100 protein-coding genes, 1 tRNA gene and 1 pseudogene (2 of these 102 only partly in view) are annotated in these 115,343 nt (G+C 68.1%); 35 read left to right on the top strand and 67 right to left on the bottom strand.

Features of this window, described 5'->3' with window-relative positions; translation table 11 throughout:
* From nirB to LEL84_RS21810, 5 genes are all read right to left on the bottom strand, one after another.
* A protein-coding gene (gene nirB / locus LEL84_RS21830; RefSeq protein ID WP_226512759.1) for a nitrite reductase large subunit NirB crosses the window boundary here: on the bottom strand, positions 1 to 1,123 show its start. It extends 1,385 nt beyond the left edge of the window; only the first 1,123 of its 2,508 coding nucleotides appear in the window; the start codon lies at positions 1,121 to 1,123; its stop codon lies beyond the left edge, outside the window.
* On the bottom strand, positions 1,123 to 1,470 hold the full coding sequence (locus LEL84_RS21825) for a molybdopterin oxidoreductase (RefSeq protein ID WP_065630247.1): 348 nt from the start codon (positions 1,468 to 1,470) through the stop codon (positions 1,123 to 1,125). The genes nirB and LEL84_RS21825 overlap by 1 nt, the downstream gene beginning before the upstream one ends.
* 117 nt (positions 1,471 to 1,587) lie before the next feature.
* On the bottom strand, positions 1,588 to 1,938 hold the full coding sequence (locus LEL84_RS21820; protein WP_065630220.1) for a DUF2834 domain-containing protein: 351 nt from the start codon (positions 1,936 to 1,938) through the stop codon (positions 1,588 to 1,590).
* Positions 1,939 to 2,017: 79 nt separating this feature from the next.
* Complete coding sequence (locus LEL84_RS21815) at positions 2,018 to 3,637, bottom strand: FAD-dependent oxidoreductase (protein ID WP_226512758.1); 1,620 nt, start codon at positions 3,635 to 3,637, stop codon at positions 2,018 to 2,020.
* Positions 3,637 to 4,560 carry an AurF N-oxygenase family protein gene (locus LEL84_RS21810; RefSeq protein WP_004020056.1) on the bottom strand — a complete coding sequence of 308 codons (924 nt, stop codon included), beginning with the start codon at positions 4,558 to 4,560 and terminating at the stop codon, positions 3,637 to 3,639. Before LEL84_RS21810 ends, LEL84_RS21815 begins: the two co-directional genes overlap by 1 nt.
* Before the next feature lie 193 nt (positions 4,561 to 4,753).
* On the opposite strand from LEL84_RS21810, the gene LEL84_RS21805 reads away from it, so the two are divergent.
* Entirely contained in the window at positions 4,754 to 5,524 is a 771-nt protein-coding gene (locus tag LEL84_RS21805; RefSeq protein WP_226512757.1) for an SDR family oxidoreductase, read from the top strand.
* Between the two features lie 127 nt (positions 5,525 to 5,651).
* Positions 5,652 to 6,575, top strand: a complete 924-nt coding sequence (locus LEL84_RS21800; protein WP_226514384.1) for a type IV toxin-antitoxin system AbiEi family antitoxin domain-containing protein — start codon at positions 5,652 to 5,654, stop codon at positions 6,573 to 6,575.
* 82 nt (positions 6,576 to 6,657) lie between these two features.
* Here the strand turns inward: LEL84_RS21800 and LEL84_RS21795 are convergent, their stop codons facing one another.
* The 4 genes from LEL84_RS21795 to LEL84_RS21780 all read right to left on the bottom strand — a co-directional run bounded on the left by LEL84_RS21795 (position 6,658) and on the right by LEL84_RS21780 (position 9,590).
* Complete coding sequence (locus tag LEL84_RS21795; RefSeq protein ID WP_078112190.1) at positions 6,658 to 7,266, bottom strand: trimeric intracellular cation channel family protein; 609 nt, start codon at positions 7,264 to 7,266, stop codon at positions 6,658 to 6,660.
* Between the two features lie 118 nt (positions 7,267 to 7,384).
* Positions 7,385 to 7,558 (bottom strand): 50S ribosomal protein L32, encoded by a 174-nt coding sequence (rpmF, locus tag LEL84_RS21790; protein WP_004020060.1) that lies wholly within the window; start codon positions 7,556 to 7,558, stop codon positions 7,385 to 7,387.
* A gap of 180 nt (positions 7,559 to 7,738) precedes the next feature.
* Complete coding sequence (locus LEL84_RS21785; protein WP_226512756.1) at positions 7,739 to 8,704, bottom strand: DUF4190 domain-containing protein; 966 nt, start codon at positions 8,702 to 8,704, stop codon at positions 7,739 to 7,741.
* A gap of 151 nt (positions 8,705 to 8,855) precedes the next feature.
* On the bottom strand, positions 8,856 to 9,590 hold the full coding sequence (locus tag LEL84_RS21780) for a DUF4190 domain-containing protein (protein ID WP_058251511.1): 735 nt from the start codon (positions 9,588 to 9,590) through the stop codon (positions 8,856 to 8,858).
* Between the two features lie 61 nt (positions 9,591 to 9,651).
* Between LEL84_RS21780 and LEL84_RS21775 the strand changes: the two genes are divergently transcribed.
* On the top strand, positions 9,652 to 10,587 hold the full coding sequence (locus LEL84_RS21775) for an AEC family transporter (RefSeq protein ID WP_058251512.1): 936 nt from the start codon (positions 9,652 to 9,654) through the stop codon (positions 10,585 to 10,587).
* 6 nt (positions 10,588 to 10,593) lie between these two features.
* On the opposite strand, the gene LEL84_RS21770 is transcribed toward LEL84_RS21775, so the two are convergent.
* The gene (locus LEL84_RS21770) at positions 10,594 to 11,232 is read right to left on the bottom strand and encodes a DUF1707 domain-containing protein (RefSeq protein WP_226512755.1); all 639 of its coding nucleotides are present in this window, start codon (positions 11,230 to 11,232) and stop codon (positions 10,594 to 10,596) included.
* A 193-nt stretch (positions 11,233 to 11,425) separates the two neighbouring features.
* Here LEL84_RS21770 and LEL84_RS21765 point away from each other — a divergent pair, with 193 nt between their 5' ends.
* The gene (locus LEL84_RS21765) at positions 11,426 to 12,121 is read left to right on the top strand and encodes a hypothetical protein (protein WP_226512754.1); all 696 of its coding nucleotides are present in this window, start codon (positions 11,426 to 11,428) and stop codon (positions 12,119 to 12,121) included.
* Between the two features lie 60 nt (positions 12,122 to 12,181).
* Here the strand turns inward: LEL84_RS21765 and LEL84_RS21760 are convergent, their stop codons facing one another.
* The 11 genes from LEL84_RS21760 to LEL84_RS21710 all read right to left on the bottom strand — a co-directional run bounded on the left by LEL84_RS21760 (position 12,182) and on the right by LEL84_RS21710 (position 23,416).
* Positions 12,182 to 14,185: a vWA domain-containing protein gene (locus LEL84_RS21760; protein WP_068970428.1), complete on the bottom strand. Its 2,004-nt coding sequence runs from the start codon at positions 14,183 to 14,185 to the stop codon at positions 12,182 to 12,184.
* 21 nt (positions 14,186 to 14,206) lie between these two features.
* Positions 14,207 to 15,685 carry a sigma 54-interacting transcriptional regulator gene (locus tag LEL84_RS21755; protein WP_058251515.1) on the bottom strand — a complete coding sequence of 493 codons (1,479 nt, stop codon included), beginning with the start codon at positions 15,683 to 15,685 and terminating at the stop codon, positions 14,207 to 14,209.
* Positions 15,654 to 16,262, bottom strand: coding sequence for a hypothetical protein (locus LEL84_RS21750; RefSeq protein WP_058251671.1), 609 nt, complete (start codon positions 16,260 to 16,262; stop codon positions 15,654 to 15,656). The genes LEL84_RS21755 and LEL84_RS21750 overlap by 32 nt, the downstream gene beginning before the upstream one ends.
* Positions 16,263 to 16,273: 11 nt before the next feature.
* Positions 16,274 to 16,768, bottom strand: a complete 495-nt coding sequence (locus LEL84_RS21745; RefSeq protein WP_137808923.1) for an SRPBCC domain-containing protein — start codon at positions 16,766 to 16,768, stop codon at positions 16,274 to 16,276.
* Positions 16,765 to 17,160 carry an ArsR/SmtB family transcription factor gene (locus tag LEL84_RS21740; protein WP_065630232.1) on the bottom strand — a complete coding sequence of 132 codons (396 nt, stop codon included), beginning with the start codon at positions 17,158 to 17,160 and terminating at the stop codon, positions 16,765 to 16,767. The genes LEL84_RS21745 and LEL84_RS21740 overlap by 4 nt, the downstream gene beginning before the upstream one ends.
* Before the next feature lie 177 nt (positions 17,161 to 17,337).
* Positions 17,338 to 18,243 (bottom strand): TauD/TfdA dioxygenase family protein, encoded by a 906-nt coding sequence (locus tag LEL84_RS21735; RefSeq protein WP_137808924.1) that lies wholly within the window; start codon positions 18,241 to 18,243, stop codon positions 17,338 to 17,340.
* A 334-nt stretch (positions 18,244 to 18,577) separates the two neighbouring features.
* Complete coding sequence (locus tag LEL84_RS21730; protein WP_137808925.1) at positions 18,578 to 19,420, bottom strand: ABC transporter ATP-binding protein; 843 nt, start codon at positions 19,418 to 19,420, stop codon at positions 18,578 to 18,580.
* The gene (locus LEL84_RS21725; protein WP_137808926.1) at positions 19,401 to 20,468 is read right to left on the bottom strand and encodes an ABC transporter substrate-binding protein; all 1,068 of its coding nucleotides are present in this window, start codon (positions 20,466 to 20,468) and stop codon (positions 19,401 to 19,403) included. Before LEL84_RS21725 ends, LEL84_RS21730 begins: the two co-directional genes overlap by 20 nt.
* Positions 20,469 to 20,473: 5 nt before the next feature.
* Entirely contained in the window at positions 20,474 to 21,340 is an 867-nt protein-coding gene (locus LEL84_RS21720) for an ABC transporter permease (protein WP_159370340.1), read from the bottom strand.
* A 186-nt stretch (positions 21,341 to 21,526) separates the two neighbouring features.
* Positions 21,527 to 22,108, bottom strand: coding sequence for a hypothetical protein (locus LEL84_RS21715; RefSeq protein ID WP_226512753.1), 582 nt, complete (start codon positions 22,106 to 22,108; stop codon positions 21,527 to 21,529).
* 231 nt (positions 22,109 to 22,339) lie between these two features.
* Entirely contained in the window at positions 22,340 to 23,416 is a 1,077-nt protein-coding gene (locus LEL84_RS21710) for an IS110 family transposase (protein ID WP_165630353.1), read from the bottom strand.
* 692 nt (positions 23,417 to 24,108) lie between these two features.
* Here LEL84_RS21710 and LEL84_RS21705 point away from each other — a divergent pair.
* Positions 24,109 to 25,368, top strand: coding sequence for an HNH endonuclease signature motif containing protein (locus LEL84_RS21705; protein ID WP_226512752.1), 1,260 nt, complete (start codon positions 24,109 to 24,111; stop codon positions 25,366 to 25,368).
* A gap of 798 nt (positions 25,369 to 26,166) precedes the next feature.
* Here the strand turns inward: LEL84_RS21705 and LEL84_RS21700 are convergent.
* From LEL84_RS21700 to LEL84_RS21645, 12 genes are all read right to left on the bottom strand, one after another.
* Entirely contained in the window at positions 26,167 to 26,910 is a 744-nt protein-coding gene (locus LEL84_RS21700) for a sulfite exporter TauE/SafE family protein (protein ID WP_226514383.1), read from the bottom strand.
* The gene (gene purH / locus LEL84_RS21695; protein ID WP_226512751.1) at positions 26,897 to 28,471 is read right to left on the bottom strand and encodes a bifunctional phosphoribosylaminoimidazolecarboxamide formyltransferase/IMP cyclohydrolase; all 1,575 of its coding nucleotides are present in this window, start codon (positions 28,469 to 28,471) and stop codon (positions 26,897 to 26,899) included. The genes LEL84_RS21700 and purH overlap by 14 nt, the downstream gene beginning before the upstream one ends.
* Positions 28,468 to 29,091 (bottom strand): phosphoribosylglycinamide formyltransferase, encoded by a 624-nt coding sequence (gene purN, locus LEL84_RS21690; protein WP_226512750.1) that lies wholly within the window; start codon positions 29,089 to 29,091, stop codon positions 28,468 to 28,470. The genes purH and purN overlap by 4 nt, the downstream gene beginning before the upstream one ends.
* Before the next feature lie 77 nt (positions 29,092 to 29,168).
* Positions 29,169 to 30,791 carry a DUF6350 family protein gene (locus LEL84_RS21685; RefSeq protein WP_413466887.1) on the bottom strand — a complete coding sequence of 541 codons (1,623 nt, stop codon included), beginning with the start codon at positions 30,789 to 30,791 and terminating at the stop codon, positions 29,169 to 29,171.
* A gap of 194 nt (positions 30,792 to 30,985) precedes the next feature.
* Complete coding sequence (locus LEL84_RS21680; RefSeq protein ID WP_068972642.1) at positions 30,986 to 32,170, bottom strand: DUF5336 domain-containing protein; 1,185 nt, start codon at positions 32,168 to 32,170, stop codon at positions 30,986 to 30,988.
* Positions 32,171 to 32,340: 170 nt separating this feature from the next.
* Entirely contained in the window at positions 32,341 to 34,335 is a 1,995-nt protein-coding gene (locus LEL84_RS21675) for an acetoacetate--CoA ligase (protein ID WP_137808932.1), read from the bottom strand.
* Positions 34,332 to 35,975 (bottom strand): AMP-binding protein, encoded by a 1,644-nt coding sequence (locus LEL84_RS21670; protein ID WP_137808933.1) that lies wholly within the window; start codon positions 35,973 to 35,975, stop codon positions 34,332 to 34,334. Before LEL84_RS21670 ends, LEL84_RS21675 begins: the two co-directional genes overlap by 4 nt.
* A gap of 55 nt (positions 35,976 to 36,030) precedes the next feature.
* Positions 36,031 to 36,945: a CoA ester lyase gene (locus LEL84_RS21665; RefSeq protein ID WP_319005251.1), complete on the bottom strand. Its 915-nt coding sequence runs from the start codon at positions 36,943 to 36,945 to the stop codon at positions 36,031 to 36,033.
* Positions 36,946 to 36,950: 5 nt separating this feature from the next.
* Positions 36,951 to 37,445, bottom strand: a complete 495-nt coding sequence (locus LEL84_RS21660) for a MaoC family dehydratase (RefSeq protein ID WP_058251530.1) — start codon at positions 37,443 to 37,445, stop codon at positions 36,951 to 36,953.
* A complete protein-coding gene (locus LEL84_RS21655) occupies positions 37,442 to 38,587 on the bottom strand; it encodes an acyl-CoA dehydrogenase family protein (RefSeq protein ID WP_058251531.1) in 1,146 nt (381 codons plus the stop codon). Before LEL84_RS21655 ends, LEL84_RS21660 begins: the two co-directional genes overlap by 4 nt.
* A 117-nt stretch (positions 38,588 to 38,704) precedes the next feature.
* A complete protein-coding gene (locus LEL84_RS21650) occupies positions 38,705 to 40,711 on the bottom strand; it encodes an acetyl/propionyl/methylcrotonyl-CoA carboxylase subunit alpha (protein WP_226512748.1) in 2,007 nt (668 codons plus the stop codon).
* 176 nt (positions 40,712 to 40,887) lie between these two features.
* Positions 40,888 to 42,465 carry a carboxyl transferase domain-containing protein gene (locus LEL84_RS21645; protein ID WP_137808934.1) on the bottom strand — a complete coding sequence of 526 codons (1,578 nt, stop codon included), beginning with the start codon at positions 42,463 to 42,465 and terminating at the stop codon, positions 40,888 to 40,890.
* A 224-nt stretch (positions 42,466 to 42,689) separates the two neighbouring features.
* Here LEL84_RS21645 and LEL84_RS21640 point away from each other — a divergent pair, with 224 nt between their 5' ends.
* Positions 42,690 to 46,262 carry an indolepyruvate ferredoxin oxidoreductase family protein gene (locus LEL84_RS21640; protein ID WP_226512747.1) on the top strand — a complete coding sequence of 1,191 codons (3,573 nt, stop codon included), beginning with the start codon at positions 42,690 to 42,692 and terminating at the stop codon, positions 46,260 to 46,262.
* Positions 46,263 to 46,358: 96 nt separating this feature from the next.
* Here the strand turns inward: LEL84_RS21640 and LEL84_RS21635 are convergent, their stop codons facing one another.
* Complete coding sequence (locus tag LEL84_RS21635) at positions 46,359 to 47,159, bottom strand: SAM-dependent methyltransferase (protein WP_226512746.1); 801 nt, start codon at positions 47,157 to 47,159, stop codon at positions 46,359 to 46,361.
* Entirely contained in the window at positions 47,137 to 47,805 is a 669-nt protein-coding gene (locus tag LEL84_RS21630) for a DUF5336 domain-containing protein (RefSeq protein ID WP_226512745.1), read from the bottom strand. Before LEL84_RS21630 ends, LEL84_RS21635 begins: the two co-directional genes overlap by 23 nt.
* 226 nt (positions 47,806 to 48,031) lie before the next feature.
* Here LEL84_RS21630 and LEL84_RS21625 point away from each other — a divergent pair, with 226 nt between their 5' ends.
* Entirely contained in the window at positions 48,032 to 48,685 is a 654-nt protein-coding gene (locus LEL84_RS21625) for a TetR/AcrR family transcriptional regulator (RefSeq protein ID WP_226512744.1), read from the top strand.
* Between the two features lie 15 nt (positions 48,686 to 48,700).
* Here the strand turns inward: LEL84_RS21625 and LEL84_RS21620 are convergent, their stop codons facing one another.
* The 3 genes from LEL84_RS21620 to LEL84_RS21610 all read right to left on the bottom strand — a co-directional run bounded on the left by LEL84_RS21620 (position 48,701) and on the right by LEL84_RS21610 (position 51,274).
* Entirely contained in the window at positions 48,701 to 49,321 is a 621-nt protein-coding gene (locus LEL84_RS21620; protein WP_137808939.1) for a nitroreductase family protein, read from the bottom strand.
* A gap of 73 nt (positions 49,322 to 49,394) precedes the next feature.
* Positions 49,395 to 49,805, bottom strand: a complete 411-nt coding sequence (locus tag LEL84_RS21615; protein ID WP_226512743.1) for an NUDIX hydrolase — start codon at positions 49,803 to 49,805, stop codon at positions 49,395 to 49,397.
* Positions 49,802 to 51,274, bottom strand: a complete 1,473-nt coding sequence (locus LEL84_RS21610) for a carboxyl transferase domain-containing protein (RefSeq protein WP_226512742.1) — start codon at positions 51,272 to 51,274, stop codon at positions 49,802 to 49,804. The genes LEL84_RS21615 and LEL84_RS21610 overlap by 4 nt, the downstream gene beginning before the upstream one ends.
* 157 nt (positions 51,275 to 51,431) lie before the next feature.
* Here LEL84_RS21610 and LEL84_RS21605 point away from each other — a divergent pair, with 157 nt between their 5' ends.
* Positions 51,432 to 51,896 carry an SRPBCC family protein gene (locus LEL84_RS21605; RefSeq protein WP_226512741.1) on the top strand — a complete coding sequence of 155 codons (465 nt, stop codon included), beginning with the start codon at positions 51,432 to 51,434 and terminating at the stop codon, positions 51,894 to 51,896.
* On the opposite strand, the gene LEL84_RS21600 is transcribed toward LEL84_RS21605, so the two are convergent.
* The 4 genes from LEL84_RS21600 to sucC all read right to left on the bottom strand — a co-directional run bounded on the left by LEL84_RS21600 (position 51,880) and on the right by sucC (position 55,273).
* Positions 51,880 to 52,392 carry an RDD family protein gene (locus LEL84_RS21600; protein ID WP_068969953.1) on the bottom strand — a complete coding sequence of 171 codons (513 nt, stop codon included), beginning with the start codon at positions 52,390 to 52,392 and terminating at the stop codon, positions 51,880 to 51,882. The two genes, LEL84_RS21605 and LEL84_RS21600, sit on opposite strands and share 17 nt — an antisense overlap.
* The gene (locus LEL84_RS21595) at positions 52,389 to 53,099 is read right to left on the bottom strand and encodes a hypothetical protein (protein ID WP_223258814.1); all 711 of its coding nucleotides are present in this window, start codon (positions 53,097 to 53,099) and stop codon (positions 52,389 to 52,391) included. The genes LEL84_RS21600 and LEL84_RS21595 overlap by 4 nt, the downstream gene beginning before the upstream one ends.
* Positions 53,100 to 53,192: 93 nt before the next feature.
* A complete protein-coding gene (gene sucD, locus LEL84_RS21590; RefSeq protein WP_058251543.1) occupies positions 53,193 to 54,095 on the bottom strand; it encodes a succinate--CoA ligase subunit alpha in 903 nt (300 codons plus the stop codon).
* A 14-nt stretch (positions 54,096 to 54,109) separates the two neighbouring features.
* A complete protein-coding gene (gene sucC / locus LEL84_RS21585) occupies positions 54,110 to 55,273 on the bottom strand; it encodes an ADP-forming succinate--CoA ligase subunit beta (protein ID WP_010843609.1) in 1,164 nt (387 codons plus the stop codon).
* Between the two features lie 438 nt (positions 55,274 to 55,711).
* Between sucC and LEL84_RS21580 the strand changes: the two genes are divergently transcribed.
* Both LEL84_RS21580 and LEL84_RS21575 read left to right on the top strand, forming a co-directional pair.
* On the top strand, positions 55,712 to 56,881 hold the full coding sequence (locus tag LEL84_RS21580) for a M23 family metallopeptidase (RefSeq protein ID WP_211540100.1): 1,170 nt from the start codon (positions 55,712 to 55,714) through the stop codon (positions 56,879 to 56,881).
* Between the two features lie 398 nt (positions 56,882 to 57,279).
* Positions 57,280 to 58,656, top strand: coding sequence for an IS1380 family transposase (locus LEL84_RS21575; protein ID WP_319005282.1), 1,377 nt, complete (start codon positions 57,280 to 57,282; stop codon positions 58,654 to 58,656).
* Between the two features lie 242 nt (positions 58,657 to 58,898).
* Here LEL84_RS21575 and LEL84_RS21570 read toward each other — a convergent pair whose 3' ends face one another.
* Entirely contained in the window at positions 58,899 to 61,400 is a 2,502-nt protein-coding gene (locus LEL84_RS21570; protein ID WP_058251545.1) for a UvrD-helicase domain-containing protein, read from the bottom strand.
* A gap of 217 nt (positions 61,401 to 61,617) precedes the next feature.
* On the opposite strand from LEL84_RS21570, the gene LEL84_RS21565 reads away from it, so the two are divergent.
* Positions 61,618 to 63,174, top strand: coding sequence for a hypothetical protein (locus tag LEL84_RS21565; protein WP_065631784.1), 1,557 nt, complete (start codon positions 61,618 to 61,620; stop codon positions 63,172 to 63,174).
* 164 nt (positions 63,175 to 63,338) lie between these two features.
* Here LEL84_RS21565 and LEL84_RS21560 read toward each other — a convergent pair whose 3' ends face one another.
* Positions 63,339 to 65,180, bottom strand: a complete 1,842-nt coding sequence (locus LEL84_RS21560) for a hypothetical protein (protein WP_226512740.1) — start codon at positions 65,178 to 65,180, stop codon at positions 63,339 to 63,341.
* Positions 65,181 to 65,278: 98 nt separating this feature from the next.
* Between LEL84_RS21560 and LEL84_RS21555 the strand changes: the two genes are divergently transcribed.
* Positions 65,279 to 65,638: a chorismate mutase gene (locus LEL84_RS21555; RefSeq protein WP_033203695.1), complete on the top strand. Its 360-nt coding sequence runs from the start codon at positions 65,279 to 65,281 to the stop codon at positions 65,636 to 65,638.
* 103 nt (positions 65,639 to 65,741) lie between these two features.
* Positions 65,742 to 67,439 (top strand): glucose-6-phosphate isomerase, encoded by a 1,698-nt coding sequence (pgi, locus tag LEL84_RS21550; protein ID WP_226512739.1) that lies wholly within the window; start codon positions 65,742 to 65,744, stop codon positions 67,437 to 67,439.
* 1 nt (position 67,440) lies between these two features.
* Here the strand turns inward: pgi and LEL84_RS21545 are convergent, their stop codons facing one another.
* The 4 genes from LEL84_RS21545 to LEL84_RS21530 all read right to left on the bottom strand — a co-directional run bounded on the left by LEL84_RS21545 (position 67,441) and on the right by LEL84_RS21530 (position 70,284).
* Positions 67,441 to 67,974, bottom strand: coding sequence for a hypothetical protein (locus LEL84_RS21545; protein WP_226512738.1), 534 nt, complete (start codon positions 67,972 to 67,974; stop codon positions 67,441 to 67,443).
* A 19-nt stretch (positions 67,975 to 67,993) separates the two neighbouring features.
* On the bottom strand, positions 67,994 to 68,530 hold the full coding sequence (locus tag LEL84_RS21540) for a hypothetical protein (RefSeq protein ID WP_226512737.1): 537 nt from the start codon (positions 68,528 to 68,530) through the stop codon (positions 67,994 to 67,996).
* A 66-nt stretch (positions 68,531 to 68,596) separates the two neighbouring features.
* The gene (locus LEL84_RS21535; RefSeq protein WP_058251550.1) at positions 68,597 to 69,340 is read right to left on the bottom strand and encodes an SDR family oxidoreductase; all 744 of its coding nucleotides are present in this window, start codon (positions 69,338 to 69,340) and stop codon (positions 68,597 to 68,599) included.
* A 53-nt stretch (positions 69,341 to 69,393) separates the two neighbouring features.
* Positions 69,394 to 70,284, bottom strand: coding sequence for a DNA-formamidopyrimidine glycosylase family protein (locus tag LEL84_RS21530; protein ID WP_226512736.1), 891 nt, complete (start codon positions 70,282 to 70,284; stop codon positions 69,394 to 69,396).
* Between the two features lie 25 nt (positions 70,285 to 70,309).
* On the opposite strand from LEL84_RS21530, the gene LEL84_RS21525 reads away from it, so the two are divergent.
* Entirely contained in the window at positions 70,310 to 71,050 is a 741-nt protein-coding gene (locus LEL84_RS21525; RefSeq protein ID WP_058251552.1) for a 3'(2'),5'-bisphosphate nucleotidase CysQ, read from the top strand.
* 9 nt (positions 71,051 to 71,059) lie between these two features.
* Positions 71,060 to 71,809, top strand: coding sequence for an ABC transporter permease (locus tag LEL84_RS21520; protein WP_058251553.1), 750 nt, complete (start codon positions 71,060 to 71,062; stop codon positions 71,807 to 71,809).
* A 154-nt stretch (positions 71,810 to 71,963) separates the two neighbouring features.
* Here the strand turns inward: LEL84_RS21520 and cobF are convergent, their stop codons facing one another.
* The 3 genes from cobF to LEL84_RS21505 are packed head-to-tail and all read right to left on the bottom strand — an operon-like array spanning position 71,964 to position 73,792.
* Positions 71,964 to 72,725, bottom strand: coding sequence for a precorrin-6A synthase (deacetylating) (gene cobF, locus LEL84_RS21515; protein ID WP_078113408.1), 762 nt, complete (start codon positions 72,723 to 72,725; stop codon positions 71,964 to 71,966).
* Positions 72,726 to 72,727: 2 nt separating this feature from the next.
* Positions 72,728 to 73,537 carry an SDR family oxidoreductase gene (locus LEL84_RS21510; protein WP_078113409.1) on the bottom strand — a complete coding sequence of 270 codons (810 nt, stop codon included), beginning with the start codon at positions 73,535 to 73,537 and terminating at the stop codon, positions 72,728 to 72,730.
* A 30-nt stretch (positions 73,538 to 73,567) separates the two neighbouring features.
* Positions 73,568 to 73,792, bottom strand: a complete 225-nt coding sequence (locus tag LEL84_RS21505) for a hypothetical protein (protein ID WP_226512735.1) — start codon at positions 73,790 to 73,792, stop codon at positions 73,568 to 73,570.
* A gap of 82 nt (positions 73,793 to 73,874) precedes the next feature.
* Here LEL84_RS21505 and LEL84_RS21500 point away from each other — a divergent pair, with 82 nt between their 5' ends.
* A complete protein-coding gene (locus tag LEL84_RS21500) occupies positions 73,875 to 74,837 on the top strand; it encodes a GlxA family transcriptional regulator (protein ID WP_078113412.1) in 963 nt (320 codons plus the stop codon).
* 45 nt (positions 74,838 to 74,882) lie between these two features.
* Here the strand turns inward: LEL84_RS21500 and LEL84_RS21495 are convergent.
* Positions 74,883 to 74,958: transfer RNA gene (locus tag LEL84_RS21495), tRNA-Arg, on the bottom strand.
* Positions 74,959 to 75,275: 317 nt separating this feature from the next.
* Between LEL84_RS21495 and LEL84_RS21490 the strand changes: the two genes are divergently transcribed.
* On the top strand, positions 75,276 to 76,601 hold the full coding sequence (locus LEL84_RS21490; protein ID WP_078113413.1) for an acyltransferase: 1,326 nt from the start codon (positions 75,276 to 75,278) through the stop codon (positions 76,599 to 76,601).
* 7 nt (positions 76,602 to 76,608) lie between these two features.
* On the opposite strand, the gene LEL84_RS21485 is transcribed toward LEL84_RS21490, so the two are convergent.
* Positions 76,609 to 77,832, bottom strand: a complete 1,224-nt coding sequence (locus LEL84_RS21485; RefSeq protein WP_058251559.1) for an oxygenase MpaB family protein — start codon at positions 77,830 to 77,832, stop codon at positions 76,609 to 76,611.
* 151 nt (positions 77,833 to 77,983) lie between these two features.
* Here LEL84_RS21485 and LEL84_RS21480 point away from each other — a divergent pair, with 151 nt between their 5' ends.
* Both LEL84_RS21480 and LEL84_RS21475 read left to right on the top strand, forming a co-directional pair.
* The gene (locus tag LEL84_RS21480; protein ID WP_068972455.1) at positions 77,984 to 78,649 is read left to right on the top strand and encodes a TetR/AcrR family transcriptional regulator; all 666 of its coding nucleotides are present in this window, start codon (positions 77,984 to 77,986) and stop codon (positions 78,647 to 78,649) included.
* 52 nt (positions 78,650 to 78,701) lie between these two features.
* Positions 78,702 to 80,348: an MFS transporter gene (locus LEL84_RS21475; RefSeq protein ID WP_078113414.1), complete on the top strand. Its 1,647-nt coding sequence runs from the start codon at positions 78,702 to 78,704 to the stop codon at positions 80,346 to 80,348.
* Here LEL84_RS21475 and LEL84_RS21470 read toward each other — a convergent pair.
* Positions 80,345 to 80,782: an SRPBCC family protein gene (locus LEL84_RS21470; RefSeq protein WP_078113415.1), complete on the bottom strand. Its 438-nt coding sequence runs from the start codon at positions 80,780 to 80,782 to the stop codon at positions 80,345 to 80,347. The two genes, LEL84_RS21475 and LEL84_RS21470, sit on opposite strands and share 4 nt — an antisense overlap.
* A gap of 137 nt (positions 80,783 to 80,919) precedes the next feature.
* On the opposite strand from LEL84_RS21470, the gene LEL84_RS21465 reads away from it, so the two are divergent.
* The 4 genes from LEL84_RS21465 to LEL84_RS21450 all read left to right on the top strand — a co-directional run bounded on the left by LEL84_RS21465 (position 80,920) and on the right by LEL84_RS21450 (position 87,426).
* Positions 80,920 to 82,881, top strand: a complete 1,962-nt coding sequence (locus tag LEL84_RS21465; RefSeq protein WP_139363041.1) for a gamma-glutamyltransferase family protein — start codon at positions 80,920 to 80,922, stop codon at positions 82,879 to 82,881.
* Positions 82,882 to 83,082: 201 nt separating this feature from the next.
* Positions 83,083 to 85,254, top strand: a complete 2,172-nt coding sequence (locus LEL84_RS21460) for a glutamine synthetase III (RefSeq protein ID WP_137808959.1) — start codon at positions 83,083 to 83,085, stop codon at positions 85,252 to 85,254.
* A 238-nt stretch (positions 85,255 to 85,492) separates the two neighbouring features.
* Complete coding sequence (locus LEL84_RS21455) at positions 85,493 to 86,992, top strand: SulP family inorganic anion transporter (protein ID WP_078113463.1); 1,500 nt, start codon at positions 85,493 to 85,495, stop codon at positions 86,990 to 86,992.
* A gap of 20 nt (positions 86,993 to 87,012) precedes the next feature.
* Positions 87,013 to 87,426 (top strand): MerR family transcriptional regulator, encoded by a 414-nt coding sequence (locus LEL84_RS21450; protein WP_058251565.1) that lies wholly within the window; start codon positions 87,013 to 87,015, stop codon positions 87,424 to 87,426.
* Positions 87,427 to 87,446: 20 nt separating this feature from the next.
* Here the strand turns inward: LEL84_RS21450 and LEL84_RS21445 are convergent, their stop codons facing one another.
* Both LEL84_RS21445 and LEL84_RS21440 read right to left on the bottom strand, forming a co-directional pair.
* Positions 87,447 to 88,325: an SDR family NAD(P)-dependent oxidoreductase gene (locus LEL84_RS21445; protein ID WP_137811479.1), complete on the bottom strand. Its 879-nt coding sequence runs from the start codon at positions 88,323 to 88,325 to the stop codon at positions 87,447 to 87,449.
* Between the two features lie 75 nt (positions 88,326 to 88,400).
* A complete protein-coding gene (locus tag LEL84_RS21440) occupies positions 88,401 to 89,999 on the bottom strand; it encodes a PucR family transcriptional regulator (protein WP_078113421.1) in 1,599 nt (532 codons plus the stop codon).
* Between the two features lie 74 nt (positions 90,000 to 90,073).
* On the opposite strand from LEL84_RS21440, the gene pruA reads away from it, so the two are divergent.
* The 3 genes from pruA (at position 90,074) to LEL84_RS21425 (ending at position 94,434) form a co-directional block, all read left to right on the top strand.
* A complete protein-coding gene (gene pruA, locus LEL84_RS21435) occupies positions 90,074 to 91,720 on the top strand; it encodes an L-glutamate gamma-semialdehyde dehydrogenase (protein WP_078113422.1) in 1,647 nt (548 codons plus the stop codon).
* A complete protein-coding gene (locus LEL84_RS21430) occupies positions 91,720 to 92,670 on the top strand; it encodes a proline dehydrogenase family protein (protein WP_165630376.1) in 951 nt (316 codons plus the stop codon). Before pruA ends, LEL84_RS21430 begins: the two co-directional genes overlap by 1 nt.
* Before the next feature lie 504 nt (positions 92,671 to 93,174).
* Positions 93,175 to 94,434, top strand: coding sequence for an HNH endonuclease signature motif containing protein (locus LEL84_RS21425; RefSeq protein ID WP_226512734.1), 1,260 nt, complete (start codon positions 93,175 to 93,177; stop codon positions 94,432 to 94,434).
* A gap of 295 nt (positions 94,435 to 94,729) precedes the next feature.
* Here LEL84_RS21425 and LEL84_RS21420 read toward each other — a convergent pair whose 3' ends face one another.
* From LEL84_RS21420 to LEL84_RS21395, 6 genes are all read right to left on the bottom strand, one after another.
* On the bottom strand, positions 94,730 to 95,278 hold the full coding sequence (locus LEL84_RS21420) for a molybdenum cofactor biosysynthesis protein (protein WP_068972031.1): 549 nt from the start codon (positions 95,276 to 95,278) through the stop codon (positions 94,730 to 94,732).
* A 9-nt stretch (positions 95,279 to 95,287) separates the two neighbouring features.
* A complete protein-coding gene (locus LEL84_RS21415) occupies positions 95,288 to 96,877 on the bottom strand; it encodes an FAD-dependent oxidoreductase (RefSeq protein ID WP_226512733.1) in 1,590 nt (529 codons plus the stop codon).
* Positions 96,874 to 97,719 (bottom strand): FAD:protein FMN transferase, encoded by an 846-nt coding sequence (locus tag LEL84_RS21410; RefSeq protein ID WP_078113428.1) that lies wholly within the window; start codon positions 97,717 to 97,719, stop codon positions 96,874 to 96,876. Before LEL84_RS21410 ends, LEL84_RS21415 begins: the two co-directional genes overlap by 4 nt.
* A gap of 38 nt (positions 97,720 to 97,757) precedes the next feature.
* A complete protein-coding gene (locus tag LEL84_RS21405; RefSeq protein WP_137810899.1) occupies positions 97,758 to 98,324 on the bottom strand; it encodes an FMN-binding protein in 567 nt (188 codons plus the stop codon).
* A 65-nt stretch (positions 98,325 to 98,389) separates the two neighbouring features.
* The gene (locus LEL84_RS21400) at positions 98,390 to 100,141 is read right to left on the bottom strand and encodes a substrate-binding domain-containing protein (RefSeq protein ID WP_058251573.1); all 1,752 of its coding nucleotides are present in this window, start codon (positions 100,139 to 100,141) and stop codon (positions 98,390 to 98,392) included.
* 113 nt (positions 100,142 to 100,254) lie between these two features.
* On the bottom strand, positions 100,255 to 100,692 hold the full coding sequence (locus LEL84_RS21395; RefSeq protein WP_058251681.1) for an SRPBCC family protein: 438 nt from the start codon (positions 100,690 to 100,692) through the stop codon (positions 100,255 to 100,257).
* On the opposite strand from LEL84_RS21395, the gene LEL84_RS21390 reads away from it, so the two are divergent.
* Complete coding sequence (locus tag LEL84_RS21390) at positions 100,670 to 101,290, top strand: DNA-3-methyladenine glycosylase (RefSeq protein WP_068972049.1); 621 nt, start codon at positions 100,670 to 100,672, stop codon at positions 101,288 to 101,290. The two genes, LEL84_RS21395 and LEL84_RS21390, sit on opposite strands and share 23 nt — an antisense overlap.
* Before the next feature lie 12 nt (positions 101,291 to 101,302).
* On the opposite strand, the gene LEL84_RS21385 is transcribed toward LEL84_RS21390, so the two are convergent.
* From LEL84_RS21385 to LEL84_RS21375, 3 genes are read right to left on the bottom strand one after another with little or no spacing between them, the layout of a single operon-like run.
* Entirely contained in the window at positions 101,303 to 101,599 is a 297-nt protein-coding gene (locus LEL84_RS21385) for an antitoxin (protein WP_068972033.1), read from the bottom strand.
* 53 nt (positions 101,600 to 101,652) lie between these two features.
* Positions 101,653 to 104,166, bottom strand: coding sequence for an HAD-IC family P-type ATPase (locus LEL84_RS21380; RefSeq protein ID WP_068972050.1), 2,514 nt, complete (start codon positions 104,164 to 104,166; stop codon positions 101,653 to 101,655).
* Positions 104,163 to 105,347 carry an MBL fold metallo-hydrolase gene (locus LEL84_RS21375; protein WP_165630381.1) on the bottom strand — a complete coding sequence of 395 codons (1,185 nt, stop codon included), beginning with the start codon at positions 105,345 to 105,347 and terminating at the stop codon, positions 104,163 to 104,165. The genes LEL84_RS21380 and LEL84_RS21375 overlap by 4 nt, the downstream gene beginning before the upstream one ends.
* 194 nt (positions 105,348 to 105,541) lie before the next feature.
* Between LEL84_RS21375 and LEL84_RS21370 the strand changes: the two genes are divergently transcribed.
* From LEL84_RS21370 to LEL84_RS21360, 3 genes are read left to right on the top strand one after another with little or no spacing between them, the layout of a single operon-like run.
* Complete coding sequence (locus LEL84_RS21370; RefSeq protein ID WP_165630382.1) at positions 105,542 to 106,165, top strand: TetR/AcrR family transcriptional regulator; 624 nt, start codon at positions 105,542 to 105,544, stop codon at positions 106,163 to 106,165.
* Positions 106,149 to 107,435 (top strand): alanine racemase, encoded by a 1,287-nt coding sequence (locus LEL84_RS21365; RefSeq protein WP_226512732.1) that lies wholly within the window; start codon positions 106,149 to 106,151, stop codon positions 107,433 to 107,435. Before LEL84_RS21370 ends, LEL84_RS21365 begins: the two co-directional genes overlap by 17 nt.
* The gene (locus tag LEL84_RS21360) at positions 107,432 to 108,754 is read left to right on the top strand and encodes a D-arabinono-1,4-lactone oxidase (RefSeq protein ID WP_413466886.1); all 1,323 of its coding nucleotides are present in this window, start codon (positions 107,432 to 107,434) and stop codon (positions 108,752 to 108,754) included. The genes LEL84_RS21365 and LEL84_RS21360 overlap by 4 nt, the downstream gene beginning before the upstream one ends.
* Here LEL84_RS21360 and LEL84_RS21355 read toward each other — a convergent pair.
* Entirely contained in the window at positions 108,751 to 108,927 is a 177-nt protein-coding gene (locus LEL84_RS21355; protein ID WP_223259019.1) for an L-serine ammonia-lyase, iron-sulfur-dependent, subunit alpha, read from the bottom strand. The two genes, LEL84_RS21360 and LEL84_RS21355, sit on opposite strands and share 4 nt — an antisense overlap.
* Before the next feature lie 118 nt (positions 108,928 to 109,045).
* A pseudogene (locus LEL84_RS21350) lies at positions 109,046 to 109,384 on the bottom strand (serine dehydratase beta chain); the annotation flags it as partial.
* Positions 109,385 to 109,754: 370 nt separating this feature from the next.
* Between LEL84_RS21350 and LEL84_RS21345 the strand changes: the two are divergent.
* The 5 genes in view from LEL84_RS21345 to LEL84_RS21325 are tightly spaced (at most 25 nt apart) and all read left to right on the top strand, a layout consistent with a single transcriptional unit that may run on beyond the window.
* The gene (locus tag LEL84_RS21345) at positions 109,755 to 111,071 is read left to right on the top strand and encodes an aromatic ring-hydroxylating oxygenase subunit alpha (protein ID WP_226512731.1); all 1,317 of its coding nucleotides are present in this window, start codon (positions 109,755 to 109,757) and stop codon (positions 111,069 to 111,071) included.
* Positions 111,072 to 111,079: 8 nt separating this feature from the next.
* Positions 111,080 to 112,153 (top strand): hybrid-cluster NAD(P)-dependent oxidoreductase, encoded by a 1,074-nt coding sequence (locus tag LEL84_RS21340; RefSeq protein ID WP_226512730.1) that lies wholly within the window; start codon positions 111,080 to 111,082, stop codon positions 112,151 to 112,153.
* 13 nt (positions 112,154 to 112,166) lie between these two features.
* On the top strand, positions 112,167 to 113,426 hold the full coding sequence (locus tag LEL84_RS21335; protein WP_226512729.1) for a sarcosine oxidase subunit beta family protein: 1,260 nt from the start codon (positions 112,167 to 112,169) through the stop codon (positions 113,424 to 113,426).
* A gap of 25 nt (positions 113,427 to 113,451) precedes the next feature.
* Positions 113,452 to 113,760 carry a sarcosine oxidase subunit delta gene (locus LEL84_RS21330; RefSeq protein WP_065630783.1) on the top strand — a complete coding sequence of 103 codons (309 nt, stop codon included), beginning with the start codon at positions 113,452 to 113,454 and terminating at the stop codon, positions 113,758 to 113,760.
* Positions 113,757 to 115,343: the 5' portion of a 2Fe-2S iron-sulfur cluster-binding protein gene (locus LEL84_RS21325; RefSeq protein WP_226512728.1), read on the top strand. It continues 1,251 nt past the right edge of the window; 1,587 of the gene's 2,838 nt are visible here — the first part of the coding sequence; it begins with the start codon at positions 113,757 to 113,759; the stop codon falls past the right edge of the window. The genes LEL84_RS21330 and LEL84_RS21325 overlap by 4 nt, the downstream gene beginning before the upstream one ends.

Here is a 115,343-nt window from a genome sequence, read left to right as displayed (position 1 = left end):
CGTTGCGTGGTTCGTAGAACTGGACGAATTCGTCGTCCTCGCGTTCCGGTCCCTTGACCCCCATGGCCGCGACGTCGACACCGGCGACCTTCAACTTGGTGGTCAGTCGCGAACCATGGTATTCGGCAGCCGGATTCGCGCCGGTGAGGACGTCGGCGAGCACGACTGCCTGCTCCCACAGCGGTGCGACGAGACCGTACACCTCACTGCGGTGCTGCGCGCACTCCCCGACCGCGTAGATGAAGGCCTCGTCCTCGCAACGCATCTGGTCGTCGACGACGATGCCGCGCTCGACGACCAGACCTGCGCCGCGGGCGATCTCGACGTTGGGACGAATGCCGGCCGTCACCACGATCATGTCGGCGGGCAGCGAATCGCCGTCGGTGAAACCGACTCCCGCGACGGTCCCGTCGTCGTTGCGCAACACCGCCGTCGTCCGCTTGCCGGTGTGGACACCGACCCCCAGCGCCTCGATCTGGTTGCGCAGCACCTTGCCGCCGCGCTCGTCGAGTTGCTGGTTCATCAGGTGCCCGGGCGAGTGCACGACGTCGACGGCCACACCCTGGGTTTGCAGTCCGTAGGCGGCTTCGAGTCCGAGCAACCCGCCGCCGATCACCACCGCGCGCACGTTGTCGCGAGACTCGGCCATCTGCAGCATGCCGTTCGTGTCCTCGATGGTGCGGAAGCCGAACACGCCGCGTGCGAGCCGGCCGTCGGACTCGCGGAGTCCGTCCATGTTGGGGAAGAACGTGTGGGACCCGGTCGCGATGATCAGCACGTCGAATTCGATGACCCGTCCGCTCGCGCAGGTCACCGTCTTGGCGAACCGATCGATCGACTCGGCGCGATCACCGGAGTGGAGCGTGACGTCGTTCTCCCGGTACCACGCCATCGGGTTGAGCATGAGGTCGTCGTCGTCGACCGCGGTCTCCCCGGCCAGCACGTGGCTGAGCATGATCCGGTTGTAGTTCCCGTACGGCTCGTCGCCGATCATGGTGATGGCGAACTGTTCCCGGCCGCCGCGGGAGATGATCTCCTCCACGGTGCGCGCGCCGGCCATGCCGTTGCCGACCACGACCAACCGACGCGTGGGAACCGGCGGCGTCACGTGCTCGTCCCCCATCAGAAGATGACCATCCCGAAGTCGACGACGACCTCACCGCTCGCGCCCTCCGGCGCGGCGAGGAGGAGCTCCAGCGTGGTGTCGGGTTCCACGTCTTCGACGACCCGCAACGGCACGTTGACCGACGACCTCGCGCCCATCGGGAACATCCGCATCGGCGTGCCGTCGCGAACCAGGGTCACACAGATGAGTTCGTCGCAGCTGTTGCCGCCGCGAAAGTACAACGGCTGAGCCGTCATCCCGGGCGGGACGACGAAGGTCAGCGACGCATCGATCGGTCCCGGCTTCGACAGGCCCGACCCGGAGAACGCGTAGACACCCTGCAGGAATTGTGGAGTGCTCGACATGCCGCCACTATCCGCGAGGCGCATGAAATGCGACTTGCCTCGGTGTTACGGCGACGTTGTCTGGTTCTCACCGGCCCGGCCCGCCCGCGAGAGCGCCAGCGGGCGCGCGCGACGCCGCTACCGCGACCCCAGCGCACGCTCCCGGGCGAGGAAGAAGAACGGGATCGCGGTGGCGATGCCGACGCCGAAGGTCAGCACGACCGACGCCAGCCACCACGGCAGGATGCGCAGGCGGCGGGCCTCCGCGAGCGCCCACACGTGGAAGCCGATGACGACGAACGTCAGGTCGACCATCGCGAACCGTCCGGGCGTCGTCTTCAGGATGTCCCCCACGAAGAAGTCCTTGACCGACCCCGGCCCGTTCTGTCGTACGTAGGGGATCGCGATGGCGTTCTGCGTGACCAGCGCGGACAGGAAGACGAGGAACAATGATCGCTCTCGCCACTTCTGGTCGGAATCGGTCGTCATCAGGCCCTCCTCGACGCGTCGGAACCTCGATGGTGGCACGGCAGAGCGGCACCCCGGCCCGAAACCGGAGCGGTGGCCGTCAGGTCCGACGCCATCCCGCGGCGCCCACCATCTCGGCGACCTGGGTGAACTTCACACGGGGCCGGCCCTGTTCGAGGCCGCGACGCCGTTCGCGACGGTCGATGGCCCGCATCCCGCGGTAGCCGATCACCGTCCGGACGCGTGTGCGCACCAACGCACCGAAGGCTCCGGGCTCGCGTTCGGTCCGCGGCAGCCGGCCCGCCGCGGCGTCGGCGATGAAGTCCTCGACGGTCCGCGTCGCGCACATCTTGTTGGCGCCGATGCCGCCGCTGGGTCCGCGCTTGGCCCAGCCGAGCACATATCCGCCCGGCACGATCGCACCTGTCTCGTCGACGAGGCGGCCGTCGACGTTGCTGAAGACGCCGCGCGCGTCGTCGAAGGTGAGACCCGGGATCGGGGTGGAGCGATAGCCGATCGAGCGCACCACGAGATCGGTGGCGACGTGGTGACGCCCCTCCCCCGTGCGCACCGTGATCGACTCGACCTGCGAATCACCGGTGATCTCTTCGGGACTGCTGTGGAACAGGAACACGATCCGCCGGCGCTTCGGGTCGGCGGGATGACGGAACCGGGCGAGATCGGCACATTCGGCGTCCTCGATCACCTCGACCTCGACACCCGGGATCTCCGACAGCGCGCGGTATTCGGCCGCGGTGTAGGCCGCGGACGCTTGGTCGCGACGGCCCAGCAGCACCACTTCGTGGACATTCTGCTCGGCGAGCAGTTCGAGCGCACGGTCGGCGATGTCGGTGGTGGCCAACAAATCCGGCGGGGACACGAGGATTCGCGCGACATCGAGGGCGACGTTGCCCGTACCGACCACGACCGCACGACCCGTCGCCGGGTCGTCGGCGGTTCCGCGGCGCAGCGGTGGCCCGGCATCGACACCGGGCACGCCGTTGTACCAGGCGACGAGATCGGTGGCCGACGTCGACCCCGGGAGGTCCTCACCCGGAATACCCAGGCGCCGCGACTCACTCGCTCCGACCGCGTAGAACACCGCGTCGAAGTGCTCGGCCAGTTCGGCCGGCGTGATCTGGTCGGGACCGTCGCCGATGGTCACGTTGGTCAGCATCGTGACGCGCGGATCGCGGTAGAGCAGGTCGAATCCGCGCAGCACGCCCTTGGTGCCCGGATGATCCGGGGCGACACCGGCGCGCACGAGCCCACCGGGAGTGGGGAGTTTGTCGATGACGGTGACCTGCGCCTCGGTGCGGTCGAGCAGCGTGCGCAGGGCGTACCCGCCGGAGGGACCCGTTCCGACCAGCGCGACCCGAAGTCCCGCAGGCAGTTTCGGCACCTCGGGATAGGTGATCGACGACGCGGAGTCGTCACCGATGGGCGCCCAGCCCGAGCGAACCTCCGGGTTGGTCTTGTAGTAGTCCGCGTTGATGTCGATGAAGACCTTGTCGCGGGTGCCGAGTTTGTCCGCCGGGTAGATGGCGTCGACGGGGCAGGCGTCGGCGCATGCGCCGCAATCGATACACGCCTCGGGGTCGATGTGCAGGATGTCGGAGCTGCCGAAGCCGCGCTCCTCCGGTGTCGGATGGATGCAGTTGACCGGGCACACGGCCACGCATGCTGCGTCACTGCAACACGATTGGGTGATGACGAACATCAGAGCATGTGCGCTTTCCGGTAGTACCGCATGGCGGGCTTGGTCAACAGTCCGACCTCGTCGAGGAATTCCATGAGGTGCGCGCAGCTGCTGCGGATCATCGAGTGGAAGTGCGAGTTGCTGCGCATCTCCCGGACCGCGCGGTCGACGTCGAGCCCGGCGTCGGCAAAGGCCTTGGGCTGCACCAGACTCGTCACGATGAAGTAGGCGCCGACGGCGACCGCGAACGCACTGAACTGGCGGCGCGCCCAGCTGACGCCCTCCAGGGAGTCACGCACCTCTTCGCGCGCGAACTTCATGTGGCGCGATTCCTCGAGCACATGGATCTCGTTGACCGTGCGGATGAAGTCGAGCACGCGGTCGTCGCGCATGCAGCCGCGCTGGAAGACGTCCAGGACCTCTTCGGCGACCAGGATGCCGGCGTAGGCGACCTCGTTCTTCGCGGTCTGCATGAAGATCTTGCCGAGGCGCGAGACCTTTTTCGACGGGTGGTAGGAGGCGCCGACCATCTTCTCCGACGCCTTGGCGAACATCAGCGAGTGTCGGCACTCGTCGGCGACCTCGGTGAGCGCGAACTGGAATTCCGAACCGTGGTAGTCGCCGAGGTACTGGTCGCGGATGACCATCTCCTGCAGGATCATCTCGAACCAGATCCCGATGTTCATGATCGAGGCGAACTCGTGGCGCGTCACCGAGATCCGCTGTTCCTCGGTGAGCTCGTCCCAGTACGCGGTCCCGTACAGCGACGACCATTCCGGACTGCACCCGTACTTGGTGGGGTCCATCGGCTTCGACCAGTCGATCTCGGTCATCGCGTTGCGCGACAGCCGGGCGGCCGACGCCAACAGCCGTGCCGAGACCTCTTCGGTGCCCTGGTCCCGGAGACTGATGACATTCTCGGATCGTTCCATCGCGGCGGTCATGGAGAACTCACTTCCCGGTCGTCGTCGATCGTGACAATGATCGATGTAATGACAATGCGTGTTGTCAAGATAGCACCGCCGTGTGACCGAGTAAACGAATCGACGAATATACTCACCGGTAAGTTCAGCGCCGAGGATCGTCCTCGCAGGTCAGCGGCGTCGAAGCCGTCCGTTCAGTTGCAAGGAGTTCTCCATGCCCTCCATCTTCATCACCGGCGGCGCTGCCGGAATCGGTCTCGCCACCGCGGAGCGTTTCGGCCGCGACGGGTGGACAGTCGGCGTCTACGACGTCGATGCCGACGCGCTGGCGAAGGTGAAGGCCGACCATCCCGACTTCATCACCGGCACCCTCGACGTCCGCGAGCCGGAGCAGTGGGCCGAAGCTCTCGCCGAGTTCACCTCGCGCACCGGCGGCACACTCGACGTCCTCGACAACAATGCCGGCATCCTCCACGAGGGCCAGATCGACCACATCACGCCGGACCAGATCAAGCGGCAGATCGACATCGACGCCCTCGGCGTCGCGCTCGGCGCCCAGGCCGCATACCCGTACCTGAAGAAGACGCCGGGCGCGCACCTGGTGAACATCGGATCGGCGTCGGCGATCTACGGCCAGCCCGGCATCGCGGTCTACTCGGCGACCAAGTTCTTCGTGGCGGGCCTGACCGAGGCGCTCGAACTGGAATGGGAGCACGACGACATCCGCGTCGTCAGCATCTGGCCCCTGTGGGCGAAGACCGCCCTCGCCACCGGCGGCGCCAAGTCGACGAAGACCCTGGGCATCCGGATCACTCCCGAGCAGGTCGCCGAGAAGATCTGGGAGTCGGTGCACCCGACCCGTCAGGACAGACTGCTGCACCGCACCAGCTACTCCGTCGGCGCGCAGACCCTGTTCCTGCAGAACGCCGCCAAGTTCATCCCGAACTTCCTGAACCGGGCGGTCAACAAGTACATCGCGCAGTAGTCCACCCCCACTCGCAAACCCACCCCTTTTCCGTAGATCCACCGCGCTCGGACCGGGTGGGTTTACGGAGAAGGGGTGGGTTTGTCGGAAGGTGGGTCCGGACGGCGCATTCGTGCGTCTGATTCGTATGGACCTACCCACCGACCCGCATGGCCTGATTCTCCGCAAAGAAACCGCCGGCACCCACATCAGTGATGAACAGTTGCAGCACATGGTCGGCAACAAGACCCTCGTGCGGCTCTGGCCGGGCGCGTTGGCCGACTTCACCGCGGTCAGCGAACTCCAGGCAGTCGAGAAGCACCGCTTGACCGTCATTGCTGCGGCAAGGGCTGGACGACCCGGTCGGATCTTCAGTCACACTTCGTCAGCTGCCATGCACAGGTTGCCGATGCTGTGGCCCGACCTGTCGCAGGTCCATGTGACGTCGCCGAAAGTCGGAAAACGGGCCAAGCACATCGTCAGACATCAGGCCACCGTCAAGCCGCAGGACATCGACGTCATCGACGGGGTCACGGTGACATCCATCGAGCGCACGGCATGTGATGTCGCCCGACTGGGAACCAACCGGCAGGCCCTCGCGGTGCTCGACGCCGCGCTTCGACGTGACGCCGATCCGGACCGAATGAGACAGATCCTCGACTCGTGCCGAGGATTCAAGGGGGTCGAGATGCTCCGCCGCGCGCTGGCACACGCGAACGCATCGTCGGAGAGCATCGGCGAATCCCTCAGTCGCGCAGTCATGCTCGAGTTCCCCGACCTGCCGATACCACGACAGCAGGTCAAGATCTTCGACGACCACGGCGTGTTCATCGCTCGCGTCGACTTCCTGCTGGCGAACAGGGTGATAGGCGAATTCGACGGCATGATCAAGTACAGCGGCGGCCTCGGCGACGAGCCCGCGTGGCAGACGGTGGTCGAAGAGAAGGCGCGTGAGGACAGGCTGCGCGCGCAGGGGTACACCGTCGTGCGGTGGACATGGCCGGACCTCGCCGACAAGGCGCGCTTCTACGCGCAGATCAACAAGGCACTTCGACTCGGCGGCGTTGAGTGACCCGCAAACCCACCCCTTTTCCGTAGATCCACCGCGCTCGGACCGGGTGGGTTCACGGAGAAAGGGTGGGTTTGCGGCAAGGTCAGCGTCGTGCGGTCGGGAGCCGCAGCGCGAACCGAAGGCTCACCAGGCGCAGCGCGGTCGCGAAGACAGATCCGACGACGAGCCAGATCCAGTGTGCCGCCGAGGTGTACGTCGCGCCGACCGCGACGATGGCGGCACCGAGTACCGCGGGTACGGCGTAGAGGTCGGCGGGTGTGAGGAGGAGCGGGATCTCGTTCGAGATCATGTCGCGGAGCACGCCGCCACCCACCGCGGTGAGGAGCCCGACGGTCGTCGCGGCGAACGGGCTCGCCCCGACGTCGAGGGCGATGCTCGCACCCGTGGCCGCGAAGAGCCCCATCCCGAATGCGTCGAGCACGAGTATCGACCGGTGCAGTGCCGTGAAGGCGGGATGGAAGAAGAAGACGACGAGGCCGGCGACAGTTGCGGTGACGATGGGACCCCACCCGCTGATCGACGCGGGCGGGGTGATCCCCAGCAGGACGTCGCGCAATACGCCGCCGCCGACCCCGGTGAGCACGCCGACGGTGATGATCCCCCACATGTCGAAGTCCTTGCGGACCCCGAGCATCGCCCCCGACGCCGCGAACACCGCGATACCCGCGAAGTTGAGCACGTCGAACACCACGAGATCACCTCGCTATCCAGGGACAGGCCGGTCGGTCAGCACGCGAATGACCGCCCCGGGCGAGCCAGGGGCGGTCATCGGTATGACAGTGCGGCGCCGGTACGGCGACCGAACGAGGCTAGCGACGATCCAGGTCGATGAGACCGGCGCGAGCCGCCTTGACCAGGCGACGCGGAATCCGCACGGGGACGCCGTTCACCTTCTCTTCTTGCAGTGCGGGGTTTTCCGCCTTCCACTGCGAACGACGGCTACGGGTGTTCGCCCGCGACATCCGGCGCTTCGGTACAGCCATGGTTGAGCCCTTCTCCTACTGTGGTCTGCGTGGCCGGTGGTGACGCCTGGCATCACTGGATCGGCCCCATCAGTGCACCCCTCGACCCGGCGCGGCCGCGGCACACAACCCGACCAGACTACCTGGCGAGGACGCCCGATTCCAAAATGGCCGATCCGCACGCGCCCGGGGTCGCCTACTTCAGAGGTAGCCCCACGGCGATCGGAGGTCGGTCAACGCGATGGCCACCCAGTATGCAACCCACACGACGATGATGAACGCCCCGATGATGACCGCGGTGAGCGCCACCCCATCACCGGTCTGCCTGCCACCCGACGCCGCGATCTGTCTCCGCGCGACGATGCCGAGCACCAGCCCGACGAGGCCGCCGACCCCGACGCACAGGAGACCCAGCAGGGAGGCCACCAGGGCGGCCACGGCCAGTTTGTTGGTCGACGGGCCGTCGGCGTCGACGGGCCGGCCGCCTTCGGGGCGGGAGTCGGCGGAGGCCGATTCCGCGGATCGGGCATCACCGGGCGTGGCGAACGGTTGCCCGGACCGACCCGGGGGCGGACCCTGCGGAGGCTGACCGTACCCCGTCGGGGGGCCGTATCCCGGCCGGCCGGGGCCGGGTTGCCCCTGACCCGGCGGTCCGTAACCCTGCGGCTGTCCGTATCCCTGCTGTCCGTATCCCTGCTGTCCGTATCCCTGCTGTCCGTATCCCTGCTGCTGACCGAATCCCGGCCGGGGAGGTGGTGGGGCTTGTCCCGGTGGCGGTCCCGCCGGGGACCGCGTCGAGATCACGCGCGTGGCGTCGTAACCGGACGGGGCCGGGCCACCCGGACCCGGGTCCCCGGGGCCACTGGGCGCGGGTGGCGGCGGAACCGGCTGTGCAGCGGACGGATTCGACGGTCCACCGGTGCGGATGACCCGGGTGACACCGTCGGCCGGACTGTGCGACTCGGGAATCTCCGTGTCATCCGGTCCGGCCCCGGGTGTCGAGGTCACCGGCACCGAGTCCGGCACCTCGTCGGGGACCGCCGCCTTCTGGGTCGGTTCCCACGGCGACGGGTCGGTTGCCGAGGTGTCCGAAGGTGGGCCGGACGGTGGGGATTGCGGTGCCTGGGCCGGATCCGTCGGATCGCTACCCCCGGTCGGAGTGGTCATCGGATGCCTTTCACAAGCTGTGCCGCAGCGGGACAACGCGGGGAGATGCGTGCACGACCAACCGGCCGTGCATCACGCACAGCTTAGTGAGATAGGGCTCCGAACTGGGCCGGAGTCGATGAACACGACCCCGGATCGGCCCGAAATTCGTTCAGTAGTAGTAGGTGGAGGAGCTCGTGTCGCCGGCGACGATCAGGACGATGAACAGAACGGTCCACACCACGCCACCGACGATGGCGAGCGCGCCGGTGATGATCCCCGCCAGGCCCATCCCCGAACCACTCTGCGTGCCACCGGACTGTTCGATGTCACGTCGCGCCATGAACCCCAGCACGACGGCCGCGATGCCGACCGGTATCGACAGGAAGAACGAGAAGAACAAGCAGGCGATCAGCGAGACGACGCCGACGATGCCACAGATCAAGGCCGCGATCGCCTTGCCGTTGGTCTTCTGCGGCGGCGCGTATCCGTAACCGCCGCCGTAGGGTGCCGCGCCGTAGGGGTTCTGCGACCCGTACGCGCCGCCGTACGCCGGCGCCTGGTAGGGATCGTTGACCTGACCGTAGGACCCACCCGGCGGCTGTGCGTAGGGATCCTGGCTCGGCGTCCCGTAGCCCTGGTTGCCGGCCGGCGATCCGTACGGACTCTGGCCGTACTGCTCCTGACCATACGGGTTCTGCCCGTAGACGTTCTGGCCGTAGGGGTCCGACGACGGACCCGGCTGGTAGGTCTGGCCGTACTCGGTCGGCGCGTACTCGGGTGCGGCACCCTGGCCCTGGTCACCCTTGGAGAGGTTGGGACCCGAGTTGCCCGAGGACCCCGAGCTCGGCACCGTACCCCAGTCGTCCTGGCCCTGGCCCGAGCCCTGTCCCGGTGGATAACTCACGCACAACCCCCATGTAGATCCGACACGATGTGTTCACCAGCCTAACGATTAGACTCAACCGGTGTCTGGCGTCATCTCCGGCTTCACGGTGATCTTCATTGTAGTCGGGGTGGGATATCTCCTCGGGCGCACGCGTGTCATCGGCGACCACGCCCACGAAGTCCTTTCCCGCCTGGTGTTCTTCGTCTTCACACCGGCGCTGCTGTTCCACTCCATGGTCACCTCCGATCTGTCGGTTGTCTTCTCCTCGACGCTGGTGATCGCGGGCGGCAGCGCGTTTCTGATCGGTGCGCTGTACGTCGTCGTCGCCAAACTGTGGTTTCGACGCGCGGTTCCCGAACTCGTGATCGGCGGCCTGTCGTCGTCGTATGTCAACAGCGTCAATCTGGGTCTTCCGATCGCGATCTTCGTTCTCGACGACGCGTCGTTCATCGCGCCGCTGCTGCTGTTCCAGATCCTGATCTACTCACCGATCGCGTTGCTCGCGCTGGATCTCACCGCGCTGGACCGGGATTCGGGAAGATCGCTGCTGCGGGACTCGCTCGTCGCGCCGATCACCAATCCGATCGTCGTCGGCGGACTCGCCGGTCTGTCGGTCTCGCTGATCGGCTGGAGCCCGCCCGCGGCCGTGATGTCCCCGGTGAAGATGCTCGGTGACGCCTCCGTGCCGGCGGCGCTGCTGGCATTCGGCCTGTCGCTCACCGGCGTCGCGGTGTTCAAGAAGGGTGCGAGCCCCCGCCGCGACATCGCACTGGCAAGCGTGCTGAAGATGATCGTCATGCCGCTGGCCGTCTACGCCATCGCCCGTTGGGGATTCGGGCAGACCGGCGAGGCGTTGTTCGCGCAGGTGATCATCGCGGCGTTGCCGACCGCGCAGAATGTCCTGGTGTACGCGACCCGTTACCGGCGCGGCCAGATCCTCGCCCGGGACACGGCACTGATCACGACGCTCACGTCGATACCCACCATCATGATCATCGCCCTGCTGCTCGCCTGAACTTCCTCAGGCGTCGGGCTCATCCCGGGGCATGTACTTGACGTCGACGCCGCCCATCAGCGCCAGTCCGGTCACCCGTACCACTGGCGCGCCGGGCCGGGACGCCTTTCGCGACCGGCCGCTGAATCCGCCCATGATGCCCAGTCCCCCGATCTCGACGGTCACTCCGTCGGGCATCTTGATCTCGACCCCGCCCATGATCGCCACGCACTGGACCGTCAGCACCGGCGCGGTGAACTCCACCTCGCGAAGGTCCAGTTCGACGCCGCCCATGATGGCGGTGGCGGCGAGTTGATCGGCGACCACCGCCGTCCCGGACAGCTCGCTCCCGGACATGATGGCCAACCGGTGGCGGACGGCCGTGTCCGCGCTGCCGCCCGTCACCCGCGGGCCCGGAGACAGGCTGGCCGCAGGCATCGCGACGCCGAGTTGTGCCACCGGGAGGTCGTCGGTCAGGGCGTCGAGGTCACCAAAGGTCTTCGCGAGGACCGCTTTTCCGGCCCGCTCCTCGTACTCGACCGGGGACAGGCTGCCGTGCGCCATGGCGGCGGAGAGGATCTCGTGGACCAGTTCGCGGTCCGCATCCGCGGCGCGGAGTCGGGCACGCCGGTCGTCGGGCATCGGTGAATCGCCGGGTTGGGTCACGTCTGGAAACCCTAGTTGCCCGAGTCCGGCACGACCACCCTGATCTTTCCCCGGAGACGACCCCGAGGAGTCGTCGGGCCGGTACCTCGCATCGACGACCCCTCTGGCCAACTGCCCGACGAAAGACCCGGCCGAGCGGCATAATTCAACGAGTCCGGGCGGGACGGCCGACCGGCGTACATCGGAGGCGAAGATGAGCCAGCCCTACGATCCCGGGCAGCCCGGCGACGGCCGACCGGGACCGACGCCCTCGGGTTACCAGTCGCCGTACGGCCAATCGCATCCCCAGCAGCCGCCCTACCCGGACAGCGGGTACGCGCCGTCGGGCGGCTTCGGACAACCCGCCGCGTACGGCGGGTATCCACCGCCCCCTCCCCCGCGCAAGGACCGCGCCGGGATGCGACGGTGGGGCAAGATCCTGACCCTGCTCGGTGTGCTGATCCTGGTCCTGTCGGTCACTGTCGGGGTGGTCATGGCGATCGCCGGTATCGGGAACGTGGCCGACAAGGCGTTCGAGGTCAACCCCACCGCCGAGCAGTACTACGACGCCGGTGACGAGTTCCAGTTGTTCAGCAGCAGCACGAACGGCGTACCCGCCTGCGAGATCACCGGTCCCGCTGCGCTGGCGTCGGGTACGAACTCGACGACCGAGTTCACCTTCGACGGTTCCGGGGTCGAATCGTTCGATTCGTTCGAGGTCGTGGAATCCGGCACCTACTCGTTCCAGTGCGATTCGCCGGCCGTCGTCGCATCCATCGACGCGTCCGGCGTCCTCAGCGGTGTCGGCGGCGTGCTGCTCGCAGTCGTCGGCGGTGGATTCGGCGGCCTGCTCGCACTGGTGGGCATCGTGCTCTGGATCATCGCCGGCCGAGAGCCGAAAACCGTCTGACATTCTCGCGCCGACACATTCGCGCCGACGTCGCCGCGGCGCTCATCGACGGGGCGTCGATCAGCCGCGCCGACGTCCCTTCCGGGCCCGCAGATAGTCGCCGACCACCGCGGCGCCGAGACCGTCGACGTCCGGCGCCACCACGCGTCCGCCGATCCGGCGGGCGATCTGATCCATGAAGTGGGCCAGCCCGGGATCCTCGCCGAGACGGAAGAACGTGACCTGGGCGCCGATCCGTGCGACATGGTCGAGTTCGCGAACCGTCAGCGCGATGGTCTGCGGGTGCGGCGGATAGAAGAAGAACGGTTCGCCACTCGGATCGAGATGCGCGGTCGGCTCTCCGTCGGTGACCACCAGGACCACCGGCTGCGCATTCGGGAACCGCCGGAGGTGCCGCTGGGCGAGCAACAGTGCGTGGTGCAGGTTGGTCCCCTGCTCCATCCGCGGTTGCAGACCGGTGAGCTCGGCGATGTCGATCGACCGCGCATACCTTCCGAATGCGATGAGGTGGAGTTCGTCGCTGCGGAAGCGCGTGGAGATCAGATGATTCAGGGCGATCGCGGTGCGCTTCATCGGCGTCCACCGGCCCTCCATCTCCATCGAGAAGGACGTGTCCACGAGCAGGACCACCGCTGCCTGCGTACGGCTCTCGGTCTCCGAGACCTCGACGTCGCGGACGTCGATACGCACTCCCGATCGCGCCATCTCCGACGTCGCGAGCGACGGTTCGTGTGTCTCGGACACAGTGCGCAGCACCGCATTCGACACGGTCCGGGTGACGTCCCAGGGGTCGGTGTCGCCGAATTCCCACTCCCGGGAAGCGCCGGTCGGCTCGCCGAGCAGTCCGGTCTGGCGGGTCTGGCGATCACCCCGGCGGCCCGACAGCTGCTCGGCGATGTCGCGGAAGATCGACTGACCGAGCTGGCGCATCGCCTTAGGACTCAGCCGGAGCTGACCGTCTGCGGTGCGGTCGAAGAAGCCTTGCTCGGACAGCGCCTTCTCGAGCTCGGCCAGCATTCTCGCGTCGACCGCCGCGTCGTCGCCGAGCTGCCGGGCAAGCGCGTCGAGATCGATGTCGTCCATCTGCGCGCCGGCATACTGCTGTGACAGCTGCTCGGAGAGCGCCTCGAGTTCGGAGATGTCGCGTAGTGCCGCGGCCCCCTCGCCCAGTCCCATCGGCTGGTCGCCGGAGAACGACTGCGCGTCGTCCCAGTCCAGACCCGGTCGAGCCGCCCGGAGCTGCGAATCCATCTGCGCCAGTTGGTTCATGAGGTCCGGCGACCCGAACGCCTGCTGCGCCAGCTGGTCGAGCTCAGCGCGCTGCTCAGGGGTCAGCGAGTTGTAGAACTGTTGGGCCGCCGCCGCGCGCTGGGCGAGGGAATCGATGAGTTCCTCGGTGTTGCGCGGGTTCTCCGGGAAGAACTCACCGTGCTTGGCCATGAACTCGTCGAATGCCTCGGTGGTGTCCTCGCCCCGGTTGTGCGCGGCGAGGAGCTCGTTGAGGTCGCCGAGCATCTCCGAGATCCGTTGCCGATCCTGCTCGTTCGCCCCCTCGAGCGCTTCCTTCATGCCGGCGAAGCGCTGGTCGAGCAACTCCCGGCCGAGCAAGTCCTTGATCTTGTCGTAGTCCTCACGCGCCTGCGGACTGCGCCAGTTGTACTCCGACAGCTCTTCGACGGCCTGGGCTGTCGACGGCGGCAGACTCCCGATCTGCATCTCGGCGAAGCGGGCGTCGTCGTCGAGATCGCGGGCGAGTTGCTTGCGCTCCTCGAGTACCGCACGGTCGAGGAGTTCACGGATCTCGGCGAACGTGCCGTCGAGGTTGCGCTTCTTCAGCAGTTCCTGCCGGCGACGGTTGATCTGCTCGCGCAACTTGTCGAGTCCGCGCATGTTCGGTGTCCCGCGACGCAGCAGCTCTCGGAGCGCCCGCTGCGGCGACGCGCCGGCCATGACATCGTCGCCGATCGTCTCCAACGCCTCGCGCAGATCGACCGGCGGCGCGAGCGGATCGGGTCCGCCGCTGTACCGCTGGTAGCGCGAACGGTGGAAGCTCTTGCGCGCCATGTGTTCTCCCTAGTCTTCCACTTAGCCGTAGATGGTCTGCCCGGTCTCGTCGGCCTCCTTGCCGATCCGTCGGGCGAGGAAGAGTCCCTCGAGCGCGAGCTCGACCGCACTGGCACGCTCCCCGTCCGAGTCCGCCTCGAGGCGCTCGGCGATCTGGTCCAGAACGCCGGAGGTGGTGTCCGGCGACGGGATGGAACCCAGCAGGTCGTCGGCACGCACCCGGTCGCCGGTGACCACCGGCTCGCCGTTCTCGAGGGCGGCGACGAGCGGCGCCATGTCGACGCCGCCGAGGTGGGCACGCACCGCGTCGGCGATGGACTTGCGCATCAGGTGCTCGAGGATCTCGAGTTCCCGGCCCTCTTCGCCGGACTCGAACTCGATCTTGCCGCGCAGCACCTCGATCACCGACTCGAGATCGACCACGCGTGCCACCGCCTGGTCCTCGCCCGTCACCGTCGCCCGGTGAAGCGCCGCGGCCGCAACGGTTTCGGCACCGGCGATGGAGAAGCGGGCGGAGACTCCCGATCGCTGGTCGATCGACGGGTGGTCACGGGCGTAGCGGGTGAACCGCGCCAGGATCTCGGTGATGAAGGTCGGGACACTGGCGGTCAGATCCGCCTCCTGCTCGATCACCGACACCTCGTCGTCGAGCTCGAGCGGGTAGTGCGTCCGGATCTCGGCGCCGAAGCGATCCTTGAGCGGAGTGATGATCCGGCCGCGGTTGGTGTAGTCCTCGGGGTTGGCACTGGCCATCACCAGGACGTCGAGCGGCAGTCGCAGGGTGTAGCCGCGGACCTGGATGTCGCGCTCCTCCATCACGTTCAGCATCGACACCTGGATGCGCTCGGCGAGGTCGGGCAGCTCGTTGATGGCCACGATGCCGCGGTGCGAGCGCGGGATGAGCCCGAAGTGGATCGTCTCCGGGTCGCCGAGGCTGCGACCCTCGGCGACCTTCATCGGGTCGATGTCACCGACGAGGTCGGCCACGGAGGTGTCCGGCGTGGCCAGCTTCTCGCTGTAGCGCTGCGAACGGTGACGCCACTCGATCGGCAGATCGTCGAGCAGGTTGGCGGCCTTCCGGATCGACCCGGGGGTGATGGGTTCGTAGGGATGCTCGGCCAGCTCGGAACCCGCGATGACCGGCGTCCACTCGTCGAGGAGCCCGACGAGGGTGCGCAGGATGCGGGTCTTGCCCTGGCCGCGCTCGCCGAGCATGACGACGTCGTGGCCGGCGATCAGCGCCCGTTCCAACTGCGGGATGACCGTCGCCTCGAAGCCCACGATGCCCGGCCAGGGGTCGCGCCCCTCGCGGAGTGCGGACAGGAGGTTGTTGCGGATCTCGTCGCGCACACTGCGCTGCACGTGACCACTGGCACGCAGTTCACCCAGGGTTCGGGGTGACGGATGCCGGGTTTCGGTCGACTGGGAGCCATGCGTGGTGAAGTTGTCGTCTGGCACCTCATCGAGGCTACTCCGCGTTGTCGAGCGCGTGCTCGTCATCGCTCCTCGTCGCCGGCGTCCACCGCGGGTCCCGGCCGATGAATCCCATGAGGCGACTCACCGGGTCGGCATCGGCGTCCACCTCGACCTTCGGACCGTACTGACCCGAACTGCGGAGGATGTCGTCGATGGACGCCATGCCCTCGAGCAGTTGTCCGGCGAATCCGGGGTCGAGGTCGGGGGTGACGCCCTGGGATCGGGCGAGATCCCACGTGTGCATGTACACGTCGGCGGTGTAGAACCGGTCGATTGCCTCGACGAGTCGATGCTCGCCCGCCATCGGGTGGGTGAACGTGTCCTCGGCGGTCGGTCCGTCGAGGAGTGCCTGCACCGAGGCGGCGTGCTGTGACCACGCCCCGGCCGGGTCGTCGGCGACAGCGGGTCCCGCGGGCAGGGCCACCCCACCGGCGGCGAGGAAGCCGGTGAACCAGTCGACAAGGTGGGCCACGACGTCGCGTGCCACCCACCCGTCGACCGGCGTCGGCACCTCCCAGTCGCGGACGTCGGCGATGGCCTCCGCGAAGTCGGAGGCCACCTCTCGGTGACGCGACGATGCATCCAGTTCCGGCAGGGTCACGCCGGACACGATCAGATCTCGCCCTCGGTGAGCATGCGGTCGAGTGCGGCGTATCCCTCGTTCACGCCGACCTCCATGCCCGAGGCGAGCCAACCGTCGCGCGCTTCGAAGCTGTCGCACAGGGATTGGGCGTGGAGCCGCGTCGTGCCGTCGCCCAGATCCTCGAACCACAGGGTCTCCAGCGACACCGCATCGGGCATGCCGAGGAAGGTGAACGTCTGCACGATCTTGTCTTCGCCCACGGTGTGGAAGCACCCGCGGAATCCGAACTCCTGCCCCTCGTGGGTGGAGACATAGCTCCAGCTGCCGCCGTCGCGGACATCCCACTCGATGACCCGGCTGCTGATCGCGTCCGGCCCGACCCACCGGACGAAGAGTTCGGGGTCGGTGTGGGCCTTCATCAGCTGGGCGGGAGTTCCGCGGAAGTCGCGGGTGATCCGGATGAGGGGGACCTCTTTGTCGGCCTCGATGGCGGCCTCGGGATAGCGGGTCTGCGTTGCGGTCATGACACCTTTCCTTCCTTGTGGAGTGGTTGTTCGACCTCGGGGTCCGACACCGTCGGATGCTGGGCCTCGGGGCCGTCGTTCATCTCGGCGAGCAACGCGTCGAGGCGCTGGTAGCGCTCCTCCGCCCGCTTCCGGTACCGCTCGATCCATGTGGTCATGAGGTCGAACACCTCTGCTTCCAGATGGACCGGACGGGTTTGGGCCTCCCGGGTTCGGGTCACCAGGCCGGCGTCCTGCAGCACCTTCAGGTGCTTCGAGACGGCCTGGATACTGACGTCGTACGGTTCGGCGAGTTGGCTGACCGTCGCATCCGAGACCGCCAGCCGCGCAACCATGTCGCGCCGCGTCGGGTCCGCGAGTGCGGCGAACACCTTGGACAACTCGTCTGCCATCCGACCTCCTCAACCGTTTGGTTGAATACGATGGTGCGCCGGATCGTCGACCTTGTCAACCCCTCGGTTGAATAAGCTGGTCCCGGCTCGTGGACGACGCACTGAGCGGCATACGAGAACTCCCACCGCCGGCCGGGTGGCCGATGGTGGGAGTTCGGGATCGTCGGGAGGTTGCGGTCAGGCAGGTCCGATGGGCGCCTCGCCGCGCAGGGTGATCCGGTGCATCACCCGGCGGGCGTCGCCGTAGTCGCGGTTCGCGTAGTGCAGCGTGTTCCGGTTGTCCCAGAGGACGAGATCGCCGAGACGCCAACGGTGCCGGACGATGTGTTCGGGCTTGGTGAGGTGTGCGTAGAGCAGGTCGAGGATGCCGCGGCTCTCCGCCTCGGAGACGCCGTCGATGTGCGACGTGAAACCGGGATTGACGAACAACGACTTCCGGCCCGTCTCGGGATGGATGCGCACCACCGGGTGGGTGACCGGCACCAGCTCGGTGACCTCCTCACCGTCCCAGGTGTTGCCGCGGCCGTTGCGTCGTTGCTTGAGGTAGTAGCCGAATTCGCGGTTGCCGTCGTGTACCGCGCTGAGTCCGTCGATCATCCGCCGGACCGGTTCCGACAGCGACTGGTACGCGAGCTCGGCGTCCGCCCAGTTGGTGTCACCGCCGTTGCGCGGCAACACAACCGGACGCAGGATCGAGCCCATCGGCGGACGCGGCATGAAGGTGACATCGGTGTGCCACACGTCGGCGAAGCCGTTGTCGGCGCTGTCGAGCGAGTAGACCTCGCCGGGGACGTCGCCGCTGTTCCACACCGGATGCCCGAAGGTCAGGTCTCCCAGCCGGTTTCCAAACCGGATGTGCGCCTCGTCGTCGAGATGCTGATCGCGCAGGACGATGACCTTGTAATCGATCAGCGCCCGGCGCAACGCGGACACCTGGGCGTCGGTGGCGGATGCGACGTCGACGCCGCGGATCTCGGCACCGAAACTCGGGCCGAACTCGTCGATGTCGAATTCGACTCCGCCGGAGATGGTTCCGGCGTCAGGACGGTGCGTGGGGACGACGGGGTGAGAGGTGGTGGTCATGAGGATTGTTCTCCAGGTCGATGCAGGCGGGGGCCGGAGCGGGGTGCGCCGGCGGCGAACCGTGATGCGATCCGTCCGCCCAGTTCATCGAGTGGAGGGTGCCCTGGTGTGCGCTGATCGTGCCGAACGCGCCTCGCGTATTTCCGCTGGTTGAGCCGGCGAGGAGCGGAGCCGCCGGGCCGAGCAAGCGACGAAGGAGCGCGTCGAGGTCGACGAGCCGAGTCGAAGCCATTGCTGTGGCGGACGACGCTGGAAGGGAGGGCACCCCCACTTTCTAACCGGCCGCCGCGCCACCGGACAGGGTTGAGCCCACGCTGAGGAAAAGGCCGGCCGCTCATGCGACCGCGGCATCCGTCACCTCAGCATCTTTCACGGCGGCCTCCTTCACCGCGGCACCGATCTCGGCGCGCAGGGCGGCGTATTCGGGTGAACCGCGCAGTTCGTCGGGTTCGACGCCGGTGCGCGGCAACGTCGAGATGAGGTCCAGTGCGATCCGTCCCGGTCGCTTGGTGAGCACGATGATCCGACTCCCCAGGAACGCTGCCTCGTCGGCGCTGTGGGTGACGAAGACGTTGGTGCGTCCGCTGTCCGCGCTCACCGCCCGCACATCCTCCTGCAATCGTTCCCGAGTCAGGGCGTCCAGCGCCGCGAACGGCTCGTCGAGCAGCAACAACGGCGTATCGGCCGCCAGCGCACGGGCGATGGCCACCCGCTGCTGTTGCCCGCCGGAGATCTCCCAGATGCGCCGGCCGGCGGTGTCGTCCAGACCGACGCGTTCGAGGAGTTCGGCGCGGCGTGCCGCCCGTTCGGACTTGGGGACCTTCGCGTACTTCAGCGCGAGATCGACGTTGCCGCCCACCGTCTTCCACGGGAACAGGCGCGGTTGCTGGAAGACGACCCCGGAGGTCACCCCGGGCACCGGGGCGGCTCCAGACACCTCTACCCTCCCCGCCGTCGCGGGTTCGAACCCGGCGATGAGTCGCAGGAGGGTGGACTTGCCGCATCCGGAAGCACCCACCAGCACGAGGAACTCGCCCGGCGGGACGTCCAGGTCGACCGGGCCGACCGCGGTCACGGCGTCAGCACCTGTCCCGTACCTCTGGGACACGTTGTGCAGACGGATCGAGCCGCGGCGCCCCTCGGGTCGGTCCGGCGGACTACTGCTGTTCGAGGACACCCGGCAATCCCTCTGTGTAGATGGCCTCGCGGAAGGTCTCGATCGGCGGTGCGGCCGGGATCTGCTGCTGCTCGGCGAGGAACACCGCCGCGCTGTGCAGGTTCTCGGAGAGATTGCCCGGGTTGCCCTGGGTACCGAGCCACGTCGGACTGGTCAGCTCCGCGACGGTGAGGAAGGTGCCCTGCTTCAACTGGTTGGCCGCATCCTCCGGGGTCGTGCCCAGCTGCGCGGCGACGGCGTCGGCAGCGGCCTGCGGGTCGTCCTTGATGAGGGTGAGCGCGCGGGCCTGGACCTGCCGCCAGGTGTTCACGACCTCCGGGTTCGCCGTCGCGAACTCACTGGAGACCACACCGAGGTCGAGCGTGGGCTTGCCCGCGGTGGCCAACTGCCGGCTGGCGATGAGAGTCGTTCCGTCCTGGCGCAATTCGTCGAGCGTGGGCAACCAGGTGTAGACCGCGTCGCCGCGCTGCCAGGCCGCCAGCGAGGCCTGCGGCTGCAGATCGATCAGGTTCACGTCCTTCGGGTTCACGCCGGCCTGGTCCAGCGCGGCGAGCAGGCTGTAATGGGCGGTGGACGCGAACGCTGTCGCGACCCGCTTGCCCTTGAGATCGGCGACGGTCTCGATGCCGGTTCCGTTGCGCGCGACAAGGGCCTCGTTGTCGCCGGCGACGTCGAGCACGAAGGCCACCTGGTACGGGATGTTCAGCGGCGCGGACAGTCCGCGGGCCACCGGGCTGGACCCGATGGCGGTGAAGTCGACCTCTTTGGCGACGAACGCGGTGTTGATGTCGGCACCGGAGTCGAACTTGGTCCACTTGATGTTGTAGTCCGGCAGCGCTTCTTCGAACCACCCGTTGTTCTTGACGATCAGGTCGCCGCTCGGGAACGACTGGTAGGCAAGCCGGATCGTCGGCTTGCTGTCGTCCCCGGAGTTGTCGACCGAGCAACCGGCGAGCACCAACGCCACTGCGGCGATCATCCCGAGCACCGCGCCGAAGCGCGACCGGCGCACCCGGGACGAACCGGCCCCTTTGCGTGTGATTGTCATGTCTTTCAGGCCTTTCCGCGCCACGGCACCACTCGGTGCTCGATTGTTCGTAGGAGCCCGTCGATGATCAGTCCGGACAGACCGATGGCGATGATGCCGACCAGGACGACGGGGGTGTTGTTGTAGTTGCTGGCGTCCTTGACCACGCCACCGATTCCGGGAATGCCGTTGAAGAGCTCGGCAGCGACCACGGAGGAATACGCGATGCCGACCGAAAGCCGCACGCCGGTGAAGGTCTCGGGCAGCGCCGAGGGTACGACGACGTCGCGGATCACCTCGGATCGCGAGGCCCCGAGCGCGCGCGCCGCCTCGATGAGACTCACCGGCGCGGCACTGACGGCGGCGGTGGTCGCCACCGCCGCGGGCGGTAGCGCGGCCAATGCCAGCAGCGTGATCTTCGGCGCCTCGTCGATGCCGAGCCAGATGACCAACAGAAAGAAGTAGGCCAGCGGCGGTAGAGCGCGCAGGAACGTGAGCCACGGTTCTAGCAGGCGTCGGAACCACCCCACCGTTCCCATCGCCAGACCGAGCAGCACGCCGAGGATCACGCCGATCGCCACACCTGCGAAAACCCGGCGCAGCGTCATGTACAGGTGTTCCCACCAGTAATAGTCGGCATAGCCGCGGATTCCGTCGTGCGTCGTGGACATGTCGACGAAGGCCTGCCACACGGTGCCCAGGCGCGGCACGAAGGTCTCACTCCAGATCCCGCTGACGGCGACGACCTGCCACACGGCGGCGAACAGCACCACCGAGAGCAACGGGAGTCCCACCCGGGTCAACAGCGATCGCGCGCGAGACGAACCGCCGGGCGACGTGCGCTCCGCCCCACCACCCGCTTCGTCCGGGGTGATGTCCACAAACAAGGTCACCGTGCATGTCTAGACATCGCGAACCCCGGCGGCCAGAGTTTTCCTCTCCGAGAGGAAAACTCCCGCCGGATGCATACGGATCCGGAGCGATGTGCTTGTGGCGTGGGGTTTCTCTGGTCGCGTCCGTGTGGGCGTTGCCTAGAACACGAACTGCGCGGTCACCTCGGCGACGCCGGCCAGCGCGGACTAGACGCGAGCGTGTAGCGCGACTCCGGCGGCTGTCCATCCGGGTTCGTCGTCGAGGTCGGCGTCGTGTGGACGCGCGTTCCACACGTCGTTCCACTCGGTGAGCTCCGCTGCCAGCTCGGGGTCGAGGCCCAGGCGCAATGGGTCGGCGGGGTAGTTCTCGGTGAAGTTCTCCCAGAGTGGTCCGGCGCCCCACTCGGGAAACATGCGGATGAGCCGCAGGTCGTCGGGAAGCACCACCGGTCGTGACTCTGCGGAGCGGGAGGCAAGATATCGCAGTTGCATCTCGGCTCGCCCTGCCCGCTCGACCCGTGTTCGAGCGGGCTCCCGATAGTCGTACCCCGACAGCCACACCAATCGCTCATGGTCGGCTCGATCGTCGCCGACAGCGAGCGACCACAACTCGTCCTGATCGGTGAAGAAGTAATCCGCGTCCGAGATCACCGTCGTCACATCACATCCGGAGCAGTCGAGGACCTCCGCGCGGCAACCGGCCCCGTCGCACTCGAAACCGAAGAGTCTCGAACGTGTCTCGCCACCGGTGTCATCGCCACCCGACCGCGCCGTGTTGCTGTTCGTCATCTCTTCACACCCCCGATCAGCCAGAATCTCACATACATCCAGCCGCCCTAAGCGACAAACCCTTTGCGACCGAGGTGCACGACAAGACGCCTGCGCGTCCGAGGTGCGGGAAGCGTACGCATGCTTCCTGATCCGAAAGAACCGCAAACCCCTGGTCCCTGAGGTGCGAGGAGCGCAAGCCGCCGGGCCGAGCAAGCGACGAAGGAGCGCGTCGAGGTCGACGAGAGGGTCCTATAGCTTGTCAAGTGCTCCGAGGTCGGTGGTGAGGTCGCGGAACACTTCGCGGGCGATGTATCGCTTGAGGCAGCGGAGGATGTCTTTCTTCGTTTTGTGTTCGGCGGAGCGGCGTTCGACGTAGGCGCGGGTGGGGGCGTGGGATTTCATGCGTCCGACCGCGATCATGTGCAGAGCGCTGTTGGCTTGCCGGTCCCCGCCCCGGTTGAGTCGGTGGCGGCTGGTTTTGCCTGAGGATGCCGGTAACGGTGCGGCGCCGACGAGTTTGGCGAACCGTGCCTCGGTGCCCATCCGCTCGACGTTGTCACCGGCGGTGATCACCAGGCGGGCGGCGGTGATCGGCCCGATCTGCGGGCGCGAGAGCAGGGTGGGTACCAGCTTGCTCAGCAGTCGTGTGAGTTCGCGGGCCAAAGACCGGGCTTGTTGTTGGGCGAGTCGGTGTCGGTCGAGCAGCGACCGCGCCGCGCGCACGAACGCCGCGGCCGGCGCGGACAGATCAGCTTTCTCGGCTGGTACCGGCAAGTCTTTGATGAATGCTGCCCGCTTGGCGATGGTGCGTGCCTGGCGCGCTTGATCGGCGTACTCGGCTGGTGCGGTGGTACACAGGTCACGGATCTGGTTACCGATGCGGGTGGCTTCCTCGACGGCCGAAGCCCTTGCCACGGTGAGCATCCGAACAGATTCGACCGCGCCTCGGGTGTCTTTGGCCACCGCGGTGGCGCGGCCGGTGATGGCTGCCATCGCTGCGGCGTAGGCATCGAGTTGATCGGTCTTACCGTGGGCGTAGCGGCGCGGCAGATCGGGGGTGTTGACCTCGATCACTCGCACCCCTTCGGCGGTGAGCATGCGGGTCAACCCGGCCCCGTAGGAGGCGCTCGATTCCACTGCGGCATCCTCGACGCGGCCGAAGCCACACGCCCACTGCCACAACTGGGTGTAGCCGGCGGTGGTGGTCGGGAACTCGCGATCGGCCAGCGGGCGGCCGTCGGTGGCGACGATCGCGGCGTGGTGGGTCTGTTGATGGGTGTCGACTCCGAGTACGACCACTTGCGTGGTCACTGCTGTCTCAGCCATTCTGGCGGTGTCTCCTTCACTGCGGTGTGGGATGACCTCACCGGGGCGGGTGGACAGGACAGTGAAGAGTCACGGCCTACCAGCCAGACAGGGTCCTAATCAGGTCACACCCGCCCCGGTCCTCACAGGTCACTTGGTGCAGGTGATCGACCGGAGTTCTGGGCCGACACATCTCGCCCATGACAGCACCGTCAGCCACGAAGTAAGTCAGACCCAAACCCGGTCAACCACCCACACCCATTCTCACTGCCACGAAGGGCCCTGATGAGGCACCTTGCGAGCCCTTCGTGGCTCGCTTCGCTCGCACCTCAGCAAGCAGAAGTCTGAACGCTCACGAGTGCTTTTCGTAGTCCACAACGGCCGCCAGGCCGTACTTACTGAGGTGCAAGAAACGAACCCTCCCCCGCTCCCCGAGACGGGAGAAGCGCAAGCACCGACCCCCTCCGTCCCCCGAGGCGCGACGAGCGCAAGCGACGAGCCTCGAAGGGGTCTACACCCCAGGCCGAACTCAAAACCGCTCGCAATCAGGCCGATCGAACGTGAACCGAATTGCGGGACGAGTGTGACTGGAGTACACCTTTGTCAACAATCCACGCCCACTCAACGCGAATCGACGCACAGACGACGAAATATGCTGCACAGTCGATGAATTCGTGGTTCTCGGCCTGTGGAATTTTCTCGAAATCGAACGAATGTTGCGGTACCTTGGAGTCATGCCAGAGCTCGCCACCCTCCTCGATCAGCTCATCGAAACCACCCCACCCGCCGACGACCCAACCGGCAGAGCAACATTCGACGCCCTCGAGACACTGCGCCTGATCCGCAACACCGTCGACCACCAGATCGTCACCCACACAGCGCAACTCGACGACCTCTGTGTCGCCCAGAAAGCGGGCAGCACCACCAAGAAACTGCTGATCGAGTCAGGCCATGCCCCGGTCGCCGCTCTTCGCACCATGCGCAGTGTCGACGCCCTGCCCAACCTGCCCGCTTTGGCGCGTCACGCGGCCGACGGGCGGCTGTCCAGCGAGATCGTCGACGCCATCGTCCGAGGCATGCACCAGATCGACAAGCGTTGTGGTGAGGCGCTTTCCGACGACAAGCGCTCACGGTATGAGCTCGAACTCATCGCCCAAGCACTGTCCGGTGCGACGCCGACGCAAGTACTCAAGCATGCCCGAGCCATCGTCAACACTCTGGCGGACACCTCCGACACCAGCGTACCGGCCGCCGACGACCCATCGCTGAACGCGGTCAACGCGCACACCACCGACGACGGTCGCGTCGAAATCCGGGCCGACCTCACCCAGATCGTCGGCGAGAAGTTCCAGGCCATGATCGACGAACGATCGTGTCCACGGCCCGAACCCGACGGCACCGAGGACCGGCGCACCGCCGAGCAACGCCGCGCCGACGCCTTCGAACTGATCCTCGATCAAGCAGCGATCGGCGCCACCCTCGACACCGTCGGAAGCCCACGCACGCAACTGATGCTGACGATCCCCGCGACCGGAGACCTGGCGACGCTGCCGTGGACCGGATCGGTCAGCCATGCCACCGCGAAACAGGTCTCCTGCGACGGATCCGTGACCGAGATCGTCCTCGACCGTGAGGGCGTACCACTACAGATGGGTCACACCCGCCGGTTGTATCCGGCACACTTACGCAAAGCAGTGATCGTGCGCGACGCGTGTTGCGTCAAATGCGGTGCACCACCGTCACATACCCAGGTCCACCACATCAAGTCGTGGGCCGACGGCGGACCCACCGACCTCGACAACGGCTGCCTGCTCTGCCAACGCTGCCACACCCAGGTCCACCACCACGGCTGGGACATCGTGATGGGTTTCGACCGTCATCCCTGGCTCGTCCCACCCGCGACCATCGATCCGCAGCGCCGACCACTACCCGCCTACAACAGACGCACCATGCGACTCGACGACGCCGCCTGACCGCTGCCGCCACAGACCACCAGACTTTCGCGTAGCACCTTCCGCACCCGGGCCACACCCGGGACCGCATCCGTCCCTTGACAACTCCACAGTGACACTGCAGTCGGCTCCGTTCCCGGTCGGATCGTGGACCGGGAACGGGGCCGTACTGTGACACCCTCGCCGCTACTCCGCCCTTGCACCTGGACCACATGCGGGCTGACGGCCGCCGTGAACTGCCAAATGGGCTGCCGCCCCGTCAGTGGGCCGCGATACTTCCGACTGCGGCAAATCGATGTCCGGTAGCGCACCCTGTTGGGCAGCTTCACCTGCAGGCCGAAGTTCCTCTTAGACAACTGCGCCCAATGGAAAGACCGGCATCGCTGTATGCCCGTGCCCCCGACATTGAAGCGCTCCTTCGGCCGAACGTGCGCTACTGACAACATACGCAACCGATCCGCGGAAGCGTGGCTGCCCCACCCCCGGCCGCAAGGCTCAACCGAGGAGCGCAGTCGACCTCGACCGGCGGGACTGTCTCGCATACCTGCCCCGACTTGTGACCGACAGACTGCAACTCGACTCCCAGACCTCGATCGAAGTCTGCCGGTCGAGTTGAAGTTTGCCGGTCGCCGGACCCTTCGTGGCTCGTCGCTGCGCTCCTCGCACCTCAGGGAGCAGGGGCTGACGCGCCCTCCGCAAGCTCCGGACGCACCTCAGGGAGCAGGGGCTGACGCGCCCTCCGCAAGCTCCGGACGCACCTCAGGGAGCAGGGGCTGACGCGGGCACACCGACGACAACCGCCTGCTCATCACGCCGACGTCAGCTGACCGCGAGCCACGCCGCGAGTCCGAGCCCGCACACCCCGACCACGATCCGGAGCGGCCCGGGCGGCAGCCGTTTCACGACAGGCGGGCCGCACCACCCGCCGGCAAGACAGCCGACGGCCATGGCGAGCGCCGCCCACCAGTCGACGGGACCCCAGATCATGAAACCGATGGCAGCGACGGTGTTGGCGATGCCGAGGAACAACGACTTGGACAACGCTGCGCGCCACAATGGTTCGCTGGTCACCACGAGCATCAGCGCGAGGATCATGATGCCGGCGCCCGCCCCGAAGTACCCGCCGTACACCGAGATCAGCGTCAGGCCCAGGATGAACACCCAGGGACGCTCGACGTGCGAGGTGGCCCACCGCCGCAGAACCGGTTGCGCCAACAGGGCGATCGCGGCGATCGCCACCAGGAACGGCACAACGGCTTCGAACGCCTCGGCCGGCGTCGACAGCAACAGCACCGCCCCGACCGTGCCGCCGATGAGCGAGGCGATCGCGCCGATGATCAGCCGCCTGCGGTCACCGTCGAGGAGGGAGCGTCCCGACTGTGCGGTACTGCCAACCCCGACGGCGACCAGCGCGACCGTGTTCGTGACATTGGCCGCGATCGGACTGAGTCCGACCGCGAGCAGTGCGGGATAGCTGACGATCGACGCCAGCCCGGTGATGTAGCCGATCAGGCCGGCGCCGAAACCGGCGACGACCAGTAGAGCGAGATCAGTGAGCGAAATGACGCGCCCCGGTGAGGTAGAGCGTCACGCCCGCCTCGTCGGCCGCCTCGATCACCTCGTTGTCGCGAATCGAACCGCCCGGCTGCGCAACGGCTTTCACCCCGGCCGACAGCAGTACCTGCAGTCCGTCCGGGAAGGGGAAGAACGCGTCCGACGCCCCGACGCTCCCCGCCGCCCGGTCACCGGCGCGTTGCACGGCCAGGTGCGCGGAGTCGACGCGATTGACCTGGCCCATACCGACGCCGACCGACGCACCGTCGGACGCCAGCAGGATGGCGTTGGACTTCACCGAACGGCACGCACGCCAGGCGAACTCGAGGTCGGCAAGGGTCTGGTTGTCGGCCGGCGGACCCGCCACGAGGTTCCAGTTGGCCGGATTGTCGCCGTCGGCGTCGAGGACGTCGCGCTGCTGCATCAGCAGTCCGCCCGACACCGGCTTCGTCTCGATCCCGGTCGCCGCCGGCGGGGTGGCCACCAGGACGCGGATGTTCTTCTTACGGGTCAGTACCGAGAGCGCACCGTCGGCGAAGCCGGGCGCGACGATCACCTCGGTGAAGATCTCGGCGACCTGCTCGGCCATCGCCACGGTGATCTCACGATTGGCGGCTATGACACCGCCGTAGGCGCTGACGGGATCGCACGCGTGCGCCTTGCGATGTGCCTCCGCGATGTCGGCGCCGATGGCGATGCCACACGGGTTGGCGTGCTTGATGATCGCGACCGCCGGGGCATCGAAGTCGTAGGAAGCGCGCCACGCGGCGTCGGCGTCGGTGTAGTTGTTGTAGCTCATCTCCTTGCCGTGGAGCTGCTCGGCGGTCGCAACCCCGCCGGCCCCGGCGTTACCGACATACAGTGCGGCCGGCTGGTGCGGGTTCTCGCCGTAACGCAGCACCGCGGAGCGGGTCCAGGTCGCACCGGCCCACGCCGGGAACTGCGACTCGTCCTCGGGCGCAACCACACTCGACATCCACGACGCGACCGCGACGTCATAGTCCGCGGTGTGCCGGAAAGCCTTTGCCGCGAGCTTCTTCCGGTCGACGAGCGAGAACCCGTCGGCCGTGAGGGCCTCGGTCACCAGCGAGTAGTCATCGGGATCGACCACGACGGCGACCGACGGGTGGTTCTTCGCGGCCCCACGCACCATCGACGGGCCGCCGATGTCGATTTGCTCGATGCACTCGTCCGGAGTCGCACCGGACGCCACCGTCTCGGTGAACGGATAGAGATTGACGACGACGAGATCGAATGCGGCGACGCCCAGTTCGTCGAGCTGAGCCACATGATCGGACTTACGGGTATCGGCGAGGATGCCCGCGTGCACCTTGGGGTGCAGGGTCTTGACGCGGCCGTCGAGGCACTCGGGGAAGCCCGTCAGCGTGGACACCTCCACGACCGGCACGCCCGCGCCGGCGATGGTCTTCGCGGTGGACCCGGTGGACACGATCTCCACTCCGGCCGCGTGTAGTGCCGTCGCGAGGTCGGCGAGACCGCTCTTGTCGTAGACACTCACCAGCGCGCGCCGAATCGGTCGACGAGAGCTGTCAGAGCTGGGTGCGTTCACGGGATGCGGGCCTTTCGTCCATCGATGACTACTCCTCTGGTGACCAGTGCGGTCACCACGTCGGCGAGCAACACGCGCTCGACCGTCTTGATTCGCTCGTGCAGGGTGTCGGCGGTGTCGTCGTCGACGACGCTGACCACCTGTTGCGCCAGAATCGGGCCGGTGTCCACGCCCTCGTCGACAAGATGGACCGTCGCGCCGGTGACCTTGACGCCGTAGTCGAGCGCCTCGGCGACCCCGTGGGCGCCCGGAAACGCGGGTAGCAGCGCCGGATGACTGTTGACGACGCGACCGCCGAACCGGCCGAGAAAAGCCGGGCCGAGGATCTTCATGAAACCGGCGGTCACCACCCACTCCGGCTCGATCGCGGCGACCTCGTCGGTCAGCGCACGATCCCACGTCGCACGGTCGGCGTGGTCGGCGACACGGCAGGTGATGAGCGGGATGTCGTGGCGCTGCGCGACCTCTTGCGCCCGGCACGAGCGGTCGACCACGATCGCCGCGACACGGAACGGGGCATCCTCGTCACCGGCGCGCGCGATCAGCGATTCCAGCAGCGAACCGGTGCCCGACGCCATCACCACCAGCGGGGTGCGACCAGGTGCCGTCGGGGATGTCACGTCGTCGAGACTAATCGCCGCACGTTGGGCTGCCCGCGCCGGGTGGCGCCGCCGGGGCACGCCCGGGAAGCGCGCTGTCAGCGTTGCCGTGAGGCCCCGTGCGAACCGGGATGGAGGTCGTGATCCACGTCGACCGCGAGATCCGCCACGTCGAGATCGTCGTCGTACACGCGGTTCTTCGCCGGCGCGCGCCCGGATGCGGTGTCGAGATCAGAGTCGTCCGGGTCCGACCCGGCGACGTACTCCGCGTCGTCGTCCGCGAGGTCAGCGTCCCCGAATTCACCGTCGTCGAACTCGCCGTCGTCGTACTCCGAATCCTCGTACTCCGAATCCTCGAATTCGCCGTCCTCGACCTCGGAGTACTCGGCGTACTCGTCGTCCTCGTCCAGATCGGTGACGATGACGTATTCGTCTTCGTAACCGAGGTCGAGGGGATCCTCGAAGTACTCATCGCCGACAGCGAGACGTGCCGCTCGGGTCGACGGCAGGAAGGCGTACACGAGCACGATGAGCAGGCCGACGACCGCGATCCAACCCAGCGTGAAGACCCCGGCCGCCGACACCGTCACGACGACCTCGCCGAACTCCCCCAGCGTTCCACCCGCCGAGACGGTGAGAACGGCGACCACCGAGGCCGCGACCGCCGCGGCGACACCCACCGAACGCACGTGGGCCATGGGATCGAGGTCGCGGCATCGCCAGCCGACGAACGCGGCGACCCCGGCCGGCACGAGCAGTCCGGCGAATCCCCACGCCCCGGCACCCGGCCCGTCGGGAAGGACCGCGAGAACCGGGACGGGCGGGACGGCGTCACCGCGGACCGTGAACAGGTCGACGGTCGTCGCACCGATCTGGACGTCGGAACCCACGAGCACCGCCATCGCGGCGACCATCACGTTCGGGAGGTAGAGCATCGACAGCAGGGTGAGTCCCAGGAACCCATCGAAGTCGTAACCGGTCTCGATCAGTTCACCGATCTGCCCGTGCCTCATCAACATGCGCAGACACACCAGCACGGCTCCGGCCACCAGTAGCAGCATGGCCGCCACCAGCCCGTACCGGAAACCGCGACGATCGGCGTGGGTCACACCCCCGCGGACGGCGAAGTCGCGTCGTCGGCTCCACACGACACCGGCGACCGCCGCACCGCCGTGTACGCCGAGGGTGTAGAGGAACGCGAGCAGCGCGTTGGGCGTCTGCACCGGCAGGACCGACCCGCCGTCCATGACGACCGCCAGGGACATCGCGGTGATGAGAACGGGACCGCTCACCGCCGAGAACACGACGGCGCCGAGGTCGAACAGGTCGTGCCGATCGCGTTCGTTCGAGTTCGTGCCACCGGCGACGGCCCGGGCCGTCAGCCAGGCAGTGCCGGCGGCGACCGCCAGCGTCGGCAACAGCGGCAGCACACCTACGGTGACCCCGCTGATCGTGACCGGCACCTGGTGGACGGCCAGCCAGCCCGAGGCGATCGCACTCGGCAGTCCGGTCAGGCCGCTGCCGGCCAGCAGCAGCACCGAGAGCATCACGACGATCAGCGTCACCAGCGCTATCGCGGGAACGGTGAACGCGACAACCGCGAGCTGCCGGGCCGAGCCCTCGGCCGCCGTGCGCTGCGCACGACGTGATCGCCGCAGGTTACGCAGCTGCGACGCCAGATTGTCCGTGGTCGGGTCCGACTTGAGGGAGGGCATCGTCATGAGCCTGACACGGTCCCGGCCGAGGCCGTCGTAGACGCGCCGAGCGGGCTGCGAAAGGGAGTCAGCTCACCGTGTGGCTTCGACTCGGCTCGTCGCTGCGCTCCTCACCGGCTCAACCAGCGGGGGCCGGCTTGGCCGACGGCGAAACACAGAGCCCCGTCGACCGATGGTCGACGGGGCACTGTGGGGTTCTGTCAGTTGCCGCTGCCGGTGGGCGGTTCCGGCTTCTGGAAGACCGTGGTCGAGTGGTCTCCGGCCGGGGTGTCGGTGCCCGAGGGGCCAGCGGATCCACCGGGCGCGGCCGGGGATGCGCCCGAGGCGCCGGCCGCGTACTGGCCGGGTCGGTAGTCCCCGTAGCCCGACTCGCCGTGACCGGAGGCCGATGCCGACGATTCGCTCGCACCGCCGGAGTAACCGCTCTGACCGGCGGTCGACGCGCCCGACGACTGCGAGTAGGCCGACGGGTCGTAGTTCGCCGACGACTGCTGGCCGTATTGAGCCTGCGCGCTGCCGGTGCCGTAGGCGGTGGTCTGCGCGTCGCCGTAGCCACCGGTCTGCTGGTGAGCGCCGGTGTCGGACTGCGCGGCCGACGAGCCGGGGGCCACCGCTGCGGTTGCCGAGCCCACCGCGGGCGCCACCTTGATGACGCCGGCGTCGACGAGCAACCACACGACTGCGAGGACCGCGGACAGGAGGGTGAAGATCAGCAGCACGATCGCCCCGGCACCGTTGTCGTCGATGTTGAGGAACTGGAACAGCGTGATCAGGAACGAGGTGATCGCCAGCGACGCCACGATCGGCGCCGCAGGCACCTTGATGCCCGGGATCAGCGAGATGAGCGCCAGGATTCCGGCAACGCTGATCAGCGTGTACGGCGCGTTGTACTGGGTCTGGAACAGCTTGAGCGCGAAGTCATAGGTCTCGGCGGCGGACAGGAACCCGCTGAAGAGGACGATGAGGCCGAAGGCGCCGATCGCGGCGGCGAGGAGAACCGGGGTGATGGCCGGCAGTCCCTGACTCGGCGCCTTGGTCGGCTGCGGGGAGTATCCGTACTGACCGTAGCCCTGCTGGCCCTGCTGGTCCTGGCCGTATCCGGGTTGGCCGTACCCCTGCTGGCCATATCCCTGCGCGGGGCTCTGGCCGTAACCCGGCTGCCCCTGGCCGTAGGACTGTCCGCTCTGACCGTACCGCTGACCCCCGTACTGCTGACCCCCGTACTGCTGGGCCTGACCGTACTGGTCCGAGCCGGGCGCGGGGCTCGCCTGCGGACCCGTGTTGTGCGCGCCGGACTGGGGATATCCGGATTGATTGCCGTACTGGCCGTAGGACTGGCCGGACTCGGGCTGCTGCTGCCCGTAGCCGCCGGGTGGGTAGGTCATGACGATCTCCTGGTCGGGTCGGTCGGTCAGGATCAGCGGGTCGCGTCGAGGTGACGGCGTCCGGCCGTCGCCCCCCACGAGCGCAGAACTATCGACCACGCTAGTACACATACCCGCCGGGTCCGATGACCCTTGCACATCGGGGTCGCCCCGCCGGGCCAGAATCCCGCTCACCAGCGATGCGCGCGCCCTTGCTCGGCGTACCAGTTGATCAGCGCGTAGTCGTCGACCGCCTTGGGGTCGATGTTGACCTCGGAACGGCCCGCCAGAATCGCGGTGACCGGAACCTCGAGCTTCTTTCCGGTCCGGGTGTGCGGAATCCCGGGGGCCTCGATGACCTCGTCGGGCACATGGCGTTTGGAGAGGCGGTCGCGGACCGCGCCCGCGATCCGGCCGATCAGCGCGTCGTCGAGCGTCGCGCCGGGGACCAGGGTGACGAACAGCGGCATCCAATAGGCGCCGTCCGGTCCGTCGACACCGAGCACGAAGGCCTCGGCGATCTCGTCGAGCGCTTCGACGACCTCGTAGATGTCGGCCGATCCCATCCGGATCCCGTGGCGGTTCAACGTTGCGTCGCTGCGGCCGTGGATCACGAGCGACCCGCGTTCGGTCACCGTCACCCAGTCGCCGTGCCGCCAGACCGGCCTCTCCGGATTCGACGCACCGCCCTCCCATTCGTGGGCGAAATAAGCCGCGCGGTAGCGCGCACCGTCGGGATCGTCCCAGAAGCTCACGGGCATCGACGGCATCGGCGCGGTGACGACGAGTTCACCCACCTCCCCCACCAGCGGGCGGGCATCGGGCGACCAACTCTCCAGTGCCACACCGAGGTAGCGCACCGACAGCTCCCCCGGGACGACCGGTACACCGGTGGAGCCGCCGGCGAATGCGGACACGATGTCGGTGCCGCCGCTGATCGACGAGATGGGCAACCCGGACCCGACGTGGTCGTCGACCCAGGTGAAAAGATCTGCGGCGAGCGATGATCCGGTACTCCCGAGAGTGCGCAACCGACCGAGGTCGTGCCGGCGACCCGGTTCCAGACCCGCCTTCCGCGAGGCCTGCAGCTGACCGGGACTCGTGCCGAAGTAGGTGACGTGCTCGTCGTCGACGACCTGCCACAGGCGGTCGGCGTCCGGGTACAGGGGCGAGCCGCTGTAACAGACGATCCGCGAACCGCAGAGAAGTCCGGCGACCTGATAGTTCCACATCATCCAGCTGAGGGCCGTCTGCCAGAAGAACACGTCGTCTGCCGACAGATCGCCGTGCAGCGCACCGGCTTTCAGGTGCTCCAGCAGGACTCCCCCGTGTCCGTGCACGATGCCCTTGGGGCGTCCGGTGGTGCCAGAACTGAACAGCACCCAGAGCGGATGGTCGAAGGGCACCTTGACGGGGTGGAAATCGCCGGGGTCGCTGGTGACGGCATCGACATAGTCGAGGGCCGACGAGGACTCCGCGGTCGCGCCGATCGTGATGTGCGCGAACAGTTCCGGCAGTAGCCCGGCGAGCTCGGCGCTGTCGGCGCGCTTGTCGACGACCTTGCCGTTGTAGCGATATCCGGCGGCGGTGAACAGGACCTTGGGTGCGAGTTGGCCTAGTCGACCGGCTGCCCCCTGCGGGGCATAGTCCTGTCCACATCCGGTCCAGATCGCGCCCAGGGATGCGGTGGCCAGGAAGGCGATGACGGCCTCCGGGATGTCGGGGAGGTAGGCGGCCACCACGTCCCCCGACCCCACTCCGCGCGCACGCAGGGTCGCGGCCAGGCCCGCGACCTGCGCCGGCAGTTCCGCCCACGCGATCTCGGAACGGTCACCGGCCTCGTCGATGCCCACGATCGCGGCGCCGGGCAGGGCGGCGTGCCGCAGGATCTGATCGACGTAGTTCAGCCGCATCCCGGGGAACCAGACCGCACCGGGCATCCGGTCGTCGGCGAGCACCGCCTCGTCCCCGGGCCCGAGCGGTTCCGCGGCGAGGGCGTCGAGGTCGAAGAATTCCCATACGGCACGCCAGAACCGGGCCGGGTGTTCCACCGACCACGACCACAGATCGCCGTAATAGTCTGTGTCGGTCTCGAACCGCCCGGTCTCGAAACGCTCGGCGACGAAGCGGCCGAACCGGTCCATCAGGGTGCTCGTGACCCGCTCCGCAGTCCTCGACGTGGTCATCGCAACTGCTCGAGGATCGAGACCGCCTCGTCGCGCATCGCCACCTTGCGGACCTTCCCGGTGACGGTCATCGGGAACTCTTCGACCACATGGACGTACCGCGGGATCTTGTGTCGCGCGATCTTGCCGGTCGCGAACTCGCGCAGGTCGTCGGCGGTGAACTCGGTGGCGGTGTCGCGCAACCGCACCCAGGCCATCAGCTCCTCGCCGTATTTCACGTCGGGTACCCCGATCACCTGGGCGTCGAGGATGTCGGGATGGGTGTAGAGGAACTCCTCGATCTCGCGCGGGTAGATGTTCTCCCCGCCGCGGATCACCATGTCCTTGATGCGCCCGGTGATCCGGACGTAACCGTTCTCGTCCATGTCGGCGAGGTCGCCGGTGTGCATCCAGCCGTCGGCGTCGATGGCCTCGGCCGTCTTCTCCGGGTCGTTCCAGTAACCGGTCATCACTGAGTAACCGCGCGTACACAATTCGCCCGTCTCGCCGCGCGCCGAGGTCTCCCCGGTTCCGGGATCGACGACCTTGATCTCCAGATGTGGGCCGACCCGCCCGACGGTGGTCACGCGCAACTCGAGGGGATCGTCGACCCGCGTCTGCGTCGACACCGGCGACGTCTCGGTCATGCCGTAACAGATCGACACCTCACGCATGTGCATGCGGTCGACGACCTGCCGCATGACGTACTCGGGGCACGGCGACCCCGCCATGATGCCGGTGCGCAGGCTCGACAGGTCGATGTCGCGCCCGTCGTCGAGCAGGCCGAGTTCGGCGATGAACATGGTGGGCACGCCGTAGAGGCTGGTGCAGCGGTACTCCGCGACCGCCTCGAGGGTGGCCCGCGGGTCGAAGGCCGGCGCCGGAATCACCATCGCCGCGCCGTGACTCGTCGCCGCGAGGTTACCCATCACCATGCCGAAGCAGTGGTAGAAGGGCACGGGTAGGCAGATCCGGTCGTCGGCGGTGTAGTTCAGCAGTTCGCCGACGAGGTACCCGTTGTTCCCGATGTTCCGGTGCGACAGCGTCGCACCCTTCGGGAAACCCGTTGTACCCGAGGTGTACTGGATGTTGATCGGGTCGTCGGGTGAGAGCGACGCAGCGATCTCGTCGACGCGTGTGAGCTCGTCGGCGCTCGGCTCGACACACAGCGCATCCCAGCCGGGGGATTCGAACAGGACCACTTCGCGCAGCTCCGGGCACTGTGGCCGGGCCTGGTCGAGCATCGTCGAATAGGCCGAGTCCTTGAAGCTCTCGGCGGCCAGGACGACGCTCGTCCCGGACTGCTGCAGCGCGTACTCGATCTCGTTCTGCCGGTACGCGGGATTGAGATTGACCAGCACGGCGCCGATCTCGGCCGCGGCGTACTGGGTCAACACCCATTCGAACCGGTTCGGCGACCACAGCCCGACGCGGTCGCCGACCGACACGCCGAGTCGTAGCAGTCCGGCCGCGAGCGCGCGTACGTCACGGTGGAACTCGGTGTATCGCCATTCCCGCCGTGCGGCGGCGTCGATCAACGCGGTTCGCTCGCCGTGGTCCGCGACGGTTCGGGCCAGGGTGGCTCCGATGGTCTCGGTGAGCAGTGCCGGTGTCTCCTCACCGCGCGTGTGTGCAGGCTTCGGGTGCGCCTCGGTGCTCATGTTCTCGCTCCGGTCTGTTCTCGGGGGGTGGATGCCCGGATGGTCGGGGGCTTCGTCAGTTCTCGGGGGCGGGATCGGTACGCGTACCGCTCACACGGGACAGGACGACCTCCGCCTGGCGCAGGACCGGCCCGTCGATCATCTGACCGTCGAGGCTGAACACCCCGCCCGCGTGTTCGGCCGCACCGTCGAGGACCTTGCGCGCCCACTCGACCGCCTCGTCCGACGGGCGGTAACCGTTCCGGATGTGATCGACCTGGGACGGATGGATGCATGCGGTCGCGGTGTAACCCAGGGCCACCGCGTCGCGGACCTCGGCGACGAGTCCGTCGACGTCGGAGATGTCGAGGTGCACCGAGTCGACGGCGAACTTCCCGTACGCGGCGGCCGCGATGCGGACCATCGACCGGACCCAACTCGCGACGTCCCGGTACTCACCCGGCCGGGCTTCACCCGGACCGAACCGGCTCGACGTGCCGCCGAGGCCCGCGACGAGATCCTCTGCCCCCCACATCAGTCCGATGCAGTTGGAGGTGGCGGCGATGTCGCGGGCGCGGGTCGCGCCGAGCGGCGTCTCGATCAGTGCGATCGTCTGGAACGCGGTGTCCAGGATCGAGGACACGTCCTCGGCCTTGGCCTGCATCACCACCCGGTAGTTCGTCTCCGAGACGGCGGCGAGATCGCGCCGGTAGTCGCCGGTACCGGCCGGGTTGATCCGCACGATGGTGCGGTCCGGATCGACCGGATTGGCGACGAGAGCCTCCCGGGCTGCGGCGCGGTTCGTCGGCGACACCGCGTCCTCGAGGTCGAGGATGACGACGTCGGCCCGGTCGAGGGCCTTCTGGCATCGCTCGGGACGGTCCGCCGGGCAGAACAACATCGCCGGCCCGGGCGGCAGCCACGCGTTGGTGAGCTGCCCCGACAGTCCGGAACCCGCGACCGGGCCGCCGGGTGGGTCCTCGAAGAACATCGTCGTCACTCCGTCCGTTGCCTGCGCACCAGCGTTGCTCGTGCGGCGCGGGCGACGACCTCGCCGTGCTGGTTGCGTCCGATGTGGGTCAAGTTCACCACGCCCTCACCCGGACGCGACCGCGATTCGCGTTTACCGGTGCACTCGGTCTCCGCGTACAGGGTGTCGCCGGCGAACAACGGCGCCGGGAAGGCGACCTCGCTGAAGCCCAGGTTCGCCACGAGGGTGCCCTGGGTGAGTTGGGAGACCGACAATCCCACGATCGTCGACAGGGTGAACATGGAGTTGATCAGCCGTTGCCCGCCGAAACCCGGCTGTTCGGCCGACCAGGCGGCGTCGAGGTGCAGCGCCTGTGTGTTCATGGTCAGCGTCGTGAACAGCACGTTGTCGGCCTCGGTGACAGTGCGTCCGGGCCGGTGTTCGTAGATCGTGCCCTCCTCGAACTCGCCGAACCACAACCCGCGCTGCACGATTCGACGCCCGCCGGTGGTGTCGCTCATGCGAACCCCAGCTCGCGTGCGATCAGCATGAGCTGCACCTCGGTCGTGCCCTCACCGATCTCGAGGATCTTCGAATCGCGGTAGTGCCGGGCGACGGGATATTCGTTCATGAAGCCGTACCCGCCGTGGATCTGCGTGGCCATCCGGGCATTGTCCATCGCCGCCTCACTGGCGATCATCTTGGCGATCGACGCCTCCTTCTTGAAGGGCTTGCCCGCCAACATCTTCGCCGCCGCGTCGTAGTAGGCGGTCCGCGCGACGTGGGCGCGCGCCTCCATCCGGGCGATCGCAAAGGACACCGACTGGTACTCACCGATCGCCTTGCCGAAGGATTGTCGCTCCTTGGCGTACTTCACGCTCTCGTCGACGCACCCCTGGGCGACGCCGGTGGCGAGGGCTGCGATGGCGATCCGCCCCTCGTCGAGGATGGACAGGAAGTTGGCGTATCCGCGGCCGCGGACACCGAGCAGGTTCTCCTTGGGAACGCGCACGTCGGTGAAGGTCAGCGGATGGGTGTCCGAGGCATTCCACCCGACCTTGTTGTACGCCGGCTCGGCGGTGAAACCCGGCGTGCCGGACGGCACGATGATCGTGGAGATCTCCTTCTTGCCGTTCTCCTTCACCCCGGTCACCGCGGTCACCGTCACCAGTGAGGTGATGTCGGTCCCCGAGTTGGTGATGAACTGCTTGCCGCCGTTGATGATCCAGGAGTCACCGTCGTCCCGGGCCGTGGTCGCGGTGGCCCCGGCATCCGAACCCGCCCCGGGTTCGGTCAACCCGAAGCCGGCGAGCGCCGTGCCCGCGGTGAGTTCGGGGAGGTACTGCTCTTTCTGCTCCTCGCTGCCGAATCGGTAGATGGGCATGGCGCCCAGACTCACCCCGGCCTCGAGGGTGATGGCGACGGACTGGTCGACCTTGCCGAGTTCCTCCAGCGCGAGCGACAGGGCGAAGTAGTCGCCGCCCATGCCGCCGTACTTCTCGTCGAAGGGAAGCCCGAACAGTCCCATCTTGCCCATCTGGGCGACGACGTCATACGGAAAGCTGTGCTCGGCATCGTGTTTCGCGGCCACCGGCGCCACCACGGTCTGCGCGAAGTCGCGGACCGTCGCGATGAGGTCGGTGTACTCCTGGGTGAGTTCCATGTGAGTGTTCTCCTGGGAAGGTTGTCGACGGGTGGTTCAGGGCCCTTCGTGGCTCGTCGCTTTCGCTCCTCGCACCTCAGGGATCAGTAAAGGCTCGTCGCTTTCGCTCCTCGCACCTCAGGGATCAAGGGGATCGCCGGCGGTGACGACGGCGAGGATCTGTCCCGCGTCGACCTTGTCCCCCACCTTCACGGAGATGTCGACGGTGCCGTCCACCGGCGCGGTGAGTGCATGTTCCATCTTCATCGCCTCGACGACGACGATCGACTGGCCGGCGGAGACGTCGGCCCCGATCTCGGTGGCGACGGCGACCACGGTGCCCGGCATCGGGCTGGTGATCTCGCCGGCGTGCTCGTCGGCGGCCTCGTCGAGCAGGGGCTTCGCGAGTTCGAGGACCCAGGTGCCCGACGGCCCTCCCACCCACCAGCTCTCCCCGACGCGAACACTCGACCACGACTGCGTCACCCCGTCGACGACCAGGCGGTCCGAGCCGCGACCGTCGCCGGGCTGCGCCGGCTGGTAGACCACGTGCCCGGTCCACGGCGCCTCGGCGTCGTCGTCGAAGGTGACGGTGGCGGTTCCCGAGACGGACCATTCGTCGGCGGCATCGACCTGGATGGCCACCGTCGAATGTCGTCCGCCGGCGACGAGGCGGGTGCGGACCGGAGCGGATCGACCGACCCGCCATCCGACCGCCGAGGACCAGATGTCGTCTGCATCGCGAGCGCCGATCCGCGCCAGACCCACGAGCACCTGTGCCTCGGGAATGGGCTCCGGCGCAGCGTAATCGGTGACGAGGCGGTCCAACAGTTCGGTGTCGAGGTCGGCGTCCACGACCGCCTGCTGACGCAGGACGAAGCGGCAGAAGTCGATGTTGGTGACCACGCCCAGCACGCGTGTGTGGGCCAGTGCCTGATCGAGACGTTCGAGCGCCTCCTCCCGGTCGGCACCGTAGGCGATGATCTTCGCGAGCATCGGGTCGTAGTCACTGCCGACGCGCAATCCGTCGAGCATGGCCGAGTCGACGCGGATGCCGCCGCCGGCCGAGGTGTCGGGATGGACGAGATGCTCGATCGTGCCGCCGGTCGGCAGGAAACCGCGGGCCGGGTCCTCTGCGTACACGCGTGCCTCGATCGCGTGGCCGCTGAGGGTGATCGTGTCCTGCGTCAGACCCAGGACTTCTCCGCGGGCGACGCGGATCTGTTGTTCCACGAGGTCGACGCCGGTGACAAGTTCGGTCACCGGGTGCTCGACCTGCAGGCGGGTGTTCATCTCCATGAAGAAGAACTCGTCGGGCCGGTGCGCCGACACGATGAACTCGACCGTGCCCGCGCCGGTGTAGCCGACACTGCGCGCGGCGTCGCACGCGGCCTCACCGATGCGAGCACGGGTCGCGGCGTCGAGCAGCGCCGAGGGCGCCTCCTCGATCACCTTCTGGTGCCGCCGCTGCAACGAGCACTCGCGCTCGCCGAGGTGGATGACGTTCCCGTGCTGATCGGCGAGGACCTGCACCTCGATGTGGCGCGGGGTGTCGACGAAATGCTCGAGGAACAGCGCGTCGTCGCCGAACGCGGCGGCGGCCTCACGGCGGGCCCGCTCCAGCGCGTCCGGCAGCTCCGACGCCTCGGCCACGCGGTGCATCCCCTTGCCACCGCCACCCGCACTGGGCTTGATGAGAACCGGGAACCCGATGTCGGGTGCCGCGGCGATGAGGTCGTCGTCGGTCAGGCCGGGGCGCGACAGACCCGGCACCACCGGCACGTCGCGAGCGGTGACGGCGGCCCGGGCCGTGATCTTGTCTCCCATCGTCGCGATCGCCTCCGCGGGCGGCCCGATGAAGACGATGCCCGCCTCCGCCAGAGCGGCCGCGAACTTCTGGTTCTCCGAGAGGAATCCGTAGCCCGGGTGGACGGCGTCGGCACCGGTCTTGCGTGCCGCGTCGACCACTTTTGCGATGTCGAGGTAGCTCTGGGTGGCGGCGGCCGGGCCGATGTGCACGGCGACGTCGGCCTCCCGGACGTGGCGCGCTTGCGCGTCGGCGTCGGAATAGACGGCGATACTGCGGATTCCCATGTGGCGCAGGGTGTCGATCACCCGGCAGGCGATCTCACCACGGTTGGCCACCAGGACACTGCGGATGGGTCTGGCGCCGGGAGCGCAGCGAGCGGGCCGAATGGGTCTGGCGCCGGGAGCGGAGCGAGCGGGCCGATTGGGTCTGGTACTCACGGTCGGGGTCCTCGGGGTCGGCGGGACGGGGCGGTGGAGATCGGGTTCGGACTCGGCGACGTCGGAATCGATGGTCACATCCGGAAGACGCCGTAGCGCGGATCGGCGAGCGGTGCGTAGCGGGCGGTCTCGAGAGCGAGGCCGAGCAGTGTCCGGGTCTGCGCGGGGTCGACGATGCCGTCGTCCCACAGCCGGGCCGTCGAGTAGTAGGCATCCGACTGTTGTTCGAACTGTTCGCGGATCGGGGCCTTGAACGCTTCCTCGTCCTCGGTGGACCATTCCGCGCCGGATCGCTCGATCTGGTTGCGTCGCACCGTTCCGAGGGTGTCGGCGGCCTGCGGTCCACCCATGACCGAGATGCGGGCGTTGGGCCACATCCAGAGGAATCTGGGCGAGTAGGCGCGTCCGCACATCGAGTAGTTGCCTGCGCCGAAGGAGCCGCCGACCATGACGGTGAACTTGGGCACGCGTGCGCACGCCACGGCGTTGACCATCTTGGCCCCGTTCTTGGCGATGCCACCCTGCTCGTAGGCCTTGCCGACCATGAAGCCGGTGATGTTCTGCAGGAACAGCAACGGGATGCGACGCTGGTCGCACAGTTCGATGAAATGAGCTCCCTTCAGCGCGGATTCGCTGAACAGGACACCGTTGTTGGCGACGATCCCCACCGGGTGACCGTGCAGGTGCGCGAACGCCGTCACCAGACTGGTGCCGTAGTTTGCCTTGAACTCGTTGTATTCTCCTCCGTCGCACAGTATTTCGATGACCGACCGGACGTCGTACGGAGTTCGCGGGTCGGTGGGCACCACGTCGTAGATGTCGGTCTGCGGCCGCACCGGCTCGCGGACCGGGATCGTCTCCCACTGTGGCGCCTCACGGGGCCCGAGGGTCGCGACGATCTCGCGGACCTTGGCGAGCGCCTGCTGGTCGTTGTCGACGAGGTGGTCGGTGACACCGGAGACCGACGAGTGCATCGCACCACCGCCCAGGTCCTCGGCGGAGACATCTTCCCCGGTCGCCGCCTTCACCAGCGGCGGGCCCGCGAGGAAGATGGTGCCCTGATTGCGCACGATCACCGTCTCGTCGCTCATCGCCGGGACGTAGGCCCCGCCGGCGGTCGACGACCCGAGCACCGCGGCGATCTGCGGGATGCCGGCGGCGCTCATGGTCGCCTGATTGAAGAAGATCCGTCCGAAGTGATCCCGGTCGGGGAACACCTCGTCCTGCTGGAGCAACATCGCACCGCCCGAGTCGACGAGGTAGATGCACGGGAGCCGGTTGGCCGCCGCGATCTCCTGCGCACGCAGATGCTTCTTGACCGTGACCGGGTGGTACGTGCCGCCGGAGACCGTGGCGTCGTTGGCGACGATCATGCACTCGCGACCCGCGACACGCCCCACGCCGGCGATGACCCCGGCGGCGGGCACCTTGCCGCCGTACATCCCGAAGGCCGCGAGCGGGGCCACCTCGATGAACGGCGACCCGACGTCGAGCAGCCCGTCGACCCGGTCCCGCGGAAGCAACTTTCCGCGAGCGACGTGGCGATCACGAGCCTTCGCGCCGCCACCGGCGGACACCTCTCGCAGGCGTTCGTCGAGCAGGTCGAGATTGCGCTGGTGTGCGGCCCGGAAGCCGTCGAGCGTGCTGGTCACCGTCGACCCTTCAGTTAGTGGCTATTAACTGAAAGTGATCGTACGCGATCAAGTGGCCCATGTCACGCCCCGGTTCATCCACCGCGTCGACATGACGTACGTGACGCGCATCACGTCTTCTCGTACTGTTGTGGCAGGCCCACCACCCCCGGGCCGACACAACCGATGCGCCGACACCCCGGAACCCCGGACCGGCCACCGCACATAGAAGGCCAGGTGACCCCATGACCCTCGCAGACGACCGCGCTCGCTCCGAGCACGTCCCGACCCCCGGCACGCCGCCCGAGACGGCAGCCACCGGGTTCTCGCTCGACGACCGCTACACCCGCGAGTCCGGTGACATCTACCTCACCGGCATCCAGGCCCTGGTACGCATGGTCCGCGACCGCGCTCGCGTCGACCGCCGTTCCGGCCTTCGGACCGCCTCGTTCATCTCCGGCTACGAGGGCTCTCCCCTCGCCGGTTACGATCTCGAACTCGCCCGACGGCACGAGCATCTCGCCCCGTACGACGTCATCCACCGGCCCGGTCTCAACGAAGAGCTCGCCGCGACCTCGGTGATGGGTTCACAGCTCGCCGCACAGGTCATCGGCGGTGCCGAATTGACGCCGTCCGCGGACGGACTCCCCCGCGACGGCGTCGTCGGATACTGGTACGGCAAGGCGCCCGGTCTCGACCGCGCGACGGACGCCCTGCGGCACGCGAACCTCATCGGAACCCATTCCGCCGGTGGCGCGGTCGCGCTCGTCGGTGACGACCCGGGCGCGAAATCCTCGACGGTCCCGTGCGCGTCGGAGATGGCGCTGGCCGACCTCTACATCCCGATCCTCTATCCGGCCGATTCCCAGGACATCCTGGATCTCGGTGTCCATGCGGCGCTCATGAGTCGCACCAGCGGGGTCTGGACCTCGCTCAAGATCTCCGCGCACGTCGCGGACGGCGCGTCGACCGCACGCGTCGACCCGGACCGCATAGTGCCCGTCTACGGCGACCTCGGGACGAGCCCCCACGTGCCCAGCGGACGACTGCTCGGCGCCCATCTCATGGAACTCGAACAGAATCAGCTGACGACCCGGCTCCCGCGTGCGCAGGAGTACGCACGGCTCAACGGCCTCAACCGGATCGTGGTCTCGAGTCCCGACGACCGCATCGGCATCGTCGCCGCGGGAAAGACCTACCTCGATCTCCGGGAAGCACTGCGACTGATGCGGATCGACGACGAGGATCTGCGCCGGCTCGGAATCCGCATCCTCAAGCTCGGCATGGTCTACCCGATCGAGCGAGAGATCCTGGATCGCTTCATGTTCGACACCGCCACCGGCGATCTCGACGAGGTCATCGTGGTCGAGGAGAAGCGCGACTTCATCGAGACGATGATGCGCGACATCCTGTTCCGCCACCCGCGGGCCCCGCGCATCGTGGGGAAGGTGCATGAAGACGGATCGACCTTGTTCTCCCGCTTCGGCGAGCTCGACGTCGACGCGGTGACCCGAGGACTCGCCGACCGTCTCGCCCGCCACGGGGTCGACGCCGCGCGGATCTGGCTCGACCGCAAAGCCGCTCGCCGCACCCGCATCGAACTCCCGTTGGCGGTGCGCACGCCGTACTTCTGCTCCGGCTGCCCCCACAACAGTTCGACGAAGGTCGCCGAGAACACCCTGGTCGGCGCCGGCATCGGTTGTCACGCGATGGTGTTGCTGATGGATCCCCGGCAGGTCGGCGACATCGCCGGGGTCACCCAGATGGGCGGCGAGGGCGCGCAGTGGATCGGCATGGCCCCGTTTGTGTCCGCGGACCACTTCGTGCAGAACATCGGCGACGGAACCTTCTCGCACTCGGGGTCGCTGGCGTTGCGGGCGGCCGTGGCGTCGGGCGCGAACATAACCTACAAGCTGCTCTACAACGGCACCGTCGCGATGACCGGTGGACAGGATCCGGTGGGCGGGATGACCCTGCCGCGGTTGACGTCACTGTTGCTCGACGAAGGCGTCAGCCGGGTCGTGGTCACCTCCGACGACCCGAAACACGTTCGTACGCTGGGACTCCCCGACACCGTCGAGGTTCGCCACCGCGATGACCTGCTCGAGGTACAGACCGAACTCGCGGGCGTCGCGGGCGTCTCGGTGCTCGTCCACGATCAGCATTGCGCCGCCGAGAAGCGCCGCAAGCGCAAGCGCGGCGCCATGCCCACCCCCACTCGTCGCGTCCTGATCAACGAACGCATCTGCGAGGGGTGCGGCGACTGCGGCGAGAAGTCGAACTGCCTCTCGGTGCACCCGGTCCAGACCGAGTTCGGACGCAAGACGCGCATCGACCAGAGTTCGTGCAACCTCGACCTCTCCTGTCTCAAGGGCGACTGCCCGTCGTTCGTCACGGTCACCCCGGGCACCGACCGCATCCGCACGCGCGCAGCCGATCTGGCGGACACCGTGTTGCCGATGCCCGCGGTCCCCGCCATCCGCGACACCTTCTCCCTGCGCATCACGGGTATCGGCGGTACCGGCGTGGTGACCGTGTCCCAGGTCCTGGCCACCGCTGCCGTCCTCGACGGCCACTCGGCCCGGACCGTCGACATGACCGGGCTCGCGCAGAAGGGCGGCGCCGTGGTCAGCGACATCAAGGTGGCCCCGTATCCGCTGGAGCAGGCGGCGAAGGTGGCGTCCGAGGACTGCGACCTGTACCTCGTGTGCGATCCGCTGGTCGGCACCGACCCGGTCAACCTCAAGGTCACCGCTCCCGAGAAGACGGTCGCGATCGTCTCGACCACCCAGGTGCCGACCGGGTTGATGGTCATCGACACCTCGGTCGGGTTCCCGGCGGACTCCGCCGTCCACTCCGCGATCGACTCCCGGGTCGCGCGGACCGTGTACCTCGATTCGGGAGCGGTGTCGACAGCCTTGTTCGGCGACGAGCAGTACGCCAACATGCTGATGGTCGGCGCTGCGTATCAAGCCGGGGCGCTGGCCATCTCGGCGGAATCCATCGAGCGGGCGATCGAGCTCAACGGCGTGGCCGTGGACGCGAACGTCCAGGCGTTCCGGCGCGGGCGGCAGGTCGTGTCCGATCCCGACTCCGTGTCCGGCACCATCGACGGACTGCACGGTCGCGGGGTCGCCGAGATCGAACCGAGCCGCCACGCCCTCGCGGTGGTCAGCGCGCTCGGGGATATCGACGCCGACCTCCGGCGCACCATCGCGATCCGGTACGACGAGCTGACCGCCCACTCCGACGAGAAATACGCGCGAACCTACCTCGACACGGTCGACCGCGTACGACGCGTCGCATCCGACCCCTCGCTCACCGCCGCCGTCGCCCGGAACCTGTTCAAGCTGATGGCCTACAAGGACGAGTACGAGGTCGCCAGGCTCACGCAGGACCCGGCGTTCGCCGCGCGCATCGCCCGCGAGTTCGGCGCCGACGCCGAGGTCGCGGTGCGGCTCCATCCGCCGACCCTGCGGAGTATGGGGATGCGCGAGAAGCTGGCGCTGGGATCGTGGGCCGACACCCCGCTGAGCGCGCTCGCGAAGATGAAGCGGCTCCGGGGAACCCGACTGGACCCGTTCGGCCGCAGCGAGATGCGTCGCACCGAACGTGCGCTGATCATCGAATACCGGGAACTCGTCAACGCCGCGCTCGATGCGCTCGCGACTGGGCGGATCGGCGCGGACCAGCTACCCGCGGTCGTCGACCTCGCGGAACTACCGGACATGGTCCGGGGTTACGAGGGGATCAAGATGGCCAACGTCGAGCGCTACCGGGAAGCGGTCGCACGGCAGCGGGAGGTGCTGGGGATCTAGGGCTTTCGAGCCGACGCAACTGAAAACCACCCGACACAGCGCACCCGACGTCCATGAGGCGTCGGGCCACCGCTGGAGGGTGGTTTTCAGCCGGCCTCAGCGTGCCCGCCGAAGACGCGCCACGGCGGTCTGGCCGTCGTCGCCCGAGACGACCTTGCACTCGTAGTGCGCTCGGGTCGGCGGGGCGACGGCGACCAGGTCGTACTGGGCGATGTTCATCTCGATCAGCAACTCGCCACCGACGGCGAGCCATCTCCGGGCGTCGGCGATCAAGGCCGTGATGTGGTCGAGGCCGTCCGGGCCACCGAGCAGTGCCCGGTGCGGTTCGTGATCCCGCGCCTCCGGCGCCAGCAGTCCGAGCGCCGACTCGGGCACGTAGGGAGGTACTGCGGCGATCACGTCCAGGCGGCCGCGTAGTGCTGCCGGCAGCGGGACGAGCCCGGCACCGAGGTGAATCCCGGTCCCGCCCGGCAGGTTTCGGCGCGCGAAGCCGAGCGCGATGTCGTCGGCATCGACGACATGCAGTTCGACGCCGGGCACCGCGGCCGCAACACTCGCGGCGATGGGTGCGACACCACAGAACGCCTCGAGTACGGTCGGCGACCGGCACGCATCTGCTGCGGCGATCGCGGTGCGCGCCAACAACAGGGAACGCTGCCGCGGCACGAAGACGCCCGTGCCCACGGACAACCGCAACTCGCCGAACTGCACCCAGCCCACCAGATGCTCGATCGGCTCGCCGGCCACGCGTCGGGCACAGAGCGCGTCGAGTTCGGTTGCGCTGGTGGTGTGTTCGCGAAGCAGCGCGGCTTCTTCGTCGGCGAAGACACATCCCGCACGACGTAGGAGGCCGACGATCGGATCGTCGGGGCCGTCATCCCCGGTTGGGCGCGTCATCCTTCTTCAGACCGTACAAGAAGGCCGCCGCGATGAGCAGCGCCACCTGCAGGAATCCCAGGATCAGCCCGACGATCGCACCGGCACCGAGGTCGAGGAACGGCGGCGTGATCAGTGCCGCGGCGAACAGGGCCAGCCACGCGGCGACTCCGACGACCGCGAGGAACGGCAGCGCCTTGCGATAGCTCGGAACCAGCACGAACGTCGCCGCGATGCCGACGACCCCGAGCAGGATGAAGAACTTGCCGGGGTTCAGGACGATCTCGTAGGAGAAGTACGCGGGTATACCGCCCTGCCCTTCCTCGAAATCCGTTCCCCAACGGTTGAGTTCCTCCTCGGCACCGACCCCGACCGAGATCCACCCGAGGAAGCCCATGAAGTACGTGACCACCCCCGCGACCGCGGAGGCCAGCGCGAAGATCACCGACAGGTCGGCACGTGGCCCACGGGCCGGCTGTCCCCAGCCGGGACCGGGGGGCGGGTACTGCGCGCCGGTGTTCCACTGCTGAGGAGGAAGACTCCCGGTGCCGGGGTGCTGGACGTGGGCCGTCTGATCCTGATTGCCGGCGAAGCCCCCGGTCTGCGGCGGGCCCTGCGGAATGCCTGACCACTGACCGCCGGGGTGCTGGGGTTCGCCTGGGTTCACGATCCGCTCCTCGTCGCTGCTGCGGGACTCGGCCCGCTGCCCTTTCGGACTGTTCTGCGCCCGCCGTCCGGCGCGCGATCATGCGCAAGACTAAGCCCTTCCCGCCCTCGTGAGCACCGGCCGGTGCAGTTTTCATTCGACCGGGTCACCCACCCCGCAATCCGCGCCCCCACGTCGGACACGCTGCATCTCGTCAGCATGCGCGAACGCGTAGAGTTCGGGATCGATGTCCGCGACGCATGTACCGCGCGAGGACGAATCGGGAAACACGAATCGTCCGCCGACGCGCCGAACCCAGGCCAAGGCGGCCCGTCGTGCCGAATTGCTGTCCGCCGCCGCCCACCAGATGGCCGAGCGCGGGTTCGCCGGCGTGCGGCTGGAGGACATCGGACGAGCCGTCGGGGTGAGCGGCCCGGCCATGTACCGCCACTTCTCCTCCAAGACCGAGCTACTCGACGAAATGCTCATCGACATCAGTCAGCGACTGCACGACGGCGGCAGCGAGGTCGCCGACCGCGGCGGCTCACCGACGGAAACCCTGGTGGCGCTCATCGGCTTTCACATCGACGTCCTCGTCACCCGTCCCGACCTCATCACGGTGCAGGATCGGGACCTTCCGTCGATGACCCCGGACGCCAATCACCGGGTCCGGCTGCTGCAGCGCCGTTACGTGGAGCGGTGGGTGGACGTCCTCCTCGCGGTGGTCGACGAGAACGGGGGCACACTCGACCGCGAGGAAGCCCGCGTGCGCGTTCACGCGATGTTCGGGTTGCTCAACTCGTCGCCTCGCCTGCCCGCGTTCGACCAGCACGGACTGCGCCGCCTTCTCACCGCGATGGCGCTGGCGGCACTCCGGTGTGAGGTGCCGGATCAGCCGTGACCCGGCACCCCGCGCTCACCAGCCGTCGATGTGGAGGACCGAGTCGAGGGGCTTGCGCGGCGCGGGCTTGAAATCGGTGCCCTTGCTGTAAGCAACCGGCAGCAACACGCCCTGATGAATGTTGGCCGGGATGCCGAGAAGTTCGGCGACCTCCTTCTCGTAGTTCAGGTGGAGAGTCGTCCACGCCGACCCGAGGCCGCGGGCACGCAACGCCAGCTGCAGGCTCCAGGCACCCGGCAGCAACGAGCCCCAGACGCCGGCCTGGTTACCCGCCGGCAGGTCGCCACCGGTGTAGATGGCGCCGATGACGAGCACCGGGACCTGACCCATCGTGTCGGCGAGGTACTGGGCACTGGAGGCGACGCGCTTGCCGGTCTCGTCCCGTGGAGCCTGGCCGGTGTAGTACTTGGCGAACGACTGTGCGTAGTAATCCGCGACCTTCTGCTTCAGCTCGGGATCGGTGAGCACGATCCAGTGCCAGGTCTGGCTGTTGCTGCCGGTCGGTGCCTGCAACGCGACCTCGAGCGCCTCCTTGACCACGTCGAGCGGCACGGGACGCTCGAAGTCGAGACGCTTGCGCACGGAGCGGGTGGTGGTGAGGAGTTGGTCAGGGTCCAGGGGCAGTAGATCGGTCATCTCTCCATCCTGCACAAAACCATGTCCGTGCACCACGTCGGCCCGGTGTCCCGGGACCGTCGGCGGTGAGCCGTCAGGGCGACTCCGGCGGCAACACACCGGCCTGCTCCAGGTACTCCACCAAGCGGTTCGTGACCTTCGCCCGACGGACCTCGGCCGGTGTGAAGTACGCCGCGTCCGCGGCGTCGTCACCTGGACGTAGTTCCCCGGAACGGATCTCGGCACGGAAGTCGTGGACCTCGTACACCCGTCCGTCGCCGACCGGGATCTCGAGTTGGATGGCCGGTTCGCCGACCGTCACCAGCAAGCCGGTTTCCTCCTCGACCTCGCGGACCACCGCCTGCTCCAGCGACTCCCCGGGTTCCACCCGACCGCCGGGGAGGCTCCAGTGCCCGGCCGACGGCTCGTTCCGCCTCAGGACCAGCAGGATCCGTCCTGACTCGTCGGTGATGAGCGCCCCTACGGCGACGATGCGCTCGCTCATCGCGCGTCCGCCGCCGGCACGCGTGTACGTGCCTCGTCGTCCGGAACCGGAGATTCCGCGAGGTACCGGCCGATGGCGTCGCGGATCGCCGACAGCGCTTCGTCGTCCGATCCGGCGTCGACGACGTGGTCGATCATGCCCTGCGCGGCCATGCGCCCGGCGAGAATGCCCTGCCGCGAGGCCATCTCACCGGCATGGTCAAGATCACGGTGCACGATGAGACTCGCTCCCTCGGGCGGCAACGGCGAGAGCCAGGCATCGGCGCGCGCGACCCGGAAGTCGGCGGGGAACAGCGCGAGCGCGGCGCCGCCCGCACCCTGCCCGAGGAGGACCGAGACCGTCGGCACGCGCACACTGAGCAATTCGACTGTGCAGCGCGCTATCTGCGCCGCGAGGCCACCCTCCTCGGCGACGACCGACAGTTCCGCGCCCGGGGTGTCGATCACGGTGACCACCGGGAGTCCGAGGTCGCCGGCTGCCATGATGGCCCGCCGCGCCTCGCGCAGATGGCGCGGACCCGGGAGATCCCCCGCCGCCTGTGACGTCCGGTCGTAGCCGACGACCAGGGCGACCCGACCGTCGAAGTCGCTGAGCGAGAAGCGCAGTGGCCCGGCATCCGACAGTGGCGCCGACTCACCGCCCGCCAGGAACTCGACCAGGCCCGCGCGTCCGGCCTGGCGGGTGGCGAGCACGCACGCCCAGGCGTCCTGCGGCTCCCTCGACTGCGTGCGCTGCGGCCGTGCCGTCACCGAGTCGTTCGACGAAGGCCGGTCACGCGCGTCGAGCAGTCGCAGCACCGCGGCGAGGCGGGCCGGCAGATCGACGGGATCGACCACGTCGTCGACAACCGTTGTGCGGGCCAGGTTCTCCGCGGTCTGGACATCGGGTGGAAAGGGCTCACCGTACAGGCCGTCGTAGACGCGCGGCCCGAGAAAGCCGATGAGCGCACCGGGTTCAGCCCAGGTGATGTGCCCCAGCGAACCCCACGAGGCGAACACACCGCCCGTGGTCGGATGGCGCAGGTACACCAGGTAGGGCAGGCCGGCGGCCTTGTGGTCGGTCACGGCACCCGTGATGGCGACCATCTGCAGGAACGCCGCGGTCCCCTCCTGCATCCGGGTGCCCCCGGATGCAGGAAACGCCAGCAGCGGAAGTCGTTCGCGTGTCGCGCGTCGGACCGCTGCGACGATCCGGGCCCCCGCATCGCGCCCGATCGACCCGCCGAGGAACGCGAACTCCCCCAGCACGATCGCCACTCGCCGGCCACCGATCGTCCCGGCGCCGGTGGTGACCGATTCGTCCGAACCGCTTCTCCGGCGCGCCCGGTCGAGCTCGATGGCATAGGTGTCGTCCGCACCATCGGACGTCGTCGCCGGCTCACCGACAGGCGCATCCCACGGTTCCCACGTGTCGTCGTCGATGATCATCTCGCGCAGGTCTGTCGCCGTCAGCCGTGCCCGCTCACCCATGCCTCACACCGTATCCCGCCACGGCCGGGTGGCTTCGGCCTGACGTCGACCCCCGGCGACGCCCCGACGCGATGATTTTCGTCGGCGCCCGGTGTCATACTCTCGTCAGCCCGACACCCGTTCCGTACCATCCGACCGATCTCTTCCGGGGGCCCGCATGTCCGACACCTTCCGCATCACCCGATCCACCATCGTCGACGCACCGCCCACTGCGGTGCTGCCGTACCTGGTCAACTTCCACCAGTGGGTGCACTGGTCGCCGTGGGAGGGCGTCGACCCCGACATGACGCGCGACTACTCCGGTGCGGAATCCGGTGTCGGCGCGAAGTACGCGTGGTCGGGCAACAAGAAGGCCGGACGCGGCGCCATGGAGATCACGCGCGTCGACGAGCCGCGCGAGGTCGAGGTGCACCTTGCCTTCGAGAAGCCGATGAAGGCCACCAACACCGTCACCTTCGAACTCGCGCCGGAGGGACAGGCGACGCGGGTGTCCTGGACGATGGTCGGCGCACAGACGTTGTTCAGCCGCGTGGCAGGGTTCTTCGGCATCTTCGACAAGATGCTGGGCAAGGACTTCGAGAAGGGACTGGCTCAGCTCAAGGCGGTCAGCGAGAGTAGATGACCCGGGTGCGCAGGAGGACGTCGGCCACCGACCGCCGACGCCGGTCGACGACCACCCACACCAGACCGATCGCGAAGAACGTACAGAGCAGGGCGCGCAGCACTGCGATGGTCGGCCGAATCCGGGCACCCTCTGAATTGACCACCCGCAGGCCCATCACGACCGACCCGAGTGTGCGTCCGGAGACCTCCCAGCACGTCGCGAGGTAGAGCACCGCCACCAGCACGAAGCCGGTCGTGGTGAAGACCAGATTGACCTCCGGCAACGAGAATTCGCTGACCGAGAGCACGAACTTCATCAGGGACAGGCCCGCATAGGCGGCACCGAGGATCGTCCACACGACGAGGAGATCGAGGAACGAGGCGACACCCCGGCTCACGATGCCCGCGTTCTTGTCCCGGTCCTGCACCGCATGGGCCTTGTGCACGGGCGGCAGACCGGGCGTCGTCGGGGACGAGTTCTGCAGCAGCTCTGTCGGTTTCGGTTCCGCGGTCATCGTGGCCCCTCCTCATCGGGAGCTGCCTCGATGGCCGCGGCACCGCGGCGACGCAAGAATCGGTTGACCGCGTTGGCCACCGCGTCGTCGGCACGTTCGCTGGTGCTGCGCACGTCGGTCATCACATCGGCGGTCACCGAGGTGCTCGCCTCCCGGATGATGTCGGGGAGGTCGACACCGTCGATGATCTCCTCGGCGAGTCCGATCAGGTCGACGCGCCCGAGAATGGCGTCGATGTCGATCCGGGCCGCGATCGCGTCGATGTCGATCCGGGTGGCGACGGAGTCGAGATCGACCTTGCCGATCACCCTGTCGAGGTCCACCAGATCGATCGCCGCCATCAGATCCACCTGTGCGACAGCCCGATCGAGATCGACCGTGGTGATCACCTCGTCGATGTCGATGAGTGCGAGGACCTCGCTGATGAGTCGTTTCAGGTCGACGTGGGTGAGGACGAGGTCGGTGAGGTCGACCTCCTCGACCAATGCGTCGACGACCTCCCGGATGACGACTCCCAGAACGGCTCGCGTCGTCGAGACCACCACGGTGACAGCGGTGTCGGCGGCCTCGGCCAGCCGCGCACGGACGGACCCGACGACCCCGCCCGCGAGGGGTAGACGTTCCGCGACGTCGGCCACCACCCCGGCGAACCGCATCGACTCCCCTGCCAGCTGGGAGATCGCGCCGCGTCGCGCCGGGGAGTTCACCGACGAATTATCGCACGCGCCGATCCGGTCGGTCGGCCCACGAAAAAACCCGAGCGGGCAGACCCGCTCGGGTTCTTCGGTTCTCGTGACTTCTTACAGTGCCTCGTAGAGCTCCCGCGCCAGCGCGGCGGTCTCGGACGGCGTCTTGCCGACCTTGACGCCCGCAGCCTCGAGGGCTTCCTTCTTGCCCTGCGCGGTGCCCGCACCGCCGGAGACGATGGCGCCGGCATGGCCCATGGTCTTGCCCTCGGGGGCGGTGAAGCCCGCGACGTAGCCGACGACGGGCTTGGTCACGTTGGCCTTGATGTACTCGCCGGCCTTCTCCTCGGCGTCGCCGCCGATCTCACCGATCATCACGATCAGCTTGGTCTCGGGATCCTTCTCGAACGCCTCGATGGCGTCGATGTGGGTGGTGCCGATGACCGGGTCGCCGCCGATGCCGATGGCGGTCGAGAAGCCGAGATCGCGCAGCTCGTACATCATCTGGTAGGTCAGGGTGCCCGACTTGGAGACCAGACCGATCGGCCCCTTGCCGGTGATGTTGTTCGGCGTGATGCCCACCAGCGCCTCACCCGGGGTGATGATGCCGGGGCAGTTGGGGCCGATGATGCGGGTCTTCTCGCCCTTCTCCACGTTGTAGGCCCACGCGTAGGCGGAGTCCTGCACCGGGATGCCCTCGGTGATGACCACGAGCAGCGGGATCTCCGCGTCGATGGCCTCGATGATGGCGTCCTTGGAGAACTTCGGCGGCACGAAGGCGATCGAGGTGTCGGCCCCGGTCTCCTTCATGGCCTCGGCGACCGATGCGAACACCGGCAGCTCGACGTTGTTGCCGTCGGCGTCGACGTGCGACACGGTGGTGCCGGCCTTGCGCGCGTTGACACCGCCGACGATGTTGGTGCCGGCCTTGAGCATCAGAGCGGTGTGCTTGGTGCCCTCACCGCCGGTGATGCCCTGGACGATGACCTTGTTGTCTTTGTTCAGAAAGATCGACATATTCCGTGGCTCCCTTACTTGCTCGCCAGCTCGGCGGCCTTGTCGGCGCCCGAGTCCATGGTTTCGGCGAGCGTGACCAACGGGTGGTTCGCATCGGCCAGGATCTTGCGGCCTTCGTCGACCTTGTTGCCGTCGAGGCGGACGACCAGCGGCTTGTTGGCGTCGGACCCCAGCTTCTCGAGAGCACCGACGATGCCGTTGGCGACGGCGTCACATGCGGTGATGCCACCGAAGACGTTGACGAAGACGCTCTTGACCTGCTCGTCGCCGAGGATGACGTCGAGGCCGGCAGCCATGACCTCGGCCGAGGCGCCGCCGCCGATGTCGAGGAAGTTCGCGGGCTTCACGTTGTTGTGCTTCTCACCGGCGTAGGCGACCACGTCGAGGGTCGACATGACCAGTCCCGCGCCGTTGCCGATGATGCCGACCTCGCCGTCGAGCTTGACGTAGTTGAGGTCGTTCTCCTTGGCCTTGAGCTCCAGGGGATCGGTGGCGTCGCGATCCTCGAACTCCTCGTGGCCGGGCTGACGGAAGTCGGCGTTGGCATCGAGGGTGACCTTGCCGTCGAGGGCGAGGATCTGATCGTCCGGGGTGCGGACGAGCGGGTTGACCTCGACCAGGGTGGCATCTTCCTTGACGAAGACCTCCCAGAGCTTCGCGATGGTGACCGCTGCGGCGTCGAGCACCTCGGCAGGCAGATGGCCCTGCTCGGCGATCGAGCGCGCGGTTTCCAGATCGACACCCTTCACGGCGTCGACGGCGACCCGCGCGAGGCGCTCGGGCTTGGTCGCCGCGACCTCTTCGATCTCCATGCCACCCTCGACCGAGCACATGGCCAGGTAGGAGCGGTTGGTGCGATCGAGCAGGAAGGAGATGTAGTACTCCTCCGCGATGTCGCTGGCCTCGGCGACCAGCAGCTTCTTGACGACGTGGCCCTTGATGTCGAGGCCAAGGATGTTGGAAGCGTGGGACTGCGCGTCGTCCGGGGTCGCGGCGTACTTGACGCCGCCTGCCTTGCCACGCCCGCCGGTCTTGACCTGCGCCTTGATCATCACGGGCTTGCCGATTTCCTCGGCGATCGCCCGCGCATCGGCGGCATCATCGGTCACCCGACCGGGTGTGGTGGGAACCCCGTGCTTGGCGAACAGTTCCTTCGCCTGGTATTCGAAGAGATCCATTCAGCTCACCATCTCGTAGATTTGCCCGCGCAAGGGTGTAATGCGGGCCATATCGGACTTTAAACCTGTCGGGAATCGCCACCCCGCGCGCACCCTGCGCTTGTGCGACAGATCACTCGCTCGGTCGGTTCTCACAGTATTGACGTCGTGACGTGAGGTCCGCAGCGTCGGTCCGACCCCATGAACTGCGACGACCGCAGAATCCATCGGCGCGCGGTCTTCACAGGTTGAATTTGCTGTAGTGAACAGAAAATCCGGCAATTTCCATACTTGGCGACCAGCCATGTGACTCAGCTCACAATATGCCGGTTTGTCGCTTTCTACGGTTGGACTTGCCGCAATCATTTCGTTACCGTCGGCTCTCAGCGGTGGTCACAGAAGGATTACGGACGGTGACTTCGATCCGCCGGCGACGAGATGCGGTAGCGAAGAGATGAGGTGGACGATTTGGCGGGACTCGGTGTCTCACGCGGATCGGGCCGCGTCCGATCGGGCGGGTTGATCGATGACGTCACAGCGGAAGAGATGACTACGATCATCCCCATCGTCGACACCGACGACGCGGCCGGGTACGACCTCACCGACTACGAGTTCGACTTCGCAGACTCCGACACCTCCACTCGCGAGCACTCCGACGCCGGCTGGACACCGTCGTCGTGGCAGGGCTACTACCGTCCCACCCGTTCGGAGATCACTCAGGACATCCTGATCCCCGAGCACGAGTTCGATCAGTACGAGCACGACGAGCCGTTCGACGTCGAGGGCGCCGAGCTCGACATCTTCGACGGAGGCGAACTCCGTTCGCTCGACGACGACGATCTCGACGACGACACCGAGCATCGCCCCTTCCGGACGAATCCGGCCGGACAACGGGTCCGGCGTGGCGGCAAGCACCGCATCGCGGCGCCGCCGAACGCCCTCAAGGGCGGACGCGCAGCTCTCATCGCCATGGCCGCCGGCGCGGCCGTCGCCGCGGTCGCTCAGGTCGGCACGAGCGACGAGGCGCCCGCACCCGTGAACGCCGCGGCCGTCAACGACGCCACCGCCCCGGGCGCCGCACCCGCGGAGCTGGGCCCCGGCGTCGCTGCTGCGACCGCACAGACCGACCAGATGAACGTCTTCACCAATCAGCTGGGTGTGGGCGCCAAGATGGCGGCGGACCAGGATCGTCGCGAGGCCCTGGCCCGGCGCCCGCTCTTCACCTCGCCGATCCCGCTCGGCAGCTACGACTTCACCTCCGCCTTCGCGATGCGCTGGGGCACCATGCACGGCGGCATCGACATGGCCGCTCCCCTCGGCACCCCGATCCACGCCGCCACCGACGGTGTCGTGATCAAGGCCGAGCCCGCGTCGGGATACGGCCACTGGGTTCAGATCCAGGCCGCCGACGGCACGGTCACCATGTACGGCCACATGGCCTCCTCGGGCGTCCTGGTCACCGAAGGCCAGCGCGTCACCGCCGGCGACGTCATCGCCCTGGTGGGCAACGAGGGCTTTTCGTTCGGCCCGCACCTGCACTTCGAGGTGTGGAAGAACGGCAACACCAAGATCGACCCCGTGCCCTGGCTCGCCGCCAAGGGCGTGAAGCTCTCCGGCTACACCGGCTAGCAGAAGGGCCCCACAGGTCGCGGCGAGCCACGAGGGGTTGGCGACGCGGTCTCACCAGGACCCTTCGTGACGGCCTCCTCAGGGAGCAGTGGTTGGGCCCACTCCGAGCACAACGAGTTCTTTCGTAGTCCACGATGGCCGTCAGGCGCGGTTGCTGAGGGGCGAGCTCGCGCGCGTCACGAAGGGTATTCGCAGTCTCGGTTGCCAGGACCCTTCGTGACGCGCCCTCCGCAAGCTCTGGGCGCTCCTCAGGCCTGGATATTTCACTGATGTTGCTGGTGTTCGGCGTGTGATACGCGAAAGTGCCTGTCTGCCTTGTGATTATTGATTCACCACAAACAAATAGTCACAAGAAGAAAGGCACCTCGCAGGTGAAGAATAACGTGTATCCCGAGTTGATGGTGGACCCCACGCGCACTGAGTCGGTGCTGACGACCTCGGGCGGGGTGTTGCTGACGAAAACCGTGCAGGTCTCGGGCCTGGGAGCCGAGCTGACCGCGGCGATGGCGCCGTGGCGGACCGCGGCGACGGTCCATGATCCGGCCAAGATCGTGCTGGATCTGGCGCTCACCTTGGCGACCGGTGGTGACTGTGTGGCCGATGTGGCCACCGTCCGGGCTCAGCCACAGTTGTACGGGCAGGTGGCCTCTGATCCGACGATTTCGCGGGTGATCAGCAGGCTGGCTACCGATGTCGAGGCGGTCAGTACCGCGATCAGCGCGGCTCGCGCCGCGGCGCGGGAGCGGGTGTGGGGCATTGCCCGCCCGTTGGAGGGCACTGCGGGCAGCATCGATGGCGGGCTGGTGATCGTTGATCTCGATGCCACGACCGTGACCGCCGGATCGGCCAAAGAACAGGCCCAGACAACGTATAAGCGGGTGTTCGGGCATTCCCCGATGTGTTCGTTCGTCGACCACGGCGCCTTCGGCACCGGGGAAACACTGAACCTGGACCTGCGGCGTGGAGGTGCCTCACCCAAAGGTGCGGACATGCACATCGCGGCCCTCGAGGCGGCGTTGGCCCAGCTGCCCGCCGCTGAACGCGCCCAGGTGCTCATACGTACCGATTCGGCCGGGTGTGCCAAAAAGTTCCTGGCCCACCTGACCGAGCAGAATCTGCAGTACTCGGTCGGGTTCACCATCTCCGAGCTGGTCAAAGACGCATTGGACGTGCTGCCTGAGGCTGCCTGGGTGACCGCGATCAACACCGACGACGCCGATCCACGAGCTGATGCCCAGGTCGCCGAGATCACCGACCACTTGCCGCGCTCGGTCCGTGACACCGAAACCGCCTACGAGCCCTGGCCACCCGGGATGCGGCTGATCGCGCGCCGCGAATATCCTCACAACGGAGCCCAACACCTCATCACCGACATCGAGGGCCGCCGCTACACCGTGTTCGCCACCAACACCCGCGGCCGCGGCTGGACACTGCCGATCCTGGAACTGCGTCACCGTCAACGTGCCCGCGCCGAAGACCGTATCCGCTGCCTCAAAGACACCGGCATGGCCAACCTACCGTTCGACTCATTCGCCAAAAACCAACTGTGGCTCGATATCGTCGCCCTGGCCTCCGACCTCATTGCCTGGACTCAAACCCTCGGCTACCACCGCCACGACCCCATCCGCCGCTGGGAACCCAAACGCTTGCGCCACCGCCTGTTCACCGTCGGCGGCAAGATCATCACCCACGCCCGCACCACCACCCTGCGACTACCCACCGACTGGCCCTACAACCACCACATACGCCACGGCTGGCAACGCCTCACCGCCTAACCAGCCCCACCCGTAACCCGCGCCCCGTCACCGCCGCCCACCCCACCTCAGAACCCGAACAACCAGCGAACCCAACGCTGGCGATCCACCCTGCCCACACACCAGCACCAACCATCAAAAGGCGACACCGACAACCGATCGGCGAAACCCTACCCACCCGTGAAAGATTCAGGCTCAGGGAGCAGTGGGGGTCACTTCTTCCGGATCAGGGAGCGGGGCGTGCGCTCCTTGCGGACCCAGCCCTAGAGCTTGTCCCCGGGAATCCCGCCCGCGGTGAGAAGTGTGACGCGTCCCGCGCTGCCGCCGTAGTCGATGGTGACGCGTTCGGTGGCGCCGCTGCCCTCCTTGGCCACGACCTTGCCCATGCCGTACTTCGGATGGTTGTGTCGGTCGCCGATGTCGAGCTGAACCTGCTTGTTGCGTCCGCGGGCCGGATCCGACGAGTACGACGAGCGGCCACGGCCCATCGACGAACCACCCGAACCGGAGAATGCCCCGTCGCGGCCGAACACGCCGCCCGACGATCCGCCGAAGCCGCGCATGGAGCGCTTGGGTTCGGTTCGGCGCCAGTCGACGAGGTGTTGCGGGATCTCTTGCAGGAAACGGGATTCCGGGTTCGACACCGGTTGCCCCCAGGAGGCGCGGGTGACCGACCGGGTGAGGTACAGACGCTGCTTGGCGCGGGTGATCCCGACGTAGGCCAGGCGCCGCTCCTCGCTCAGCTCGGCCGGGTCGCCGAGCGCGCGCATGTGCGGGAAATGACCGTCCTCCCAACCGGTGACGAAGACGACCGGGAACTCGAGGCCCTTGGCGGTGTGCAGGGTCATCATCGTGACCACGCCCTCGCCCTCATCCGGCACCTGGTCGGCGTCTGCGACGAGTGAGACCCGCTCGAGAAACGCTGCGAGCGAACCGGGTTCGGGCTCGCCCTCGCGGTCCACCTCGACCTCGGGGTCGTCGGCATCGGCGTCGACCTGCGCGGCGTCGGCACTGAATTCCCGTGCCACGGCGACGAGTTCGTTGATGTTGTCGAGGCGTGCGCCGTCCTGTGGATCGTTGGACGCCTCGAGTTCGGCGCGGTAGCCGGTGCGCTCGACGATCGCGTCGACGAGTTCGCCGATGTCGGCCGACTCCTCTGTGGCGTCGAGGAAGGCCACATCCGCGTCCTCCGAGCCGGCCTCGCCGAAGTGGGTCAGGAAGTCCGACCGGAGCCCTTCGATGAGTTCGACGAACCCGCCGATCTGCTTGACCGCCCGCGTGTTGAGCAATGCGACCTTGCCCTCGGCAGCGTCCATCAGCGACTCGTAGAAGCTCCGTCCGGTGTTCTCCGAATGCACGGCGACGCAGGCTTCCGCGCGATCGCCGATACCGCGCCGAGGCGTGTTGAGAATCCGGCGCAGGCTGACCGAGTCGTCGGGGTTGGCGACCACCCGCAGGTAGGCCACCACATCCCGCACTTCTTTGCGCTCGTAGAACTTGGTGCCGCCGACGACCTTGTACGGAATCCCGTGCCGGACGAACACCTCCTCGATCGCACGCGAACCGGTGTTGGTGCGGTAGAACACCGCGATGTCGGAGTATTTGTGACTCGACGACCCGCCGATCGAGTAGTCGGTGAGTTCCTCGATCTCCTTGGCGATGAACGTCGACTCGTCGCGGTCGGAGTCGGCGACGTAGCCGACGATGAGTTCGCCGTCACCGGAGTCGGTCCACAACTTCTTCTCGCGCCGGTTGGAGTTGCGCGCGATGACGGCGTTGGCCGCCGACAGGATCGTTTGCGTCGACCGGTAGTTCTGTTCGAGCAGAACGGTTTCGGCGGACGGGAAGTCGCGTTCGAACTCCTCGATGTTGCGGATGGTGGCACCGCGGAAGGCGTAGATGGACTGGTCGGCGTCGCCGACGACGCACAGCTCCGAGGGCTCCAGACCACTCGCGGTGGTCTGCTCCCCCACCAGTTCGCGGATGAGCACGTACTGCGCGTGGTTGGTGTCCTGGTACTCGTCGACGAGAACGTGACGGAATCGGCGCCGGTAATACTCCGCGACCTGCGGATGCCGATGCAGCAGCGCGACGGTCTCCCCGATCAGATCGTCGAAGTCGAAGGCGTTTGCGGCGCGCAGACGGCGCTGGTACTCGGCGTAGATCTGCGCGATCGTCGTCGACGTCGGGTCGTCCTCGGGCGCCGCGGCCAGCGCCTCGTCGGGCGAGATGAGTTCGTTCTTGAAGTTCGACACGGCCACCGAAACGCCGCGCGGGCTGAACTTCTTGGGGTCGAGGTCGAGGTCACGGATGACCATGCCGAACAACCGCTTCGAGTCGTCGGCGTCGTAGATGGAGAAGTTGGAGTTCATCTTCTCCAGCAACCCCGACTGCGCCCGGAGGATGCGCACGCATGTGGAGTGGAAGGTCGAGACCCACATGTAGGCGGCGCGGGGGCCGACGAGGTCGATGACCCGCTCGCGCATCTCCGCGGCGGCCTTGTTGGTGAAGGTGATGGCCAGGATCTGCCCGGGCGTGACGTCCCGCGCGGCGAGCAGGTAGGCGATCCGGCGGGTCAGCACCGCCGTCTTGCCCGAGCCCGCGCCCGCCACGATCAGCAACGGCGCGCCGGCGTGGAGCACCGCGGCGCGCTGTTGCGGGTTGAGACCGTCGAGCAGGCGCGCGACCCGGTCGTCGGCGGCCGCACCCGAGGGAGCGGCGCCCGCGCGACCGGCGAGAAGGGGGGCAGAAGAAGAGCTGTTCATCGGTTGGCCAGGTTACCCGCCACCGCCGACAGACCCCCGTCGGCCGGTCCGCTCCACCCCGGCACGTGGTCGACCGAACAGCCGACCGGCCCCGTGGGTTGAGGCCCCGATCGCCGTGTCCCGCGGCTAATATGACGCGGTATCACCGGCTCGGGGTGCCCTGTCTGCGAACAACTCGCACGCGGCGACGACGCCCCGGCGAGCAGGAAGAGGCGCCATGAAGAGACCGTCCATCGTCCCCGCCGCCATCGCCCTCGGTGTCGGAGCACTGGCCCTCGTCATCGCGCTCGTCCTGTCGTTCGTCCCGTTCAGCAGCGCCGGCACCGTGGAGCCCACCCCCGCCTTCCGTGCGCAGAAGAGCCTCGACGAGGTGCTGTTCAAGATGGCGACGAGCCCGGCGGCGAAGTTCACCGGCAAGGTCACCTACAAGTACGACGACGAGCGCGGCGAGGGGACGGTCGAGTTCGACGACCTGATCGTCACCACGTCGAACACCGCCGAGGGCACGATCACCCTGGGCTCACAGCAGGGCGAGTACCGGCAGATCGGCAACAGCCCGTTCCTCAGCGCCCCCGGCGCTCTGTGGAACGAACTCCTCGTCGACGCCGAGAAGACGAATCTCGACGCCGCCCCGCTCGACAACAAGTGGGCCTCCACCCGCTTCACCAGCCTGCCGCGCCTGGGCACGATCCTCGGCCCCGACAACCTCGCCGGCGACATCGGCAACATCGAGAACGGCGACGCGCCGCAGCTCGGGGCGGAACTCCCGGCGCCCAACAAGGGCACCCCCGACGCCCGACGCTGGCCCACCACCGACCCGCCGATCGAGTTCGTCGGCGACGACAAGGTGAAGATCGGCGCGTGGGAGGTCACCTTCGACCCGGAGACGAAGAACGTCACGAACGTCAAGGGTCAGAGCGTGCAGGGCCCGGTCACCTACGACATCGACGCCGCGGTCAGCCTGCAGCCGGCCGACCAGGCCCAGAAGGTGTTCGCGAACCAGCGTGCACTCGTCTCGGACCTGCTGTCGGTGCCCGCCCCCGGCCTCTGGATGGAGCAGCCGGTGGTGTCCTCGCGCCAGACGGGTGCATGCACCACGTCGTCCTGCGCCTTCGACTACACCGTGCAGGGCAGCCCGTACGCCGACGACGTCCGCGGCCACTTCAACTACGGCCTGACGCTGAACTTCGCGGTCGGCAACCGCCCGCCCGGCGCCGTCGGCGGTGAGTGCAAGGTGGTCCTGCGGGTCGACTTCGGACGCAACGGAACCACCCGCTGCGCGGCGACCAACCTCCCGCCGGACACCAACATCGCGTCGCGGTACACCTTCACCTATCTCGCGTTCATCGACGCGACCACAGACGAACTGAACGATCTCATCGACAACAACGAGAAGCAGACCAACACCGAGATCGTCTACGTCCGCACCGGCAACAAGGAACCGGCACAGGCCCGGTTCGGCTCCGGCGTGACCGGCCTGCCGAGCTACTACGCGATCAAGCGCGGCGACTACGTCTTCGACGGCATCGGCACCGACGGCAACATGCACATCACCTTCGGTGAGGGGTATCAGGACCACATCGTCGGCGGCACCTTCGATCCGTCCTGGGAAGGCACCGAGGTGCTCCGCAAGCAGATGGAGCAGCAGGTCGCAGCGGCGGGCGACGCGCAGGTCGTCTACTTCGTCGCCGAGGAGGAGACCGCGTCGGCGCTGCGAGCCCTCATCGCCGCGGAGAACCAGAGCGACAACATCTCCGCGTTCTACTACGACTAGTGGTGTGTCTCGGAAATAGGTGGCCGGTATCCGGTGGAGCGATCGGTGGTCTGGAAGGCGGAGGAGGGAGGGATAGCGGAGCTATCGCGACCGACGACAACGCAGCCAGGCGCCGATCGAGCGCCGGAGACCAGTCGCTTATTTCCGAGACACACCACTAGAACTCAGCCGCCCGCGAAGCGCGCCTCGGCGGCCTCGCCCACCCGGCCGGCGCCGGTGTGCAGCCGCAGCCCCGGCGTCAGGGGCCGCAGATCGACGTGGTCGCCGCCACCGTTGATCCGGACATACACCGACCCCAGTCCCGCGCGAACCGGTGCCCGGACCGCTTCCCCGTCCGCGAGCGCGATCTCGATCTCGCCGTCCCGGGTCGCGCAGTAGCTGAGCGCGATCGTCCAGGGCCAGGAGAAGAGCGGACCGTCGAGTCGCAGTCGGGTGGGTCCGTCGACCTCCGGGGTCCGGCAGGTCCCCGCCCCCGCGTAGATGGTGCGACGCTGCGTCACGCCGCCGGGCACGAGATTTCCCGCGGTGTCGAGCACGAACAACCGGTCGGTGGCCACCCCGAAGTCGGGGCGGGGTTCGACGCGGCCGAAGATGCGGCTGACCTGGTTGTCGGGGTAGACGAAGGGTTGCAGGATCTCCAGGGGCACGGACTGGTCGAGCATGGTCACGCCGCCCGGCCCTTGCGTCGCCGCGTCGTGCAGCGATGCGGTCGCGGTCTCGAGGTAGTCGCCGGTCGGGTTGTCCCGCCACGACGACGAGAACGAGACCAGCGACACCAGCGCGGACACCACGACGAGCGCACCGACGACGGACGCGAACGCGGGCAGCGCGGCCGACCGCTCCTCATCTCGCCCGGCCGCGGCGTCGGACGTGCGCGCATGCCGTCCGCCCACCTCGGTGGTCCGGGCCGGCGCGGCGCACAGCAGGGCCAGAGCGATGGTGAACACCAGCGCCGTGTCCGGGAGATAGCGCATGTGCTGGGCGAGTTCGATCGCCGTCTGCGGGCTCGACCGGTTCCACATCACCGGGATCTGGGCGGCCACGGCGTAGATCAGCGCGCACACGACGATCGCCGCGCCGCCGCGTCTGCGGGCCACCGCCCACCAGGTCACCGCGACCAGCACCAGCCAGCCGCCGACGATCATCCACATCTGCGGGAAGCCGGTCGGCGGACTCGGCGTCCACCGCTCCCATTCCCACGGCCCGCCGACGAGCGACGGCACGATCGCATCGGTCACCGACCGCCAGACCAGGCGCGCGGTCTGCGCCACCGAATGCTCACCCGACGTCGGGTCGGTGGTGATGAAGTACACCGCCACCCACGACGCGGCGACGACGGTCAGCGCCAGCCACAGCTCCCGGGCGGCCCGCAGCGTCGCCGTCGTCACGCGGGGACCGCCGTTCGCGAGGACCGCGGCCACCAACGCCACCGGGAGGATGAACAACGACTTCTCGAAGAACGCCAGCGCGCTCAGGAAGACGATCGTCGAGCGGATCCACACCAGCCGGCGTCGCGCGTCGTCGACGTCACCGCGTGCGAGGCGGACCGCGTCGGCGACGATCCACGCCATCGCCGCCTGCAGGGGCAGGGTGTTGAGGCTGGCCGCCCACCAGGCGAAGGCGGGCACCGTCATCGGACTGAACAGATAGAACGCAAGCGCGACGAGTGCACCGATGCGGGCGCGCGGCGCGATGACCCGCACCATCCGCCACACCGCCACCGACGCGATTGCCTGCATCGCCACGAGCATCAGCGCCGGCAGCGCCCAGTTCAGCGGTGCCAGCCACGTGGCCACCCCGGCGAGCAGGAACGCCGCCGGCATGAAGTGCCCGTCGTGACTGTGGCCCAGGTACTCCCAGGACAGGATCGGGTTCGACGACGCGCGTGCCACGAGGACCAGATCGTCCCAGTAGAAGTTGCCCGTCGCGACGAGCCAGCCCCGGATGATCAGCTGACCCACGATCAGGGACAGGGCGACGAGGGACACCATCCGAGCATTGGGCATGCGCTCCAGTTTCCATGTGCCGCGAGCGGCGTCGTGGTCGGGTCGGGTGACTCGGCCGCGTGCGGGTCGTCGCGGGGCGTCGTGGCAAAATCGGGCGCGTGACCGACCGCAGCCCCAGCCCCGGCGCTCAGGACCCCCGCCCGTCCGGCGGCACGTCGTTCGAGCACTCGATCGACCTCGACAAGTACGAGCTCTCGTCCGAGGTCGGCGACTTGCCCGACGACATCGACCAGCTGCGGCTCGAGATCGACCGGCTCGACGCCGTGATCCTCGCCGCGATCAAGCGCAGGTCGGCGGTGTCGAAGAAGATCGGTGCCGCACGCATGGCCTCCGGCGGCCCTCGCCTGGTCCACAGCCGCGAGGTGAAGGTCCTCGAGCGTTTCCAGGATCTCGGCCAGGAGGGGCACACCCTCGCGATGCTGCTGCTGCGTCTGGGGCGAGGGCCACTGGGCCGCTGACCTGTCGGCCCCGGGACACCGACGACGCGGTGATCCGGTGACGCCTGGCGCCACGTGTGACGACCGTCGCGGCCGCGACGCCGAGCACATAAGGTTGGTGGTCATGAGCACCCAGGCACCTGGCAGCGACTTCACCGGCACCGACCACGGCGACATCACCGCGACGCAGTCCTGGCAGGCGCTCGCGGCTCATCAGCCGCATGTGTACGCCATGCACCTGCGTGAGGTGTTCGCGATCGATCCCGCGCGCGGGCGCGAACTCACCGTCGACGTCGGCGATCTGCACATCGACTACTCGAAGCACCGGGTGCTGCGCGAGACGCTCGAACTCCTGATGAGCCTGGCCCGCGAGGTCGGTCTCGAGGAGATCCGCGACGACATGTTCGCCGGCGCCCACATCAACACCTCCGAGGATCGCGCCGTCCTGCACACCGCGCTGCGCCTGCCGGCCGATGCGACACTGACCGTCGACGGCCAGGACGTCGTCACCGACGTACACGAGGTCCTCACCCGGATGGGCGAGTTCACCGACCGCCTCCGCAGCGGAGAGTGGAAGGGACACACCGGAAAACCCATCACCGACGTCGTCAACATCGGCATCGGCGGCTCCGACCTGGGACCCGTGATGGTCTATCAGGCGCTGCGCCACTACGTCGACGCCGGGATCCGCTGCCACTTCGTCTCCAACGTCGACCCCGCGGACATGGTCGGCACCCTCGCCGACCTCGACGCCGAGACGACACTGTTCATCATCGCGTCGAAGACCTTCACCACTCTCGAGACACTCACCAACGCCGCCGCCGCGCGCACCTGGCTCCTGCAGGCGCTCGACGCCGACTCCGACGCCGTGGCAAAGCATTTCGTCGCCGTAAGCACCAACGCCGCCGAAGTGGCGGAGTTCGGCATCGACACCGACAACATGTTCGGCTTCTGGGACTGGGTCGGCGGCCGGTACTCGGTCGACTCCGCGATCGGGCTGTCGGTGATGGCCGCGATCGGCAAGGAACGCTTCGCCGAGTTCCTCGACGGCTTCCACCAGGTCGACGAGCACTTCCGCACCCAGCCCCTCGAACGCAACGCGCCGGTCATCCTCGGCCTGATCGGCCTCTGGTACAACAATTTCTGGGATGTCGGCGTTCGCGCGGTGCTCCCGTACAGCAACGACATGGCCCGCTTCGCGGCTTACCTGCAGCAGCTGACGATGGAGTCCAACGGCAAGTCCGTCACCGCCGGGGGCCACCATGTCACCACCGACACCGGCGAGATCTTCTGGGGCGAGCCGGGAACCAACGGGCAGCACGCCTTCTACCAACTGCTGCACCAGGGCACGCGGATGGTGCCGGCGGACTTCATCGGTTTCGCCGAACCCACCGACGACCTGCCGACCTCCCCCGACGGCTCGGGTTCCATGCACGACCTGCTGATGAGCAACTACTTCGCCCAGACCAAGGTGCTCGCCTTCGGCAAGACCGCCGACGAGATCGCCGCCGAGGGCGTGCCCGCACATGTCGTGGCCCACAAGGTGATGCCGGGCAACCGTCCCACCACCTCGATCCTCGCCCCCCAGCTCACCCCCTCGGTGATCGGCCAGCTCGTGGCGCTCTACGAGCACCAGGTCTTCGTCGAAGGCGCCATCTGGGGCATCAACCCCTTCGACCAGTGGGGCGTCGAACTCGGCAAGACCCAGGCCAAGGAACTGCTCGGTACCATCACCCGTCCCGAAGCGCCTGACACACACGACGATTCGTCGACCGACGCCCTCGTCGCGTGGTACCGGGAGCGACGGGGCCGCGCGGTCTGAGCTACTTCCAGTACTCCTCGTCGAAGACCGCATCGGGGATCTCGTCCCCGGGTTCGACGCCGAGCGACTGGATGCGGCCCATGATCGCGGCCGCGGTCGCCACGTAGGTGACGAGATCGGTTGGCTCGACGTCTCGTTCGGCGGGATCACCGCCGAGGAACTCGTACAGGGCGGGTGGCACGCAGGCACCCATGTCCAGTGCGCGGGTACCGGTCGCCTCCCGCCAGGCGTCGAAGCTCGCCACGTCGACGGCCTCGGCGACTTCACCGGTCCGGACGGCGTCGGACACCTCGTCGACGGTGGCCAGCTCACCCGAGGTCCCGCTCGACGGGTCGAAGCCGAGAACCGTGTCGGCGGCGGTGGTCTCGTCGTCGGTGAGGGTGAAGTAGACGATGCCCCGCCAGTCGGAGCCCATCGCCGCGATGTCCGCGCGGTCGAAGATCTCGCCGAGCAGTTCGCCGACCTGATCCCGCTGCCGGGCGCCGAACACCTGAAACGCGCCCGAGGCCACCACTTGTCCCTGCTTGTTCGCCACGACGGCCACCTTACGCAGGTCAGTCGTCGATACCGAGGACGACCACGCGACCCGTCGCCAGCGACAGGTACACCGTCGCCTGCCACTGTGCCGTCGAGAACGCACGGTCGAGGGCGGGCCCGCCGACAAAACCGCCGGGCGGCACCAGGTCGCGCAACGCGCCCGCCACCGAGTCAGGCGGGGCCACCGGATCGGCGTCGTACTGCCCCGCCCATGCTGCCGCGCGCTCGGTACCGACGTTCACGACCGCGTCGAACCAGTAGGTGGATGGTCCGGGGACCCTGTCCGACGAGTTGCCACCGAGGGTGCCGGCCGTCCAACCCTCGATCACCGAACCCTGCAGGAGCGGAAACCGTCTGATCACCGGCCCCTCGTCGCGCTGTGGTCCGGCGGTCACGATCTTGGTGGAGGGCGGCGGCGCTGACGTCGACGCCGGAGGCGAGGGGATCGGATCGCGATCGTGCGGTGCCGCAGGCGCACAACCCGCGAGAACGCCGGACCCCGCGGCGCACGCGGCGAGGACGGCCGTCAGCCGCTCGAACCGATGAACACCCATCCCGTGACGGTAGCCCGTCGCCGGGGTCGAACGCGAAACATCCACTGTCTGAACGAACTACACAGGTCAGACCAGTCGGCGGCTGACCGACGCCGGCAGGAACTTCAGCGCGGCCGCGATGGGTGTCCAGGGCCACGCGGGCACCGGGGCCCAGTCCTTCTCCGCCTCGATCGCCTTGACCAGCGCGTCGACGCCCTTGTCGGTCTCGACCATCAGGGACGTCTTCACGCCCCGGTTGATATCGGTCTCGATGTAGCCCGGCGCGACCACCGACACCGTGATCGGCGACGACGCGAACTCGGCCTGGAGTCCCTGCCCCAGCGCCGTCAGCCCGGCTTTCGACGCCGAATAGGCGGCCTGCGCCTTGGGCATGCCGCGAACACCCGAGATGGAGCTGATCAGCACGAGGTGCCCGGCGTTCTGCGCACGGAAGATCTCCAGCGCCGCCTCGGCCTGGGCCAGCGCGCCGACGAGATTGGTCTGCACGGTCTCGATGTTCGCGGCGGCCTTGCCGGTGCCGAGGGGTGCGCCCTTGCCGAGTCCGGCGTTGACGATGACCCGGTCGAGACCGCCCAGACCGTCGGCCAGCCTCCCGAAGACCTCGGGGACGGCGTCCACGTCGGTGACGTCGAGCGTCGCGACCTCGACCTGTGCGGCGGTGGGCCGCAGTTCGCCGGCCAGCGCATCCAGCTTCTCGCGGCGGCGCGCCGCGAGGGCGAGCGAACGTCCCTGGGCGGCGAAGCGTCGGGCCATGCCTTCCCCGAGCCCCGAACTCGCACCCGTGATGAGAATCCTCTGCCGTGTCGTCACGAGGACCAGGCTACCGGCCGGTAAGTTCTGCCTTCCCGGTCGCCCGGCGCGACCTACTTCAGCAACCGCGACATCCGACGGTCCGCCAGCACCTTCCCGCCCGTCTGGCACGTGGCGCAGTACTGGAAGGACCGGTCCGCGAACGACACCTCGCGGACGATGTCGCCGCACACCGGACACGGCAGGCCGGTGCGGGCGTGCACGCGCAAACCAGTGCGCTTCTCGGACTTCAGCCGCGCGACGGCCTGCCCCTCCAGACGCCCGGTCGCGTCGGTGAGCACGCCGCGCATGGCGTCGTAGAGTGTCGCGACCTGGTCGGCCTTCAGTGTTTTCGACGACGCGAACGGCGACAGGCGTGCGGTGTGCAGGATCTCGTCGGAGTAGGCGTTGCCGATCCCGGCGATGGTGTGCTGGTCGGTGAGCACGTTCTTGATCCGGCCGGTGGTGCCGGCGAGGATCTCGGCGAACTGTTCGGACGTCAGCTCGAGCGCGTCGGGTCCCAGACCGGCGATCCGCTCGACGTCGGCGAGGTCGCGGACCAGCCACACCGCGAGTCGTTTCTGCGTCCCGGCCTCGGTGACGTCGAACCCCTCACCGGGTAGACCGCAGTGCACGCGCAGGGCGATCGGACTCTTCCCGCCCGGCCGCAGGGGTTTGGGCGACAGATCCTCGCTCCACCGCACCCAGCCCGCCCGCGACAGATGGATGACCAGCTGCAGCAACGGCTCTGACGCAGTGGCCGCCGAACCGGGAATGGTACGGATGACCAGGTACTTCCCCACCCGGCCGACGGATTCGACGATCCGGTCCATCAGCGCCGTGCAGGGCGGGTCCGCGGTCTTAAGCACCGACAACGACGCGACGTCGACCCGGCGGATCGGGAGTCCGGCCGCACGGCCGTCGACGTAGTCGGCGATGGCGGCCACCTCTGGGAGCTCAGGCATGCCACCAGTGTGCTCTAGTTGTGGGATGAACTCCCGACTTTCCGACGCCGAGCTGGCCGCCCGGATCGCGCAGGGAGCCGGCGAAGTACTCCTCGGAATCCGTTCGGGCGACCTGCTCGGCGGCGCGATGCTCGGCGATGTGGGCGATGCGCTTGCGCAGGCGTGGATCTCGACGGTGCTCCGCAAACACCGGCCACGCGACGCGGTGTTGTCCGAGGAAGCCGCCGACGTCGGCGACCGGGCCACCGCGTCGCGCGTGTGGATCATCGACCCCCTGGACGGCACAAGGGAATTCGCCGGCGGCTCGTCGGACTGGGCCGTACACGTCGCGCTGACCGAGAGCGGGATCGTCACCGAGGCGTCGGTGTCGCTGCCCGCGACGGGTGAACTGTTCCGTTCCGACACCGTCGCGGAGACCACCGGCGAACTGACCCGGCGTCTCGTCACCTCCCGGTGGGGCGGCTCGTATGAGACCAGTTACGTGGCGAACCGACTGGGTCTGCAGATGGTGCCGGTCGGTTCGGCCGGCGCGAAGGCGATGGCCGTCGTCCGCGGCGATGCCGATGCCTATGTCCACGCCGGCGGTCAGTACGAGTGGGACAACGCGGCGCCGGTGGGGGTCGCGCTGGCGGCCGGACTGCACTGCAGCCGCCTCGACGGGTCGGAGATCGTGTACAACAACCGGCATCCGTACATGCCGGACTTCGTCATCTGCCGCAGCGAGATCCGCGAGGAGATGCTCGGCGCGCTGCGGCAGATCTGGTGAACTGAACCGGTGAACGGCATCGGCGACGCGGTGGTGCGCATCGGGCCCGCACTGGTGGTGGCCGTCGTACTGCTGGCCGTGGTCGCAGTGCTGGTGAACCGTCGGAGCGGACTGGCCCGCGAGACCGTCGTCGCCACGCTCCGGGCCGGCGCGCAACTCGCGGCGCTGGCGGCCGTGCTCGCCGCCGTCATCCCACACCTCTGGGCCTCGGCGCTGTTCGTCGCGGTGATGGCGACCGCCGCGTCCTGGACCTCGGCCCGACGCGTGCGACCGGGGGGTCCCCGCCTGGCGGGAACCGCGTGGTGTGCCGGGCCGGTGGCGGCGCCGACGATCGCGATCGTGACCGCTCTGGTGGCAGTCGGTGTGCTTCCCGCTCGCGGCATCGCCGTGATCCCCACCGCCGGCATCATGCTCGGCGGCGCGATGGTCACCGCCTCGCTCGCCGGACGCCGGGCGCATGACGAGCTGTCGGTCCGTCGCGGCGAGGTGGAAGCCGCGCTGTCGCTCGGCTTCGACCCGCGGGACGCTCGGATGGAGATCGCCGGCCCGCCCTCGGCGACCGCGCTCGTCCCCGGCCTCGATCAGACGAAGTCGGTGGGACTCGTCACGATCCCCGGCGCGTTCGTCGGCATGGTCCTCGGCGGGGCGTCGGTGTGGGCGGCCGCGGCGATGCAGATGTTCGTGCTGATCGCCTTGCTCGCGGTGAGTTCCATCGCGATGCTCGTGACGGTGGAACTGGTGGCGCGAGAACACCTGTGATCTGGCGACGCATCTCACCAGGACCCTTCGTGACGCTCGCAAGCTCGCTCCTCAGGGAGCGGGGTGGGCCCCGAGGTGCGAGGAAGCGAGCGCAGCCCCTCCGTTCCCTGAGGAGCGCCCGGAGCTTGCGGAGGGCGCGTCACGAAGGGTCCGGCTACTGGCGACTCTTCCGCAGCAGATAGATGTCCATGATCCAGCCGATCCGGTCCCGGGCCTCGGCGCGAGCTTCGACGATCCGGTCCGTCACCTCACCGACCTTGCCGCTGATCAGGATCTCGTCCTCGGTGCCGACGTAGGCGCCCCACCAGATGTGATCCTCCGGGTCGGCGGTGTGCCGGAAGGTGAGGTCGGCGTCGAGCATCACGATCTGATTCGCGTCGGCGCCCGCGGGCGTCTCCGCGAGGCGTCGGCCCGTGGTCGTGTGGATCGGTTCGCCGACGCGATTGGCGACGATGCCGTGGGCCGCCGTGAGCGCGCTCGCGCTGGTCACGCCGGGGATGACCTCGACCTCGAGTTCGAGGTCGTCGCGGGCGGCGAGATCGTCGACGATCCGCAGCGTGCTGTCGTAGAGGGCCGGGTCGCCCCAGACGAGGAAGGCGGCCACTCCCCCGTCGCCGACCTCGTCGCGCAGGGCGCCGGCGATCAGCTCGGCGCGCGCGGCGTGCCAGCGCCGGACCTCGGCGTCGTAGTCGTCCGGTTCCCGGTCGCGTGGCGGATCGGGGATCTCCACCAGCGAATGCCCCTGTCGCGCATGCTCGTCGAGGATGGCGCGGCGTGCGTCGAGCAGGCCGCTCTTCGCCGGGCCCTTCTCCAACGCGAGGAAGGCATCGACGTCGGCCATCGCGTCGATCGCCTGCAGCGTGATCTGACGCGGTCCGCCGGGTCCGATCCCGATGACTCGCAACGTGAGTCGCACGGTCAGATCTTCACCTTCGGGAGTCCGTGCTTGCGCGCGGTCATGTCCAGGATCAGCTGTCGCGGCGCGAGCCGCCGGAGCAGGAAGACCACCCCCGCCTGATTACCCTTGGCGTAGAACGGCTTCGGATGCTCGGACAGGGCGGCGCCGACGATCTGGGTGGCCATGCTCGCCGCACTGATGCCCGCGTCCTCGTTGCGCCGGGTGGCGGCGGCGAGCGTCTCGTACTCGGCGCGATAGGGCGAGTCGTCGCCGATGTGAATGCTGCGGCGATCACCGATGCCGGTGGCGATCGTGCCGGGTTCGACACTGATCATCCGTATCCCGTACGGCGCCAACTCGCGTCGCGACGCGAGCGCGAAAGCCTTCAACGCCGACTTGGTCGCGGCGTAATTGGACCGGAAGGCGACCGGGAAGCTGGACAACATCGACCCGACCATCACGACCGTGCCCCGGCGCCGGAGACGCATGCCGGGCAACACCGCTTTGGTCAGCGCGATCGGCCCGAAGACGTTGACCCGGAACAGATCCTCGACGGCCGCCATCGAGGTGTCCTCGAGCGCACCGGCCTGGGACTCGCCGGCGTTGTTGATCAGGATGTCCACGTCGCCGACGAGGGCCGCGCAGGACTCGGCGGATTCGTAGTCGGCGTTGTCGAGCCGGACGTAGGTGACGCCCTGGATCGGGTTGCGTACGGAATCCGGATTGCGGGTGGTGCCGTAGACCCGGTGTCCCCTCGCGACGAACTGGCGGGCGACCTCGGCCCCGATGCCACTGGTCGCGCCGGTCACGAGGACTGTCTGTGAACTCACGACCGCAACGGTAGCGCAGCGGCCGACGGGTCAGATGAGCTTGTCGTACCGGCGGGTGAGGATGCTCAGTTCTGCTGCCACTCGCTCAGTGTCGGGACCGTAGGGGCGCCGCGGATTCCGGGTGAACCAGTCGGCAATCCGCTGGCCCGGCGTCCGCTGGCCGACGGGGGTACGTCGCGCGGTGAGACTCAGTAGGCCGGCTGCACCGGCGACCGAGGTGACCACGACAAGGGCGAGAACGAAGAGGAGTGTCATGGCAGTAATCCTCCGCCCACATCATTTCGGCCACCAGTGGCAGTTCAGTCAATGTTCGCAAATTATCTGCCATACTGGTCAGGTGCTGCATTCGGTTGGTGTCCTCCTGTACGGACACGTCGCGCTCTTCGAGTTCGGCGTCGTGCACGAGGTGTTCGGCCTCGACCGCACCGACGACGACGTCCCCGCCTTCGACTTCCGGGTCGCCACGCCGGATCCCGAAACCGCGCTGGCCGTCGGCAACGGGGTGTCGATCCAGGTGTCGCACACCCTGGACGAGTGCCGCGACGTCGATCTCGTCGTCATCCCCGGCGGAAGCATCAGCGGTGACTACCCCGTCGAGATCCTGGACACCATCCGTGCGGTCGTCGACAACGGCGGACGTGTCCTCACCGTCTGCTCGGGCGCGTTCGTCGCCGGCGCGGCCGGACTCCTCGACGGCCGTCGGTGCACCACCCACTGGCGCTACGGCGACCATCTCGCGCGCATGTTCCCCCAGGCGCAGGTCGACACCGACGTCCTCTTCGTCGACGACGGACCCGTGACCACGAGCGCCGGCACAGCCGCCGGGATCGACGCCTCGCTGCACCTGGTCCGCGAATCCTGGGGACCGGCCGTCGCCAACCGCATCGCGCGGCGCATGGTCGTGCCACCGCACCGCGACGGCGGACAACGCCAGTTCGTCGAGGCCCCGATGCCGGCGTGCACCGACGAGGGCTTCGGATCGCTTCTGGCCTGGATGACGGCCAACCTCGACCGCGACATCAGCATCGACGACATGGCGTCCCGGATGCACATGTCCGGACGTACCTTTGCGCGTCGCTTCGTCGACGAGGTCGGCATCTCGCCTCGCCGCTGGCTGACCGAACAGCGAGTGCTGTCGGCGAAGAACCTGCTCGAGACGACCACCGCCAGCGTCGACGAGGTGGCACGCCAGGTCGGCTTCACGTCGGCGACGCTGCTGCGACACCATTTCGCCGCGAGTGTCGGCGTCTCGCCACTCGTCTACCGTCGGCGGTTCGCGAAATCCGGCGTGAGTTCGTAGGCCGAAACCCCGCGAGACGGCACTCGCGCAGTGGAACGGCCAGACTGGTGCCCTCGGTAGGATTCGAACCTACGACCTACCCTTTAGGAGAGGGTTGCTCTATCCCCTGAGCTACGAAGGCGGACCGCGAAGAGCCCACGGTGGCGCGGCTCCCCGACAGCGGGAGTCTACGCGAGCGACCTCACCCGGCCACACCACACACCTCAGATGGTGAAGATCGTGTAGTTCGCCCCCGTCGCCGGGAACACCCACGACGATGTGTGACGCCCGGCGTCGGAATGCGAGGACCGGTACGATCGACCCCGACGCGAACCGGACATTTCCGGCTGTGATCGTCACCACTGAGGACACCCCGGCGTTGAGGTTCCTGCCAGCCTGTGTCCGTACACTGCCTACCGCATACGTTCTACCGTTTCACCCGGGGAGGTCTTTTCGTTGGTGCACGCGGCATCAGGGTCGGCACCCACCGCCGACGACGAGACCACGACCAGCGCGAAAGGGTCTGCGGACTCCGTGGCACCCCGTCCCGCCGAGTCGGCCCCTCCCTCGCCCACGACCAAGCCCCGCGGTCGCGCGCACACCGCCGACTTCGTCCGGGTCGTCCTGTTCACCTTCGTGGTCGTCGCGCACAGCATCAACGCCATCAACGGCGGTGCCGACGAGATCAGGGGCGCGAATCTCGTCGGCACCCTGTGCCACCTGACGCGATACGGCTTCGTGGCGGTGACCCTCTACGTCCTCGTGCTGAGCATGCAGGGTCGGGAGATGTCGCCGTGGCAGTTCTGGCGGCGTCGTTTCGGGCTCGTCGTCGGGCCCTACCTGGCATGGACGCTGATCTACACGATCACCGACCACATCATCATCGCCGACAATCCGTTCCCGCCGATCAGTGAGATGCTGCCCCGGCTCGGGCACGACCTGCTCGTGGGCGAGGGCAAGTACCAGTTGTACTTCCTGCTGATCTCGATGCAGATCTACCTGTTCTTCCCACTGATCGCGTGGGTCTTCGAACGCGGCCGCAATCACCCATGGCTGTTGCTGGCCGGCGGGACCGCGATCCAACTCCTGGTGTTCGTCGTCTACCAGTACCTCCCCCGACCCTCCGGTCACGTCTGGGACGTCGCCTACCAGCACCTGTGGAAGACGCTGCCGATGTACGCGCTCTTCATCACCATGGGCGTGCTGGCCGCGCAGCATCGCGAGGCGGTGGACCGTTGGCTCCGCGACCACATGGCGACGGTCGTCCTGGTCGCGGCGGGCTGCGCGGCCTTCACCGTTGCCGGATACCTGCTGGCGACATCGCCGGGGAATGTGCCGTGGAAGGCCAACACGGCCTGGAACCCGGTGTCCCTGCCCTGGTTCGTCGGCGGCTTCGTCCTGTTGTGGCTCATCGGTCTGGTCTGGGATGACCGACGCGCCGCCGGCCGTCCGGCGGGCGGGAAGCTGGTGTCGCAGGCCACCTTGCGCGCGTTCGGCGTCTTCGCAGTCCACCCGCTGGTCCTCGACATCCTGGGCCGGGTGGGATTCCTCAGCGGACTCTTCGACTGGTTCCCGCACTCGGCGGTCCTGCGCTCGATCATCTTGATCGCCTTGGTTCTGGCGGTCTCGCTGGCGCTCGTCGACCTGCTCCTACGCCTACCGTTCAGCAAATGGCTCACCGCCCGGCCCCGCATCCCCCTGTTGCCGAAGCGGAACAAGAAGAAGCAGGACCGGGCGGTGGAAGTCGGTGAGTCGGCGGGGGCTGAGAAGAAGTCCGCCGGTTAGTTTCTGGCTAGTTGTACTTCGGGTTGTTGATCACCGGGATCTCGATGTTGATCGGCATCCGCAGTTCGGACATGTAGAAGAGCACGAACTGGCGGAGGAACTCGTCGAACAGCCAGTACGCCTCACGCGGCATGCCGACGTTGAGCAGGCCCTCGCGGATCTGTACGTACGGACCCCACGCCGTCTCGAGCAGCGGGCTCCACACGGGCTCCCGCGGGATCTGATACCAGTTGGCGACCTTGTCACCGAGCACGAATCGCGTGAGCGCCCCCAGGACGCCGCGCGAGATCAGCGAGAGGTCGAGGTTCATGCCGAGGTCGAGCAGCATGTCGGCGAGCTTGCGACCCTCGGGGGTCGGCGCCAGGATCGGGTCGAGGACCTGCTGCGCCTGCGAGTCGGCGGCGGCCCAGGAGGCGGGGATGTACTCGTCCTGGACGCCCAGCAGGCGAGCGGTGATCTGCCACGAATGCAGGAATCCGGCGGATTCGTCGGCCGCGATCGGGACGTTCCACTTGTCGAAGTTGCGCATGACGGTCGTCGGCAGGCTGTGCCAGGTGACCATGATGTCGGCCTGACTGATCGGCTTCTTCTCCGTCGCGCCGTGCACCCAGTGCGGCGACTGCGGCAGGAGGTGTCGCACGCCGGCGTGCGCCATACGGGTCTTCACGCAGGTCACGATCATCTCGCCGCCGGGCTGATAGGCGTTGAGCGATCCGATGTCGTATCCGAGCTTCGCGGTCTTGGTGATGCGGTCCTTGAGGTCCCATCCGCCCTTGGAGTAGTAGACCGACCGGGCCTCGCGCGGGATGACGGTGCTCATCATGCCGCTGGCGAAGCCGTACAGGACGCCGAGGTAGGTTCCGCGCTTCTGGTTGAATCGGACCGCGTCGGCCAGCTTGGCCTGGTCGGCCCACGCGGGCAGCTGACGAGCGTGCTCCATGAAGTCGCGCAGTTCCGAGGGCAGCCCGGCGGGCAGCGGCTGCGAGTTGCGATGCCACGTGCGCAGCAGGCGATTGACGTTGCGCACCTGCCCGCTGTCGATGACCTTGGCGATCACCGGGTCGGCCTCGTCGTCCCACAGCTGCCGCGGGTCCGCGCCGCGACCGCGGCCGGGCACCGAGTTCGCCGGCGACCACGTCCACGGCGTCGTCTGCGAGAGCGCCGCGACCGCACCGGCTGCGCCGACGACACCGCCCGCGCGTATCAGGTTCCGCCTGTTCAGATCTTCCATGACCCCGTCCCATCACTTCCATGTATCAATGTGACAAACAACGTATCCTTGTATCATTGTTACCACCGCGTGGTCCAGAACACACCTCTTTCGCGAATTTTGCGATCATGGAAGCTCATGCGGTCATGATGTGAGGAAGGGGGTGAGGCGAGTGACCACGCAGCCGTCCGGCGCTTCGCTGTCCAGCTCGCTTCTCCAGCGGGCGTTTCTCGAATCCGCGGCTCAATCCGACGAGGCCGCCGATCCCACCGCCGAACGTCTGCTCGACGCGGCCTTCGAACTCTTCTGCCGGCTGGGCGTGCAACGGACGCCGATGGAGAAGGTGGCGAAGAGCGCCGGCGTCACGAGAGTCACCCTGTATCGCAAGTTCGCCACCAAGGACGCCCTGGTCGACCAGGTGGTGCTCCGCGAGTTCCGTCGGTACTTCGACCGGTTCCGCGCGGAGATCCCCCGCGCCGACACCGTGGCCGACCGCGTCGTGGTCGGGTTCGTCGGTTCGCTGCGGGCGATCTCCGGCAACCCGCTGATCGGTGAGATCAGCGACGCCGAGCCCAGCATGCTGATCGAATCGATGATCGGCGGCGACGGCATGCTGCTCGCGACGGTCCAGCACTTCGTCGCCGCCCAGCTGCGCCGGGAACAGCTGGCGGGCAACATCTCCGACGAACTCGACGTCGATCTCGTGGCCGAGATGATGGTCCGCATCTCCGCGTCGTTCCTCACCGTGCCCAGCCGCGTCGTCGACATCACCGACGACGCGCAGCTCGCCACGGTGGCGCGCCAGTTCCTCGTACCGATGCTCAATCCCGCGCAGTAAACCGCCGAACCTGTAAAGATCAGAGCGCTCACCACATCTGAGGAGACTGACGATGCGCTCTTGGTCTGTGATCATCATCCTGGCCGTCTCACAGTTCGTGATGGTGCTCGACAGCACCGTGATGAACGTGTCCATCTCGGTCGTGGCCGACGACCTCGGGACCTCGATCACCGGCATGCAGGCCGCGATCACCTTCTACGCGCTGACGATGGCCGCCTTCATGCTGACCGGAGGCAAGCTCGGCGACTTGATGGGGCGCGCAAGAGCATTCAAGATCGGTGCGGTCATCTACGGCATCGGCTCGCTGACCACAGCGCTGAGTCCCAACCTGACCGTCCTGCTCATCGGCTGGTCACTCGTCGAGGGGCTGGGCGCGGTGCTCGTCATCCCCGCGATCGCATCGCTGGCCGCCATCAACTACACGGGCAAGGCCCGGGTCACCGCATTCTCGATCCTGGGCGCGGTCACCGGGCTGGCCGCCGCCGTCGGCCCGCTGCTCGGTGGCGTGATGACCACATACCTGTCGTGGCGCTACGTGTTCGTCGCCGAGACCGTCGTCATGGTGGCGGTCCTGTTCGCGGCCAAGCTGATTCGTGACGTACCCCGCGACCCGGAGGTACGCATCGACCCCCTCAGCGTCGTGGCATCCGCCGGCGGCCTGTCGCTGATCGTCTACGGCGTACTGCAATCGAAGACGTGGGGATGGCTGAAGCCGCAGCATCCACCGGAGATCGGCGGGGACGAGATCGCCCCGCTGGGCGTCTCCCCCGTGGCATACCTGTTGCTCGCCGGGGTCGTCGTGCTCTGGTTGTTCGTCCTGCGGCAGCGCACCCTGGCGACGTCCGGCCGCCAACCGCTGCTGCGTGTCGAACTCTTCCGCATCGCTGCTCTCCGAAGCGGACTCGGCGGTTTCCTCGCCCAGTACTTCGCGATCGCCGCCCTGTTCTTCGTGGTCCCCGTCTACCTGCAGACGATGCTCGGACGCGACGCACTGCAGACCGGGGTGAAGATCCTGCCGCTCTCGGTCGGGCTCGTCCTGTTCTCGATCCTTGGATCCTGGCTCACCGCACGGCGTTCCGCACGGTTCATCGCGCGCGGCGGACAGATCACGATGGCGCTGGGGACACTCCTCGTCATCGCCTCGGTGGGAATCGATCTGCGCAACGCCGCCTTCGCCGCGGGCATGTTCGTGGTCGGCGCCGGCTTCGGTCTGCTCGCTTCACAACTCGGCAACGTCAACATGTCCGCTGTCGAGGAGAAGGACACCTCGGAGGTCGGCGGCCTGCAGGGCACCTTCCAGAACCTGGGGTCGTCGTTCGGCACCGCGGTCGCGGGATCGGTCTTCCTGCTCATGCTGTCGTCGGGCTTCGTGTCGGCGGTCGACGACGCCGAGAACCTCTCCCCCACCGACCAACAACGCATCATCGCCGCCGTCGACGAGCAGGGAGTGCCGATCATCTCCGCCGACGAGGCGCGCACCCTCGTCCTCGACGCGGGCGGCTCGGAGGAGTCCGCACAGGCGGTGTCACAGGCCTATTCGGATTCGCAGATCGCGGCCCTGCAGCAGTCGCTGTTCGTCGTCTTCGGCCTGCTCGTGCTGGCGTTGCTGTTCTCGCGGCACCTGCCCAACCGGATACCGGAACCCGGCCCGGCGCTCGAACGGCAGTCGGCCGAGCCCGAGCCGGAATCCGGCTCCTAGTCGATCTTCTTCCTGATCGTCGCTTCCGTGTGCCGCACCGCCTGAGCGGCGAACGGTCCCACGACCTTGCCGAGGAGTTTGCCCGCCATACCGCCGGGGAGGTTGTAGTTGATCTCGACGTCGAGTTCGGTGCCCGATCCACCGTCCGCGTCGGCGAAACGCCACGTCGTGTTCGCGTCGAAACCCTCGACGGCCTTCAACTCGATGAGCTCGTTCTCGACGTAGTCGGTGCACTCGACCACCGACTTCAGTGTCTTCGGCCCGACGTCCATCGAGACCGCGAACTTCGCTCCGAGTCCGCTGGTCTTCTCCGTCGTCGGCTCGAACCGGGTGACTCCGAGCAGGTACTCCGGGACGTTCTGGTAACCGTCGATGTAGTCGAAGACCCGCTCGCGCGGCCTGTCGATCTTCGCCTGATGCCGTACCACTCCCACGATTCTCCCCGTTCGTCTCGTCCGGCCGACCATGCCGGTGCGGCCCTCCGCCTCGACCCTATGCGGTCACGGCCGCTGTCCTGAACATTCGACCCAGTTCGCGTCGCGAACGGCCACTCGGTCAGTACGCTTGGCCGATGACGGCCGGGTCCGGAGTCTCTCGAGTGGTACGTGTCCTCGTCGTCGCGACGGCCACCACCTTCCTCGCGACTGCCTGCGGCTCGGATCCAGCCGAGCCGGAAGCGAGTCCGGTCACCTGCGCCGAGATCCCCAACGGCGAGATGATCGACGCCCAGACGATGACGGCCGCACCCACCGACATCGCCACCAGACCGGAAGTCGCGTCCGGCTTCCGAACAGGGATGAGACCGGTCGTCACCGACACCTACGCAGCGGCAACCGCCAATCCGCTCGCGACCCGCGCGGCCTGCGAGGTGCTGCGCGACGGCGGGACGGCCGCCGACGCCCTGGTCACCGCGCAGATGGTGCTGGGACTCGTCGAGCCGCAATCCTCCGGGATCGGCGGAGGCGCCTTCGCGCTCTACTACGACGCGGGGTCGAAGAGCGTGCGGGCCTTCGACGGTCGCGAGACGGCGCCGGCGGCGGCCACCGAGACCTACCTGACCCGGATCGCCCCCAACGATCCCACCCCACCCGCGCCGAGTGCCAGCGCCTCGGGACGGTCCATCGGCGTGCCGGGCGTGCTGCGCATGCTCGAGATGGTCCATGCCGACTTCGGCGGACAACCATGGCGAGATCTGTTCGATCCGGCGATCGAATTGGCCGACAACGGGTTCGACATCAGCCCGCGGCTGGCGACCGCGATCGCCGCGTCGGCGGCCGAACTCGGTGCCGACGACGAGGCCCGCTCCTACTTCCTCGCGAGTGACGGCGCCGCGAAGCCGGCGGGCACGCGGCTCGTCAACCCCGCGTACGCCAAGACGCTCGGCGCCCTCGCCGCCGACGGCGCGGGCGCGATGTACGACGGGCCGCTCGCCCGAGCCATCGTCGCCGAGGCCGGCAGCACCGCGGGCGGCATGACACCGAGCCTGATGACCGAGCAGGATCTACGCGACTACCGTGCCATCGCCCGGGAGCCGGTGGTCACCACCTATCGGGGGCGACAGATCGTGGCCATGCCCGGACCGTCGTCCGGCGGGATCGCCGTCGCGTCGGCGCTGGGCATCCTGGCGAACTTCGATCTGCCGTCGATGCCGCCGTCCGATCTCGACGCCGACGGCGGGCGTCCCGACCCAGCCGCCGTGCACCTCGTCACCGAGGCCGAACGCCTCGCCTACGCCGATCGCGACAAGTATGTGGCCGACCCGGACTTCGTCCCGCTGCCCGGGCGCGGGGTCGCGACCATCCTCGATCCGGCCTATCTGCGGTCTCGGGCAGCGCTCATCTCACCCGACTCCTCGCTCGGCGAGGCGCCGGCGGGTGACCTCGGACCGGTGCCCCTGGGGTCGCACCCGGGCACCGAACACGGAACCAGTCACATCACCGTCGCCGACCGGTACGGCAACGTCGCCACGATGACGACGACCATCGAATCCGCCTTCGGCAGTTACCACATGGTCGACGGGTTCCTACTCAACAACGAGTTGACCGACTTCTCTGCCGAACCCCGCGACGACGACGGGACGCTGCTCGCCAACCGGGTCTCGCCGGGCAAGCGGCCGCGCTCGTCGATGGCGCCCACACTCGTTCTGCAGCCCGGCGCCGACGGAGCGCCGGCCGAGGTGGTCGCGGCCCTGGGTTCCCCCGGCGGGTCGGTGATCATCCAGTTCGTCATCAAGACGATCGTCGGGATGCTGGACTGGGGCCTCGATCCCCAGCAGGCCGTGTCGATGATCGACTTCGGCTCGGCCAACACCCCGACCTCCAACGTCGGCGGCGAACACCCGCTCGTCGACACCACGGACGACGGCGCACACGATCCGTTGGTCCGCGGCCTCCGGGAACGCGGAGCCGAGGTGTCGGTCGAGGAACAGTCGAGCGGGCTCAGCGCCCTGCTGCGACACGGCGGCGGCTGGATCGGCGGCGCCGATCCGCGCCGCGAGGGCGCGGTGATGGGCGACAACGCGACGCTGCGGTAGACCATCGCGCCACGGGTTTTCGGGAAACGGCGTTGCCTCGACCGGTTCCGAGGGGCACTAGTTTTCCTCGGCGTCACATGGGGGCAATCGGGCGCATACACCCAGCTCATAGCGTCGAAGCGCTCGCAATTGCGACAAACGGCGTACCGACGTCGTCGTGCGCCCCCGCGCACAGGGGGCCCAGATCATCCAGGAGTGTCCATGAGTGGCAGCATGTCCCGCCGACAGGCGATCGAGGCCGTGACGACCTACGACGTGTCGGCGCCGGGGTTCACCGAACCCCTCGCAGACACGTTCGGGCGCAATGTGTTCAGCCTGTCGGTCATGAAGAAGCGGCTGCCCAAGCACGTTTTCAAAGCGGTCGCCGCGACCGTCGACACCGGCTGCGCGCTCGACCCCACCCTCGCCGACTACGTCGCGGTGGCCATGAAGGACTGGGCCATCGAGAAGGGCGCCACCCACTACGCCCACGTCTTCTACCCGCTCACCGGTTTCACGGCCGAGAAACACGACTCGTTCCTCGAACCCGATTCCACCGGCGCATCGCTCGCCGAGTTCGCGGGCAAGACGCTGCTGCAGGGCGAGCCCGACGCGTCGAGCTTCCCCAACGGCGGTCTGCGCGGCACCTTCGAAGCCCGCGGCTACACGGGCTGGGACGTCACCAGTCCCGCGTACATCCTGGAGAACCCGAACGGCAACACCCTCTGCATCCCGACGATCTTCATCTCGTGGACCGGCGAGGCCCTCGACAAGAAGACCCCGCTCCTGCGCAGCCAACAGGCCATGAGCAAGCAGGCCATGCGGTTGCTCCGCCTCTTCGGCCACGACGACGTCGACACCGTCGTCTCCTACGCCGGCGCCGAGCAGGAGTACTTCCTGATCGACGAGCACTTCTTCTATGCGCGACCAGATCTCATGACCTGCAACCGAACCCTGTTCGGCGCACCGCCGTCGAAGGGCCAGGAGTTCGACGACCACTACTTCGGTGCCATCCCGGAACGCGTGCTGTCGTTCATGATCGAACTCGACCGCGAGCTGTTCAAGCAGGGGATCCCGGCGAAGACCCGGCACAACGAGGTCGCGCCCGGCCAGTTCGAGATCGCACCGGTCTTCGAGCGGTCGGTCCTCGCCCACGACCATCAGCAGCTGATGATGACCACGATGAAGGCCGTCGCCGAGAAGTACGGTATGAAATGCCTGCTGCACGAGAAGCCGTTCTCCGGCGTCAACGGTTCGGGCAAGCACGTCAACTTCTCGCTCGGCAACGCCAATCAGGGCAACCTGCTCAATCCCGGCGACACCCCGCACGAGAACATGCAGTTCCTGACCTTTTGCGGCGCGATCATCCGCTCGGTGCACCTCTACGGCGGGCTCCTCCGCGCGGCGGTCGCGTCGGCGTCGAACGATCATCGTCTCGGCGCCAATGAGGCTCCGCCGGCGATCATCTCGATCTTCCTCGGCGACCAGCTGATGGACGTCTTCGAGCAGATCGCCAAGGGCGGCGCCACCGGTTCCAAGGCCGCGGGGGTCATCGAACTCGGGGTCGACACCCTGCCGCCCCTCAAAGCCGATCCGGGGGATCGCAACCGCACCAGCCCCTTCGCGTTCACCGGCAACCGATTCGAGTACCGCGCACCGGGTTCCAATCAGTCGATCTCCGATCCCATGGTCGCCATCAACACGATCCTCGCCGACTCCATCGACTTCATCGCCTCGGACCTCGAGAAGCTCCTCGCCGACGGTCTCGAACTCGCGGACGCCGTCCAGAAGGTGTTGCAGGAGATCGCCAATGCCCACGGCTCGGTCATCTTCAACGGCAACGGCTACTCCGACGAATGGCAGGAAGAGGCCGCCGCCCGCGGACTGAAGAACCTACGGACGACGGTCGACGCGGTGACGGAGTACACCTCGCCGGACGTCGTCGAGATCTTCGAGAAGTACGGCGTGCTGTCGGCCCGCGAACTCGAGGCCCGCGAGGACGTCATCTTCGAGTACTACGCGCTCACCCTCCTCGTCGAGGCCAAGGAGACCGCGGAGATCGCCAAGACGATGATCATGCCGGCCGCGATCCGGTACCAGGGTGAGCTCGCCGGGACGGCGGCGTCGCTCAAGATGGCCGGAATCGAGGCTCCCACACCGTTGCTCGAGGAACTGACCGGACTGATCAGCACGTTGCACGACGGGTTGACGGCCCTCGATGCCGGTATCGCCGGCATGCACGGCGAGTCCACCTTCGAGGAGTCGAAGTACGCGCTGGAGAAACTGGTCCCGGCCATGGCCGCGGTCCGCGAGGTCGCCGACACCCTCGAGTCCATCGTCGCCGACGATCTGTGGCCGCTGCCGACCTACAACGAGATGCTCACGATTCTCTGATCCCGCATCGTCGACACGCCCCTTGCGCATCGCGCAGGGGGCGTGTTGTTGCGCGCCTGGAGTTGTGTGGCGTGACGCCCAGCCGCACACCCGCATTTGTATCTCTACCCTCCCGTGAGGGTAGAGTTGGTCCGTCCTGCGGGGCGGCGTCGGCCGTCGGAATCGCCCGACGCCCGCGAGGGTGGGTGACCCCTTCCGCGACAGACGTTTCCGTTACCTCACGAAAGTCGAGACGCCGATGACGGCCGAGGTGCTGACTCCTGCCCGACAACAGTCGGTGCTGGCGACCCTGCGCTCCCCGCGGCGCCTGCGTACCGAGGTCCTCGCCGGTCTCGTGGTGGCGCTCGCGCTCATCCCCGAGGCCATCTCGTTCTCGATCATCGCCGGGGTCGACCCGCGGGTGGGCCTGTTCGCCTCGTTCACGATGGCGGTGACGATCGCCATCGTCGGCGGCCGTCCGGCGATGATCTCCGCCGCCACCGGGGCGGTGGCGCTGGTGGTGGCCCCCCTGGTCGCCAGTCACGGCCTGGATCACCTGATCGCCGCGGTGCTCCTCGCCGGGGTCATCCAGATCGTCCTCGGCGCAGTGGGTGTCGCCCGTCTGATGCGGTTCATCCCGCGCAGCGTGATGGTCGGATTCGTCAACGCACTGGCCATCCTCATCTTCACGGCTCAACTCCCCCACCTGCTGGGGGTGCCGTGGCTGGTCTATCCCCTCGTCGCGGCGGGGCTTGCGATCATCGTCGGTCTGCCGCGGCTCACCACGGCGATCCCATCACCACTCGTCGCGATCGTGCTGCTCACTGCGGTCACGCTCGCGGTCGGGTTCTCCGTCCCCGACGTCGGCGACGAGGGCGACCTGCCGGACAGTCTGCCCACGTTGTTCTTTCCCGACGTCCCGCTGAACTGGGAGACGCTGTCGGTCATCGCGCCCTACGCCTTCACCATGGCACTCGTCGGCCTCCTCGAATCGCTGATGACCGCCAAGCTCGTCGACGACCTCACGGACACCCACTCCGACAAGACGCGTGAAGCCACCGGTCAGGGCATCGCCAACATCGTGACCGGTCTCTTCGGCGGCATGGGCGGGTGCGCGATGATCGGCCAGACCATGATCAACGTCAAGGAGTCCCGGGCCCGCACCCGCATCTCGACGTTTCTGGCCGGACTCTTCCTGCTCATCCTGGTCGTCGGGCTGGGTGACATCGTCGCGCTGATCCCGATGGCCGCGCTCGTCGCCGTCATGATCATGGTGTCGGTCGGCACCCTGGATTGGCACAGCGTCAACCCGAAGACCCTGCGGCGCATGCCGAAGAGCGAGACGGCCGTGATGCTCGCGACCGTCGTCGTCACCGTGACCACCCACAATCTCGCGTACGGGGTGATCGTGGGCGTCCTGACGGCGATGGTCCTGTTCGCGCGCCGGGTCGCCCACTTCACGGAGGTGGTCGATGTCGCCGATCCCGAACCCGGAACCCGCGTCTACGCGGTGCGGGGCGAGTTGTTCTTCGCGTCCAGCAACGACCTCGTGTACCAGTTCGACTATGTCGGCGACCCGGACGACGTCGTCATCGACATGAGCGGCGCACACATCTGGGACGCGTCGACGGTCGCTACGCTCGATGCCGTCACCACCAAGTACGCAGCCAAGGGCAAGACCGCCACCATCGTCGGCCTCGACGACCACAGCGCCGAGCGTCATCGACGCCTCAGCGGACAGCTCGGCGGCGAGGGCTGACCGGGTAGAGAGGACAGGTCGTGACCGACGACGGGACCGACACCGCCGAGCACCTGCAGATCGGCACGGTGGCAACGGAAACCGGGTTGTCCATCAAGACGATCCGCCACTACGACGAGGTCGGTCTGGTCGTCCCGTCCGCCCGCTCGGCCGGGCGCTTCCGGCTGTACACCCGGGCCGACATCGATCGGCTGTTCGTGATCCGGCGGATGAAGCCACTCGGTTTCACCCTCGACGACATGCGCGCACTCCTGCATGCCGAGAGCGTCCTCGACGACTCCGACGCGGCGCCGGCGGACCGGCGGGCGGCGCTCGAGGCGGTCGCGGAGTTCCGGCAGCGCGCACGACTGGCGTGCGAGAAGCTCGAGCGGCAACTGGAATATGCGCACGAACTCACCGCTCAGCTGTCGGATCGACTGACCGATCCGGCGTGATCCGGCCGGGCACGTGGGCCCTACCCCAGCGGCCACCGGGTGCCGGTGCGGGCCTCGGCCTCGGTCCAGAGTCGACCGGCCAGCTCGTAGTCGCACGCCGCGAGCGATCGGCCCGACAGCACCGGTCGGCCGCGCAGTCCCCACGGTCCGTCGACCCCCACGTAGCTGCCCGGCGGGATCGGCTCGGTCAGGCAATGCAGGGTGGGTGCCGCGCCGGCGTCGAGATCGTTGCCGACGACACCCGCCAGGCCCTGCGCCGCGCGGTGCAGAACGCCCAGGCCCGGCTTGTTCGAGATGTTCGACGCGGCCCAGCCGGGATCGGTGAGCATCGAGGTCACCGGCGACCCGACGTCGCGCAACCGTCGGTCGAGTTCGAGACCCCACAGCATCACCGCGAGTTTCGACCCGGTGTAGGCCCGCGGCGACGACCACCGGGTGCGTCGGAGGTCCAGGTCGGCGGGGTCGATGCGGGCGCGGCGATGCCCCTCCGAACCCACGGACACGATCTGCCGCCTGATGCGTGGCAGGAGCAGGTTGGTCAGGGCGAACGGCCCGAGGAAATTGGTGCCCATCCCGAGTTCGAATCCGTCCCGCGTCGTCCGATGCTGATGCGGGAACATGCCGGCGTTGTTGACCAGCACATCGATCGGGCCGTCGAGTTCCTCGACGAAGGTCCGCACCGAGGCGAGGTCGGCGAGATCGAGCCGGATCACCTCGCAGTCACCGCCGAATTCCCGTGCGCGCCGGGCGCCGAGATCGGTGTCGCGGACGGCCAGGACCACCTGCACACCGGCCCGGGCGAGCGCGCGGGCGGTGGCCATCCCGATACCGTTCGTCGCACCGGTGACGACGACCCGCGAGCCGGTCAGGTCGGACAGGGACTTCGACGATGAGGGCATGGGCGCCACGGTACCCACCGGCCGGCCGGGCGGGGTGGCACTCGGTCGGGGTGGGACTCGGGGGCGCAGCGACTCTCACCGAACGCGCAGGGACAGCGCCACGACGAGACGCGTCGCCGGGTCGTCGAGATCCATCCCGGTCAGGGTCTGCACTCGACGGATGCGGTAGCGCAAGGTGTTCGGATGGACGTGCAGCGCCGCCGCTGCCGCGCGGACGTCACCGAAATGGTCGAGGTAGGCGCGCAACGACGCGGTGAACTCGCTGCCGCTGCGAGTATCGAGATCCGCGAGCCCGGCGACCCGGCTGTCGACGAGATCGGGGTTCTCCGAGAGCAATCCGATGATCTCGGCGAGCAGCACCCCGGTGCGGGATCGCTCGACGGTGGTGACGTCGTCGATCAGGTCGGCGTCGCGACCGGCGGCGTCCAGGACACGATCGATCGCAGAGCGCAGATCGGTTGCGGCGGCGATGGTGTCGGGGCCGGCGACGACCGCGCGTGCCGGCACGCCGAATTGGCGGTCGGCGGCGTCGACGGAGATCCGCGCCCACGTGACGGCGTCGTCGAGCGGGACGCCTGGGAGCACGACGTACGCGCGGTCACCGATCGTGACCGTGACCGACAGCGGACTGAAAGCGCTGGCGTGCAGCATGAGTGCCGAGACCTGCCCGGCGCGGATGCCGTCGGGGGCCGTGAACCCCACGACCGTCACCGTGGCGGTCGGCGCGATGCCGAGCTGGGCGGCGAGGTGGTCTGTGTCGACCGGGACTCCGCCGACACCGAGGAGTCGCCGGACCCGCTGATCGTGGTCGGAGCCTGCCGAACGCCGTCGCGAGATCACCCGGGCCGCCACAGCTGCGGCGCCGACGAGTACCTCGTCGGTGTCGCGGGCCGGCGGGCGCGACCCCTCCTGCAGCCAGACGACCCCCATCAGGACGTCGGAGCGATCGCTGTGTGGGCCCGACGCCGGACGGATGGCGACCGCGCGACGCGGCCGAAGTCCGAGATCGGTGCGTGCGTCGACCATCACGACTCCGGACGACTTCCGGACCGCGTCCATCACGCCCCACTCCCGCAACCAGGCCAGCATCTCCGGCGGCCCCTCGCGGCCCAGGATCGACAGTCTGCGCAACTCGTCGGCCTCCTCGCCAGCCGAGCTGTAGGCGAGGACGTGCGCGTGCTCGTCCTCGATGCTCACCAGACCACCGGTCCGGCGGGCGACCTCCGCGGCGAGCTCGAACAGGTCGCCGGTGCTTCCCGACTCCATGGACTCGCCGCTCCCGACCGCGCCGCGTGCGGCGTCGAGCACCCGGGTGACGAGGTTGTAGATGCGTTCCCAGCGGGCGTGCGGATCGATGGCGATGACCGCGATGCCCAGTCGATCGGCGAGGCCGACCAGGGTCTGTGCGGGGTTCTTGGCCAGTACGGCGACCGGGCGGTGCGCCCCGAGGCCGCCGAGCCACTCCACGACGACGTCGTCGGCGAGTCCGACCAGGAGGAACAGGTCGGCGGATCGGGCGGCGTGCCCGAGCCCGTAGTGCACGTCGTCGGCGTCGACCATCGCCATCGTCGACACCGGCGCGTCGAGACCGCGGGGCGACGAGACCAGGGTCGCGACGGTCTGGTCAAGGGCGAGGACCAACCGCCCGAGCGCGATACCGGCAGTCTTGTCCATACGGACAAGACTAAGAGACCCACCTCGGCTGATCGGCCATATCGCGACGTCGAAAGGGACGGTGGACTGAGGTCATGGATGCCATCACCACTCCCCCTCGACCGTCGAACGAACCCGTCCACAGCTATGCCCCCGGTTCGCCCGAGCGTGCGCGCATCGTCGACGAGCTGGCGCTACAGTCGCATGCCGGCCGCCGCGAGTTCCCGCACATCATCGGCGGCCACCTGAGCCTCGGGGCGGGTGAGGAGATCGACGTCGTCCAGCCCCACGCACACCGCGAGGTACTCGGCTTCATCACCAACGCCACCCACGACGACGCCCGCGCCGCGGTGGACGCCGCTCGCGCCGCCGCCCCCGACTGGGCTCACACGAGCTTCGACGACCGCGCGGCCGTGATCCTGCGCGCCGCCGAGCTGCTGGCCGGGCCGTGGCGCGAGCGGATCGCGGCGGCGACGATGCTCGGTCAGTCGAAGTCGGTGCAGCAGGCCGAGATCGACGCCCCTTGCGAGCTCGTCGACTTCTGGCGGTTCAACGTCGCCTTCGCGCGTGAGATCCTCGCCGAGCAACCGGAGTCGTCGCCCGGGGTGTGGAACCGGCTTGACCACCGTCCACTGGACGGGTTCGTCTACGCCGTGACCCCGTTCAACTTCACCGCCATCGCCGCCAATCTGCCCACCGCCCCCGTGTTGATGGGCAACACCGTCGTCTGGAAGCCCTCCCCCACCCAGGCGTACTCCGCGCAGCTGACCATGGCGCTGCTCGAGGCCGCCGGATTACCGCCCGGGGTGATCAACCTCGTCCACGGCGACGGTGCCGCGGTCTCGGACGTCGTTCTCGCCGACGAGGATCTGGCCGGGATCCATTTCACCGGGTCGACGAGGACGTTCCGTCATCTGTGGCGTGAGGTCGGTGCCAACATCGAGCACTACCGGAACTACCCGCGCCTCGTCGGCGAGACCGGTGGCAAGGACTTCATCGTCGCGCACGCCTCGGCCGAACCTCATGCGTTGCGAACGGCGTTGACGCGCGGCGCTTTCGAGTACCAGGGACAGAAGTGTTCGGCGGCGTCGCGCGCGTATGTCGCCAGGTCGGTGTGGGAGCGGATGGGTGACGAGTTCCTCGGCGAGGCCGACGAACTCGCCTATGGCGACGTCCGAGATCTGACGAACTTCGGTGGTGCGGTGATCGATCGGCGCGCGTTCGACAAGCAGGTCGCGGCCATCGACCGGGCCAAGTCGTCGGCGTCGCTGACCGTCGCGGTCGGCGGCGTCTGCGATGACACCGAGGGGTACTTCGTCCGACCCACGGTCTTGGTGTCCGACGACCCGACCGACGAGGCGTTCGCCATAGAGTACTTCGGTCCGATCCTCGCGGTTCACGTCTACGACGACGCCGACTACGAGAACATTCTCGGCCTGGTCGATTCGACGGCGCAGTACGCACTCACGGGGTCGGTCATGGCGACCGATGTCGCCGCGGTCGCGCTCGCCTCCGACCGGCTGCGGAACGCGGCGGGCAACTTCTACGTCAATGACAAGCCCACCGGCGCGGTGGTCGGGCAGCAACCCTTCGGCGGCGGCCGGGCGTCGGGAACCAACGACAAAGCCGGGTCGAAGCAGAACCTGATGCGCTGGACCTCGACCCGCACGATCAAGGAGACCTTCTCACCTCCCACCACCTCGTCGTACCCGCACATGGTCGCCGACTGGACGGCGCTGTGATGGGGTCCGTCTTCGACACCGTGCTGCGGCCCGCGATCGTCGCGGCATCGCGCAGCGAGCGGATCAAGGACGCGTCCCAGCGGTGGCCGGTCACCGGACGAGTGGTCCGCCGATTCGTGCCGGGCGAGTCGCTCGACGCCGCCATGGCCGCCGTCGGGGCCGAACTCGCCGACGGACTCTCCGTCTCGGTCGACTTCCTGGGCGAGGACACCCTCGACGAATCCCAGGCGGACGCCACGGTGACCGCGTATCTGGCTCTGCTCAAGTCTCTGTCGGGACGCCGTCCGGCACCTGCCGGGTCGTTGGAGGTGTCGCTGAAGCTGACCGCGCTCGGTCTCGCACTGCCGGAGCACGGCGCGAAGATCGCCGAGGAGAACGCGCGCACGATCGTCGAGGCGGCCGATGGCCTGGACGTCGTGGTCACCGTGGACGCCGAGGATCACACCACCGTCGACCAGCGGCTGGCGATCGTGCGGTCGTTGCGCTCCGAGTTCCCGGAGACCGGGACCGTGCTGCAGGCCTGCCTGCGCCGCACCGAGGACGACTGCGCCGAATTCGCGGCGTCGGGCGCCCGAATCCGGTTGTGTAAAGGCGCTTATGCCGAACCGCCCGCGGTCGCGTTCACCGACCGCCGCCAGGTCGACGACAGCTATCAGCGGTGCCTCCGGATACTGATGAAGGGCTCCGGTTATCCGATGGTCGCCAGCCACGACCCCAGGATGATCGACGCCGCGAGAATCCTCGCCGACGAATTCGGTCGCGCGCCGGACAGCTGGGAACACCAGATGCTGTACGGAATACGGGCCGACGAGCAGCGCCGGTTGGCAGCCGCCGGCGCATGCGTCCGGGTCTACATCCCCTACGGCGAGCAGTGGTACGGGTACCTGGTCCGACGCCTGGCCGAACGTCCGGCGAACCTGGGGTTCTTTCTGCGCGCGCTGGCCGGATGAGGCCCCCCGACCAGTCGACTGTGCGTCGGTTTTCGTTGACTGTGCGGCACTGGGCCACTGCTTCCGGATCCGAAACGCTGGATCTGCGGTTGCCGGAGCGCTGAAAGCCGCCCGCTGGGTCGAGCACAGCAACTACCAGAGGGCGGTGGGCCGGCGACCGCCAGACTTCAACTCGACCGGCAGACTTCGATCGAGGTCTGGGAGTCGAGTTGAAGTCTGTCGGTCACAATTCGGGCAGATACGCGAGATAGTCCCGCCGGCTGAGGTCCAGTGCGCTCCTTGGCAGCACCACACCGCCGGCGCGCGACGAAACTCAGCCCGAATCCCCTCGGACTGCCTTGATCGAATATTGGCCAGGATCCGAGATCATGCGTGACTGAAGTGCGACCACTGTCGACGATTGCTGCACAGTCAACGCAAATCGACTCACAGTCAACGAAAAACACTGCACAGCGGACGAATTCGCGCGTCTCGCGCCTGTGGAAAACCCTCGAAATCGAACGAATGTTCGGGTACCTTGGAGTCATGCCAGAGCTAGCCACTCTCCTCGATCAACTCATCGGAACCACCCCACCCACCGACGACCCAACGGGCAGAGCAACATTCGACGCCCTCGACATGTGGTGCCTGATCCGCAACCTCGCAGACCACCAGATCGCCACGCACGCAGCGCAACTCGACGCCCTCGGAGTCGCACAGAAGACCGGTAGCACCACCAAGAAGCTGCTGATCGAGTCTGGACATGCGCCGGCCTCCGCCCTCCGCACCATGCGGAGTGTCGACGCCCTGCCCAACCTGCCCGCTTTGGCGCGTCATGCCGCCGATGGGAGACTGTCCAGCGAGGTCGTCGACGCCATCGTCCGCGGCATGAACGAGCTCGATAGACGTTGTGGTGAGGCGCTTTCCGGCGACGAGCGCTCGCGGTTTGAGATCGAACTCATCGCCCAAGCACTATCCGGTGCAACACCGACTGAGGTGCTCAAGCATGCTCACGTCATCGGCAACGCTCTCGCCGATGCTTGTGGCGCAGGAATCCGAGCGTCGGACGATGCAAGCTTGAACTCGGTGAACGCACACACCACCGACGACGGCCGCGTCGAAGTCCGCGCCGACCTCACCCAGGTCGTGGGCGAGAAGTTCCTGACGATGATCGATGAGCGCTCGTGCCCCAGGCCCGAACCCGACGGCACCGAAGATCGACGAACCGCCGAGCAGCGCCGTGCCGACGCTTTCGAGTTGATCCTCGACCAAGCAGCGATCGGCGCGACCATCGACACCGTCGGAAGCCCACGCACGCAACTGATGCTGACCATCCCCGCGACCGGAGAACTCGCAACGCTGCCGTGGACCGGATCGGTCAGCCATGCCACCGCGAAACTAGCGTCGTGCGACGGCTCGCTGACCGAGATCATCCTCGATAGTGAGGGCGTACCGCTGCAGATGGGTCACACCCGCCGGTTGTACCCGTCACACCTACGCAAAGCGATCATCGTGCGCGACGCCTGCTGCATCAAATGCGGTGCACCACCGTCACATACCCAGGTGCACCACATCAAGTCGTGGGCCGACGGTGGACCCACCGACCTCGACAACGGCTGTTTGCTGTGTCAGCGCTGCCATACGCAGGTCCACCACCACGGCTGGGACATCGTGATGGGTTTCGACCGCCATCCCTGGCTTGTCCCACCCGCCAGTATTGACCCGCAACGCCGACCACTACCCGCCTACAACAGACGCACCATGCGACTCGACGACGCCGCCTGACCGGCCCTCCGACACACACTTTCGCGCAGCACCTTTTCGCACCCGGCCATCGCCCGGGACCGCGTCCGTCCCTTGACAACTCCACAGTGGGATTGCTGGTGTTCAGCACGTTGCGCTACCGGCTCGACTGTCAAGGGCACCGTCCGCCAGACAGCGGCCAACAGCAGGGGCCGGTGTGCCCGCTCACGGTCCGTCCCGGGTCAGGCGGCCGCCAATTGCGAACGGGGAGACAGACTGCTGAGCCACTTCGGAGTTCGCCACCCATCACCTCGCCCCCCGGGTCAAGGGGTAACGGTTACATCGGCTGCGCCCGCCGCACCTGGTCGGCGGCGCGGGCGGCGTCGAGTTCGACGTCGGTGCGCATGACCGCGGGGCCGACGCTCAGCGTCCCCGACGTCAGCGGTTGCGTCCGAAGTCCACCACGTCCGATCAGGGCTTTGCGCACCCCGTCCCCGGCAACGGTGTCCATCCACGAACACGGATGAGCAGGGCGTCCGCCGCGGAACCGGATCGGACCCGACCCGGTGTCCAGCTCGAACTCCCGTCCCCGCAAGGGATCGAGCTCGACACCGCGCACGACGACGTTGCGGCGGGCCAGAACAGGATCGGCGTCAGCCGCCGCCGCCATCCATGCTTCGAGCGCCAGAAACGTCACGGCCGCCTCGGTGTGGGCCCGGATTCCGTAGAAGCGATCACCACGAATCCCCTTGTCGGCGACGATCTCCACCGATTCGGGGGTACGGGTCTCGACCTCGTCGGCCGGGCCGTCCTTCGGTCTGCCGAAGTAGGCATGCTTCGGCGAGACGACGAAGGTGACTATCTCGCAGTGGTATTCGAACTCCATCAGACGCGTTCAGTATCCGGAGAACGAGTCGGTGTGGACACGCCACGGTCGGGATCGCGCCGTACCGTCGAGGCGGCGGACCGCCGCCGACGTCCGTTCGACGAACGCAGGCGTACCCGACACGTAGTAGTGGGCGCCGGCAGCGCTGGGACCGATGAGTTCGGCGAGCCGGGCGGGATCGTCGATCCCGTCGGCGAGTTCCGGCGCCTCGACAGTCGCAATGCGCGCGTTCGCGGCCCGGGCGCTCTCCAGGTCATCGGCGTGTACGGCACGCCGCTGATCCCGCAGCACGTGCGCGATGGTCAGGCCGGAGAGATCGTGGCCCGACTGCACCAGCTCCCGCACCATCGAGACGAACGGAGTGATCCCGATCCCGGAGGCGATCAACACCACCGATCCGGTCGCCGGAAACGACCGCGGCAGCACGAAGTCCCCACCGATCTCGTCGACGTAGACCCGGCGTACGCTGCCGTCGACCAGCGCTGCCTTGTAGGTCGACGGCGCCGCGGCGACGGTGAAGCCGAACTCCACCGGTTGCTGCCCGGGCGCGGACACGAACGAGAAGACCCGCCGCGAACCCGACCACAGCGGCGCCGACCACAGCGGCGCCGACCACCGCGGCACACTGACACTCGACCACTGCCCCGCCCGGAACACCGCTGCGCCACCGACCGGTTCACCGCGCACCGCGTAGGTTCGGTCGGCAACCGGGACGGTGACGACGTCGAGCGGCACCCGGCGCGCAGTGCCCGACACCAGTCGGACGAGGAACGCGTACAGGCATCCGACGAGCAACGCCACCTCGGGCACGAACGCCAACGTGTACGCGTCGGTGATCGCAATCGTGTACTGGCAGTGCATGAGCACACCGACCAACGCCGCGTACAACAGTCGGTGCAGCTCGGTGGCCGGCGACGTCAGCGGCTCGGGCAGCATGATCGCCGCCACGAACAGCATCGGACTCGACACCACCCATGTGGACAGATCCTGGCCGCCGCGTACCAGTTCGACGACCCCGATCGTGACAAGGGAGGCGCCGATGAACACCAGGGCCAGTCGCCACTCGCGGATCAACGTCACGACCACCGCACCGATCACGACCATCGGGACGAACAGCGGATCGGCGGCCACCCACCAGAACGGGAAGCTGATGCCCTCGAGACCGGCGTATGCCAGCGCGTAACAACCGACCGCACCCGCGACCGCGGGATTGACGATCAGCCGACGACGCCATGCGAGAACATATTTCGACGCCGCGGCGATGGCGGCGCCCACCGCGACGGTGGCGACGGCGGTGTCCTCCGAGCCGCCGGGCAGGACGAAGAACAGGATCAGTCCCGTGATCAGCCACGAATCCGAGTTCGGCGGCACCCGCAGCACGCCGGCGCAGACGTAGCTCACGACCCCGCTGACCCCGACCGCGACGACCAGCCACACCGCCAATTCGTCCGGACCGTAACCGAAGTCGGCATCGGTCGCCGAGACGACGAAAGCGACTGCGGCCAGCACCACCAGCCCGCAGAGCACCGCCCGATACGGGGTCAGGTGCCGCCGGGCCGCGTCGATCGGCGAGAGCAGCTGCGGCAGAAGCGTTGTCACAGGAACAACTCCAATCCGGGGATGGCGGTGTGTTCGACGCTCCCGTTGCGTCGGATGGTCACGTGATGAAATCCCTCACGGTGATGGTCAAAATCGCCGCGCAGGAACGCCGCAGGCGTGAAGAACAGCGCCGTCGCCAAGCCGTCGGCCTCCATCGCCGACGGCGCGATCACCCAGGTCGCCAGCACCTCCCGCGCGGGCGAGGCGGTACGCGGATCGACGATGTGGTGCCAGTCGGCCCACACCCGCCGATTGCTCGCCGAGGCGCAGACCGCGCCGCCGGCAACGGACACGACGCCGATCGCCTTCGTCGTGTCCAGCGGATGCTCCAGCGCCACCCGCAGTCCGCGGGAACGCGGCGATATCACCATGTCCCCACCTGCGTCGACCACGAAGTCGTCGACGTGGCCGCCGACGATCTCCGCCACCCGGTCGACCGCGAATCCCTTTCCGGCTGCGCCCACGTCGAGCAGAGCCGGTTCGCGAATCTCCAGCGCACCGACGTGCTCACCGATCACCGCCTCCCAGGCCGGCGCCGTCGGCACCCGCGCCGACGCGCGGAGCGTGTACGCCGCGTCGTAACCGGCCTCGGCGAGCGTGCGCCCCACCAACGGCGACACCGCGCCGCCGGTGAGGCCGTACAGACGGCGGTACCAGTCGACCAGCGGTTGGTCGGAGTCGGCGATCGGGTATCGCCCCGCCTCTCTGGCCATCTGCGCGACCGTCGAATCGTCCCGGAACCGTGACCAGGCCCGGTCGATCCGGTCGATCTCGGTGTTCACCGCGTCGACGACATCGGCGGGAAGTGTTTCCGGGGTGCTGATCGTCCACCGGGTGCCGATCGCATCGAACGCCCAGTGGTGCGCGGTGCCGACGGAGGTCAGGCCTGCGCCTCCTGTTTGATCTGTTCGATCGCCTCGTTGAAACCGCCGGAGGTGAGCGACGAGCCGGACACCTTGTCGACCTCGATCTCGTCGATGTTCTTGCCCACCACGACGTCGGAGATGCCGCCGGCGAACTTGCCCTGGTACTCGAGCGACGGGCCCTTGGTCTGGCTGGTGTCCACCGACACGGCGGTGATGACCGAGTTCGACAACGTGACGGTGACCCCGACGCTCTGCGGACCACCCGGCGAGATGTACTCACCGCGCGCCGTGTACTCGCCGTCCTCGTACTCGCCGGAGCCCGCGTCGGCGGCCTCGGTGGCAGCGGAGCTGCCCGTCGCGGCGCCGGTCGTCGTGCCGGTGGCCGAGTCGTCCGACCCGGAGTCCTCGGACGAGCATGCGCCCGCCACGAGTCCGACCACCGCCATCGCCGCGACCACCCCGCCGGTGCGGGCGAGGACGGACGATCCCCGCGGGCTGCGGGACGGGCGCGAAGAACGGGGGCCCGGTTCGGCGATCGTGCTCGGGTCGAGGGTCTCGGTTGGCTCTGGGGTGTGCGTCATGCGCCAATTGTGCCGATTGCGCGGCCATTGGTCCCGGCGACGGCCGCGGCGCGTTCCGAACGGTCTCAGCGTCCCGCGGCTGCGACCCTCGCCTGGATGGCGTCGACGAAGACGGTGCGGATGTCGGCCGCGTTCTCCGCGACGTAGGTGGTGCCACCCGTGGCCTCGGCGATCTGCTTCAGCGCATCGGAGTCGGCATCGTCGGAGATACCGATCGTCAGCACCAGCACCGGTCGTGCCGGATCCTCCAGGCGCTTCAGTTCGGCGAGCAGATTGTCGAGCGTGATGCTGTCCGGGTCCTCGTTCTGACCGTCGGTCATGATGATGACGCTGTTGGAGTAGTTCGGGTCGTAGGTGTCCTGCACCTTCTTGAATGCCGCGAGGGTCGTGTCGTAGAGACCCGTCCCGCCCCCGAGGTCCGACAACCCCTCTTCGACGGCCCGGCCGAGCGCGTCCCGATGCGTACCGCTTCCCGAGCGGGCATCGAGGCGGCGGATCGGGGCGAGCTCCTCCCAGTCCTGTCCGGGCCCGCCCTTGTTCACGCTGAACGCCCAGCCGCCGATCATCGTGTTGTTGGGGAAGAGCTTGAGTCCGGTCTGGGAGGCGTCGATGAGCAGGTCCGCCCGGGTGGTGCCGCCGGCCGGTGTCTCCATCGAGCCGGAGGTGTCCTGGACGACCAGCGAGCGGATCGGCACACCAAGTACCTGCCACTGCCGCAATGCCTTGTCGACGGACGACGGGTCGCGCAGCTCCAGTTCCTTGACCGGCTGACCGACACCGTTTCCGTCGGTGTCGCGGTATCCCGAGTCGGCCAGCGCTGCGCGACCGGCATCGGTGTTCAGCGCGGTGACGAGGGCCGCCCCGGCGTCGGCGGCCGCCTGCTGGCGCGCCGCGGGAGCCGTGTTGACCAGCGGATAGTCGAGCATGACCGTGCCCGCCGCGGGGATCGTCGACGTCAACTGCGAACCCTGGTGCGTGCGCATGAACAGATCGAACTGTTGCTCGGTGGTGACCACCGGGACGCCCGAGGTGTTGGCCAGGTTCAGACGCGTGCCCTCGTTGTCGTTGGCCAGGCGCGCATTGTTCTGCTGGATGGCGAGGATGGTCATCGCCTCGGTGAAGTCCTCGTCGGCGAGCTCGCCGGAGTCGACCGCGGCGAGAGCACCGATGATCGGGGCGTCGCCGGTGCTGGTGTCCACCGGGCTGCCGGTTCGCAGATCAGGCAACTTCATGACCTCGACCCAGGTGCCCAGCTCGGGTACGTCGGTGCCGGCGACGACGGTCGGGGTCGACGCGATCGACGGCGACACCATATCGAGGTCACGACGCACCTGGGTCGTCACCCGGCGAGCCTGCACCTGCGAGTCCGCGACCCAGAGGTCCGGAGCCGCTGCACCCTGGGTGAGCAGGCCGGGCACATCCGCACCCGCGGCCGTCTGCACGTCGTAGTCGAAACACGAGTCCGCGGACGCCTGCCGCGCCACCTCGCGCAGCGGACCGGTCATCGCCGAGTCCGACGCGACGGCGACCCGAGTCCGGTCCCCGCAGCCACCCGCACCCGTCTGCCAAATGATGACGCCGGTCACCAGGGCTACGACGACCAGCAGGACCGCACCCGCCCACAGCCATCCCCCGCGGCGGCCCCCATCGGTGTTGCGGTGCTCGAAGCCGAAGTCGTCATCGCTTCCCGACCGGGCATCGTTCGACCTGCCTCTGTCCGATGAAGTCTGGGCGCGTGGCGGAACCGCCCCACCCGACCGGTCGTTCCCGTTCCACTCGTTTCCGGCGCGATCGGCGCCGGAGCTGTGACGCCCCATTGTTCTTTTCCCGTTCCCCTCGTACGGCGGCGGTCTGCAGACCCGCCTCTCGCGTGGTCGCCGCACGACACATCGACGCATCGGCGGTCGCGGCCCGCGTGTTCACGCGTGGCTCAGCCGAACACCTCGCGGAATTTCAGCAGCGACTTACGCAGATCCCCCGACACCGCCATGGCCGCGGTCTTACCCACGGGCCCGATCAGCGGCAGCCCACCCAGATCAACAGTGAAGGTTACTTCCGATCCGCTGGAAGTGGGAGCGATGCCCAGATCCAGCTTCGCCTTGACCCCGCCTTTGCCGTTGCCCTTGAGGCGGACGTGCGAGACCGGCTCGAACTTCTCGACCACCCAGTCGAAGCGGACGCGGGTGCCTTTGACCCGCACGATCGAGGAGACCTCGGTGCCCTTGCGAAGGTCGGCGGACGCCGGGATCGGGCTGCGCCACGTCTCGTGGATCACCAGCCATTCGCTGTACCGCGAGAGATCCGATGCCGCGGCCCAGGTATCTTCCGGTGACAGATCAACGCCGATGGAGTCACTCGTCTTCGCCATGACCCAAGAGAGTAGTGCCCCCGCCTCCGCCGCCGAACAGGCACGTTCGCTGCTGGGCTCGCGGGTGACCGGGCACGGGGTGACGATCCGGCTGACCGAGGTCGAGGCGTACGCCGGTCCCGACGACCCGGCGTCGCATGCCTACACCCGAACCGCCCGCTCGGAGATCATGTACGGGCCCCCGGGACGGTTGTACGTCTATCGCATCCACGGCCACCATTGCGCGAACGTCGTCGTCGCCGGGCCGGGACCCGCTGCGGCGGTGTTGCTGCGCGCGGGCGCGGTGGTCGACGGCGTCGACCTCGCACGCGCCCGGCGCGGTGCGACGCGCTCGGGGCCGGTCCCCGACGCCAAGCTCGCCAGCGGGCCGGGCAACCTGTGCCGCGCCCTCGGGATCACGATGGCCGACCTCGACACCGATCTCGCCGACCCGTCGACCCCGGTCACCCTCGACCCCGGGGCACCGCTTCCGGGGGAACGCGTCGTCGCGGGGCCTCGGGTCGGGGTCCGCCGCGCTGCCGACCTGGCGTGGCGGTTCTGGATCGACGCCGAACCCACGGTGTCGGCGTATCGCCGACATCCGCGGGCGCAGCTCTGAGAACTACTCGGACTACCGCTGCGGGTGCTGCGGCTGCTGGGGGTCCTGCGGCCGGGGATTCTGGGGCTGCGGGCTCTGCTGACCCGGTAGCGGCTCCCCGGGGTTGGTGGGATTGGTCGGCGGAGTCTGTCCCGGATTTCCCTGTCCCGGCGCGCCGACGGCCTTGCGCACGGCATCCTGCGCCTTGTCCACCTGACCCGAGTACTTGTTCTTGGTGACCTTGTCGATGGCGTCGCCGCCTTTCTCGATCAGGCTCGGATTCTTCTGCAGCGTGGCCCTGGCCTTGTTGACGAGTCCCTTGAGATCCATGACGTCTCCTCTGATCGACGTGCCGGACACCTTCCGGCCACTTGCCGCAGATTCTATCGGTCGGACGTGAGCACCCCGCTGACCTGCGCTTCGTCCCCGTGCTGATCGTTGTCATGCGTGGCGACCCATCGGGGCGCCACCCGCGAGACGACCTCGACACACGCGATGCCGACCGCCGCCGAGAGCAGGGCCACCGTGTTCATCCCCCAGTTCGACGAGTCGAGCCGGAACAGGTCCTGGGTGAACGGCCACGCGAAGATCAGCACGTATGCGGCAGCGGAGACCGCGAGGAGCACCGCCTTCCACCAGTTGTACGGGCGGGCGACCACGGCGAGCACGTAGACCGCGACCGCGATCAGCGTCATCAGCGCCGCGGTGGCGGCCTGGGTCTGCGCCGGCGAGAGGTCGACCGCATCCCCGCCGACCTCGACCCCGGCGCCGCCGGGGTTGACGATCACGTAGGTCACGAAGGTGCACAGGCCGACGATGATGCCGTTGGGCACGGCGCTGAGCAGCACCCGCCGTACGAAACCACGCCGGGCCCGCTCGTTGTTGGGGGCCAGCGACAGCACGAACGCCGGGATGCCGATGGTGAACCACGCCGAGATGGTCACGTGGATCGGCTGGAACGGATAGCTGAGCGGGTCGGACCCGAACAGCGCGCCGAGGAGTCCGCCGACGCCGACGAACAGCGCGAGCAACACCGCATACACGGTCTTGGTCAGGAACAGGTTGGAGACGCGTTCGATGTTGCCGATCACACGCCGACCTTCGCCCACCACATACGGCAGGGTCGCGAACTTGTTGTCCAGCAACACGATCTGGGCCACCGACCGGGCGGCGGAGCTGCCCGAGCCCATCGCCACGCCGATGTCGGCGTCCTTGAGCGCGAGGACGTCGTTGACTCCGTCGCCGGTCATCGCGACGGTGTTGTCCCGCGATTGCAGCGCCTTCACCATGGCCCGCTTCTGATCCGGCCGGACCCGCCCGAACGTGACGCCCCGTTCGACGACGTCGGCGAGTTCGCCCGTCTCCGAGGGCAACTCGCGCGCGTCGACCGAGGACTCGGCCGATCCGAGCCCCAGCGACGCGGCGACCGCCCCCACCGACCGGGCGTTGTCCCCGGAGATGACCTTCACCGCGACATGCTGCTGGTCGAAGTACTCGATCGTGCCGCGCGCATCGGGCCGGACCCGTTGTTCGAGCACCACGAGTGCGACCGGGAAGACGGTCCCCGGTGCGACCTGACCCGGCGCGGGCTCGGTGTCGACGGGGACGTCGGTGCACGCCAGCAGCAGGACACGGAGTCCGGCGGCGCCGATGTCGGAGGCGAGACGGGCCGTCTCGCCCTGCGGGTCGAGCAGGACGTCGGGCGCACCGATGAGCCAGTGCCCGTCGTCGATCCCGGCGGTCGGGCCGGCCCCGCTCCCGCGGAACGACATCCCGCTCCACTTGGTGGCCGAGGTGAACGGTTTGATGGCCGTCACCGCCCAGTCGGGCGCGACCGGATGCGCCTCGGCGACCGCGATCATGCTGGCGTTGGGCCGCGGATCGTGTGCGGCGAGCGCGGCCAGCACCTGTCCCGCGGTCTCGGCGGGCACCGTTCCGAGGGAACGCACCTCGGCCAGCCGCATCCCGTTCTCGGTCAGGGTGCCGGTCTTGTCCGCACAGACCACATTGACGCGCGCGAGCCCTTCGATGGCCGGGAGTTCGTTCACCAGACACTGTCGCTGACCCAGCCGCACCACACCCACCGCGAAGGCGATCGAGGTCATCAGGACGAGCCCCTCGGGCACCATCGGCACCAGCGCGGCGACCATGCCGAGCAGGGACCGCCGCAACCCGTTGTCGCTGACGAAGAGTTGGTTGACGATGGTCAGGACGCCGGCGGGGATCAGCAACCAGGTGATCACCCGCAGGATCTGGTCGATGCCGGAGCGCAACTCGGAGGAGACCAGCGTGAACTTCGACGCCTCGGCCGCGAGCTGGGCCGCGTAGGCATCGGCGCCGACCTTGGTGGCGCGGTACGCGCCACCGCCGGCGACCACGAAGCTGCCCGACAGCACCGCGTCTCCCGGGTCCTTGTCGATCGGGTCGGCCTCGCCGGTGAGCAGTGACTCGTCGACGTCGAGGGCGATGGCCTCGACGACCTCGCCGTCGACGACGATCTGATCGCCGGCACCGATCTCGATGATGTCGTCGAGCACCACCTCGTCCGGCGGTACCTCGGTGACCTCGCCATCGCGCCGGACCCGGGGTCGGGTCTGGCCGACGATCGCGAGCTTGTCGAGCGTCCGCTTGGCCCGGACCTCCTGGATGATGCCGATCCCGGAATTGGCGATGATCAGCAGTCCGAACAGGCCGTTGATGAGCGATCCGGTGAACACCACGATCGCGAACAGCACCCCGAGAATCGCGTTGATCCGGGTGAAGACATTCGCGCGGACGATGTCGGCCACACTGCGGCCGGACCGGTCGGGCAGCGCGTTGACCTGGCCGGCCGCGACCCGCTGCGCCACCTCGGTCGCGGTCAGGCCGGCGTCCGCGATCTCCGTGGGCGAGCTCACGCCGAAGCCTCCCACCAATTGGGTTGTGCCACACCGCTACCGGTCCGCGTTGTCAGGTCGATCGAACCGCCCGGTTGCGGCACCAGGATCGTCGGCTTGTCCGGCCCGGCGTCCGCCTGCAACCGCGCGATGGGCTCCCCCCAGGGATGGCGCGCGAGGTTGAACGTGCCCCAGTGGATCGGGATGAAGACCGAGTCGGATCCCGTACCGGGCGAGACCATCCGGTGGATCGACAGGGCCTCCTCGGGGTTCACGTGGATGTCCGGCCACATCACGTCGTAGGCTCCGACGGCGATGAGGGTGAGGTCGAACGGGCCGAGTCGGTCGCCGACATCGGCGAAGCGCTCGCTGTGGCCGGTGTCCCCGGAGAAGAAGACCTTGTGCTCCCGTCCGGTGATCGCCCAGCTGCCCCACTGGGTGAGGTTCCGCTCCAGCCACCGCCCCGAGAAGTGTCGCGCCGGACCGCAGGTGAACCGCAGCTCGCCCGCGCCGGTCGGCACCACCACCTCATCCCACCAATCCGCCTGCCGGATGCGATCTTCCGCGATCCCCCAGGAGGCCAGGTGCGCGCCGACCCCGATCGTCGTGACGAACACCGCGTCGGGCTGGGTGTCGGCGATCGTGACGACGGTGTCCATGTCGAGATGGTCGTAGTGGTCGTGACTGATCAGGACGACGTCGAGTGGCGGCAACTGTGACGGCGCCAGTGGGGCGGAGTGCATGCGTCCGGGCCCGACGAGTTGGCTGGGCGAGCAGCGGCGGCTGAGGACCGGATCGGTGATGACCCGCGCGCCGTCGATGTCGACGACGGCGGTGGCGTGGCCGAGCCAGGTGACGGCGAGGTCGCCGGGGGCCTCGAAGCGTGGGACCGTCACCATGACCGGTCGGCGCGGCCGGCCGGGCCGCCGGGCCATGTCGGTGAGGACCTGCAGGCTCGGATCGGCGATCGACGGGGGTTCCGGGTTGACGAAGGCGCCGTTCCGCAGATGCGGGCTCCGCCGCACGTGCGGCGCTATCTGGTCGCGGGAGGCGCCCAGCGCGCGGGCGGGACCGAGTCCCTCGGCGGCGAGCCGCGCCACGACGGCGTCGGACACCGCCACTCCCGCCGAACCCGCACGCGCGAGGACGTCGCGGCGCAGGTCGTTGGTGCCTTTTCTACCGGTCGTGGAGGTCACGTTCACACAGTAGTGCGTTCGGTGGCGTCACCCCGGGCAGACGGCGGTCGCGCCGTGCGGCGCACGCCTCCCGACCGTCGCCGGTGTGATCTGCGATTTCTTCCGGGTGAACGGCATTATGCGCCTCACCGGCACTGATAGGCTGCGGCGTATTGTCCACCCGAGCATGCGCCGGCGCATGTGGTCAGGAAGATACCGCAGTGGCACGGATGTCCGTCGACCAACGTCGAAGCGCGCTTCTCGAATCGGCGTACCGTGTGATCGCCGACCATGGGGTCGAGGGCGCGACCACGCGTCGCATCTGCGCCCACGCCGGCATGCCGCTCGCAAGTTTCCACTATGCCTTCGAGAGTCGCACCGCACTGTTGTGTGCGGTCATGGAGACGGCGGTCCCCACCGACATCGAGCGCATGCTGCACGCGGTGCTGCCCGCCGCCGACTACGGACCCGAGCCGGGCGTGGAGACGATGCGGTCGAGCATGGTGAGCCAGTTCCACGCGTTCTACGACCTGCTCAAAGCCGATCCCGGCCGGATGCAGGCGACCATCGCACTCGGCATCTACGCGCACAATCACCCGGAGCTGCAGCAGGTCGGCAAACACATGTACGAGCAGCTCTACCGGGTGGCCTCGGCCGGACTGCAGTCGATGGCCGACCTGACGCCCATGGAATGGATGACGCCGGTCGAGGACCTCGGTCCGCTGATCATCGCGGCGACGAACTCGATCACGCTCGTCTACCTCAGCACCGCCGACGACAAGGTCGTCGACGCGATCATCCGCTCGATCACCGATCAGCTCATGACCCATGTCAGCTTCGGGTGAGGCGCCCGACGCGGCACCGGTGACGCCGACGCCCGCGCCGTGGCTGAGTGATCCCGAATCCTATTGGGCGGCAATTGATCAAGCGGTCGCCGCCGCGGGACTCGACGCACCGGTCCTCGCACTCGACCGGGCCGCCCTGGAGCACAACGTCGCCGATCTCACGCGTCGGTCGGCGGGTGTCCCGATCCGCCTGGCCACGAAATCCGTCCGTGTCCGCTCGGTCATCGACGACATCACCGCGCGCGCCGGTTTCGCGGGGGTGCTCGCCTACGACGTCGCCGAGGCACACTGGCTCGCCACGACCTCGGGGATCGACGACGTGCTGATGGGATACCCCAGTGTGCGGCGGGATGCACTGGCGGCCTTGGCCGCCGACGAGGTCGCGACCCGTCGGGTGAGCGTGCTCGTCGATTCCGTCGACCAACTCGACCTCATCGACGCCGTCGTGCCTCCGTCCGCCCGGCCGCCGATCCGCGTCGCGATCGACCTCGACGCGTCGTACCGTCTACTGGGCGGGCGGGTGCACATCGGGGTTCGCCGCTCGCCGGTGCACTCCCGTCGTGACGCACTGGAGCTGGCACGGATCATCGTGGCACGGGCCGGCTTCGATCTCGTCGGGGTCATGTCCTACGAGGCACAGGTGGCCGGGGTGGCCGATGCGGCGCCCGGTAAGGCGTTGGCCAACCGGGCGATTCGCGCGATGCAACGACGTTCGATGGCCGAGTTGCGCCGTCGCCGCGGCAAGGTGATCGACGACGTGCGCCGGATCGCCGACCTGGAGTTCGTCAACGGAGGCGGCACCGGTTCCCTCGAGGAGACCGCGCGCGACCGCTCGGTCACCGACATCGCCGCGGGCAGCGGCCTGTTCGGCGGCCACCTGTTCGACGGGTACGCGCGGTTCCGTCCCGCCCCCGCGCTGTCCTTCGGTCTCGACGTCGTCCGCCGCCCGGCGCCCGGCGTCGTGACCTGCGCGGGCGGCGGTTGGATCGCGTCCGGCCCGCCCGCTGCCGACCGGTTGCCCACACCCGTGTGGCCGCACGGACTCACCTACGTCGGTACCGAGGCCGCCGGCGAGGTGCAGACCCCGCTGCGAGGTGCGGTCGCGGACGAGATCGACGTCGGGAGTCGGGTGTGGTTCCGGCACACCAAGTCCGGCGAGGTGTGCGAACGAGCGCGCGAGGTCGCGATCATCGGCCGCGACGACGCCGGGCACGCGGTGGTCGATGAGGTCGTACCGACCTACCGAGGAGAGGGCAGGTGCTTCCTGTGAGCAGGACCGCTGAGCGTTCGGCGCCCGGCTGGCGCAACTGGGGCGGCACCGCGGCCTGCACGCCGAACCGGGTGCGGCACCCGGCGAGTGCCGCCGAGATCGCCGACATCGTCCGGGAGACGGCCGCGCGCGGCGGCACGGTGAAGACCGTCGGCGCGGGACACAGCTTCTCCCCCATCGCCGTGGCCGACGACGTTCAACTCGACCTGTCGCGCCTGCGTGGTCTGGTCGCGGTCGACGGCCATCGAGTGACCGTGCGCGCCGGCACGCACCTGCACGAGATCCCGGGGATCCTGGCACCTTTCGGACTCGCGATGACCAATCTCGGCGACGTCGATCGTCAGACGATCGCCGGCGCCACCTCGACCGGAACCCACGGCACCGGGCTCGCCTTCGGCGGCATCAGCACCCAGATCGTCGGCGCGACCATCGTCACCGGCTCCGGCGAGATCGTCACCGTGACCGCCGACGACGCCGACATGCAGGCCGTCGCACTCGGCCTCGGCGCGCTCGGGGTCGTTGTGGAACTGACCATCGACTGTGTCGACGAGTTCCGGCTGCACGCGGTCGAGGGTCCCGAGACGGCCGATGCGGCGATCGCCGCCTTCCACGAGCGCGTCGCGACCACCGACCACCACGAGTTCTACCTGTTCCCGCACACCAATTGCGCTCTGGTGAAGACGAACACGCGGGTCGGTCCCGACGCCCCGGTCACCGGGCCGTCGCGCGTCAAGCGCTACATCGACGACGAACTGTTGAGCAACAAGGCCCTTCGTCTGCTGTGCGAGATCGGTGCGCGCGCGCCGCGATTGGTGCCGACGATCAACGGGGTCACCGGTCGCGCGCTCTCCGCACGAGAGTTCACCGACTCCTCCACCGGGGTCTTCGTCTCCGACCGCGACGTCCGGTTCCGCGAGATGGAGTACGCCGTCGACCTCGAGGCCGTGCCGGAGGCGCTGCGCGAGGTCCGCGCCCTCCTCGACCGGCGCGACCACCTCGTCAGCTTCCCCATCGAGGTCCGCGCCGCCGCGGCCGATGACCTCATGCTCTCCACCGCCTCCGGACGCACCAGCGGCTACATCGCCGTACACCGTTATCACCGCGACGATCCCGCCGACTCCGATGCCTACTTCGCCGACGTCGAAGCCATCCTCACCGGTCTCGGCGGCCGGCCCCACTGGGGCAAGATGCACACCCGCGACGCCGAGTATCTACGCGGCGTCTATCCACGGTTCGACGAATTCCGTTCCGTCCGGGACCGATACGACCCGTCCCGCGTGTTCGCCAACGACTACCTGCGGCGGGTGCTGGGCGACTAGCGCCCGGCTTCAGCACTCCACCACGCTGAGCGGATCTCGGCCAGTGCACCGGCGGCCATCGCCGCCGCGGAACCCACCTCGCCCTGGCAACCCACGTCGGCACCCGAGATCGACGCCCCCGATTTGATGAGCCCGCCGATCGCACCCGCGGCCAACAGGAACCGGACGGTCACGTCGTCGGGAGCCGTAGCCGAATGGTACGTCCGTACCGACCGACGGATTGTCGGACTCGTCGTCGGTCACGACGAAACCGCCGCCGACCGAGTAATACCGTTCAGCAGGCAGTCGCGCACCGCCCCGGGTGGATGCCCGCAGTTCCATCGCGTTCGGGTGCCGCGGACGGATGACCCGCGGATGGCAACCGATGTCGTTCGCGCTGAACGGCAACTCGACCAGCCCGCCGAGTCGAATTCGCCCGGTGCGTTCCATGTCGGCGATCCGCGCCGCCTTCGTCTCGGAGCTGATGCTCTCGGGCTCGTGGCCCTCCAGACCCAGCAGCACCGCGGTCAGCGTGCCGTGTCCCGCTCCGGTGGCGGCCAGTGATCCGTAGAGGTCGACCTCGAGACGCGTCACCTCGAGGAGGTCTCCCGTCCGCGCCAGGCCGGCCACGAATCGCTGGGCGGCACGCATCGGCCCGACGGTGTGCGAACTCGACGGTCCGACGCCGACGGAGAACAGTTCGAAGACGCAGACGGTCATGATGCGACCCCTGTCGGGTAGAGCGGCCGAGCCTGGCTCTCGACGGTCCCTCGACGCCTGTGTGGCTCGTGGAGAAACGGTCGCACGTCCCGCTTGACACCGCAAGACCCGAGACGCACACTTGTTGCATAGCATGCGCATCGTTGCGTATGACGCAACAAATCAACAGTCCCCCAGCTTGGCCCGGCCGAATCCACGTTCCGTCCGACTGTCTCGAGATCGACTGCAATGCAGTTGATCTCGATGTAACCGCCATCCCGACAGATCCGTCACCGACCGTGCAGAGAGGCCCGCACTGCTGATGACTGCACCATTCGTCGCGCATGCCGCCACCAGGGCACCGGAAACCGGCACCCGCGCTCTGATCGCCGACCGCCGCGCAGGCGAGAGCCTGCCGGCGGAGTTCTATGTGAGCCGGGAGTTCTTCGACCTCGATGTCAACGAGATCTTCTCTCGGTCATGGATTTTCGTGGCCACCGAAGCCGAGATCACCGATCCCGGTGACTATGTCACCATCACCTTCTCGACCCGGTCGGTCATCGTCGTCCGAGACGACGACGGCCGGGTCCGGGCCCACCACAACGTGTGTCGGCATCGAGGGGCCCGCCTGCTCACCGAGCCCAGCGGATCGACCGGGACCCTGGTGTGCACCTACCACTCGTGGACCTACGGGATGGACGGGCGCCTCGAGTTCGCCGATGACCAGGCGCCCGGCTTCGACAAGTCCTGTTACTCGCTGCGCTCGGTACATGTCCGCACGATCGGCGGCCTGGTGTTCATCTGCCTGGCCGACGACCCGCCGGCCGACATCGACGAGGTCGCCGCCGTCGTCGAGCCCTATCTGACGCCACACCGTCTCGCCGAGGCCAAGGTGGCCAAACAGGTCGACATCGTCGAAGACGGCAACTGGAAACTGACGATGGAGAACAACCGCGAGTGCTACCACTGCGGTGGCCATCCGGAACTCCTCAACGTGTTCTTCCCGACCTGGGGATACAGCGACACCGACGCCATCCCCAGCCGGTTGGCGCCGGCGTTCGACCGGTTCCACCGCGCCACCGCGGAACAGACCGAGATCTGGGACCGGCATGGCCTACCCCACACCCGGGTCGTAGAACTCGACACGCGCGCAACAGGGTTCCACATCGAGCGCGACGCACTCGACCTCGCCGGCGAGTCGTTCACCCTCGACGGCTCCGCGGCCTGCGGCCGCCTCCTCACCGACATCCCCGACGCGCGACTCGGCCGGCTGTCGATGCACCTGCAGCCCAACATGTGGCTGCACGTGACGAGCGACCACGCCGTGCTCTTCGCGGTCATCCCGGTCTCCGCCGATCAGACCCTGGTGCGCACCACCTGGCTCGTCCATCGTGACGCCGTGGAGGGCGTCGACTATGACCTCGACCAGCTCACCGGGGTCTGGGAGAAGACGAATCAGCAGGACGCCGACCTCGTTGCGCTCGCGCACAGCGGCATCAGCGATCCCGCTTACGTTCCCGGCCCTTACAGTACGTCGGAGATCCAGGTCGAGGCCTTCGTCAACTGGTATGTCACGATGCTGCGCCGCCGACTCGACATCCCGGCCGCCGACGGCCCTTTCGACGCGGCGGGAGCCTGAGAGCGACCATGGCCGACAACATCTTCCTCCAGTGCGTGTCCCGCACCGACACCACCCGGGACATGGCGACGTTCACCTTCCGGGTCGCGGGCGGGTCGCCGTCGCGCTCCGCTGCCGGGGATCCGGCCGGCGACCCGGACGACCACCGGACCTTCGTCTTCGCCCCCGGTCAGTTCCTGGCGATGACCGTGGAGATCGACGGCCGGCCCGTCCAGCGCTGCTACAGCATCTCCTCACCCCCGACCCGGCCGGGGGGCCTGTCGATCTCGGTGAAACGCGTGGCCGGTGGTCACGTCTCGAACTGGTTGCACGACAACATGGTCGAAGGCATGATGATCACCGCCTCCGGACCGCTGGGTCGATTCACCTACACCGCTCGTCCGGCCGAGAAGTACCTGTTCGTCTCGGCCGGGAGTGGCATCACGCCGGTGATGTCCATGCTTCGATCGGTCACCGACAGCGAGTCCCCGCTCGACATCGCCTTCGTGCACAGTGCGCGCAATGTCGACGACATCCCATTCCGGGACGAACTCGAGGAACTCGCCCGCCGGCACCCGAACGTGACACTCGCGTTCGCGGCGACGCGCATGGCCGCCGGCGACTTCCCCGACTGGACCGGACACCGCGGGCGCATCGACCGCGCGATGCTCGAACGGGTCTGCCCCGACCTCGGTGACCGCGAGGTGTTTCTCTGCGGCCCCGGGCGTTTTCGCAGCGAGGTGCGCGGCGCACTGGTGTCGGCCGGCTCGGCTCTCGCTCGGATCCACGAGGAGAGCTTCGGGTTCAGCCTGCCCACCGATGACGAGTCGGAGTCCGACACCGGCGTGGTCGTCGCTTTCTCCCGACGCGCCCGGCGGGTCACCGTGGGTCCCGGCACCACGATCCTCGCCGCCGCCGCCAAAGCGGGCGTCACCCTGCCATCGACGTGTGGTGTGGGCCTGTGCGGTTCCTGCAAGGTCCGCAAGGTCTCCGGCGACGTGGTCATGAACCACCAGGGCGGTATCCGGCCACGAGAGATCGCGCAGGGCAAGATCCTGCTCTGCTGCGCCGAACCCCTGTCCCCGGTCGTGATCGATTTCTGAGGGAGACCCGACGATGACAAGCCAGAAGACACCGCGTCCCGCGGGCACGGCGCCCCCGGGCGCCCACCTCCCCCACCACCCCGAGTTCCTCTGGCGCGCACCCGAACCCAAGTCCTCCTACGATGTCGTCATCGTGGGAGGCGGCGGCCACGGTCTCGCCACGGCCCACTACCTCGCCCGCGTCCACGGCATCACCGATGTCGCCGTCCTGGAACGGGGTTGGCTGGCCGGCGGCAACATGGCGCGCAACACCACCCTGATCCGATCCAACTATCTCTGGGACGAGAGCGCCGGGATCTACGAGCACTCGCTGAAGCTGTGGGAGGGTCTCGAGGACGAGCTCGGATACCCCATCCTCTTCAGTCAGCGCGGCGTACTCAACCTCGCCCACACCGAACAGGATGTGCGCGACAGCATCCGGCGGGTGGAGGCCAATCGGCTGAACGGCATCGATGCCGAATGGCTGGATCCCAAGCAGGTCGCGGAGGTGTGCCCGATCGTCAACACCTCCTCCGACATCCGTTATCCGGTGCTGGGCGCGACCTTTCAACCCCGTGGCGGCATCGCCAAACACGACTACGTCGCCTGGGGTTTCGCCCGCAGCGCCAGCGATGCGGGCGTCGACATCATCCAGAACTGCGAGGTCACCGGGTTCGTCACCGACGGCGACCGGGTGGTCGGCGTCGAGACCACCCGCGGCCGCATCGCTGCGGGCACCGTCGCGCTGTGCGCCGCCGGACACACCTCGACGCTCACCGACCAGCTCGGTTTCCGGGTTCCGATCCAGAGTCATCCGCTGCAGGCCCTGGTGTCCGAACTCCTCGAGCCCATCCACCCGACCGTGGTGATGTCGAACGCGGTGCATGTCTACGTGTCCCAGGCCCACAAGGGTGAGCTGGTGATGGGCGCCGGGGTCGACTCCTACAACGGATACGGGCAGCGCGGCGCCTTCCACATCATCGAGCGTCAGATGGCTGCCGCGGTGGAGCTGTTCCCGGTGTTCGGGCGGGCCCGCCTCCTGCGGACATGGGGCGGGATCGTCGACGTCACCCCCGACGCCTCACCCATCGTCGGTGCCACCCCGTACGAGAACCTCTACCTCAACTGTGGTTGGGGCACCGGCGGATTCAAGGCGACCCCGGGCGTCGGTTGGGCGCTGGCGCACACGATCGCCACCGGCAGCCCGCACGCCGTCAACGCACCGTTCACCCTCGACCGGTTCGTCACCGGCCGCCTCATCGACGAGCACGGCGCGGCCGCCGTCGCCCACTGAACCAGCCACCGCCGAGGACACCACGATGCAGATGATCCGCTGCCCGCACTGCGGGCCCCGTGAGGAAACCGAGTTCCACTACGGTGCCGCGGCCGGTGTCGCCTATCCCGAGCGACCCGCCGACCTCGACGACACCGCGTGGGCACACTACTTGTTCTTCCGGCCCAATCCCAAGGGGGCGATGACCGAACGGTGGTGCCACACCACCGGGTGCCGCCAGTGGTTCACCGTCGAGCGCGACACACGCACGCACGCCTTCACCGGCGAGACGGTGCCCTCGCGGTCGCCCGCCACCGCATCCCCCACCGAACCCGCATCCGGAGCAGCCCGATGAGCACCACCGACCCGAAATCCACTCCCGCTCAGCCGTTCCGGACCGGAGCCGGTGGACGCATCGACCGGAGCACGCCGATCGACTTCGTGTTCGACGGGGTCACCTACCGCGGCTACGCGGGCGACACCCTCGCGTCGGCCCTGCTCGCCAACGGGGTGCGGGTGGTCACCACCAGCGTCAACCTCGGGCGCCCGCGCGGCGTCACCGGAGCCTGGGCCGAGGACGCCACCGCGCAGGTCGGCATCGACGCCCCGTTCGTGGAACCGATGGTGCCGGCCACCACCGTCGCCCTGTGTCCCGGCCTCGTCGCCCACGGGGTACCGGGCTGGGGAAAGCTGAGCAGCACCGTCGACGACGCCCGATACGACTCGCTGCACCACCATCCGGACGTGCTCGTCGTCGGTGCGGGCGCCGCGGGCCTGATGGCGGCCCTCAATTGCGCCCGTGGCGGAGCCCACGTTCTCCTGGTCGACGAGCGCAGCGAACCCGGTGGCCGTACTCCCGGCGTCGGCTGGGTGGCCGAAGCCGTCGCCGAACTCGATTCGCACCCGCACGTCAGGCGCCTGACCCGTACGACTGCGTTCGGTGCCTACGACGACGGTTTCGTCCTGGCCGTCCAGCACCGCACCGACCACCTCGGCAGCGACGCCCCCGCACACCTCTCCCGGCAACGGGTGCACCGTATCCGGGCTCGTCGTCTCGTTCTCGCCACCGGCGCCCACGAGCGACCGATCGTCTTCGCCGGCAACGACGTGCCCGGGGTCATGCTGGCCGGCGCCGGCGGTGACTACCTCAGCCGCTACGGCGTCCGGGTCGGCCGGACGGCCGTGGTCTTCACCGCATGCGATTCCGCCTACACCGCGGCCTTCGCGCTCGTCGATGCCGGGGTCTCGGTTCCCGCCGTCGTCGACGTCCGCCCGGCCGTCAGCGCGGACCTGGGCGAGAAGGCCCGCCGGCGCGGCATCCCGATCCTCGCGGGTACGACCGTGATCCGAGCGCACGGCACCGATGCGGTCACCGGGATCGACCTCAGCGACGGCTCGTCCCTGGTCTGCGACACCGTCCTGGTCAGTGGCGGTTGGAATCCGGCGGTGCACCTCTGGAGTCAACTGCGCGGAACCATCGCCTTCGACGACCGAGCCGCGACCTTCCTCCCCACGGGAACCGTGTCCAAGACCGAGATCGTCGGTGCCGCAGCGGGTTCGACCACCTTGGGCGACAGCCTGGCCGACGGTCGACGCGGCGCGGTGGCGACCCTCGCCGGACTCGGTATGGCGCCACCGGAGTTGCGCGCCATCCCGCGCGTCACCGAGCGGATTCCGGCCGCGCCGGCCGTCTGCTGGTACGTGCCCGACAGTCCCGACGACGACACCCTCTCGTTCGTCGACCTCCAGCGCGACGCGACCGTCGCCGACATCGCCCGGGCGCTGGGTGCCGGGATGCGATCGGTGGAACACGTCAAGCGCTACACCACCATCGGCACCGGGCACGACCAGGGCAAGACCTCGGGCATCGTCACCTCCGGCATCGTCGCGGAGATGCTCGGCATCCCCGTGAACGACGCCGGCACCACCACCTTCCGT

This window comes from Gordonia sp. WA4-43, from assembly GCF_020520305.1.
GTDB classification, from domain to species: Bacteria; Actinomycetota; Actinomycetes; order Mycobacteriales; family Mycobacteriaceae; genus Gordonia; species Gordonia hongkongensis.
This window is presented reverse-complemented; position numbering and strand designations above follow the sequence as displayed.

What these genes read in the sequence shown, in the direction of transcription:
- LEL84_RS21810 (WP_004020056.1), bottom strand. Translation starts at nt 4,560, where the DNA reads ATGACCGCCGCGATGGAACGATCCGAGAATGTCATCAGTCTCCGGGAC.
- LEL84_RS21385 (WP_068972033.1), bottom strand. Translation starts at nt 101,599, where the DNA reads ATGGATCTCAAGGGACTCGTCAACAAGGCCAGGGCCACGCTGCAGAAG.
- LEL84_RS21485 (WP_058251559.1), bottom strand. Translation starts at nt 77,832, where the DNA reads ATGGAAGATCTGAACAGGCGGAACCTGATACGCGCGGGCGGTGTCGTC.
- LEL84_RS21805 (WP_226512757.1), top strand. Translation starts at nt 4,754, where the DNA reads ATGCCCTCCATCTTCATCACCGGCGGCGCTGCCGGAATCGGTCTCGCC.
- sucC (WP_010843609.1), bottom strand. Translation starts at nt 55,273, where the DNA reads ATGGATCTCTTCGAATACCAGGCGAAGGAACTGTTCGCCAAGCACGGG.
- LEL84_RS21455 (WP_078113463.1), top strand. Translation starts at nt 85,493, where the DNA reads ATGACGGCCGAGGTGCTGACTCCTGCCCGACAACAGTCGGTGCTGGCG.
- LEL84_RS21540 (WP_226512737.1), bottom strand. Translation starts at nt 68,530, where the DNA reads ATGGGTGTTCATCGGTTCGAGCGGCTGACGGCCGTCCTCGCCGCGTGC.
- LEL84_RS21425 (WP_226512734.1), top strand. Translation starts at nt 93,175, where the DNA reads ATGTTCGGGTACCTTGGAGTCATGCCAGAGCTAGCCACTCTCCTCGAT.
- LEL84_RS21445 (WP_137811479.1), bottom strand. Translation starts at nt 88,325, where the DNA reads ATGCCCTCATCGTCGAAGTCCCTGTCCGACCTGACCGGCTCGCGGGTC.
- rpmF (WP_004020060.1), bottom strand. Translation starts at nt 7,558, where the DNA reads ATGGCTGTACCGAAGCGCCGGATGTCGCGGGCGAACACCCGTAGCCGT.
- LEL84_RS21365 (WP_226512732.1), top strand. Translation starts at nt 106,149, where the DNA reads ATGTCAGCTTCGGGTGAGGCGCCCGACGCGGCACCGGTGACGCCGACG.
- LEL84_RS21400 (WP_058251573.1), bottom strand. Translation starts at nt 100,141, where the DNA reads ATGGGGCGTCACAGCTCCGGCGCCGATCGCGCCGGAAACGAGTGGAAC.
- LEL84_RS21665 (WP_319005251.1), bottom strand. Translation starts at nt 36,945, where the DNA reads ATGTTCTTCGAGGACCCACCCGGCGGCCCGGTCGCGGGTTCCGGACTG.
- LEL84_RS21660 (WP_058251530.1), bottom strand. Translation starts at nt 37,445, where the DNA reads ATGAGCGACACCACCGGCGGGCGTCGAATCGTGCAGCGCGGGTTGTGG.
- LEL84_RS21620 (WP_137808939.1), bottom strand. Translation starts at nt 49,321, where the DNA reads ATGACCGATCTACTGCCCCTGGACCCTGACCAACTCCTCACCACCACC.
- LEL84_RS21680 (WP_068972642.1), bottom strand. Translation starts at nt 32,170, where the DNA reads ATGACCTACCCACCCGGCGGCTACGGGCAGCAGCAGCCCGAGTCCGGC.
- pgi (WP_226512739.1), top strand. Translation starts at nt 65,742, where the DNA reads ATGAGCACCCAGGCACCTGGCAGCGACTTCACCGGCACCGACCACGGC.
- LEL84_RS21575 (WP_319005282.1), top strand. Translation starts at nt 57,280, where the DNA reads ATGGTGGACCCCACGCGCACTGAGTCGGTGCTGACGACCTCGGGCGGG.
- LEL84_RS21670 (WP_137808933.1), bottom strand. Translation starts at nt 35,975, where the DNA reads ATGAGCACCGAGGCGCACCCGAAGCCTGCACACACGCGCGGTGAGGAG.
- LEL84_RS21465 (WP_139363041.1), top strand. Translation starts at nt 80,920, where the DNA reads ATGACGGCCGGGTCCGGAGTCTCTCGAGTGGTACGTGTCCTCGTCGTC.
- LEL84_RS21345 (WP_226512731.1), top strand. Translation starts at nt 109,755, where the DNA reads ATGACTGCACCATTCGTCGCGCATGCCGCCACCAGGGCACCGGAAACC.
- LEL84_RS21570 (WP_058251545.1), bottom strand. Translation starts at nt 61,400, where the DNA reads ATGAACAGCTCTTCTTCTGCCCCCCTTCTCGCCGGTCGCGCGGGCGCC.
- LEL84_RS21755 (WP_058251515.1), bottom strand. Translation starts at nt 15,685, where the DNA reads ATGACGAGCACGCGCTCGACAACGCGGAGTAGCCTCGATGAGGTGCCA.
- LEL84_RS21685 (WP_413466887.1), bottom strand. Translation starts at nt 30,791, where the DNA reads ATGACGATGCCCTCCCTCAAGTCGGACCCGACCACGGACAATCTGGCG.
- LEL84_RS21825 (WP_065630247.1), bottom strand. Translation starts at nt 1,470, where the DNA reads ATGTCGAGCACTCCACAATTCCTGCAGGGTGTCTACGCGTTCTCCGGG.
- LEL84_RS21525 (WP_058251552.1), top strand. Translation starts at nt 70,310, where the DNA reads ATGAACTCCCGACTTTCCGACGCCGAGCTGGCCGCCCGGATCGCGCAG.
- LEL84_RS21390 (WP_068972049.1), top strand. Translation starts at nt 100,670, where the DNA reads ATGGAGTCACTCGTCTTCGCCATGACCCAAGAGAGTAGTGCCCCCGCC.
- LEL84_RS21765 (WP_226512754.1), top strand. Translation starts at nt 11,426, where the DNA reads ATGAGCCAGCCCTACGATCCCGGGCAGCCCGGCGACGGCCGACCGGGA.
- LEL84_RS21430 (WP_165630376.1), top strand. Translation starts at nt 91,720, where the DNA reads ATGGGGTCCGTCTTCGACACCGTGCTGCGGCCCGCGATCGTCGCGGCA.
- LEL84_RS21745 (WP_137808923.1), bottom strand. Translation starts at nt 16,768, where the DNA reads ATGACCGCAACGCAGACCCGCTATCCCGAGGCCGCCATCGAGGCCGAC.
- LEL84_RS21640 (WP_226512747.1), top strand. Translation starts at nt 42,690, where the DNA reads ATGACCCTCGCAGACGACCGCGCTCGCTCCGAGCACGTCCCGACCCCC.
- LEL84_RS21675 (WP_137808932.1), bottom strand. Translation starts at nt 34,335, where the DNA reads ATGACCACGTCGAGGACTGCGGAGCGGGTCACGAGCACCCTGATGGAC.
- LEL84_RS21760 (WP_068970428.1), bottom strand. Translation starts at nt 14,185, where the DNA reads ATGGCGCGCAAGAGCTTCCACCGTTCGCGCTACCAGCGGTACAGCGGC.
- LEL84_RS21725 (WP_137808926.1), bottom strand. Translation starts at nt 20,468, where the DNA reads ATGACAATCACACGCAAAGGGGCCGGTTCGTCCCGGGTGCGCCGGTCG.
- LEL84_RS21335 (WP_226512729.1), top strand. Translation starts at nt 112,167, where the DNA reads ATGACAAGCCAGAAGACACCGCGTCCCGCGGGCACGGCGCCCCCGGGC.
- LEL84_RS21705 (WP_226512752.1), top strand. Translation starts at nt 24,109, where the DNA reads ATGTTGCGGTACCTTGGAGTCATGCCAGAGCTCGCCACCCTCCTCGAT.
- LEL84_RS21340 (WP_226512730.1), top strand. Translation starts at nt 111,080, where the DNA reads ATGGCCGACAACATCTTCCTCCAGTGCGTGTCCCGCACCGACACCACC.
- LEL84_RS21330 (WP_065630783.1), top strand. Translation starts at nt 113,452, where the DNA reads ATGCAGATGATCCGCTGCCCGCACTGCGGGCCCCGTGAGGAAACCGAG.
- LEL84_RS21440 (WP_078113421.1), bottom strand. Translation starts at nt 89,999, where the DNA reads ATGGACAAGACTGCCGGTATCGCGCTCGGGCGGTTGGTCCTCGCCCTT.
- LEL84_RS21635 (WP_226512746.1), bottom strand. Translation starts at nt 47,159, where the DNA reads ATGACGCGCCCAACCGGGGATGACGGCCCCGACGATCCGATCGTCGGC.
- LEL84_RS21530 (WP_226512736.1), bottom strand. Translation starts at nt 70,284, where the DNA reads ATGCCTGAGCTCCCAGAGGTGGCCGCCATCGCCGACTACGTCGACGGC.
- LEL84_RS21655 (WP_058251531.1), bottom strand. Translation starts at nt 38,587, where the DNA reads ATGGAACTCACCCAGGAGTACACCGACCTCATCGCGACGGTCCGCGAC.
- LEL84_RS21785 (WP_226512756.1), bottom strand. Translation starts at nt 8,704, where the DNA reads ATGACCACTCCGACCGGGGGTAGCGATCCGACGGATCCGGCCCAGGCA.
- LEL84_RS21405 (WP_137810899.1), bottom strand. Translation starts at nt 98,324, where the DNA reads ATGACGCACACCCCAGAGCCAACCGAGACCCTCGACCCGAGCACGATC.
- LEL84_RS21565 (WP_065631784.1), top strand. Translation starts at nt 61,618, where the DNA reads ATGAAGAGACCGTCCATCGTCCCCGCCGCCATCGCCCTCGGTGTCGGA.
- LEL84_RS21560 (WP_226512740.1), bottom strand. Translation starts at nt 65,180, where the DNA reads ATGCCCAATGCTCGGATGGTGTCCCTCGTCGCCCTGTCCCTGATCGTG.
- pruA (WP_078113422.1), top strand. Translation starts at nt 90,074, where the DNA reads ATGGATGCCATCACCACTCCCCCTCGACCGTCGAACGAACCCGTCCAC.
- LEL84_RS21740 (WP_065630232.1), bottom strand. Translation starts at nt 17,160, where the DNA reads ATGGCAGACGAGTTGTCCAAGGTGTTCGCCGCACTCGCGGACCCGACG.
- LEL84_RS21735 (WP_137808924.1), bottom strand. Translation starts at nt 18,243, where the DNA reads ATGACCACCACCTCTCACCCCGTCGTCCCCACGCACCGTCCTGACGCC.
- LEL84_RS21475 (WP_078113414.1), top strand. Translation starts at nt 78,702, where the DNA reads ATGCGCTCTTGGTCTGTGATCATCATCCTGGCCGTCTCACAGTTCGTG.
- sucD (WP_058251543.1), bottom strand. Translation starts at nt 54,095, where the DNA reads ATGTCGATCTTTCTGAACAAAGACAACAAGGTCATCGTCCAGGGCATC.
- LEL84_RS21625 (WP_226512744.1), top strand. Translation starts at nt 48,032, where the DNA reads ATGTCCGCGACGCATGTACCGCGCGAGGACGAATCGGGAAACACGAAT.
- LEL84_RS21505 (WP_226512735.1), bottom strand. Translation starts at nt 73,792, where the DNA reads ATGACACTCCTCTTCGTTCTCGCCCTTGTCGTGGTCACCTCGGTCGCC.
- LEL84_RS21610 (WP_226512742.1), bottom strand. Translation starts at nt 51,274, where the DNA reads ATGGGTGAGCGGGCACGGCTGACGGCGACAGACCTGCGCGAGATGATC.
- LEL84_RS21820 (WP_065630220.1), bottom strand. Translation starts at nt 1,938, where the DNA reads ATGACGACCGATTCCGACCAGAAGTGGCGAGAGCGATCATTGTTCCTC.
- LEL84_RS21420 (WP_068972031.1), bottom strand. Translation starts at nt 95,278, where the DNA reads ATGGAGTTCGAATACCACTGCGAGATAGTCACCTTCGTCGTCTCGCCG.
- LEL84_RS21395 (WP_058251681.1), bottom strand. Translation starts at nt 100,692, where the DNA reads ATGGCGAAGACGAGTGACTCCATCGGCGTTGATCTGTCACCGGAAGAT.
- LEL84_RS21815 (WP_226512758.1), bottom strand. Translation starts at nt 3,637, where the DNA reads ATGTTCGTCATCACCCAATCGTGTTGCAGTGACGCAGCATGCGTGGCC.
- LEL84_RS21605 (WP_226512741.1), top strand. Translation starts at nt 51,432, where the DNA reads ATGTCCGACACCTTCCGCATCACCCGATCCACCATCGTCGACGCACCG.
- LEL84_RS21715 (WP_226512753.1), bottom strand. Translation starts at nt 22,108, where the DNA reads ATGACGAACAGCAACACGGCGCGGTCGGGTGGCGATGACACCGGTGGC.
- LEL84_RS21600 (WP_068969953.1), bottom strand. Translation starts at nt 52,392, where the DNA reads ATGACCGCGGAACCGAAACCGACAGAGCTGCTGCAGAACTCGTCCCCG.
- LEL84_RS21615 (WP_226512743.1), bottom strand. Translation starts at nt 49,805, where the DNA reads ATGAGCGAGCGCATCGTCGCCGTAGGGGCGCTCATCACCGACGAGTCA.
- LEL84_RS21800 (WP_226514384.1), top strand. Translation starts at nt 5,652, where the DNA reads ATGGACCTACCCACCGACCCGCATGGCCTGATTCTCCGCAAAGAAACC.
- LEL84_RS21710 (WP_165630353.1), bottom strand. Translation starts at nt 23,416, where the DNA reads ATGGCTGAGACAGCAGTGACCACGCAAGTGGTCGTACTCGGAGTCGAC.
- LEL84_RS21460 (WP_137808959.1), top strand. Translation starts at nt 83,083, where the DNA reads ATGAGTGGCAGCATGTCCCGCCGACAGGCGATCGAGGCCGTGACGACC.